Annotated in this window: 101 protein-coding genes and 1 tRNA gene (2 of these 102 cut by a window edge); 76 read left to right on the top strand and 26 right to left on the bottom strand. The window is 38.2% G+C overall.

Features of this window, described 5'->3' with window-relative positions:
* Positions 1 to 217: the 3' portion of a PKD domain-containing protein gene (locus WC631_03000; protein MFA6227417.1), read on the top strand. It extends 1,169 nt beyond the left edge of the window; 217 of the gene's 1,386 nt are visible here — the last part of the coding sequence; its start codon lies beyond the left edge, outside the window; the stop codon is at positions 215 to 217.
* On the opposite strand, the gene WC631_02995 is transcribed toward WC631_03000, so the two are convergent.
* Entirely contained in the window at positions 164 to 574 is a 411-nt protein-coding gene (locus WC631_02995) for a DoxX family protein (GenBank protein ID MFA6227416.1), read from the bottom strand. The two genes, WC631_03000 and WC631_02995, sit on opposite strands and share 54 nt — an antisense overlap.
* 228 nt (positions 575 to 802) lie before the next feature.
* On the opposite strand from WC631_02995, the gene WC631_02990 reads away from it, so the two are divergent.
* The 5 genes from WC631_02990 to WC631_02970 all read left to right on the top strand — a co-directional run bounded on the left by WC631_02990 (position 803) and on the right by WC631_02970 (position 4,498).
* Entirely contained in the window at positions 803 to 1,285 is a 483-nt protein-coding gene (locus tag WC631_02990) for a TrmH family RNA methyltransferase (GenBank protein ID MFA6227415.1), read from the top strand.
* Positions 1,286 to 1,311: 26 nt separating this feature from the next.
* Positions 1,312 to 2,667 carry a UDP-N-acetylmuramoyl-L-alanyl-D-glutamate--2,6-diaminopimelate ligase gene (locus WC631_02985; GenBank protein MFA6227414.1) on the top strand — a complete coding sequence of 452 codons (1,356 nt, stop codon included), beginning with the start codon at positions 1,312 to 1,314 and terminating at the stop codon, positions 2,665 to 2,667.
* A gap of 287 nt (positions 2,668 to 2,954) precedes the next feature.
* A complete protein-coding gene (locus WC631_02980; GenBank protein MFA6227413.1) occupies positions 2,955 to 3,200 on the top strand; it encodes a hypothetical protein in 246 nt (81 codons plus the stop codon).
* Between the two features lie 98 nt (positions 3,201 to 3,298).
* Positions 3,299 to 4,282 carry a bifunctional DNA-formamidopyrimidine glycosylase/DNA-(apurinic or apyrimidinic site) lyase gene (gene mutM / locus WC631_02975; GenBank protein MFA6227412.1) on the top strand — a complete coding sequence of 328 codons (984 nt, stop codon included), beginning with the start codon at positions 3,299 to 3,301 and terminating at the stop codon, positions 4,280 to 4,282.
* Between the two features lie 9 nt (positions 4,283 to 4,291).
* A complete protein-coding gene (locus WC631_02970; GenBank protein MFA6227411.1) occupies positions 4,292 to 4,498 on the top strand; it encodes a hypothetical protein in 207 nt (68 codons plus the stop codon).
* Between the two features lie 62 nt (positions 4,499 to 4,560).
* On the opposite strand, the gene ruvA is transcribed toward WC631_02970, so the two are convergent.
* On the bottom strand, positions 4,561 to 5,127 hold the full coding sequence (gene ruvA / locus WC631_02965; GenBank protein MFA6227410.1) for a Holliday junction branch migration protein RuvA: 567 nt from the start codon (positions 5,125 to 5,127) through the stop codon (positions 4,561 to 4,563).
* A 130-nt stretch (positions 5,128 to 5,257) separates the two neighbouring features.
* Here ruvA and rpsT point away from each other — a divergent pair, with 130 nt between their 5' ends.
* Complete coding sequence (gene rpsT / locus WC631_02960; GenBank protein MFA6227409.1) at positions 5,258 to 5,533, top strand: 30S ribosomal protein S20; 276 nt, start codon at positions 5,258 to 5,260, stop codon at positions 5,531 to 5,533.
* Positions 5,534 to 5,647: 114 nt separating this feature from the next.
* Here rpsT and WC631_02955 read toward each other — a convergent pair whose 3' ends face one another.
* The 3 genes from WC631_02955 to WC631_02945 form a co-directional block, all read right to left on the bottom strand.
* A complete protein-coding gene (locus WC631_02955; protein ID MFA6227408.1) occupies positions 5,648 to 7,309 on the bottom strand; it encodes a hypothetical protein in 1,662 nt (553 codons plus the stop codon).
* A 424-nt stretch (positions 7,310 to 7,733) separates the two neighbouring features.
* Positions 7,734 to 7,805: transfer RNA gene (locus tag WC631_02950), tRNA-Arg, on the bottom strand.
* A 67-nt stretch (positions 7,806 to 7,872) separates the two neighbouring features.
* A complete protein-coding gene (locus WC631_02945) occupies positions 7,873 to 8,334 on the bottom strand; it encodes a hypothetical protein (GenBank protein MFA6227407.1) in 462 nt (153 codons plus the stop codon).
* 41 nt (positions 8,335 to 8,375) lie between these two features.
* Here WC631_02945 and tpiA point away from each other — a divergent pair, with 41 nt between their 5' ends.
* A complete protein-coding gene (gene tpiA / locus WC631_02940; protein MFA6227406.1) occupies positions 8,376 to 9,137 on the top strand; it encodes a triose-phosphate isomerase in 762 nt (253 codons plus the stop codon).
* Positions 9,138 to 9,184: 47 nt separating this feature from the next.
* Here tpiA and WC631_02935 read toward each other — a convergent pair whose 3' ends face one another.
* A complete protein-coding gene (locus WC631_02935) occupies positions 9,185 to 10,174 on the bottom strand; it encodes a M23 family metallopeptidase (GenBank protein MFA6227405.1) in 990 nt (329 codons plus the stop codon).
* A 463-nt stretch (positions 10,175 to 10,637) separates the two neighbouring features.
* On the opposite strand from WC631_02935, the gene WC631_02930 reads away from it, so the two are divergent.
* The 3 genes from WC631_02930 (at position 10,638) to WC631_02920 (ending at position 15,642) form a co-directional block, all read left to right on the top strand.
* Positions 10,638 to 12,584: a UvrD-helicase domain-containing protein gene (locus WC631_02930; GenBank protein ID MFA6227404.1), complete on the top strand. Its 1,947-nt coding sequence runs from the start codon at positions 10,638 to 10,640 to the stop codon at positions 12,582 to 12,584.
* 209 nt (positions 12,585 to 12,793) lie between these two features.
* Positions 12,794 to 13,618, top strand: coding sequence for a 16S rRNA (adenine(1518)-N(6)/adenine(1519)-N(6))-dimethyltransferase RsmA (gene rsmA / locus WC631_02925; GenBank protein ID MFA6227403.1), 825 nt, complete (start codon positions 12,794 to 12,796; stop codon positions 13,616 to 13,618).
* Between the two features lie 197 nt (positions 13,619 to 13,815).
* On the top strand, positions 13,816 to 15,642 hold the full coding sequence (locus tag WC631_02920; protein ID MFA6227402.1) for a peptidoglycan-binding domain-containing protein: 1,827 nt from the start codon (positions 13,816 to 13,818) through the stop codon (positions 15,640 to 15,642).
* A gap of 89 nt (positions 15,643 to 15,731) precedes the next feature.
* Here WC631_02920 and WC631_02915 read toward each other — a convergent pair whose 3' ends face one another.
* Positions 15,732 to 18,185, bottom strand: coding sequence for a peptidoglycan-binding domain-containing protein (locus WC631_02915; protein ID MFA6227401.1), 2,454 nt, complete (start codon positions 18,183 to 18,185; stop codon positions 15,732 to 15,734).
* Positions 18,186 to 18,261: 76 nt separating this feature from the next.
* Here WC631_02915 and WC631_02910 point away from each other — a divergent pair, with 76 nt between their 5' ends.
* The 10 genes from WC631_02910 (at position 18,262) to WC631_02865 (ending at position 29,603) form a co-directional block, all read left to right on the top strand.
* Positions 18,262 to 19,251, top strand: a complete 990-nt coding sequence (locus WC631_02910) for a hypothetical protein (GenBank protein ID MFA6227400.1) — start codon at positions 18,262 to 18,264, stop codon at positions 19,249 to 19,251.
* A 51-nt stretch (positions 19,252 to 19,302) separates the two neighbouring features.
* Complete coding sequence (locus WC631_02905) at positions 19,303 to 20,967, top strand: hypothetical protein (protein MFA6227399.1); 1,665 nt, start codon at positions 19,303 to 19,305, stop codon at positions 20,965 to 20,967.
* Between the two features lie 65 nt (positions 20,968 to 21,032).
* The gene (locus tag WC631_02900; GenBank protein ID MFA6227398.1) at positions 21,033 to 23,114 is read left to right on the top strand and encodes a hypothetical protein; all 2,082 of its coding nucleotides are present in this window, start codon (positions 21,033 to 21,035) and stop codon (positions 23,112 to 23,114) included.
* A 4-nt stretch (positions 23,115 to 23,118) separates the two neighbouring features.
* Positions 23,119 to 23,868, top strand: coding sequence for a hypothetical protein (locus tag WC631_02895; GenBank protein MFA6227397.1), 750 nt, complete (start codon positions 23,119 to 23,121; stop codon positions 23,866 to 23,868).
* Positions 23,869 to 23,875: 7 nt separating this feature from the next.
* Positions 23,876 to 24,307: a PrgI family protein gene (locus WC631_02890; protein MFA6227396.1), complete on the top strand. Its 432-nt coding sequence runs from the start codon at positions 23,876 to 23,878 to the stop codon at positions 24,305 to 24,307.
* Between the two features lie 49 nt (positions 24,308 to 24,356).
* Complete coding sequence (locus tag WC631_02885; protein ID MFA6227395.1) at positions 24,357 to 24,995, top strand: hypothetical protein; 639 nt, start codon at positions 24,357 to 24,359, stop codon at positions 24,993 to 24,995.
* 2 nt (positions 24,996 to 24,997) lie between these two features.
* Positions 24,998 to 26,824, top strand: coding sequence for a DUF87 domain-containing protein (locus WC631_02880; GenBank protein MFA6227394.1), 1,827 nt, complete (start codon positions 24,998 to 25,000; stop codon positions 26,822 to 26,824).
* 61 nt (positions 26,825 to 26,885) lie between these two features.
* On the top strand, positions 26,886 to 27,899 hold the full coding sequence (locus WC631_02875; GenBank protein MFA6227393.1) for a hypothetical protein: 1,014 nt from the start codon (positions 26,886 to 26,888) through the stop codon (positions 27,897 to 27,899).
* A 19-nt stretch (positions 27,900 to 27,918) separates the two neighbouring features.
* Positions 27,919 to 28,356 carry a pilin gene (locus WC631_02870; GenBank protein ID MFA6227392.1) on the top strand — a complete coding sequence of 146 codons (438 nt, stop codon included), beginning with the start codon at positions 27,919 to 27,921 and terminating at the stop codon, positions 28,354 to 28,356.
* Positions 28,357 to 28,361: 5 nt separating this feature from the next.
* The gene (locus tag WC631_02865) at positions 28,362 to 29,603 is read left to right on the top strand and encodes a hypothetical protein (protein ID MFA6227391.1); all 1,242 of its coding nucleotides are present in this window, start codon (positions 28,362 to 28,364) and stop codon (positions 29,601 to 29,603) included.
* Between the two features lie 35 nt (positions 29,604 to 29,638).
* Here WC631_02865 and WC631_02860 read toward each other — a convergent pair whose 3' ends face one another.
* Together WC631_02860 and WC631_02855 are read right to left on the bottom strand one after the other, a co-directional pair.
* Positions 29,639 to 30,097 (bottom strand): R3H domain-containing nucleic acid-binding protein, encoded by a 459-nt coding sequence (locus WC631_02860; GenBank protein ID MFA6227390.1) that lies wholly within the window; start codon positions 30,095 to 30,097, stop codon positions 29,639 to 29,641.
* A gap of 4 nt (positions 30,098 to 30,101) precedes the next feature.
* Positions 30,102 to 30,845 (bottom strand): YidC/Oxa1 family membrane protein insertase, encoded by a 744-nt coding sequence (locus tag WC631_02855; protein ID MFA6227389.1) that lies wholly within the window; start codon positions 30,843 to 30,845, stop codon positions 30,102 to 30,104.
* Positions 30,846 to 31,266: 421 nt separating this feature from the next.
* On the opposite strand from WC631_02855, the gene WC631_02850 reads away from it, so the two are divergent.
* Positions 31,267 to 31,716, top strand: coding sequence for a hypothetical protein (locus tag WC631_02850; protein ID MFA6227388.1), 450 nt, complete (start codon positions 31,267 to 31,269; stop codon positions 31,714 to 31,716).
* Between the two features lie 221 nt (positions 31,717 to 31,937).
* On the opposite strand, the gene WC631_02845 is transcribed toward WC631_02850, so the two are convergent.
* Together WC631_02845 and rpmH are read right to left on the bottom strand one after the other, a co-directional pair.
* Positions 31,938 to 32,273, bottom strand: a complete 336-nt coding sequence (locus WC631_02845; protein MFA6227387.1) for a ribonuclease P protein component — start codon at positions 32,271 to 32,273, stop codon at positions 31,938 to 31,940.
* A gap of 100 nt (positions 32,274 to 32,373) precedes the next feature.
* The gene (gene rpmH / locus WC631_02840; protein ID MFA6227386.1) at positions 32,374 to 32,508 is read right to left on the bottom strand and encodes a 50S ribosomal protein L34; all 135 of its coding nucleotides are present in this window, start codon (positions 32,506 to 32,508) and stop codon (positions 32,374 to 32,376) included.
* Positions 32,509 to 32,661: 153 nt separating this feature from the next.
* On the opposite strand from rpmH, the gene dnaA reads away from it, so the two are divergent.
* The 4 genes from dnaA to WC631_02820 all read left to right on the top strand — a co-directional run bounded on the left by dnaA (position 32,662) and on the right by WC631_02820 (position 36,285).
* Entirely contained in the window at positions 32,662 to 33,993 is a 1,332-nt protein-coding gene (gene dnaA, locus WC631_02835) for a chromosomal replication initiator protein DnaA (GenBank protein MFA6227385.1), read from the top strand.
* 214 nt (positions 33,994 to 34,207) lie between these two features.
* A complete protein-coding gene (gene dnaN / locus WC631_02830) occupies positions 34,208 to 35,308 on the top strand; it encodes a DNA polymerase III subunit beta (GenBank protein ID MFA6227384.1) in 1,101 nt (366 codons plus the stop codon).
* 45 nt (positions 35,309 to 35,353) lie between these two features.
* Positions 35,354 to 35,980 carry an HD domain-containing protein gene (locus WC631_02825; GenBank protein MFA6227383.1) on the top strand — a complete coding sequence of 209 codons (627 nt, stop codon included), beginning with the start codon at positions 35,354 to 35,356 and terminating at the stop codon, positions 35,978 to 35,980.
* A gap of 50 nt (positions 35,981 to 36,030) precedes the next feature.
* A complete protein-coding gene (locus tag WC631_02820) occupies positions 36,031 to 36,285 on the top strand; it encodes a hypothetical protein (protein MFA6227382.1) in 255 nt (84 codons plus the stop codon).
* A gap of 224 nt (positions 36,286 to 36,509) precedes the next feature.
* Here the strand turns inward: WC631_02820 and WC631_02815 are convergent, their stop codons facing one another.
* Complete coding sequence (locus tag WC631_02815; protein ID MFA6227381.1) at positions 36,510 to 39,074, bottom strand: transglycosylase domain-containing protein; 2,565 nt, start codon at positions 39,072 to 39,074, stop codon at positions 36,510 to 36,512.
* 110 nt (positions 39,075 to 39,184) lie between these two features.
* Between WC631_02815 and WC631_02810 the strand changes: the two genes are divergently transcribed.
* Complete coding sequence (locus WC631_02810; protein ID MFA6227380.1) at positions 39,185 to 40,870, top strand: hypothetical protein; 1,686 nt, start codon at positions 39,185 to 39,187, stop codon at positions 40,868 to 40,870.
* 53 nt (positions 40,871 to 40,923) lie between these two features.
* On the opposite strand, the gene WC631_02805 is transcribed toward WC631_02810, so the two are convergent.
* A complete protein-coding gene (locus WC631_02805; protein ID MFA6227379.1) occupies positions 40,924 to 42,678 on the bottom strand; it encodes a hypothetical protein in 1,755 nt (584 codons plus the stop codon).
* A 55-nt stretch (positions 42,679 to 42,733) separates the two neighbouring features.
* A complete protein-coding gene (locus tag WC631_02800; GenBank protein MFA6227378.1) occupies positions 42,734 to 45,436 on the bottom strand; it encodes a glycosyltransferase in 2,703 nt (900 codons plus the stop codon).
* Between the two features lie 201 nt (positions 45,437 to 45,637).
* Here WC631_02800 and WC631_02795 point away from each other — a divergent pair, with 201 nt between their 5' ends.
* Genes WC631_02795 through WC631_02785 form a run of 3 tightly spaced genes read left to right on the top strand, consistent with a single transcriptional unit; the run spans position 45,638 to position 48,874 of the window.
* The gene (locus WC631_02795; GenBank protein ID MFA6227377.1) at positions 45,638 to 46,789 is read left to right on the top strand and encodes a glycosyltransferase family 2 protein; all 1,152 of its coding nucleotides are present in this window, start codon (positions 45,638 to 45,640) and stop codon (positions 46,787 to 46,789) included.
* Positions 46,786 to 47,901, top strand: a complete 1,116-nt coding sequence (locus tag WC631_02790; protein MFA6227376.1) for a glycosyltransferase — start codon at positions 46,786 to 46,788, stop codon at positions 47,899 to 47,901. Before WC631_02795 ends, WC631_02790 begins: the two co-directional genes overlap by 4 nt.
* Complete coding sequence (locus WC631_02785) at positions 47,891 to 48,874, top strand: glycosyltransferase family 2 protein (protein ID MFA6227375.1); 984 nt, start codon at positions 47,891 to 47,893, stop codon at positions 48,872 to 48,874. The genes WC631_02790 and WC631_02785 overlap by 11 nt, the downstream gene beginning before the upstream one ends.
* Here WC631_02785 and WC631_02780 read toward each other — a convergent pair.
* The gene (locus WC631_02780; protein ID MFA6227374.1) at positions 48,863 to 49,642 is read right to left on the bottom strand and encodes an ATP-binding cassette domain-containing protein; all 780 of its coding nucleotides are present in this window, start codon (positions 49,640 to 49,642) and stop codon (positions 48,863 to 48,865) included. The genes WC631_02785 and WC631_02780 overlap by 12 nt on opposite strands.
* A 399-nt stretch (positions 49,643 to 50,041) precedes the next feature.
* Between WC631_02780 and WC631_02775 the strand changes: the two genes are divergently transcribed.
* From WC631_02775 to ruvC, 5 genes are all read left to right on the top strand, one after another.
* Positions 50,042 to 50,461 (top strand): hypothetical protein, encoded by a 420-nt coding sequence (locus WC631_02775; protein MFA6227373.1) that lies wholly within the window; start codon positions 50,042 to 50,044, stop codon positions 50,459 to 50,461.
* A 75-nt stretch (positions 50,462 to 50,536) separates the two neighbouring features.
* Positions 50,537 to 51,430: a sulfate adenylyltransferase subunit CysD gene (gene cysD, locus WC631_02770; protein MFA6227372.1), complete on the top strand. Its 894-nt coding sequence runs from the start codon at positions 50,537 to 50,539 to the stop codon at positions 51,428 to 51,430.
* A 9-nt stretch (positions 51,431 to 51,439) separates the two neighbouring features.
* Positions 51,440 to 52,687, top strand: a complete 1,248-nt coding sequence (locus tag WC631_02765; GenBank protein MFA6227371.1) for a GTP-binding protein — start codon at positions 51,440 to 51,442, stop codon at positions 52,685 to 52,687.
* On the top strand, positions 52,684 to 53,247 hold the full coding sequence (gene cysC, locus WC631_02760; protein MFA6227370.1) for an adenylyl-sulfate kinase: 564 nt from the start codon (positions 52,684 to 52,686) through the stop codon (positions 53,245 to 53,247). Before WC631_02765 ends, cysC begins: the two co-directional genes overlap by 4 nt.
* A gap of 392 nt (positions 53,248 to 53,639) precedes the next feature.
* On the top strand, positions 53,640 to 54,122 hold the full coding sequence (ruvC, locus tag WC631_02755) for a crossover junction endodeoxyribonuclease RuvC (protein ID MFA6227369.1): 483 nt from the start codon (positions 53,640 to 53,642) through the stop codon (positions 54,120 to 54,122).
* 336 nt (positions 54,123 to 54,458) lie between these two features.
* Here the strand turns inward: ruvC and WC631_02750 are convergent, their stop codons facing one another.
* The 3 genes from WC631_02750 to WC631_02740 all read right to left on the bottom strand — a co-directional run bounded on the left by WC631_02750 (position 54,459) and on the right by WC631_02740 (position 58,021).
* The gene (locus WC631_02750) at positions 54,459 to 54,680 is read right to left on the bottom strand and encodes a hypothetical protein (protein ID MFA6227368.1); all 222 of its coding nucleotides are present in this window, start codon (positions 54,678 to 54,680) and stop codon (positions 54,459 to 54,461) included.
* A gap of 287 nt (positions 54,681 to 54,967) precedes the next feature.
* The gene (gene ruvB / locus WC631_02745; GenBank protein MFA6227367.1) at positions 54,968 to 56,008 is read right to left on the bottom strand and encodes a Holliday junction branch migration DNA helicase RuvB; all 1,041 of its coding nucleotides are present in this window, start codon (positions 56,006 to 56,008) and stop codon (positions 54,968 to 54,970) included.
* 330 nt (positions 56,009 to 56,338) lie between these two features.
* On the bottom strand, positions 56,339 to 58,021 hold the full coding sequence (locus WC631_02740; protein MFA6227366.1) for an ATPase, T2SS/T4P/T4SS family: 1,683 nt from the start codon (positions 58,019 to 58,021) through the stop codon (positions 56,339 to 56,341).
* A gap of 256 nt (positions 58,022 to 58,277) precedes the next feature.
* On the opposite strand from WC631_02740, the gene WC631_02735 reads away from it, so the two are divergent.
* The 6 genes from WC631_02735 (at position 58,278) to WC631_02710 (ending at position 64,082) form a co-directional block, all read left to right on the top strand.
* Entirely contained in the window at positions 58,278 to 58,544 is a 267-nt protein-coding gene (locus WC631_02735) for a hypothetical protein (protein MFA6227365.1), read from the top strand.
* A gap of 156 nt (positions 58,545 to 58,700) precedes the next feature.
* Positions 58,701 to 59,093 carry a hypothetical protein gene (locus WC631_02730; protein MFA6227364.1) on the top strand — a complete coding sequence of 131 codons (393 nt, stop codon included), beginning with the start codon at positions 58,701 to 58,703 and terminating at the stop codon, positions 59,091 to 59,093.
* 122 nt (positions 59,094 to 59,215) lie between these two features.
* Positions 59,216 to 59,650, top strand: coding sequence for a tRNA (adenosine(37)-N6)-threonylcarbamoyltransferase complex ATPase subunit type 1 TsaE (gene tsaE, locus WC631_02725; GenBank protein MFA6227363.1), 435 nt, complete (start codon positions 59,216 to 59,218; stop codon positions 59,648 to 59,650).
* 17 nt (positions 59,651 to 59,667) lie between these two features.
* Entirely contained in the window at positions 59,668 to 60,495 is an 828-nt protein-coding gene (locus WC631_02720; protein ID MFA6227362.1) for a hypothetical protein, read from the top strand.
* A 12-nt stretch (positions 60,496 to 60,507) separates the two neighbouring features.
* Positions 60,508 to 62,940 (top strand): DNA polymerase, encoded by a 2,433-nt coding sequence (locus WC631_02715; protein MFA6227361.1) that lies wholly within the window; start codon positions 60,508 to 60,510, stop codon positions 62,938 to 62,940.
* Positions 62,941 to 63,329: 389 nt separating this feature from the next.
* The gene (locus tag WC631_02710; protein MFA6227360.1) at positions 63,330 to 64,082 is read left to right on the top strand and encodes a hypothetical protein; all 753 of its coding nucleotides are present in this window, start codon (positions 63,330 to 63,332) and stop codon (positions 64,080 to 64,082) included.
* 362 nt (positions 64,083 to 64,444) lie between these two features.
* Here the strand turns inward: WC631_02710 and WC631_02705 are convergent, their stop codons facing one another.
* Entirely contained in the window at positions 64,445 to 64,675 is a 231-nt protein-coding gene (locus WC631_02705; protein MFA6227359.1) for a hypothetical protein, read from the bottom strand.
* A 103-nt stretch (positions 64,676 to 64,778) separates the two neighbouring features.
* On the opposite strand from WC631_02705, the gene WC631_02700 reads away from it, so the two are divergent.
* Positions 64,779 to 65,828: a reverse transcriptase domain-containing protein gene (locus WC631_02700; GenBank protein MFA6227358.1), complete on the top strand. Its 1,050-nt coding sequence runs from the start codon at positions 64,779 to 64,781 to the stop codon at positions 65,826 to 65,828.
* A gap of 310 nt (positions 65,829 to 66,138) precedes the next feature.
* On the opposite strand, the gene WC631_02695 is transcribed toward WC631_02700, so the two are convergent.
* The 4 genes from WC631_02695 to nusA form a co-directional block, all read right to left on the bottom strand.
* On the bottom strand, positions 66,139 to 67,197 hold the full coding sequence (locus WC631_02695) for a trigger factor (GenBank protein ID MFA6227357.1): 1,059 nt from the start codon (positions 67,195 to 67,197) through the stop codon (positions 66,139 to 66,141).
* Between the two features lie 281 nt (positions 67,198 to 67,478).
* Positions 67,479 to 67,724: a hypothetical protein gene (locus WC631_02690; GenBank protein MFA6227356.1), complete on the bottom strand. Its 246-nt coding sequence runs from the start codon at positions 67,722 to 67,724 to the stop codon at positions 67,479 to 67,481.
* A gap of 28 nt (positions 67,725 to 67,752) precedes the next feature.
* The gene (locus tag WC631_02685; GenBank protein MFA6227355.1) at positions 67,753 to 68,358 is read right to left on the bottom strand and encodes a hypothetical protein; all 606 of its coding nucleotides are present in this window, start codon (positions 68,356 to 68,358) and stop codon (positions 67,753 to 67,755) included.
* 130 nt (positions 68,359 to 68,488) lie between these two features.
* Positions 68,489 to 69,694, bottom strand: a complete 1,206-nt coding sequence (gene nusA, locus WC631_02680; protein MFA6227354.1) for a transcription termination factor NusA — start codon at positions 69,692 to 69,694, stop codon at positions 68,489 to 68,491.
* An 82-nt stretch (positions 69,695 to 69,776) separates the two neighbouring features.
* On the opposite strand from nusA, the gene WC631_02675 reads away from it, so the two are divergent.
* The 20 genes from WC631_02675 to tmk all read left to right on the top strand — a co-directional run bounded on the left by WC631_02675 (position 69,777) and on the right by tmk (position 91,615).
* Positions 69,777 to 71,855, top strand: a complete 2,079-nt coding sequence (locus tag WC631_02675) for a hypothetical protein (protein ID MFA6227353.1) — start codon at positions 69,777 to 69,779, stop codon at positions 71,853 to 71,855.
* 109 nt (positions 71,856 to 71,964) lie between these two features.
* Positions 71,965 to 74,853, top strand: a complete 2,889-nt coding sequence (locus WC631_02670) for a hypothetical protein (protein MFA6227352.1) — start codon at positions 71,965 to 71,967, stop codon at positions 74,851 to 74,853.
* A 121-nt stretch (positions 74,854 to 74,974) separates the two neighbouring features.
* Entirely contained in the window at positions 74,975 to 76,735 is a 1,761-nt protein-coding gene (locus WC631_02665; protein ID MFA6227351.1) for a GspE/PulE family protein, read from the top strand.
* 4 nt (positions 76,736 to 76,739) lie between these two features.
* Positions 76,740 to 77,951 (top strand): type II secretion system F family protein, encoded by a 1,212-nt coding sequence (locus WC631_02660; GenBank protein MFA6227350.1) that lies wholly within the window; start codon positions 76,740 to 76,742, stop codon positions 77,949 to 77,951.
* A 3-nt stretch (positions 77,952 to 77,954) separates the two neighbouring features.
* A complete protein-coding gene (locus tag WC631_02655; protein ID MFA6227349.1) occupies positions 77,955 to 78,407 on the top strand; it encodes a hypothetical protein in 453 nt (150 codons plus the stop codon).
* Between the two features lies 1 nt (position 78,408).
* Positions 78,409 to 78,909 carry a prepilin-type N-terminal cleavage/methylation domain-containing protein gene (locus WC631_02650; protein ID MFA6227348.1) on the top strand — a complete coding sequence of 167 codons (501 nt, stop codon included), beginning with the start codon at positions 78,409 to 78,411 and terminating at the stop codon, positions 78,907 to 78,909.
* A gap of 2 nt (positions 78,910 to 78,911) precedes the next feature.
* Positions 78,912 to 79,442, top strand: coding sequence for a hypothetical protein (locus WC631_02645; protein MFA6227347.1), 531 nt, complete (start codon positions 78,912 to 78,914; stop codon positions 79,440 to 79,442).
* 1 nt (position 79,443) lies between these two features.
* Positions 79,444 to 81,255, top strand: coding sequence for a hypothetical protein (locus WC631_02640; GenBank protein ID MFA6227346.1), 1,812 nt, complete (start codon positions 79,444 to 79,446; stop codon positions 81,253 to 81,255).
* Between the two features lie 62 nt (positions 81,256 to 81,317).
* Positions 81,318 to 82,505 (top strand): AI-2E family transporter, encoded by a 1,188-nt coding sequence (locus WC631_02635; protein MFA6227345.1) that lies wholly within the window; start codon positions 81,318 to 81,320, stop codon positions 82,503 to 82,505.
* Positions 82,505 to 84,058, top strand: a complete 1,554-nt coding sequence (gene metG, locus WC631_02630) for a methionine--tRNA ligase (protein ID MFA6227344.1) — start codon at positions 82,505 to 82,507, stop codon at positions 84,056 to 84,058. The genes WC631_02635 and metG overlap by 1 nt, the downstream gene beginning before the upstream one ends.
* Before the next feature lie 136 nt (positions 84,059 to 84,194).
* Positions 84,195 to 84,995 (top strand): TatD family hydrolase, encoded by an 801-nt coding sequence (locus WC631_02625; protein MFA6227343.1) that lies wholly within the window; start codon positions 84,195 to 84,197, stop codon positions 84,993 to 84,995.
* A 271-nt stretch (positions 84,996 to 85,266) separates the two neighbouring features.
* Positions 85,267 to 86,145, top strand: coding sequence for a class I SAM-dependent methyltransferase (locus WC631_02620; GenBank protein ID MFA6227342.1), 879 nt, complete (start codon positions 85,267 to 85,269; stop codon positions 86,143 to 86,145).
* Positions 86,146 to 86,300: 155 nt separating this feature from the next.
* Positions 86,301 to 87,116: a bifunctional 5,10-methylenetetrahydrofolate dehydrogenase/5,10-methenyltetrahydrofolate cyclohydrolase gene (locus WC631_02615; GenBank protein MFA6227341.1), complete on the top strand. Its 816-nt coding sequence runs from the start codon at positions 86,301 to 86,303 to the stop codon at positions 87,114 to 87,116.
* Between the two features lie 120 nt (positions 87,117 to 87,236).
* Positions 87,237 to 88,082: an SIMPL domain-containing protein gene (locus WC631_02610; GenBank protein MFA6227340.1), complete on the top strand. Its 846-nt coding sequence runs from the start codon at positions 87,237 to 87,239 to the stop codon at positions 88,080 to 88,082.
* A gap of 130 nt (positions 88,083 to 88,212) precedes the next feature.
* Positions 88,213 to 88,392: a preprotein translocase subunit SecE gene (secE, locus tag WC631_02605; GenBank protein ID MFA6227339.1), complete on the top strand. Its 180-nt coding sequence runs from the start codon at positions 88,213 to 88,215 to the stop codon at positions 88,390 to 88,392.
* 4 nt (positions 88,393 to 88,396) lie between these two features.
* Positions 88,397 to 88,942: a transcription termination/antitermination protein NusG gene (gene nusG, locus WC631_02600; protein MFA6227338.1), complete on the top strand. Its 546-nt coding sequence runs from the start codon at positions 88,397 to 88,399 to the stop codon at positions 88,940 to 88,942.
* A 61-nt stretch (positions 88,943 to 89,003) separates the two neighbouring features.
* On the top strand, positions 89,004 to 89,426 hold the full coding sequence (gene rplK / locus WC631_02595; protein MFA6227337.1) for a 50S ribosomal protein L11: 423 nt from the start codon (positions 89,004 to 89,006) through the stop codon (positions 89,424 to 89,426).
* Between the two features lie 430 nt (positions 89,427 to 89,856).
* A complete protein-coding gene (locus tag WC631_02590; GenBank protein ID MFA6227336.1) occupies positions 89,857 to 90,351 on the top strand; it encodes a cytidine/deoxycytidylate deaminase family protein in 495 nt (164 codons plus the stop codon).
* Positions 90,352 to 90,353: 2 nt separating this feature from the next.
* Complete coding sequence (locus tag WC631_02585; GenBank protein MFA6227335.1) at positions 90,354 to 90,908, top strand: AAA family ATPase; 555 nt, start codon at positions 90,354 to 90,356, stop codon at positions 90,906 to 90,908.
* Positions 90,909 to 90,988: 80 nt separating this feature from the next.
* Positions 90,989 to 91,615: a dTMP kinase gene (tmk, locus tag WC631_02580; protein MFA6227334.1), complete on the top strand. Its 627-nt coding sequence runs from the start codon at positions 90,989 to 90,991 to the stop codon at positions 91,613 to 91,615.
* A gap of 56 nt (positions 91,616 to 91,671) precedes the next feature.
* Here tmk and WC631_02575 read toward each other — a convergent pair whose 3' ends face one another.
* Positions 91,672 to 92,166 carry a dihydrofolate reductase gene (locus WC631_02575; protein MFA6227333.1) on the bottom strand — a complete coding sequence of 165 codons (495 nt, stop codon included), beginning with the start codon at positions 92,164 to 92,166 and terminating at the stop codon, positions 91,672 to 91,674.
* Between the two features lie 14 nt (positions 92,167 to 92,180).
* Complete coding sequence (locus WC631_02570) at positions 92,181 to 93,008, bottom strand: thymidylate synthase (GenBank protein ID MFA6227332.1); 828 nt, start codon at positions 93,006 to 93,008, stop codon at positions 92,181 to 92,183.
* A 145-nt stretch (positions 93,009 to 93,153) separates the two neighbouring features.
* Here WC631_02570 and glyA point away from each other — a divergent pair, with 145 nt between their 5' ends.
* From glyA to WC631_02545, 5 genes are all read left to right on the top strand, one after another.
* Positions 93,154 to 94,353, top strand: coding sequence for a serine hydroxymethyltransferase (glyA, locus tag WC631_02565; GenBank protein ID MFA6227331.1), 1,200 nt, complete (start codon positions 93,154 to 93,156; stop codon positions 94,351 to 94,353).
* A 121-nt stretch (positions 94,354 to 94,474) separates the two neighbouring features.
* Positions 94,475 to 98,395, top strand: a complete 3,921-nt coding sequence (locus WC631_02560; protein ID MFA6227330.1) for a right-handed parallel beta-helix repeat-containing protein — start codon at positions 94,475 to 94,477, stop codon at positions 98,393 to 98,395.
* A gap of 520 nt (positions 98,396 to 98,915) precedes the next feature.
* On the top strand, positions 98,916 to 99,170 hold the full coding sequence (locus WC631_02555; protein MFA6227329.1) for an SWIB/MDM2 domain-containing protein: 255 nt from the start codon (positions 98,916 to 98,918) through the stop codon (positions 99,168 to 99,170).
* 91 nt (positions 99,171 to 99,261) lie between these two features.
* Positions 99,262 to 100,563, top strand: a complete 1,302-nt coding sequence (locus tag WC631_02550) for an NAD(P)/FAD-dependent oxidoreductase (GenBank protein ID MFA6227328.1) — start codon at positions 99,262 to 99,264, stop codon at positions 100,561 to 100,563.
* Between the two features lie 168 nt (positions 100,564 to 100,731).
* Entirely contained in the window at positions 100,732 to 101,214 is a 483-nt protein-coding gene (locus tag WC631_02545) for a hypothetical protein (protein ID MFA6227327.1), read from the top strand.
* 73 nt (positions 101,215 to 101,287) lie between these two features.
* Here WC631_02545 and WC631_02540 read toward each other — a convergent pair whose 3' ends face one another.
* Positions 101,288 to 102,220, bottom strand: a complete 933-nt coding sequence (locus WC631_02540) for a DUF5671 domain-containing protein (protein ID MFA6227326.1) — start codon at positions 102,218 to 102,220, stop codon at positions 101,288 to 101,290.
* A gap of 69 nt (positions 102,221 to 102,289) precedes the next feature.
* Here WC631_02540 and argS point away from each other — a divergent pair, with 69 nt between their 5' ends.
* The 9 genes from argS to WC631_02495 form a co-directional block, all read left to right on the top strand.
* Complete coding sequence (gene argS / locus WC631_02535; protein MFA6227325.1) at positions 102,290 to 104,035, top strand: arginine--tRNA ligase; 1,746 nt, start codon at positions 102,290 to 102,292, stop codon at positions 104,033 to 104,035.
* Between the two features lie 181 nt (positions 104,036 to 104,216).
* Positions 104,217 to 104,396 (top strand): hypothetical protein, encoded by a 180-nt coding sequence (locus WC631_02530; GenBank protein MFA6227324.1) that lies wholly within the window; start codon positions 104,217 to 104,219, stop codon positions 104,394 to 104,396.
* Between the two features lie 454 nt (positions 104,397 to 104,850).
* Entirely contained in the window at positions 104,851 to 108,387 is a 3,537-nt protein-coding gene (locus WC631_02525) for a class I tRNA ligase family protein (GenBank protein ID MFA6227323.1), read from the top strand.
* Positions 108,388 to 108,595: 208 nt separating this feature from the next.
* Positions 108,596 to 109,324 carry a hypothetical protein gene (locus WC631_02520; GenBank protein MFA6227322.1) on the top strand — a complete coding sequence of 243 codons (729 nt, stop codon included), beginning with the start codon at positions 108,596 to 108,598 and terminating at the stop codon, positions 109,322 to 109,324.
* Positions 109,325 to 109,487: 163 nt separating this feature from the next.
* On the top strand, positions 109,488 to 110,072 hold the full coding sequence (locus tag WC631_02515; GenBank protein ID MFA6227321.1) for a recombination protein O N-terminal domain-containing protein: 585 nt from the start codon (positions 109,488 to 109,490) through the stop codon (positions 110,070 to 110,072).
* Positions 110,073 to 110,104: 32 nt separating this feature from the next.
* On the top strand, positions 110,105 to 112,024 hold the full coding sequence (locus WC631_02510) for a hypothetical protein (protein MFA6227320.1): 1,920 nt from the start codon (positions 110,105 to 110,107) through the stop codon (positions 112,022 to 112,024).
* 38 nt (positions 112,025 to 112,062) lie between these two features.
* Positions 112,063 to 113,418, top strand: a complete 1,356-nt coding sequence (locus tag WC631_02505; protein ID MFA6227319.1) for a glycine--tRNA ligase — start codon at positions 112,063 to 112,065, stop codon at positions 113,416 to 113,418.
* A gap of 131 nt (positions 113,419 to 113,549) precedes the next feature.
* The gene (locus tag WC631_02500; GenBank protein MFA6227318.1) at positions 113,550 to 114,008 is read left to right on the top strand and encodes a hypothetical protein; all 459 of its coding nucleotides are present in this window, start codon (positions 113,550 to 113,552) and stop codon (positions 114,006 to 114,008) included.
* Positions 114,009 to 114,153: 145 nt separating this feature from the next.
* A protein-coding gene (locus WC631_02495) for a pitrilysin family protein (GenBank protein MFA6227317.1) crosses the window boundary here: on the top strand, positions 114,154 to 115,343 show its 5' portion. 79 nt of this gene lie beyond the right edge of the window; the window shows 1,190 of its 1,269 coding nt (coding positions 1-1,190); its start codon is at positions 114,154 to 114,156; its stop codon lies off the right edge, out of view.

Here is a 115,343-nt window from a genome sequence, read left to right as displayed (position 1 = left end):
GCTTGCCTACTCGCAGGCAAATCCTCTCGTATCATCTATTTACTTGAGTCAAATACCTTACACAGGTACGAATGATTTAAAAGTTTTATTATTCGAAATTACACTGGCTCTTTGGAGTGGAGCAGTTACTTTTATAATTATGAAGAGGAGAGAAAAGCAATATCTACAACATCGGAATATCCAAGGCGAAGGCTCCGGCACCTGTGAAAATGAGTGAGAGGGAGATAACGAACATTAAAATGTAAAATGGCAAAGTCCTTGCTTCTAGGGCTTCTTCTCTGTATTCAAGCACCGCTTCGCAGAAATACACGACTGCAAAGATAATAGCGACGATCTGTGTGTATGCGCCGAGAAGTAGCATAAGACCGCCGATGATTTCTACAAAAGCAAACCCTTTTATAAATATCTCTGCTGGACGAAAATGGATTGTTTCAAAAAGCCCTGCCCATTGGAGCTTTTCTTTGCCGAGTTTGAGATAGCCGAGATCGATAGCGATGAATCCGACAACCACTCGCAAAATAAGTGGAGCGAGTATGCTGAAAGTTAAAATTTGGGGGAATGTGTTTAATATCATGAAGACATTATAACACAGACTGGAAAGCGAGCGAGATTGATAAGAATTTTCACGGGGTCCTGCCAACCTACTCCTTTTGAAATGCACGGATATTTTCTTGCTAGAAAATTCCTCGTGCTCGCGCCGTCGCGCTCCCAAGGCATTTCAAAAGGAGTAGGTTGCCACCCCTAGCAAAAATTCTTATCAATACTGCTCGCTTTTTTGGCTAATTCTTGTAATATCCTAAGTGTGGCTAAAGATATTAAATACAAAAAAGTGGTGGTGCTAGACAATATAAGAAGCGTTTACAATGTCGGCTCAATTTTTCGTACCTCTGATGCGCTGGGGGTTGATAAGATATATTTGTGTGGATGCACACCAACGCCAAAAGACAGATTTGGCAGAGAAAGAAAGGATTTGGCAAAAGTGGCTCTCGGTGCAGAGAGAAATATTGAATGGGAATATGCAAAAGATACTGCCGAACTGTTGAAGAAATTGAAAAAAGAAAAATATCAGATAGTAGCCGTGGAGCAGGCGGAAAATTCTGTAAATTATAAAAAAGTCAAAACTGGAAAAACCGTGGCTCTTGTGATGGGAGAGGAGGTGAATGGTATGTCAAAAAAAGTACTCAAACTCGCCGATGTTATAGCCGAAATACCGATGCAAGGCAAAAAAGAATCATTGAATGTCTCTGTCGCTTTTGGGATAGCGGGGTATGAGATTTTGAGATAGTTAATAAAAGAGATATTATACTTACTATGGACAAGATATTAAGAACAGCGAAGAAATTTATACCAACCAAGCTTTTTAAAATGGCGCAACCGGCATATCATTATTTATTGGCGATTTCCGGAGCGATTTTGTATAGATTTCCTTCAAGGAAAATGATTGTTGTCGGCGTGACTGGGACAAAAGGGAAGACCTCCGCCATCAATTTTATCTGGTCTGCACTTATGGCTGGTGGATTGAAAACGGGGATTATCACTACGGCAAATATTCGCATCGGCGATGAAGAAGTTTTGAATAAATATCATATGACAATGCCTGGTAGATTTGTCATACAAAGTTATATAAGAAAGATGGCAAATGCTGGATGCAAATATTGTTTGATAGAAACTACTTCGGAGGGGATAAAGCAGTTTAGGCATATCGGTATAAACTATGATATTGCGGTTTTTACGAATCTTTCACCGGAACATCTGCCTTCACATGGCGGAAGTTTTGAAAATTATAAAAATAAAAAGTTGGAATTATTCAAAATCCTTTCAAAATTACCGAGAAAAGATATCGATGGAAAAGCAGTCGAAAAAGTAATGCTGGCAAATACAGACAGCGAACATGCAAAAGATTTCTTGCAATTTGATGCTGATAAAAAAATAACTTTTGGGATAGAGAAGTCAGCTGACTTGATTGCAAAAAATATTGTAGAAAAAGCCGATGGAGTTTCTTTTGAAATCGGCACGCAAAAATATGAAATATCCATACCAGGGAAATTTAATGTCTACAATGCGCTACCGGCAATCGTTATTGCAACGCTCGCGGGAGTAAATGATGAAAATATAAAAAGAGGACTGAAAAAACTTTTTGTAATCCCGGGAAGAATGGAGAAGATAGAAGTTGCAACCCTAAACGGGGGACCATCGGGCAAGCAGAAATTTACCGTGATAGTGGACTATGCGCATGAGAAGCAAAGTATGACAAATGTTTTGCAAACGGCAAAAATAATCGCTGGAGCAACAGGAAAAATAATCGTGCTTCTTGGTGCCGAAGGTGGTGGAAGGGATAAAACAAAACGCGCCGATATGGGAGAAATTTCTGCCAAGTTTGCAGACTTTGTGGTGGTCAGCAATGTGGACCCATATGATGATGATCCAAAAGAGATTTTAGAAAGTATTGCAACCGTCGCAGAAAAATTCGGCAAAGCTAGAAATAAAAATCTTTTTGTGATTGAAGACAGAAGGGAAGGAATAAAGAAAGCTCTTTCACTCGCAAAAGAAAATGATGTCGTGATCATAACAGGCAAAGGCGCCGAACAATCTATGGTTATAAAAGGGGAGAGAATCCCTTGGGATGATAGAGAGGTGGTGAGAGAGGAATTGGAAAAGATTTCATAATTATAAAAAATACAAAGGCGTCCCCCACTAGCGCGCTAGTGGGGGACGCCTTTGTATTTGACTTACTAGCCTATTTTTTGCTAGCATCTCTTATGGAAACAAAACACGGGAGGAAATTATGCCAGACAGTTCATTGAATAGATCGGAAACAATATGCCAGGAATGCAATCTCACACGGAGCCAGCTGAAAAAGGACGATAAACTCATCAACCAGGGGGGTGATGATGTTTGCGGTTATTGTTACAGCGTGCTCGTATTACCACTCGAAAAATAGTAAGGGGGTCTAAATGGATGGAGAATTGACTCTAAGATATAGGCCAACAAACAAGCGAGTAATATTACCCTGCGGTAAAACGGCTTTTGTCTCGATAATTGCAACGGGAGAAAATAGTTTACATCACGTAATTAAGGATCACCCTCTGACGCAGGAACAGTTTGATGGTGAAGTCGAACTGTTCCGCAGAGTGATTATGCCTGTGCACAAGGAGATAGTCGAAAGAATCCGTGAGGATATCTTGGCCGGCAGGATCTAGCAAGTTCAGACAAACCGCGAGAAATTCAGTACTCGCGGTTTTTTTATTTGACTAGGGTGGCTTTTAGCACTAGACTACAAACAATTGAGTGGACCCCGGTGAAATACGCCGTCGGTGTCGGCATTTCACGGGGTGGCGATTTTCAAAATTCGCTCTGCTCATTAAGAAAATCAGCCATGCCAGAATTGCCAGAAGTAGAGACAACAGCGAGGATGCTAAATGAACGAGTCAAAGGGCTCGTGATTTCAGATATCTGGACAGATTATGACTCGAAGTTTCATAGAGGAAAGGACAATATAAAAGACAAAAAATATTTCGCTTATTTCAAAAAAGAGCTAGTGGGAAGGAAAATCCTAGGAGTTAGGAGGCGTGCAAAAAACGTATTAATCGACGTTTCAGGTAACAAAACCATACTTACTCATATGAAGATGACTGGGCACTTCCTCTATGGCAAATATGAATATAAAGACAAGAAGTGGTCCCCCGTCGGGGATAGTCCGCTAAAAGATCCGTTTAATCGTTTTGTCCATCTCGTTTTCATACTCTCAAATAATCATCACTTGGTTTTATCGGATATGAGAAAATTCGCTAAAGTCTTTGTCTTTGATACAGACAGAGCGAATCGAGTGGGAGACATATCAAGACTTGGACCGGAACCACTCGATAAAGATTTCTCATACAAGATTTTTAAAGAAAAACTACTCGCAAGATCGACCGGCAAAATAAAATCCGTACTTATGGATCAAGAAGTCATCGCCGGCATCGGAAATATTTATTCCGACGAAGCACTTTGGACGTCTGGCATTCATCCCGAGACAAAAGTAAAAAATATTGCAGAAGAAAAATTGAAATCTCTTTTCAAAAATGTTATAAAGATTCTCCGGCAATCTATCGGCGTCGGCGGAGACTCAATGTCCGACTATAGAAATCCAGATGGAGTGAAGGGTAGATATCAAGATTCGCATAAAGTTTATAGACGAGCCGGGGAAAGGTGTTCACTCAAGGGTTGTAAAGGGATTATTAAAAGAATAAGAGTTGGTGGCAGAAGCGCGCATTTTTGCGATTGCCATCAAGACAAATAAATAATTAAAATGGATGAAAGTTTTATAAGCTTTTTAACGTTCGTCTTAGTGATGGCGTTTGTTTTCTCTTTGTTTGGAAGGGTGAGCGATGATATGACAAAGAGAGGTGTATTTGGTAAAGAAGAACAAAAAAAGGCATTACAAAAGGATACTGTCATATACGTAGGTCAGAATCCAAACTATAGCAACACCGCTTCAATCTACGGTATGTGGTAAAGAAATAAAATATTTATTAGATAAGTCTTGTCTAGGCCTTAGGTAAAATCTAATAGTTGTCTCTATTTTCCAAGAATCTTTAAAGCAGCTTTGATCCTACCACTTGTATCAGTAATATCTTTATCAACTTCCTTGAGAGCCTCACGTGCGTCTCTTTGAGAATATCCAAGAGCCTTAAGTGCTTCCACCGCATCTATTTCATCTCTTAAACTTATTTCTCCTTCACCATGAGTACCGACTTTATCCTTAAGTTCAAGCACGATTTTTTCAGCAATTTTTCTTCCAATACCGGAAACTTTCACCAGATGTGATGTATCACCAGAAGAGATTGCTCTCTTCAACGCGCTAACGGAACTAATATTCAAAACATTCAGTGCTGTCTTTGGACCGATTCCAGAAATAGAGATCAGCATTTCAAAAAAAGAAAGTTCATCTTTTCCAATAAAGCCATAAAGATCGAGTGCGTCTTCTTTTACGACTAGATGCGTGAGCAGGGAAATGGCTTTTCCTTTTTCGGAAACTTCAATACCTTCTGTCGTCGTAAAGACTTTTAGACCGATACCGCCAACACCCACGACAATAGATTTATCACTCCTATCCCAAACCACTCCTTCAATCTTTGAAATCATATTTATATAATATCAAAATCAAGAGGCAAAAGCGAAAAGATTTTATTTGCCTTTAAAAACAATTTGTGTTAGTATCTCATATACATCAAGTTTAATCCGTGTCAAAAGATTATCAATTTGAATCAACATTATGCCAATAACATCATCAGCAAAAAAGGCCTTAAGAGTCGCCAAGAAAAAGAAAGTTTTCAATATCCGCAGAAAAAGCGCGATGGAAAATTCTCTGAAAAAAATCGGCAAACTCATCAAGGAAAACAAAGTAAAAGAAGCCGAAAAGATGCTTCCTGAAGTATATCAAGCAATAGATAAAGCATTCAAGACAAAATTCATCAAGAAAAACGCCGCCGCAAGATATAAGTCTAGAATTACAGTTGCGGTAAACAAATTGAGGGCGATAAAGAAGTAACCTCAAAAACTGCCTGACGGCAGTTTTTTGTTTTATAATTTATAATATACACCCTCCTAGAAAGAATTATAAATCTTTTGTGTAATAAAAATTATATTGGGGAGATGGAGAAAATCACTCCTTTTGTATCTCAAATGGAATTTCTATAAAAGGATTAGTTTTGTCATTAGAAAAGACAAAAAGAGAACCTGTAAAAGAACCCTGCGGTATTTCATCCCAAGGGAATATTATTGGCTTTATTGTCGCTTCTGTGTGAGAGTCAATAATAAAATAATCAGAATCTGACCAACTTGTTATTGGAGGATTTATCATAACTGAAAAGCTACTCAATATTTTGTCTGTTAAATTATTTTGAGTATCAAACTGTCTCATGGTTTTAAAAAATAATTTTGTATTACCATCATTTTTTATTTTAAGAACTGCATCTTGCCGAAAATCAGAAAAAGTCATTTCATTTTGATCAATTTTAATTATCGGGCTTTGATCTCGAGTAACATTTTTATATCTCATCCTTAAGGTAGTGTCCCCAAGAATATTCATGGCATTAGTTATTGGAGCGACACGCAAAGCTTTAAAAACTGGCAAACCCGCTGTTAAAGGATAGCTGAGATTTTTCGGTGCTTGAGAAACAACGAAAACAGGGACTGAAGCTGTCATGACAACCAGACCATCAGAAAATAAATATTGTCCGGCTAAATAGTCTTGGGTGGTAAAGCGACCGACAGAACAGGAACCTAAGAAAACTAAGAAGGCACTCATGTTGTTTATGTCTTGTGCTTTCAAATTCTTTTGGTGGAACGTTGGTGCCCCGTGTCCGTTAAAGAATACAAATTCATACTGATGTGGCTTGTGTAATTCGCTCAGATACGTCTGATCTGAGTTTGTGTCCCAAGAATCTATATAATTTATTTGATCTGAACTATATTCATTAAACATAGAGAAATCTTTTATAGAGGCTATGTCACCTTGCTTCTCTGATGGCTTGGAATCAGAGAAAATTGGTGTATAGATTAAGACTTTTTTCTGATATGAAAATTCGCCAGTTCGATAATCGTGATTTCGTCTAAAATATTCCTTAAGTAGAGTCAGAGAATCCTCTGTTGATGAGTTTGGAGTTAAACGACCAATCCAATATGGAGGAATAGTATTACCGGTCTGGCAACGTGGATCTTTGTAGGAGAAAGCTTTTTTATCAGGAGAATAGATACAGGCACCCAAAATATCTTGGTATACTGAATCGCTCAATATTAAACCCTGACTATTAAAAACCGAATTAGTATCTATAATATCTGGGTGATACAAAAGACCCGTAGGTACATTACCTACAATAAGAATACCGCTGAGGTCACCACTTTTGTAGGTATCTAAAACATATTTCTGTAATGTAAGTATGTCATCTGTTTGCTGAACTAATTTTATGATTGTGTGAAAATTATATTCTTTTAAAATGTCTTGGCTATAAACATCCAGCTCTGATTTAAGTGGGTCGGCTAGGTCTTTCTCAACAAGTAAAATAACCATCGATTCTTTATTATTTTGATTATTATCTATTAGTTGTGCCGACTGGTTATTAATCGTGCTAGTACTTGAGAAGACACCGTTTGTTTTTGTCTGAGAACTTCCTTCTTCAATTTGGTTGATCATTGTGGATAAGGAATTGCCTGTTTCAGAGAATATTAATCGACGTGATGTATTGTATTGAAAATAGTTAATATATAAATACATCCCAATAATAATTAGGATAAAAACTACTACTACAATATGTATTTTTCTCATCTGTAGATTATATCAAAATCGAAGACAATTTGTGCTCCCAGTAGGACCGCTTCGCTTATCTCCCTCGACTTTTTTCTCGCCGTCGCTCGAAAAAGTCTGGGCACCAGCTCACTAGTTTTTTCTGCTGAAAAAACATAGTTCCGCTGTTCGATTCCTACCCGCAAGCAAAGCAGTTTGCTTGCTTGGGAGCACAAATTTAAAAGACGCTTATGGCGTCATCTAAATTTGTGCTCCCAGTAGGACCGCTTCGCTTATCTCCCTCGACTTTTTTCTCGCCGTCGCTCGAAAAAGTCTGGGCACCAGCTCACTAGTTTTTTCTGCTGAAAAAACATAGTTCCGCTGTTCGATTCCTACCCGCAAGCAAAGCAGTTTGCTTGCTTGGGAGCACAAATTTAAAAGACGCTTATGGCGTCATCTAAATTTGTGCTCCCAGTAGGAATCGAACCTACATTTTAACTTCCGCAAAGTCACGTTCTATCCATTGAACTATGAGAGCATTTATAATGCCGACAGAGAATACTGTCGGCATTAATTTATCATCTTAATAGCTAAAAAGCCACCTTCTAGAATCCCAATTTTTCCATCACTTTCTGAGAAAGGGGCTCATGCATTTCTTTCTCGGAAAGCTTTTCGAGTAAAAAGTTTCTGACATCCTCATGATTATATTCTTCTATCGGAATAACAATAAGTGGTGATATCGTCTTCTTTGATCTTAGAATTATCTTTGGCTCCTTTTCATCGGTGTTATCAACCCAGAAAGATTCAAGAGAGATATAATGATAGTGTTCTTTGTCTACTTTCAAACCTCTATCATTCAATTCTACTTCCATAACTTTCGGTTCGCGACGAGAAAACATTATTAAAGTTATAACAGCAAGTATAATGAATACGGCAAAAAGCGTGTCGTGCAAAAATATAGCAATTCCCGCAATACAGACCGAGATTATACCGACAGCCCAATACCAATCGGCTGTCTTTTCTTTCCTTTTGTATTCAAGGGCGTGCCAAATAATTTTGTTATCCATGTTAGCACAATTATATCACAAAATGATATACTATTGTCACTATGGCCAAAACAAAATTAATAGTAGCCAACTGGAAGATGAATCCAGATACAGAAGTAGAAGCAAAAAACGCACTGACAAAAATAAAAAAAGGATTGAAGAAAGAAAAGAAAACCAATGTCGTAATTTGTCCTCCTTTTGTCTTTATAAATCTCGTTAAAAAAGCTATCGTGGATGAAAATGTTTTACTTGGTGCGCAAGATGTATTTATAGGCAAAGGAAATTCTCATACTGGGGAGGTAGGCATCAATATGCTCCAAGAACTCGGCGTAAGATATATCATCCTTGGCCATTCAGAGAGAAAAGCGGAAGGTGAGACAGAAGAAATGATAGCTAAAAAACTCTCAGGTGTTATAAGAAAAGGGCTAAAAGGAATACTCTGTATTGGAGAGAAGGACAGAAATGAACATGGAGATTACTATCACGAAATTAAAAAACAGTTACATTCTATGTTAGATGGTATTCCCAAAAAATCTGCGAATAAGATAATAATAGCGTATGAACCGATTTGGGCAATAGGTAAGCTGGAAGACGAAGCTATCAATCCTGAGAAATTGAATGAGATGACTATTTTTATAAGAAAGACATTGAGTGATATCTTTGGTCGCGATGAGGCAGAAAAAATATTGGTGCTTTACGGAGGATCTGTTGGAAAGAGTAATGCGAAAAAACTTGTAGATGAAGGAAAAGTAGATGGTCTTTTGATAGGGAGGGATAGCTTGAAACCTAAAAACTTTTTGGAGATTGTGAAGGAAATTAAATAAAATACAAAAATGGCGGCCGCTTCGCGGCCGCCATTTTTGTATTTTATTTAAAAAGGATTCTTCGCCCCTCTGATTTCAAAGTGAATATGAGGACCGGTGGATTTGCCAGTATTTCCTGTAAGTCCTATGTATTGCCCTTGTGATACTGTTTGCCCTTCTACAACTAAGTTCTCGCTCAAGTGTCCATACAAAGTCTGTGCGCCGTTGTAGTGCGAAATAACAATATATCTTCCATATCCGGAATTCCAACCAGAAGTTTTACTTATTATTACTTCTCCAGCGGCGGAAGCGACGACAGGGCTACTGACTGGTATTCCAATATCTATGGCATTGTATCCATGCAAACCTTGCGTCCTCACACCTCCAGATACCGGCCTCACAAAATATCCTGTGTAATTAGGGCCATTTGTATCATGAGGTGTTGCCGTAACTCTTACAGATGAAGCACTACCAGAGGAAGAAGTAACGACGACGGTCGATTCTCCATCCGGGACAATAATCTTATCTCCAATAGCGAGAATTATGTCTTTGCCTAGATCATTGAATTGGGCGATTTCTTCCAAATTGCCTTTGTATTTTTTAGCTATACTTGCCAAAGTATCACCCTTGGTGACAGTGTGAATCGTTCCGGATATTGGGAGAATCACAAGGACTTGACCCTCCTGAATTATCTTTGAGGAAATATTATTTGCCCAGACGATAGTGTTTGTTGTAACCCCGAACATCTTGGCAATAGAAGAAAGGGTGTCTCCTTTTCTGACCGTATATTTACTGATTTGACCTGTAATGGCAGAGTCACCTATGTCGGCAAGTGTGCCGGAAGGACCATTTTCAGACATGAGAGCTTCATCGTCTATAACAGTGATGTCCCCACCCCCCCTTGAAGCGACAAGATCGTAGTTTGTAGCACTCTGAAGAAGTGGAAGAGTTTGGGAATTTGAAGTAGAAGCGGAAGAATTAGAAACAACTGAGTTTGGCCCAGTAAAAAGGCTAGCCATAAAAGAAAAGAATCCTGCGCTAGCTGGGGCGGGATTCATAAAAGTAAACAAAATTGGTAGCAAAATAGTGATCATCCATCTTGATGAAATGGCTAAAAACAAAGATATTTTTGACTGACCGCGGGCATTTGCCCCGCTTTTCGGGTCAGTTTTGTGAGTTTTCGTATAAATAAGCCGATTTAATTAAGAGAATTCCGTATTTCTGAAACCGAAACGGCTCTGTTGAGCCATATTTTCTGTATTTTGCCTCTTTCCTGTAGGCATAGACAATGATACTCCTTGGGTAGTATAGGTCAAGGGAGTTGTCCACAGGGTTGTCCACTGCTCAAAGTAAAACTAGAGGTAAAGCAACCATCTGGAAAACATATTTGGTTTCGCCTAAGCCCGGACAAGGCTTACCAGATATGTTTTCCAGATGGTTGCTTGCAAATCACTGGTAGAAAGACCGAATTTTGCGGAGTAAAATTCGGCTTCTAAGACCCTCCGTGTTATTATCCCTCCAATGGACCACCTAAAAGGACTCAACGAACAACAAAAACAGGCTGTTTTGCAAAAAGACGGGCCGATTTTGATAATAGCTGGGGCAGGAGCGGGAAAAACCAAAACTATTACCCACAGAATTTTACATTTGATAAAAGAAGGGGTCGCTCCGGAAAATATTTTGGCTATCACTTTTACAAATAAAGCGGCAAAGGAAATGCGAGATAGGGTTGAGAAAGCTATCACCACCGACAGAAATCTAAATCTGCCGATACGTATTCACAATAAACCTTTTGTCAGCACATTTCACTCGCTTGGTGTGCATATTTTGAAAGAAAATAGTCGATTGCTCGGACTGACGAGAAATTTCAGCATTATGGATCGTGATGATTCGCTAAAAGTCGTAAAAGAATGCTTTAAAAAGCTAGACATTGATCCAAAACAATTTGAGCCGAGCAAAATCTTAAATATTATTTCGCGAGAGAAAGGCGATTTGAAAACCGCCCAAAATTACGCCGAGCATTCCGGACAAAAGGGTTATTCACTTCAAGCTGTCGTCGCAAATGTCTGGCCGATTTATGAGCAAAGGCTCAGTGAAGAAAAAGCACTCGACTTTGATGATTTGCTTTTAAAAACATATTTACTTTTGAAGAAACACAAAGAAGTTTTGGAAAAATATCAAAATATTTGGAAATATATTCATATAGACGAATATCAGGATACAAATAAAGTGCAATATATGACGACCAAGCTTCTGGCGGGGAAAAACAGAAATATTTGCGTGGTTGGCGACATAGATCAGAGTATTTATAGTTGGAGAGGTGCTGATATTCAGAATATTTTGGATTTTGAAAAAGATTATCCCGAAGCCAAGGTGATTTTGCTTGAAGAAAACTATCGCTCCACACAGACGATTCTCACCGCTGCGAATGATGTCATAAAGAAGAATAAAATCCGCCGAGAAAAAAATCTTTTTACAAAAAATGCCGAAGGTGAAATGATTTCTTTTTTCCGCGCGGGCAATGAAGGGGAGGAAGCGAGATTCATCGCGAGAAAATCTAAAGAAATTATAGAAAAGGGGACAGATCCGAGGGAAATCGCCGTGCTTTATCGAGCAAATTTCCAATCGCGTGTACTTGAAGAAGCATTTCTCACCGAAAGCGTGCCGTATCAAGTGCTTGGTACAAAGTTCTTTGAAAGAAAAGAAGTAAAAGACGTGCTTTCATATTTACGTGCTGGCGTAAATCCGGAAAGTTTGAGTGATATAAAAAGAATAATAAATGTGCCAGCGAGAGGGATAGGAAAAGTGACTGTTTTGAAGATTTTTGCGGGGGAAAAAGACAAATTACCGGCAGGAGTAAAAGAAAAAGTAAATAGTTTTTTCAAATTACTTGAGAGAGTAAAAAAAGAAGCTGGGGAGAAAAAACCATCTGAAGTTATTAAATTTATTATCAGAGAAAGCGGACTTGAACTTGAATTGCAAAGGGGGACAGATGAAGATAAAGAAAGGTTGGAAAATATGCGCGAACTTGCCACTCTCGCCGTAAAATATGACTATTTGCCTGCGTCAGAGGGCGTAGAAAAGCTCTTGGAAGAAGCGGCGCTTGCCACAGATCAAGATTCGCTTATCAAAAATGAAAATGCGGTAAAACTTATGACGGTTCACGCCGCGAAAGGCCTTGAATTTGATTATGTTTTCATTACTGGCCTTGAAGCCGACCTTTTTCCACATCAGCCAGTCGGCAAAGCGGAAAAAACACCGGAAGAAATGGAGGAGGAGAGACGGCTTTTTTATGTCGCACTCACTCGTGCCAGAAAAAAACTTTTTTTGACCTACGCCGAGATGCGCACGATATACGGCTCACAACAAATGAATCTGCCGTCGGAATTTCTGGGAGATATTGATAATAATCTGCTTCAAGAAGAACACTTTGAATATAGGGAGAAAATAGTGTATCTTGAGTGGTAAAGGCTCATTCACATCCCCACTTTCCTGTGCAGAAATTTTCCCCAGCCGGAAAATTTCCTAATCCTCGGCGGCTTGCGCTGTGGTATACTTTTGCTCGAAGATTACTTCTCGCAAAATTACACCACATCGCACCCTGCAAGCTCGCCTGCGGACACAGAAAAGTGGGGACGTTCATTCACTTACGGCAGAGCAGAAAATACAAATAAAATATGACCATACAGGCAAAAAAATCATTGGGGCAGAACTTCCTTAAGAATGAGGGAGTTTTACAGAAGATCGCGGATGCGGGGGAACTTTCCGCTAGCGATATTGTACTAGAAGTCGGACCTGGAGAAGGTGTACTTACAAAAAAGCTTCTGGAGAAAGCGGGAAAGGTGATAGCGGTGGAGAAAGATCATAGACTTATTTCAGTCTTACAAGAAAAATTCGCTAGTGAAATATCAGAAGGTAAATTTGAAATATTTGAAGGTGATATTTTGGAGAGTGATGCAGAAAAATGGGGGATAAAGGACGGTAAATTCAAAATCGTGGCGAATATTCCGTATTACATCACCGGGCAATTCTTCAGAAAGTTTTTGTCGGGGCCAATAAAGCCGACAAGAATGGTAATACTTGTGCAAAAAGAAATTGCCGAAAGAATTGTGGCGAGAGACGGCAAGGAAAGTTTGCTTTCAATCAGCGTAAAAGCCTATGGCGAGCCGAGAATAGTAGCAAAGGTCTCAAAAGGGAGTTTTGTCCCCGCACCGAAAGTGGATTCAGCAGTGATTTTGATAGATAATATTTCAAGAAAAAGATTTGAAGGCTCACTTGGAGGCGACACCTCCAAGTTGGAGGAAAGGTTTTTTGAAATTCTGCATGCCGGTTTTGCACACAAGAGAAAGGTTTTGATAAGTAATTTGAGAGAAAAATTCAGCGAAGGAATTAGAGGAAAAGATTTGCAGCAAATTTTTTCCGCCATCGATCTCGACCCCAAAATCCGCGCCGAAGATGTGTCTCTAGAAAAATGGTTTTCTATCACAAGACAGTCCATTTGATTATTTTTCTTATTGGAGCTACAATATCATTGTATTTTATTAATTAACCTATTATAATGACTCTAAAATATAGTGCCTTTGTAAAAACGATATCGTCTCTGTTAATAATCTCCATTATTTTAATTGGCTCTCCTTTCCAATATATAGGCCGAGCTGTCGCACAAAATCAAACAAGTACGTCTATATTTTATAGAGATATGTCCATCGGCACCGTTGGTCAAGATGTATACGCACTACAAAAAATATTAAACTCTGATACGACGACAGCCCTCACATCCTCAGGTATAGGATCATCTGGTATGGAAACCCAATACTTTGGACAATTAACAAAAAATGCGGTTATTGAATTCCAAGAAAAATATACTAGCGAAATACTCACACCAAATGGATTAACCCGTGGTACAGGTTTCGTAGGAGTATCTACAAGAGCAAAACTCAATTCGCTCGTAAATACAGTTTCATCCAGTACAAATACAAACTCGTCAAATAGTAGTCTTACTCAATGGGGCAATTATATAGGCGGTAGTAGCTATACTATAAATAATACCAATTCTTCAGCAAATCCTTCAGGACAGAACCTACAAAATTCATCACTTCCGTATGTAAACCTAACAGTGAATAACTCTCATTCACCATCTGCTATAGCATCGGGGTCATCTGTAATCGTCTCTTGGACATCCGGAAATGTAACATCCTGTACTAGTGGTCTCGGTGTATCATTCGACACAAATGGGACAAAAACCATTGACAATATCACAGTTCCAACAAGTTTCACTTTGACTTGTACAGGACTGACAGGAGTAGTGGCTGACAGCGTCCATGTATCTATTATTGGCCAAGCGGACACTTCAGTAAATCTGACACCGTCAGTTGATGTAAAAATAAACAATTCAGATGTCGACTTTGTACTGGGTCAAATCTCTACTACACCAAATGACACAAATACCATCGCTATAACATGGAGCGCTCATAATGTTTCTGACTGTGTCGCTTCGTCTACTCCAGGATCCATCACAGGCTGGAGCGGGACAGATATAAGTTCTCCTGCAGGAGGAACCTATATGCAATTAGATCAACCAACATCTATAGGACTAGTCTGTAAAGACGCAAATGGCAATAATGTCTCAGACTTTGCAAAGATTGTCTCATCAGGCACAGACACAACCTCTGATGCATACTTGAATAGCCTCGGGCAGAAACCAGAATCTTGCAAATACACACAAGCATATGTATTTACAGGTAAAGATATGGACATCTCGTTTAGTAAAAGTTTTAAATTCGAAGCTTACTCGGACTTCTGCGGACCTGAAGGTGGAAAGCTTTTCTTCGCCAATGACGGACATACATTCGAAATATTTAATTACAAAGGGAAATTTGGCTTCAAGCTTGGAGACGGTGTAGAATTTACAAACCCTATATACAAAGGAGATGTACAAAACGGCTATGCAATAGGTACTGCATCTGTAACTGGATATCATAAATGGACAGTGGATTACAACTATTCCACAAAAAGAGTTCAGGTGCTAAAAGATGATGTAGTCGTGGGGGATTGGGGAGTAAAAGCTAATGCAAACGCTACAACGATTGGTAAAGTATACCTACCAGAGTGGTCAAATGGCTTACTTTCATTTCCAAACACAACAGATTGCCAAGCAATCTCGCAATCTTCTCTATTGACTGCTCAGAGCTCTGTTCAGGCCATCCTTCTGACAAATGGTACATCAACAGCATCCACCACAGGTCAGATGCCTAGTGTAATTTCAGCTGGTAAGGACGCAAATGGCTGTGATCTTTATAGTATGTCTGGGGCAACAGCCAATGTTGGAGATAGTGGTATTGCAAAAGAAGAGATAAAAGATATAGAAACAGAAAAGGGAGGATTCGGGGGATGGATGACTGTTGGAGCCATAGTCGGTGCAATAGTTGTGATGATCATATGCCCTACATGTTATCTTTTTGTCGTGGCTGCTGGTGCTGTTGCAGGGGGTGGAGTAGGAGCTATAGCAGATCATAATGGTATGTAATAGATATCCTAAAATCCACGAACCAAAAACACCGAGCGTTCACTCGGTGTTTTGATTAAACAATTTGCTTCAAACCAATTTGAACTAATTTACCACAAACCCCAACCACTGTTGGCCCCCCAAGTATTTGATATGGTGTATGGATCGCTTCCCGAATCAGAATCGGCTACAGGATCCGTATTAGTACACGCCTCTCCCGTCCCAAGTGGTCCAGACGCATCACCTATCCACGGAGCGTCAAACGACGGTGAAGCCCCCTGACATTTTCCACCCTCATCTGGTACTTCTCCTCCAAGTATAGAGTCACCAATACTAGGAAGTGGGGGATTATTTTCTCTAAATGTTATATAACCAGTGCCATACATAGGTTCACCAGCCTTACTTGTCCCTATCATATCACCAGGATTACAGGCCTTTATAACAACAGCAAAAAGCTTCTCGCCTTCACCCCCCTTATTTGTACACTCTGAAATACCCACAACTTGTCCTCCAAATGGAATTGTCGTACCACCTCCTAGGGCAGCGTCATAAGCACTACAATCTGTAGGTTTATTTGTCGCAAACACACCAAGAGCGGTAATGGCGTTGCTATCTATATCTGTGTGTCCATAGCCATAATAAACGAATCCTCTTGTTCCTCCCAATAAGACATGGCAAGCATACGCTTGGAGCTTGGCAGTGTCAGCAAAACCCTCTCCATTCCCATCTTTTCCGATCGCATTTAGTACATTACCACCGTCAGTCACTACCAATTCCCCACTGTCACCATAATCAGTGAAACTTCCTGGGTGATATTCTTTAAACCATGTTGAATCTGGAGCTGGAGAGTGATTCCCTACATAATAAGACTTCATTCCTGTCCATTTTGCTTTAAATATATTTATGAATCTATCTCTCTTGTCTTGGCACCCGCTAACCCACTCGCTTGTCGGCTGAAGGATAACTGTACTTGTACCAATATTCTGAATAATGTAATCAAGATTGTCTGTAAATAATTGATCGGTAAATAACGGTTTGCAAATGTAATCTCCCTCTCCATCACCCAACTTACCATTTACCAAATTTACAAAAGTTACAATATTTTTCTTCCGCATCTCAGTAATAAAAGCTTTTAGTTTTGGTAATGCCACCGAAGGTGTCCTATTACTATTATAAGGATCAATGTTTAATTCGATTTGCGTCTCGGTAAGACCAGCTAAAGAAAGTTCCGTAGCAAGTTTTTCTGCATTGATTGAATCCCAGTGATTTACTGGCCCATAACCTAAAATGCTTGATGTAGTTATCGCCGAGGTTGCGGGTATAATCGGGCTCGTATTTACTCTAGGGGCGACGGGATTATTTGCTGATGAAATCGGTTGACTCGTTGTGTTTATAGGAACGGTTGGCCAAGTATAGCCCGCTGTCTGATCCGTACTCGCGGTTATGCCATTACCGTTTGCATTTATCATAACTGTATCACTAACAAGCCCCCATTTGCTTGTACACGTTATATAGATTCTGCTTAAATTGTTTAGACTCGTAATAATCTGACTTCCAGAAGTTGTCCTAGCCCCGCTAACAGACTGACAAGAGTCGACATTTTTCGAAGTCCATGTAACAAGAGCGCTAGCTCCAGGGCTGACATAAACTAAAGAATCTTGACCATTTACTTTCAAATCGACAGACGGTCTTTGTGAGGCATATAAAAAAGAATAATCCTCTGTGTTAACGCTTGGTATAACAGCAATATTACCTTGGTTAGAGCTTGTAGAAATATTCACATACCCTGTCACCGGACCATAATCACTCTGACAAGTCATGGAGTAGGTACCCGATATTGGACGAGAAACTATTTGGCTCCCAGATACTGCCTTGGCACCAAGCGCTGTATAACAATCATAAACATTTTTTGTATCCCACGAAATAGTCATGAGAGACATGGGCTGCACAGATGCATTTCCTATTTGACCATTTGCCTTAACAACAATCTGAGGTTTTGCATTGTCTGGTAGAGCATTTACTCTCTGATTTACCAATAGATTATTCATTAATACTCTTGCCTTCGCGTCCACAATACCCGTTTCGCTTATCCCATATTTCTTCTGAAATTTAAGCAATGCTACCTTGGTAGCTGGACCAAAAATCGTGGTTTCATTACCAGGAGATCCTGCCCCAGATAAAGCGACTTTGGTGCTAATGTCGGAATTCAAAATTCTTTGTAAAGTAAGGATTTCTTGGCTATTGTCGCCCTGTTTAAGATCTTTTGTAAAAGAAAATGATATGTCTGCCCAAAGCTTTGCTGAAGATAGCACGGCTTTGCCACTTTTGGCTATTTCAATGTCATTATATTTATTGGCCACCTCCATAGCTTTAACGGCCTTGTCTGGAGTTATAACACCAATAGAAATAAGCATTCTAACAAGCTCTGGAAAAGTGACTTCTCTCGCAGAAGAAATCGCTGGAACAAGTGCAAAAGACAGAATCAAGACTCCACACAAAACAGAAACGATATTTTTTCTAGAGCTAGAGATGGACATAGTAATAGTTATTAAATTAATAATCATTCCCATTCATTTTATGGGGTTGTTAACAGTCAAAATTATAGCATAGTAAAAAAGTAAATGGTATAATTTAAAGTGAATGAAATTAGGACGAATTGAAATTGACCAAAAATATCTACCGTCAAGAAAATTTATTATTGGGCTATCTATAATGGTGGCTATTACTCTTGTGATTGTCGCTTTTAGTTTTAAAAGTACTAAAAACTATGAAGCTATAAATAATAATGCTTTATCCGTAAACGCAAGTTCCTCTTTCGAGACCTTTAAGCAGGTAGATACAGACAAAGATAGTCTACCAGATTGGCAAGAGGCACTCTATGGCACAGATCCAAGAAAAGCAGATACGGATAATGATGGTACTCCAGACAACGAAGAGTTAAGGGTAAATCGTGATCCATTAAAAGCGAATACCGCATCAAAATGGCAAGAACCAAATGATAAAATAGATCCAAAAATCATCGCCCAGGACCAAAAGATGGCAAATGAATATGAAAGCCTCAACCCTTCTCAAAAAATGGCGAGGGATGTGTTGTCTGAATTTATAGCCAACCAGCCATCTGATAGACAGATGACACAAGACGAACAAGATATCTTATTGTCTAGGATTTTGAACAATATGCCAGAAAAGGCTGACGTAGCAACTACAACCATAGGTAATTTAAATATAGTTTCGACCGATAGCACATCACTACAAAATTATTCATCAACTTATTTCAAGATAACCGAGAAGCTCAGGCCAGTCTTAGGTAAAGAAATGGATGCAATAGCAAATCTTGCCCAAGCACAAGACGAAAAAACTGAAACAAAAAAGGTTTTGGACGTATTAGTTATATATAAAGAAATAATAAAAAGCCTGTCACAAATGCCAGTCCCATCAGCTGTATCTGACTATCATCTAAAGATAATAGATGATTTAGAAAATATGGTGTCACAGGACAATGATATGCTAAAAATATCTACCGATCCGCTAACCGCTTACTCCTCTTACATGGCATATATACAAACCGCATCGGATCTGACTCAGTCTCTGGCTACTATAGATACCCAACTAAACATAGTGAGAAAATAACGGTGTGGCGTTCATAATAGAAATGAGTTAAAATATTAAGAATAAACCCTTATGAGTAAGTCGATAATAAAAACAAAGATTATACCATTGATACTGATTTTCACTTTTGTATTCCCTTTATCTTATTTTGTCGCACCACCAGAAAAAGCTAGGGCACAAGGTATTCCTGTATATGATAATGCTATAAATCTATGGAATACATATCTATCACCATTTTTATCAAAAGCGGGAAGACAAATGGCTATATCCCTAGTGCAATATTTCGTCAGCGAGACCGTAAAATGGATTGATAGTGGTTTCCAAGGTAACCCTGCCTTTATAAGCAATCCGAGCGAGTTCTTACAAAATGCCGGAGACCAAGCTGTCGGTGATTTCATATTTAATAATCCGAATTTAAGATTTCTTTGTTATCCATTCCAGACAAGGATTAAATTAGCCCTAGGACTTATATATAAACCATTCCAGAAACAAATAAATTGTACTCTAAGCGGTGTATTAAAAAATGCTCAAGGGTCATATAACGATTTCATGGCAGGAAACTTCATAGAGGGTGGGGGATGGGATTCATGGCTTCAGATTTCAACACAGCCCCAAAATACAGAGCTTGGGTCCCTTCTCATGGCAAAAGCGGAACTAGATCTAAAGGTTGGCGACAAAAAACTTTCTGACGTCACAGGTCCCCTAAGCTGGAGCGGTGGAGCATTGGATTTTAAAAAATGTACCGAACAAAAATATATAGTGACAATAGGTGAAGACGGGGAATTGACAAAGGTGAACACTGGAACATCAAAGACTTTCTCTGGTAGCCCTCTTTATAGACCACCAGCCAATACTAATATTGGCGCTTTGAATCTAGACGAGGCAGATAGTGGTCAAGAATATACAGATACAAATTGTATAACAACAACTCCAGGAAAAATAATTGCTGAGAAATTTGGGTTCGCAGCCACATCAGATCAGAGAGTTACTGAACTGCAAACAACAGTTACAAATGGAATGGACGCAATATTTAGCGCACTACTCAATCAACTTGTTACACAAGCTCTCACAAAACTAAAAGAGGGTCTTCTCGGTAATAGTCAGAGTCAGACAGTTGATTACCGAGCACTACTCAATCAACAACTTTCAACACTTCAAAATCAACAAAGTAACGCTATACAGAATTATAATCAAAGTCAAAATTCTGTCAGTAACAACACCAATTCTATAAAGTCTAGCGCCATAACAACCATAAACAATGCTATTTCAAATCAACAAACCAATTTAAGCAATTACTTACAAGCATCTTCTACACTCGGTGCCGCAATAGCTCAATTTGCAAGTTCAAGCGCGTGTAATATGCCTCCTTATAGCAACAACACCACCGACAACCTTAGAGCCAGTATGATAAGGACAAATGTTATTAGCGTTCTTAATGGAACAGCTAATCCGACAGTAGGATTCAATACCCAAATAATTGCTCAAAACACGAATATTACAAAAGCAAATATTACAACCCTTCAAAATATCTTGAATACAGTAAATTCTACTCAAGATAACACATTGATAAACAATCAGGCTCCCCAAGTCACATCGATAAATCAAAACAGCACATCAACAGCAACATTACATGCCGACATATTGAGCTGGTTAAACAATAACAGCAAGAGCCATTATATAGACTATACAACCACCGCATGCCCGATAAATCCAGTTTGGCAACAGGTACAACAATAGATATTGAGTAGTTCACAGTTTCACTTAAGATTATTGCTGTTGCGTGTTATAATTTAGTCCAGTAGATGAAAAGATTTTTTATAAAATCAATTGCATGTCTCTTACTCGCCACATTCTTGGTGGGAATTTTGCCAGTATTAAAAGCGGTAGCAGCTGGTACCGGGGCCACCCCATCTACCTTTGGTGCTCCCACCGCTCCTATAACAAATACAACAGATAGAAATACCTTATCTAATGCAGTCGCCGCAAGTGGAAACGGCAACAAAAATATAGATTACAACCTTTACGCAACATCCACAGATAACACTTCCGTATGGGCTAAGATAGGGGACTTCGGACTTGGCGTGTTGTCGCTACCAGTATTTCTACAGACATCGACTGCGATCGACACACTAATTGGTATAGCTTCTGTATCTTTAGCTATTTCTGCTGGGATTTTTGACGCTGCTATACGTTTCAGTATAATAAATTTTTCAGAAATGTTTTCACAAGGCAGTGCTTTTGTTACTGCGTGGCAAATGCTTAGGGATATAATAAATGTCTCTTTTATATTCATACTTCTTTATATAGCTATCACCAAAATAATTGGTTCTTTTGGAATAAAAGCAAAGACAACCCTAATGAATGTAGTATTGAGTGCAATCTTTATCAACTTTAGTATGTTTGTAGCTAAATTAATTATCGATATAGGAAATATATTGGCCGTTGTCTTATATAACAATATTGTTGGTCTAAAAGCGCTCGGGCTAAGCGAATTGTTGATGAATGGTTTAAACTTACAATCATTCTTTAGCATATCAGTATTGTCATATAGTGGACAAACACATATGATGATAATGCTTTTACTTCAGCTTGCCATGACAATCATCACTTGTTGGGCATTTTCATATGCAATATATTTGTTTATAGGAAGATCTGTTATGCTAATACTTCTTATTATAACCTCTCCTGTAGCTTTTATCGGCGGCACTATCCCATGGTTAAAAGAAAAATCTGCAGAATGGTGGTCTACATTGATAAGCCAAGTCCTGGTAGCTCCAGTTTTCCTCTTCTTTATGTTTATAGTGATAAAGATGATGCAGGTGGGCAACTCTTTCCAGACAATCAAAAGCGCAACTGGTGGCTTTGCCCTTAACACTTCAGGATATTTCTACTATGCCATAGTGATGGGAATCCTTATTTCTGGAATGAAGATAACAAAAAAAATGTCTGGAGCTATTGGGGGAATAATAGATAAGGTTATAAAAGCAGTACTGGCCATCGTTGCAATAGCTATCACTGGCGGTGTCGCGGTTGCGGCAGGTGGTGTCGGTGTCGCAGCTGCCGGAGCAGGTAGACTTGCGAGACTTGGTTCAGCAGTTAGCAGTTTAGCATCTGGAAGAATTACAAAAACCCCTGGCGCTCGTGGAGTACTATACAATTACGGTAGAAACAAGATAATGGGTCTAACCAAGGAGGTAACTGCTGGAAAAATCGATCTGAAGGGATTAGAAAAGACACTTAAACAATCTCAAAAAGAAAGCACGGAGAAACTAGTAGAGATGTCTAATAAACTTGGACCAGCTGACGCCATAAAGAGGCGAAACCAAATAGAAGATACAAAGAAAAACATAAGCGCGCAAGCTGAATATAGAATAATGTCATCAGATGATGTAGAAGATATCGCCTCTAGACAAAAATTGGAGAAAGCGAAGAAAAACCTTGAAGCGGCTCAGGCCCTTGGCGATAAAAATAGCATCGACACAGCCCAAGGAGTACTTACGGATGCACATAAAGAATTCTCCGATAGGGTAAAGGCTATGATGGACACAGTCGCAGGAGAAATGGGAACCTCTACAGATACCCTAAAGAAATCTTTAGATTCAATAGACATTGAAATAGCTCAAAAGACTGCGGCTAGAAATAAGTTCATCGCAGAACTGCCAAATCAAGGATTCTTTGCAACTGGACTTTCTAGGGAAGACAGAGAAAAACTTGCTAATGAAATGAGAGCGGCTAAGGGTGGACAATATAAGGCCGAGGATTCAGAATTAAGCAAATTTAAAAAATTCCTGAAGGATTCTGGATATAAAAAAGGTGATGAAGAAGAGACATCTGAAGGCAAAAATAAAGATGTAAAGGGAGGGGAATCTAAGAAGGAAAAATAAATAAATGAATGACATTCTAAAAATAAATTTATTAAAACAATATAAAAGCCTACCAACCGAGGTGCAGAAATTTGTTCTTTCTGAAAAGTTACCCTCCCAACTATTAGAGATATCTAATAAAAATAAACTTCTTATTGACCAGGCTGGGGGGCTAGAAACAGAAACGACTCTTATATTGCTCGGCGTTCAGTCTTTGAAAGACTTTGTCAGCAATCTCTCAAAAAATTTAGGGATACCGAGGGATAAGGCCTTGATAATAGCAAATGATGTTGATACGCTTATATTTAAAAACATACGCGAATCATTGAAAAAAATAAGTGATACTGTATTCCCTGAAGAGATTCCAACGGCAGACAAAGACGCACAAATTAGAAATAAAATCCTTAGTGGAATAGAGAATCCTTCTACCATACAAGGAAGAGAAGAGTCCATATCGGTAAGTTCATTAAAGTCCAATAGTGCGAACCCAGAATATCCTTTAGAAAAATTTGCCAACGGTGTAGAGGTGAAGAAAGAAACTTCAATGGAGTTGGAAATTCCAAGAGAAGCCATTGTACCGGCAAAAGTGAGCGACCTTGCTATAAAAATTGCAAAGCCGCTTCACGAAAATATATCCCCGCTAGATAATATAGTGGAAGAAAAACTCTCGAAAGCAATTGGAATACCGAAAGAAAAGATAATTATAGAAGAAAGTAGCAAACTCCCATCGAAAACACCAGAAAAATATGATCCGTATAAAGAACCAATAGTATAAAACCAAAATGCAATTTCAAGTCCCACAATTTATAGAAATAGAAGATAAAATTTTTGGGCCATTAACCTTGAAAGAATTTATATATTTGGCTGGTGGGGTTGGTCTTTCTGTGGTTATATATCTCTATATATCATACAAAATAATCTCCATCCCACTCATACTCATAGTAATGGCATTTTCTCTTGCCCTCGCATTCTACAAGACAAATGGTAAACCTTTTATTGATACCGTCGAATCTGCATTCTATTACTTCCTCGGTAACCGTCTATATATATGGAAAAAAGTAGATAAAACACCGGCAGAAAGACCGGGAGACATTATAAAAGAGGCAAAGAAAATACTTATCGTTCCAAAACTTTCAGAAAGCAAGCTAAAAGACCTCACATGGAGTTTAGATATTAATGAAAGCCTAAACCCTACCACACACAACAAAAAGTAATTAACATATATGCTTATAATTTAGGCATTTTTGAGTTATAATATCTGTAATGACTAGTTCCAAGCCAACACAAGATTTCGTACCGATAAAAGAAATACGCGATGGAATCGTGATTCTTAAAGATGGTTCAATGAGGGCGATTACGATGGTTTCATCTTTAAACTTCGCACTAAAATCTCCAGACGAACAACAAGCTATTATTATGCAATTTCAGAACTTTTTAAACTCCTTAGATTTCTCTGTACAAATCAGTATTCAGTCGCGCGAACTTGATATTAGACCTTACATATCGCTCTTGGAAGGAAGATATAAAGATGAGCTTGGCGACCTTATGAAAATGCAAATAAAAGAATATATACAATTCGTAAAATCTTTTGTGGAACAATCAAGTATCATGACAAAATCTTTCTTTGTTGTCATTCCTTATAGCCAAACTATAGTGAGCTCTGATTCAAATCCTATATCCTCTATACTGGGAAAGAAAAAGACTCTGGCGGAAGCAGCGAAAGAGAAAACTGATAACTTCGACCAGAACAGACTACAGCTTGAAGAGAGGGTAGGGGCCGTACAACAAGGCCTTACAAGGTGCGGACTACGAAGCGTCCAGCTTGGCACAGAGGAAGTCGTTGAATTGTTTTATAAGACATTCAACCCTGGTGATCTAGAGAAACCAATAATAACAGTATAAATATGGGATTTTTTAGTAATTTATTTGGAAAAAAAGATATTACAAAAGAGGCACAACTCACTTCTTTTCTTCCGCAAGAAATATATGAAGCGGGGGTATTGGAGTTGCAAGATATTATTGCTCCTTCTGCCCTTAAAATATCTCCGAAGGAACTTAATCTCGGTGAGAAAATAGTCAGAACATTTTTTGTCATCTCGTATCCCCGTTTTCTAACAGAGAGCTGGTTTGCTCCCATTATAAATCTAGATAAAGTCTTTAATGTTTCAATTTTTATACACCCGATAGACACAGCTAAAGTTTTGAGACAATTTCAAAAAAAGGTTGCTGAGGTACAAAGCCAGATAAACGCTAGGGAGAAAAGGGGTCTGGTGAGAGATCCGATGTTAGATACAGCGTATCAAGATCTTGAATCCCTGCGCGACAATCTCCAGCAAGCACAAGAAAAACTCTTCGATGTAGGACTTTATATAAGCCTTTATGCCAACAATGAAGACGAATTAAATAAACTTGAATCAGAAATCAAATCAATCTTGGAATCAAAGCTGGTTTATATAAAACCTGCCTTATTCCAGCAAGAACAGGGCTATAAAAGCGTATTACCGATAGCTGACGATCAGTTGGGTGTGCATTCCAAATTGAACTCCTCACCGCTTTCAAGCTTATTCCCCTTTGTTTCATTCGACCTCACGTCAGACAAGGGCGTTCTTTATGGTATAAACAGACATAATTCCAGCTTGGTGCTCTTTGACAGATTCTCTTTGGAAAACTACAACTCAATAACTTTTGCGAAGTCTGGGTCTGGTAAATCTTACATGACCAAACTTGAGATATTAAGAAGCTTGATGTTTGATACAGATGTTATAGTTATCGATCCAGAAAAGGAATATGAGTATCTGGCAGAAGCCACTGGAGGCAAATCTTTTAATGTCTCTCTCAATTCCGACAGCCATATAAATCCTTTTGATCTCCCCATGCCGAGAGAGGATGAATCTCCAGCCGACGTTTTGCGTTCAAATATTATAAACCTCGTTGGAATCTTTAGGATTATGTTCGGTGGTCTTACACAAGAAGAAGACGCGATCATAGACAGAGCCATTTCAGAAACTTACGCACTCAAAGACATAACCCCTGATTCTAATTTTACAGATATTGAACCTCCACTTCTTTCAGACTTTGAGCTTGTCCTCTCTGGAATGGAAGGGGCTGAAGGTCTTGTCCAAAAACTTTCTAAATATACAAGAGGTACATGGGCAGGATTCTTAAATAGACCAACCAACATAGATATAAACCACAAATTCGTCGTCTTTTCCATAAGAGATATGGAAGATGAATTAAAACCGGTAGCGATGTATCTTGTTACCCACCATATTTGGAACGCGATCAGAAGAAATCTCAAAAAAAGGCTAATGGTTATAGATGAGGCATGGTGGATGATGAAATCCGAAGACACAGCTTCTTTCCTTTATTCTCTCGCAAAGAGAGGGAGAAAATATTACCTTGGTCTAGCCACAATCACACAAGACGTCGACGATTTCTTAAAATCACCTTATGGACAGCCGATCGTTGCAAACTCCTCAATACAGATCTTGCTTAAACAATCACCAACAGTAATAGACAATCTCCAAAGAGTTTTCAATCTTACAGATGAAGAGAAATATTTACTTCTTGAATCTGACGTAGGAGAGGGGATATTCTTCGTTGGTCTTAAACATGTTGCCATAAAGGTTATATCCTCATACACAGAAGACCAGATAATAACATCAGATCCATCACAACTTTTGTCTATAAAAAGAGCAAAAGAAGAGCTCAATATGTTGCAAGGGAAGTGATACTTGTACACAAGGTCATACTTATAGGAGAAAAAGCTTTTGTGATATAATATATCTTGAAATGATCAGATTTCTAGGAAAAAGTTTATCAATAGTTCTAATCCTCTTAGTAATTTTCTCGTTGACAGAAAATACTTCCCTGGCACAGCAAATAACAGCAAATAACATCTCTACAATAGAGCTTAATCTATCTCCTTCAAATCCGAATCCAAATGAAGACATTGCGATCAGTTTGTCTAGCGACACTGTGGATTTAGACAGATCTACTATCTACTGGTACGTAGATGGCATAATGAGAAAAAGCGGTACGGGCGAGAAACTGTTAAATACGCAGACCGGCAATAGTGGTAAAATAACAAAAGTCCGTGCCGTGGTATCAACTCCTGACGGTGAGGAAATAGAAAGAAATCTTGAGATAAACCCGACGCAAGTAGATCTTATTCTCGAGACCAATTCATATATTCCGCCGTTGTATAAAGGTAAGGCATATTTTGTCAGCCAAGGAAGCGTGAAGATAATCGCTATACCAAACATAATAAAAGACGGTAGAAAAGTTGGTGCAAATAATTTGAATTTCAAATGGATAAAAGACGGCATAGTCCTCGGAGACTCTTCTGGATTGGGTAAAAGTGTCCTCATCGTAAACGGTAGCGTCCCCATCAAAGATATAAATGTAAGTCTCGATATATCGTACTCAGGAGGAAACCCTATAGCCAGTCAATCTATAAATATCTTTCCGAGCGATCCCAAAATTATCTTCTATGAGAATAGTCCTTTATATGGAATACTTTTTAATAAAGCAATAAATAGCAACTACTTCCTCGGGAATAGGGAAGAGTTAAAAGTAGTTGCAGAACCGTATTTCTTCAATTTAAACAGTGCAATAGGCAATGACTCCACATATTCATGGTCTGTAAACGGGAGTACGGTGAGTGTTCCAGGTAATAAAAATGAGCTACTCTTGAAACAAAGCGGTAGAACAAGCGGTGTCGCCTCAATATCACTCCAGATTGAAAACCTTGCTAGGATTTTCCAATATGCAGGGAATGGCTTCAGTGTAACATTTGGGGAATAATATTAAATAAGAAAATAATATGAGTAAAAAAATAACAAAGATATCCGCACACTTTATAACCTTTCTGTCTTTTACACTTCTAATACTGTCTCTTAGTCCAGTTATCCATACTGCTGCCGAGCCGTTGGGGTACACACCACTCGAACCAAGCGCTTTCAGTCAACTTGGAGTCGGCCTAGTAGACGGAAAAATACAGACCTCAAATCTCAGCAACTTTTTAAGAGATATTTTCAACTTTGGTATAGCCATCGCAGTAGTCCTTTCGGTGGTAATGATTTCTTGGGGTGGAATTCTCTATATGACAACAGACTCATGGTCCGGAAAAGAGGATGGTAAAGAAAAAATTGAAAACGCTCTATACGGATTAGCTTTAGCTCTTGTTTCTTGGTTAATACTGTACACGATCAATCCTGCTTTGGTGGATTTTACAGGTAATCGGATAGTTAATACTCCATAAAAAATATGCAAAAGAAGAACGCTATAATTTTAACACTTGCAATTGTTGCCATACTAATCATAGGATCTTTGTGGTTCTATTTTTCTGGTGGTAATCAAAGTCAAGCTCCAGTAACTACGGACGGCACCACGTCACTACCTTTCGGAAACACTCCTGGGAATAAGACCACCGCGGACAACACAGGAACTGGTAACAATACGATCACCCCATCACAACAAACAGCTGGTGAAGTTCCACAACTAAGACAAATCTATTCCTCTCCAGTATCCGGTGCGACTATCTTTATAAAAGACGGTATTATTAAAATAAGATTTGTGGATAGATCCACAGGAAACATTCAGGAAGCAAAAACAGACTCGAAAGAAGTCCTGAGGATAACAAACACAACTATACCGAAAATCCAGGAGTCTGTGTGGGGGATAAATGGTAGTAATTTAATAATGAGATATCTGGACGAAAATACAAACGCTATTTCGAGTTTCTCCGGTAAAATAAAAATCTCAAGTAGCTCTTCAAATGAGTTTCTGGGTGAAATGATTGGGGGTTTTCTCTCGCCGAATGCCGACTCTGTGGTGATAAACCCGGCAGGGGATAAAGCTTTTGCCCTTATCAAGAAAACAGATGGTAATGGAAGCTACGGGGTTATCTCCTCAATCGACGGGATGAATAAAAAACAAGCCTTCGATTCACAAATATCTAGTTGGATTATTTCTTGGCCGAAAAATTCAATAATACCATTTACTACCAAGCCAACATTTAAAAATGCCGGGTATACATTCTTTTTAAATACAGATACAAACTCTTTTGATAGAATACTCGGCAACAAATACGGTCTTACGGTACTTGTCAGAAAGGATGCTACCAGCATGATATATTCAGAAAGCCTACGTGGTTCTATAAGACTTAGTCATTATGATATAAGAAATAATAACGATAAGAGTCTACAAGTTTCAACCTTTTCAGATAAGTGCGTGTGGTCAAACACTGACAATAATATAATTTACTGTGCTGTACCCAAAAATATTCCGACTGGGAGCTATCCTGACTCATGGTATCAGGGGATTACATCATTTTCAGACAATATCTGGAAAATAGATGTGGAGAAAGGGACAACGAATATGCTTTATGAGATTGGTAGAAGTGATTCCGCAGAAATAGATACGGTTGATCTTAAACTAAGTCCTGATGACAAATACCTCGTATTTACCAATAAAAACGATTTGAGTCTCTGGGGACTTAGAATATAAAAACAAAAAAGGCGGAGTGCCCCTCTATTATCTGACTAGGCTATATATTTTATAATTACTCTTCTATCTTTCCCTTCTCCAGCTGATTCTGTTTTTATATTTGCTTCTCCTGTAAGAGCCCCGTGTATTACGAGTCTCTCATATGCAGTCATTGGCTCCATTTCTACATCACTCTTCAAATCTTTTGCCCTGTTTGCGAGCATAATAGCCTTAAGCTTCAATCTATCAACCATACTGCTCTGATAGTCATTTACATCAATAGCGAATTGTATGGAAGACTCTTCTGGTCCTTTACTTGCCATCCTCTTTATAAGATGCGACAGTGCTTGAAATGTCTCGCCCCTTTCTCCGATAAGTAGGCCGGAATCAGAGCTCTTTATAATAAAGACTGTCCTGCCCGTAAGACCATCTTCTTTTATTTCTACGGCATCAAACTTAACGCCAAGTTGTCCTAAAAGTCCTTCTATTAAAGTCTTGATTTTTATATTATCCATATATTTATACTTTAACGGTGTTTTTATTCATCTGTCTCTTCATATAAAGTTCCTGACCGATTGCAAACAAACTGCTTGTTATCAAATACAAAGATACTACAACAGGGAAGCTCTTGGCAACTAGAAAAATAATGATTGGCATGACATATTTCATCTGCATATTCATACTCTTTGCCAGCTCATCTTTGAATCCCGTCGGCTTTTTATCTCCATCCTTTGGCTTTACGGTCTTCGGCATTGTAAGTTGCATTTGGAAAAACTGTGCGAGTGCTGCAAGAAGGGCAAAAATAATACTCTTTGCACCGACATCTATGCCAAAAAACATCATACTTACACTTTCCGGGGCTTTTACAAAGGAATAAAGTGTCGAATGATCTATATTTGGAAGTCCGCCTTGGAGAAAGATATAGTAGAGGGCGATAAGTACGGGCAATTGGAGAAACATAAGTAAAATACCGGAAAAAGGATTGATCCCTCGCTCTTTATACATCGCCATTATCTTTTCGGCCTGTACCTTTTTGTCATCTTTATACTTCTCTTTTATTTCTGCGAGCTCTGGCTCGATTTTCTTCATCTCAAGCTGAGTCTTGATAGACTTCTTTGAAAGAGGGAAGAGAATAACTTTTACAATACAGGTAAATAGTATGACAGCTACACCGACATTGATCCATGGGATATAGTCGAGAAGAAGTATCATACCGTTGTAAAGCGGTGCATAAAAGAAGTTTTGAAATATAAAATGTATCACAAGATGATTCTAACCGAAAAAGGGTAAATACACAAACGGCTCACTCGCCGAGCACTTTGAATGTTTTAACCGCTCACTCAACCATACCCTTTCTGGAACACGGATATTTTTTTGCTAAAAAATTCCTCGTGCTCGCGCCAGCCGCGCTCGCAAGTTTCCAGAAAGGGTATGATTTCGTTCGCTTAAAGACAGATAAACATTTCAAAGTGCTCGGCTTCGCTCGCCTACATAAAAGATATCGGTTCTCGGCAATGCTCAAAAATCACAAGTCTCGCTCGCTTACAGAGGAAAGGAGGGCACTCCCTTAGGGGGAGCTTGACAGACGAATATATACTTGCTATACTTGTAGGCGAATGAGTTGGGAAGGCTATTGTGGCTTTCCTTTTGAAAAACAACAAAAATACAGGAAAAGGAGAAGAAAATGGATATTAAACCAATCCCGGCAGGGTTATTGGAAGCTGTGATACTGAATGTATCGCAAGCGGTAGGAGCCAAAAACCAGCGCTATCTGACCGATTCGCGAAAAAGCGCAGCAACAGGACCAAACGGCGAAGTGCTCGGCTACCACCTCATCTGGGGTGTGAATGGGTCGAGCGGTGAACCGATGCTGTGGAAAGACCTTGCCACCCAAGACCAAGCAAAACTGCTCGGTGAAACTGTGTTCGTGGCTGACGCTTTCATGGGAAAAATGGGTCTCGATGACGGTAATTGGGGTGCGGTTTATATGGCTAATAGCTCCCAAACTGCCTCCCGTGACACAAATCATTTTCACATCATGATCTGTCCCTCGAAGGCGAAGCTCGCCGAAATGGGACTCGCTCTGCAACGGCTCGTTGATCCGAAGATTGTCACGGCCAAGGCCGAAAAGTAAATCGGCACAATGACAATCAACCGCGATTTCTCACTTATCCAACCCCGAAAGGGAAGGATAAGTGAAGAAATCGCGGTTTTTTATTGGAAAATAACGAGCGAAGCGGCTATATTTTCCATAACCCCGCACCGCCCTAGGACGAGTGCGTGGGCGAATAGCCCTTTCCTTATGGGCGAAGCACAAGTCCGTATGACTTTTGGTGCTGGGGTTGTCACTAAATATCAAAAGACTTTTAACAGAATTTCCTCCACACCCTTTTTAATTTCCGCATATTCTGGCACTTTCTCCTGCTTTTTTGCAAAAAATACTACCGTCTTTTTAAAATTCGAGCCTAATTTTGATAAATTCTTCTCAAGGACATCGCTTACCCTCCTTTTTATAAGATGCCTGCCAACCGAGGTCTTTTCCACTTTTTTCGATACAACAATAGCAAAACCTGCTTTTTCAGTGTCTTTTCTGGAGATTTTGGCATATAAAATACCAGAATCCACGGTAAAACCACCTTTTATGGCATTTTCTATGTCCTTCCTTGTAGCTCTATACTTTCTGGCTAACATTTTTATATTGTATCAACTAAAAAGGAGCTTTCATAGCTCCTTTTTCAGATTATAATGATTGGTTCTCAGCCTCCGCTGGGACGACAATCAGAATTGTCGATTAAACGGTGAGTTTCTTTCTACCCTTCTGCCTTCTCTTTCTTAAAACTCTCTTACCATAATTACTTCTGCTTCTTTCTAGAAAGCCATGGACTTTCGCTCTCTTTTTCTTTTTTGGTTGATATGTGACTGACATGTAGGGAAGTATAAACCAAAAAAACTTTTTTGTAAAGATGTAAAATTATTTTCTTGGTTTATTATATATCCACCGCTTATACACAGCTTGTAAACAAAAATGAGTTTCTATAAACAGCTGCGGCAACTTATAATTAACTCTGTTAAATTTTTTATGTCAGATAATAAAACCCTTTGGAATAACGTGTTGGCACAAATAGAGCTCACTCTATCGAAAGCCAACTTTAGTATGTGGTTTAAAGATACACATATTATTAAACAGGAAGATGGGGTTGTTTGTTTGGCTGTGCCAAATGTTTTTGTAAAAGACTGGCTTATAAACAAATATCATAAGGATATTTTAAAAAATCTTAGAACCTTCGGGGAAAATATTAGAAATATTGAGTATTTGGTATCTAAAGATGAGCCTAAAAACACCATCAAAGAGGCTCCCCAAAGTAATTCTCTTCCTTTAAATGATATTTATGTAAACAGAGACGATAATTTGAATCCAAAGTACACTTTTGAAAGTTTCGTTATCGGCCCTTTCAACGAACTCGCCCACGCGGCTTCACAAGCAATCATAAAGAAGCAGGCGACATACAATCCACTTTTTATATTTGGAAGCACTGGGCATGGCAAGACACACCTTATACAGGCAATAGGGAATCATATTAAGACTGCGGAGGGTGGAAAGAAAATTTATTATATGACTTCCGAAAAATTCGTAAATGATTATTTAAACTCGCTTGCAAATGGCACAATAAATCATTTCAAAGAAAAATATCAAAAATTTGATGTTCTTATTATAGACGATATACAGTTTTTATCTAAAAAAGACAAATCTCAAGAGGAATTCTTCCATTTATTCAACAGATTTCATGAAAATAGCAAACAACTCATACTTTCTTCTGATAAACATCCAAATTTTATACCAGACATAGAAGACCGTATTAAATCTCGCTTCAACGCTGGTATGATTGTAGAAATTCATAAGCCTGATTTTGAATCTAGAATACAAATATTCAAGAAAAAGTCTTCTTTGATGAATATGGTGTTATCAAACGATGTTATTGAGTACCTGGCTTCGTCTATTGAGGGAAATATAAGGGAATTAGAGGGTATTCTGAACCTTATCCTTTGTCAGTCGCAGCTCAGAAACAGAGAACTTACCATCACAGAAATTAAGGATTTGGTTAAAAATACAGCAAAACCAAAGAAAAATATCTCGATAAAAGATATTATTAAAACAATATCTGAATTTTATAATATAGAAGAGTCACAAATCTATGAAAAAGGTAGAAAAAAGGAAATTATCAAGCCAAGACAGGTAATTATGTATATTTTGAGAGAAGATTTCGATATTTCTTTCCCATCAATTGGTGAAAAAGTGGGCAACAGAGATCACTCCACAGTTATTCATTCTTATGAAAAAATAAAGAATGATCTAAAAACCAACACGGAGCTAGTACAAGAGATAAATCAAATACGTTCAATGTTGAAATAGTTGTTTATAAGTTATGGATAAGATGTATTATAAATTGTTTAGAATGAATGGATAAGTCTGAGACAAAAAATAAGTAAAAAGTTATCATAGAATAGTAAACAGTTAAATAAAAATTAAATCTTAATATATATTTATAAATAAAGGTAAAAAAAGTTTTAAACAAGTTAACATACATAATGATTATAATTAGTTATTAGTTAAAAAAATAAATACTATGAAAATAGAATGTCTAAAAGAAAAACTTCATATGGCGGTCAGTAAAGCAGAGAAGGTGGCTAGTAAAAATATAACACTTCCTGTTCTTTCTTGTTTATTATTTGAGACAAAAGGAAATACTTTGGTGATTAGATCGACAAATCTTGATCTTGGACTAGAGATCTCTATACCGGTTAAAGTGGAGGAGGAAGGGAAGATAGCTATTCCAGCACAGATTATAAGCAGTTTTTTGAATAATCTTACGGATGATAAAAATTTAAGGCTTGAAACTGTGGATAACTTGTTGAAAATTTCTTCTTCTAGTAGTGAGGCTAATATTAAGACTTTTTCAGTAGATGATTTTCCGACAGTGCCAATGATAGACGAAGGAAAGACATGTAAAGTAAGTTCAAAAGACTTATTAAGCGGTATAAGGTCGGTTATCTACAGTTCATCCACATCTAGTGTAAAACCAGAGTTATCAAGTATTTATATACATTCCGAGGAAGATAGTCTTGTTTTTGTGGCGACAGACTCGTTTAGGCTTGCTGAAAAGAAAATAAAGACCAGAAAGGTGGTGGATTTGCCGGTGGTACTCATTCCATTCAAGAATGCGTCAGATATTTTGAAAATTATAGACAATGTTGATGAAGAAATACAGATAAATTCAACAAAAAATCAAATTTCTTTCACTTTTGATGGTGTTTACTTGGTTTCAAGGGTTATAGACGGTGCTTTTCCTGATTATAAACAAATTTTACCAAAAGAATTTAAAACAGATGTAATAGTTTTGAAACAAGATCTTGTAAATTCACTTAAAATATCAAATATCTTTTCTGATAATTTTAATCAGATGAATATTTCTGTGCCGGCAGGGGGAGATGGTATTCAAGTTAGGACGAAAAATGTGAATATAGGGGAAAATACAAATAAAATAGAGGCAAAGGTAAGCGGAGAGGGGGTTGAAGTTAATTTTAACTATAAATATATCGTGGATTGTTTACCATCTATAGCCTCCGATAGTGTTTCTTTATCATTCAATGGTCTTAATAAGCCTTTGGTGATACGCGGTGTGTCAGACAAAACATTTACATATCTTGTGATGCCGATGAACAGATAGTAGTAAACTGAGGTTTTTGTTTGTAATTTACTTATATTATTCTTTATGAAAGAAAAAAAAGATACCCCCGCGATAGTTAAGGGCCTTCTCAAGCTCCAAAAAGATTATGCGAATACATATAGGTCAATAGTAACCGAGGAAAGATATAATAATATAATAAGCCCTGGATTATTAAAGAAATATAACTATGACTCCCAAGAGATAAGAGAGCCGTTGATTGAACATGTTGGGCATTTACCCATAATTGCTTCATATTTACATCAATTTATTGAAAATAAAGACAAAGTAAATCTGGGCAGGGTCTTAATTATTTTATCTATTCACGATATAGGGGAAACTAAAGTCGGAGATGTTCTTACATATATAAAATCAGAATCACACGAGAGGTTAGAAGATAAGTTTGCAAAGGAGACACTTCCGGATTATTTGTACAATTACTTTACAGAATATAGCGAGGAAAAGACTCTCGATGCTAAGTTTGCGAAAGCTGTGGACTCAATCGCCCCTTTATTACATGAATTACAGATACCAAAGGTTACACTCGGAAGATTTAAATATCACGGCTTTGGCATAGATAATATAATTGCAAAAAAGAAGGGTTATTTTCAGTGGGATGCAGTATTGAGTGATATCTTTGGGCATATAATAGAAGAGTTTAGACAGATGAAGTAATTTTTTACGTTAGGTCTTTTAACTAGTTCAAAAAACAGAAATATATAAAAATGTTTGATATCGCAAAATATCTGGAAAAGTTTAAGATTCTCTCGTTCTCGCGAGATTTTTTACGTAATTCTGTTGTTGAAGCAGTGAATGATGTTTGTAAAATAAAAATAGATCCGAAAAATGTGGTCGTCAAGGCTGGAATTGCTAGAATAAATGAAAGACCTATTATAAAAAGTGAAATTTTTCTTAAAAAGACGAAGATTTTAGAAATTTTAAATAAAAAGGCGGAGGGGAAGGTGAGGGAGGTATTATAAAAAATTAAAGTTTTTAATTAGTTATACAATATTTTACTTGTCTGTGAGCGACCGAATCCCCACCTTCTGAACGATCTAGCGTAGCAGTCTATAAAATCAAGGAATGGAATAGAAAAATCTCGTTGACTGCTGGAGCGAAGCGACTTAGAGATTTTTCGTATATGAAATGACTATGATTTTAAGACTGCGGAGCTATTAGTGAAGAAAGTGGGGTGAGGGAGCCTTTATTTTATCTTCAAATTTGTTATGGCTTCACTTCTATTATAGACAGAATCAGTAACTTCAACTCTAAGTTGATTATCTCCAGAGCTTACACCGAAAGATGACGGGACGAACGTAATAGAAAACGGTGTAGCCGTCGATGAGCCAACAAACAGGTCGTTTAAGTAGAAATCAACTCTTGAAATAGGATATCTTGAATTAATTGTTGAGTAAACAGAAACTCTGTCGTCTACGTTATAGACTGAATTTAAAATTGGCACCAGAATATTTATTTTTGGTTTATTAGCGTTGGTGTGAACGTCGTCATAGGATGCGGGCTTTATTATAGATGCTGGTAGATTATATTTTAACCATTCCTGGACTCCAAACTCCCAGTTATTAAATTGAGAATCATTTGCTGGAGACAGTGGCACTGGGCCAGTTGGGTTATTCTTGTCAATCCAATAAAGTATTGAGTGTATATTTGGTATAGCGACTTCTACTTTTGTCTCTGGTGGTGTTAGATCCGTCGCAAGCTTTCCCGAGATCTTATCAATAAGATATGTTTCACCTCCTTGCCATACCCCGCGTAGAATAGGTTTAATCGTCTGATCTACTGGTTGAGGTTTTTTGAAGGTTTCGTTTGGTACAGTTTTTAATATCTCATTCATAATCTCATGCCACGTAGGGGACACGATAAGCCCTGCGACCTTTTTTATCATTGGTGTATTGTCATTGTTTCCTGCCCACATTCCGAAGACTACACTAGGTGTATAGCCGAGTATCCAGGCATCTTTAGAATCGTTTGTTGTACCTGTTTTCGAAGCGACCTTCCTCCCTGGATAATACATTACCGAGTGATATCCGTACGCAGGTATTTTTGCGTCGTCATCAGAAAGGATGTCATTTATTTTTAATGCAGATTCTTCATTGAGCGCTGTTTGCGGTTTTGGTGTGTATTGTTCAACAATATTTCCTACGGAATCTTCAATAGAAAGAATACCAGTGTAAGGAAGGCGGACACCATTGTTTGCGAATACTCCATAAGCGCTCACTTCTTCAAGAAGAGAAACTTCTCCACCCCCAAGTACAAGAGTGAGACCGTATCTGTCTGGGTCGTTTAGACTTGTAATACCCATTGATTTTGCCGTAGCGATAGAATCCCTTATTCCAGCAAGGTATAGAACTTTGATAGCTGGGATATTTCTAGATTCCGCAAGTGCGGAGCGGAGATTCATCGGACCTTTAAATTGTTCGTCGTAATTTTGAGGCATATAACAAGCATCGGCAGACGACGTAGAGACAGAATTGTTTATAGACGAGGTCGCTTGTTCTCCTTGGGGCGTGCACGAGCTTTGAAATTCTGTCTGTACATCAAAGACTACTGTGTCCGGAGTATATCCTTTATTGAAGACTGTTGCATAGACAAATGGTTTAAAGGTTGACCCTGGCTGTCTCTCGGCGAGGGCCACATTGAAATTACCATCTATTGTTTTATCGAAATAATCTTTTGAACCAACCATAACAAGTATTTGTCCAGTCTTTGGGTCTATAGCTACACCAGCCGCATTTGAAGCATTGAATTTTGTTAACATATCCGGCGTGTCTTTCTTGATTATATCTTCGGCTTTGGTTTGTAAATCATAATTTAATGTTGTGATTACTTTGTAACCATTTTCCCGAACCGCTTCTTCACCATACCTGTCTACTAAGTACTGTTTTATAAATTCTACAAAGTGAGGTGCGCGTATTCCATATATCGCTGGGGGCTGAAACTGGACAACCTCTTTCTTCGCAGAATCATATTCATCTTGAGTGATGAATTTATTTTCAAGCATTTTTGATAGGACAAGTCTTTGCCTATCATTGAGCTTGTCTTTATTTTGTCCAGAAGGGGAATAATACGTTGGAGCTTTCGGTATTGCTGCTATATATGCCGCTTCGGCAAGTGAAACTTCTGATGAGCTTTTTCCAAAAAAAGTCCTACAGGCTTCTTCAACACCATAAATATTTCCACCGTATGGAGCCTCATTTAAATAGAGAGAGAGGATCTGCTCCTTTGTAAGTATTCTTTCAATTTTAAGCGAAAGCACCCACTCTTTTAATTTTCTTGAAATTGTTTTTTCTGTGGTGAGAAGAGAGTTTTTCACGACTTGCTGGGTGATAGTGGAACCGCCTTGGCTGTATCCACCAGCTGTGATATTGGCAAGTATTGCACGGAAAATAGATTTGAGCTGGATACCACGATGTTGATAAAATTCAGCATCTTCTATTGCCACCGTCGCATTTTTAAGATTTCTGGATATATTGTCAAAAGGTATTTCTGTTCTTTTTGTTCCTTCGTGAACATCATATAGTAAGATTTTGCCAGTGCGATCATATATTTTTGTAGACTGGGCAACCTTTCTAGCCTCAAAAGAGTTTAGATCTGGCATTTGAAATGTAGATATCCAGATAGCTATGATGCCCAAAAATACAAAGCCAATAGCGATAAAACTAAGAAGTATCCTTTTCCAATGTCTTCTGCCATGATACATGGCTTTTTTACCCGTTGAATGGACAAGATGTCTGATTTTTTGATGATACATATGGGTGAAATTATACCATAAAAATCACCACTGGATTTTTATGGCTAATAAAGTATTTATCTTCATTTTTCCCTTTCCCTTCTTTCCCATATTTATGTATAATAATACCAATGCCTAAATTTAAACGTACACTTCTTTATACTCTCTTCTCCCTCGGTATTCTCACTGTCGTAGTTATAGCTGGCTCTCTCACCCCTTCTCCCGCTGTTACACCTGGACCAACTTCTTACACACTTTCTGATTTGTATAATCTTATACAAAACAATACCACAGCTACCTTAGGAGATCATGTTTTATCTACAACTACAGAAGTTATAGCTACTACCTCACATTCTATAGGAGAATTATATGTTCTATTGGCCAATTTGGTAGATCCTATTAATCTAGCCGACGGTATCACCAAACTCGGTGCCACAGCTGGTGAGGCTAAACCATCTTCTCTTTCTGCTTCTTCCTCTTCTCTCGCGCCGCTTACATCACCAGATGTGACGGGCTATTCTCTTGAAGATATTTGGAATCTTACACAAGGGTCTGGTATTAGAGTCACATCTTCCTCCCACACTCTTACCACAGGCAGTGTTGTAGGTGCCACCATGCACTCTATATCACAGATATATTCTGCTCTTACAAATCTCTTTTCTGCTTCTGATATAAAAACAGGGACGACGTATTTGGCGGTGGCAGGGAGTTATGTACCTCTTGCTGGCGTAGGAGAGGCTTGTACCCAAGGAACAGACTGTCAGTCAGGTTTATGTAGTTCTTCTGATTATATTTGTTTACTAACTACTCAAATAACTAATTGTACAGAATTACAAGCAATAAATACTGACTTATTAGCAAATTATATTTTAACGAATGATATAGATTGTTCGGATACTGTAAGTTGGAATGGTGGTTCTGGATTTGAACCAATTGGTACTTATGCTTCTCCTTTTGCAGGTATTTTTAGTGGTGATTATTATAAAATAACCAATTTGTATATAAATAGACCAGGAGTTAATGGTGTAGGGTTATTTGGGTATGTCGGAGGTGCAACCATCACGAAAGTCGGTATTGAAAACGTCGATATAACCGGACAACACGATACCGGCTCACTTGTCGGTGGAGTGATTAGTAACTCTACTTTAAGTTTAGTCTATGCGACCGGAGTTTCTCGTGGTGGAAATACAACCGGAGGATTACTCGGTTATTTGGGGACAAATTCTACCCTTGACCAGGCCTATTTTTCCGGGGATGTCTATGGAGGAACAAATAGTACACAAGGAATATTTGTAGGGGGGTTAATCGGAGATGTTGGTGGTAGTAGTATTTTGATAAGCAACTCTTATTCTACAGGAACTGCTCATAATAACGGGACAGGGCCAGTGCAAACCGGAGGTCTCATCGGCTGTATGTATCCGGGTGAATCATTTACTCTTCTAAATTCTTACTCTACAAGTGTAGTAAGTACAGATATTAGTGCAGAAGGTTGCGGAGGATTGGTGGGGCATCATTTTCAAACTATCCAGAATAGTTTTGCTACAGGGGCTATCAACTGTTCTGGTAGTATTGGGGGTATATCGAATTATGATGCAACCATCACTAATACATACTGGTATGATAACATTGGAGATGGCGCTACAAACTGTTACTCTGGAGGTGATACTGGTTGTACGAAGATAAATGATGATAACGGAGGGCTTTCATATTTCTATAGCTCTTTAAATGCGCCAATGAATGCTTGGAATTTTACAGATACTTGGCTTGAGGTTTCTGGAGATTTTCCTCATCTTAGATTTGAGGGTAGTATGAGATAAACAATATTAAAATACGCCAAGCCCAGTATATTTTAATATTGGCTAAGCTTGGTTTATCTCTTATTACTAAATTTGTACAAGATCAACCCTTCTTCACTTTCTCCGATTTTTTCAAAAAAATCACAGGAAAATGGTCTTGAATAAACATAATCAATTCTGAATTTATCAGAGGTGTTTATTTTAGTTGTGCAGTTTCCAGACATGAAACCGTTATAAGAATATAACTTATTTGTAATTATTGAGGCTTTTGATTCAATAGGATAATTACCTGTCGCTGCCCCTATTACAAGACCTTTCCATGGCACTGAAATGAACCTTTTCTTTTTTATGTTTTGGAAAAGCCGTAAGTCGTCATTTGTAAGATATGTATTTGACGGTGAAGCCGGAAGAATTTCTTTTTGTCCAACTCCTATATTCATGGTTAGTCTTTTCCAAGAAGAATTTGCCGTATAGTAAGGTGAAGCAATGGCAAAAGTACTTACTATAATAATCATCCAGATCAAATCCGGCACTCTCTTTTGCCAGGAACATTTACTATTAATCTTGTCTACGACTAAACGTATTCCCATTCCAGACAGTATTGATATAAGTAAGGAGGTTATAACCACGACTCTAGGATAGTCTATAATGAACACTTTTTGTGTGAATAGATAAACGCACCAGAAGATTGCTCCAACCAATATTGGACATATTATGATCCACAGTCTTTTTTTAAGAACTGTAAATATGCCCAGGATTGCAGGAATTAATAACCATAAAGGAATTATGTTTAAAGGATTAAATTGTGGTATTCCACTTTCTAGATTTGTTCTAAAGATAAGTGACATTAAATAGCCCCATGTACCTTCCTTAAAGATAAAATATGAAGTACTTGCTAATATTATAAATAGAATTACTCCGGATATTATTAGCCACCTGTTATTTCTTCCAGCCTCTTTTCTAAGAAATATAATTATTAAAATCGGAAAAGAAAAGACGATCATTGGGGGATAAAAGATAACAGATAGTATCGAGTTAATCAAAGCCAGCTTTTTATTTTCTGAAATAAAAGAGAGAACACTTAACAGGAATAGGATAATCCCCATTATTAATGGGATTAAAAACCAAATACCGGGGAGATTGGCGCCGTTTGTGATGTATGGTATTGAGAGGAAAATCAAGAGTGATATGGCTGTTCCTATACCTATTTTTCTTAAGATAAGATAGATAAGTGAGCAGATGGATAAGCCGGATAAGATTGATAGAAAGGGAAATTGTGTGAGCGGGTCAAGTTTTAATATCAAAAAGACTTCAGATAAGAAAGAAAAGAAGGGGAGCACCGGGCTTATAAAGCGAGCTTTGTTTATTAACGGATTTACTATTGGTAACTTCTCATTTTCTATTGAGTATTTCACCAAGGACATCTCTACCCACTCATCTGAAAAATACGGATAGATATATTTATTGTTTACGGTTTCTCTATAGCCGTTGATCGTGCTTATAGTTCCGGTGTATGAGTAGTGCACAGACCAGAGTTGAAAAAATACTATAAGTAGAGCTAAGACAAAAAACCAATTAATTTTTATCTTACTTATACTCTGTCTTTTTATAAATAAAGTGATTACTACTGTGGTGGCTATTACAGAATGGATAGTGAGAACTACGGAGTAAGAAAATACTTGCAGAGACTGCACCAACATCGCCAATGTGAGATGAAGTAAAATCTGGTAGGTGACAATATATAAAAATCCAAGGAGCTTATTCCTGAAGAGTAAAACTAAAGAAAAAGGTATTGTTGTTATAACTAAGCCAAGGATAATTCCAAACACATAAATACTATATCATGAAATCGGTGGAGAATACATTTAAACACAGACAGAGTCCTTAGTTCGATTCATATTTTAGTATCTGTTTATATAGTCTAACTATCTCCTCAGATTGTTCATCTATATTTTTTATACTTGGTTTTGATAGAATCGGTCCGGAATACTTCTTAGGATCAAGATCTATTTCTTTTAACACTCTTTCTAGATTTTTACTACTGTTTACGGAAATCACGAAACCATTTTTACCGATTTCTATATCATCTCCTATTGCGCCTCTGTCAGAAGCTATAACCCAAGTATTGTAATTTAGGGCTTCTCTACTTACAAGCCCGAAGCTTTCCGGCCAGATAGAAGGAGCCACAAGGACATCTATTTGCTCATATAATCTATGTGCCTGCTCGAAAGGAACACGGCCGAGTATCTTTACGGGTACATTGCCCCACTTCTCATGGCGAACCCCACCGCTTTTTATCGTTCCGTCCGTTATAATTATCTCTATATTATTTAAACTGGTCTTTTCAACCGCCTTCTTAAATAACCAAAACCCTTTGTGCTGATGTGGCCCCCCAATGTGCGCTAGACGGACTTTACCGTTTTTTGAGGGGATTTTATTGATCTCTGGCATTTTTGAGATTCCGTTTGGTATGGCTATAACATTCTTTATACCAAGAGAAATGTGTAGTTTTGCGAAACTTTCTGACACGGCGATAACCTTTCTGGCATTCTTTAGTGCTTCTTTAATCAAAAGATATTTACTGTATCCATCATAATCAAATCCTGTTAGATTTTTTGTATCATTGAAAAAATCATAATGTTTAATTCTATCTTTTTCATTTAGTGAAAATTGATATTTTGATATCCAAAAACTATCGTGAGTTGTAATGATATATGGTATTTTACTCTCAATTACTGGTTTTATTATGGATGCTGTTAATCTTTGTATACAGTGGAAGTGAATAAGGTCTGGTTTTCTAGTCTCTAGAATGTCAGAGAAGATTCTAGCCGCTCTTAAATTTGTTATTCTAAAGTCGACATTATGATCTTCAGGAATATTTATCGATGTGACCCTAACCCCTTCGTGATCGTAGATCTTAGTATCAAAAGGATAGTCCTTACCATCAAAAGAGCTTATCACCTCCACATCGAATTCATTACCATATTTATTCTTTAGATAATTTACATTCTCATATACGACTTTAGTAGCTCCGCCATCTGAATTTGGTGGATAAAATACATTTACAATCATAATTTTGGGACGTTTTCTGGCTACGGGGTTATTGTCTAGTGGGTTAGATATTATTTTTCTTAAATTGCGTGATAGATTTTTTAATCCGTATTCATTTAAAATCCTTTCCTTTGCTCTATTCCCGACAGATACTCTCAAACTTTTGTTTGATATAAGTCTATCTAGCGCGTTAAACCACTCTTCGTCATTAGAGACGATAAAACCATCAATTCCATCTTTTATAATATCTTTGTAATTTTCTGTTGCACTGACAACAGAAGGAATTCCAAACATACCAGCTTCCATCCATTTAATTTCACTTTTGCAAGATGAAAAAGTAGAGGGTCTGAGCATCGCCATGTTTATATCAAAATCTCGCAAGAAAGATAGATAAGTCTCTATTTCAGGTATCACATCCAGAATTTTTATTTTATTTTTATATTTTTTAAGAATAGGTGGGATTTTTGTGTAACCGACTATCGTCAATTGTATCTTATTGCCATATTTGTCGAACAATTTTTTTAGCGCTTTACCACATAGTTTCTCGAAATCATCTTTATTTGCTTTTGTCCCACTTCCGTAAAATATTCTGACAGTAGAGTCGTGCTCTATCTTTGGATGATTTACTAAATCTATCATTTCAGAACTTAGACCATTCCTATGCAAAAATACCTTTTTCTTCGAAACATATTTCTCTAACTCTTTTAATAGAGGTATGGTTGAGGCTATTCCATAATCACACAAAGAGACGGCCTTTTTAAAATAAACCGTCCCAGTCTTTAAATTACTGTAATCTTTTTTACTTATTAATTCACAGTAACTAGCATATTCATCAGGGTAGTTTTTATTATCAAATATTAAGTCGTCTATATCATAAAATGTTGGAATGCCGATATCTTTACAGAGAGTTATGGCTCGAATAATGTCGAAAGTTGCAGGGACTCTATAGAATATTACAGAACTATAGCGGTAAATTACGTTGAAAAACGAAGTCATGTCTTCTGAGAAATTAAAAAGGTCATAAGGAATCCCTGTTCTTTCAAGTTGTTGTATTTTTTGATCAACCCTGTAAAACTTACACTGATACAAACTAATGTTTGCGATAATAGCAATCCTTGTTTTTGCTGGGTAATTGCCCGCGTTTATAGTTTTAATATCTCTTTTACCAAAACGATCCGAAACTGTATCTACAGAGAAATTTATAAGATTCCAAGCCTTCTCATATTTTTCTCTTTGCCCTAAACTAAAAGCCTTTTTGATCCTTCTCTCAAATTCTTGCCTTGTTTTATCAGATAGATGTGCCTGATTGTGATACAGGAAACCGTAGACGGCATATGAAATATTCCTTAAATGACCTAAAGACTTCAAGTACTGAGATCTGACGAAAGAATTTTCAGGAAACATTCTTAGTATTATCCTGTCTACTATTTGTGAAAAAGTCCAAGAAAATGTCTTCCTCAAAAGATTAGTTTGAAAGTTGACTTCCTTAAGCTCTGCTTCAAGAGATTTAATTATTTTGTCCTTATCCTCTTTCATTTATTGGTTATGTTTTAAATTATATTAAAGAAAATCCTGACTAGATGATGTATAATATAGGGTGTAGGTACGTTGGGCTAAATAATACTGAGTTCTGACTTAAGATGCAACCGTATTTATTTCCAGACGACGAAATCATAAGAAGTGGTCCCATCCTTACAATTAGCCCTAAAATAATTTAAAACATATACATACTATATCATGAAACCGGAGAGAGATATAAGCATAATAATACCGTGTTTAAATGAAGAAAAATCTATCGGTTTCTGTCTAGATGAAGTCTTCAATATCATAAAAGCAGAGGGCTTAGATGTCGAGGTGATTGTGATTGATAACAATTCTTTTGATAAGACAGCTGAAATTGTTAAAAAGTATCAAGAGAAACTTAAAGATTTAGTTCTGATTAAAGAGGAGCGAGTTGGTTATGGCTCAGCATATTTAACTGGTTTCAATAATGCTTCCGGAAAATATATTTTTATGGCCGATGGGGATGGGTCATATGATTTCTCACTGTTAAAGAGTTTTGTTGATAAATTGAAATCTGGTTTTGATATGGTGATAGGAGACAGGTTTTCTTCTAAAAATATCAGAGATACCATGCCGTGGCTTCATAGGAAAATAGGGAATCCACTACTTTCTTTTCTCGTGAGAGTTTTTTTCAGAGCCAGAGTAAGAGATGTGCATTGCGGTGTAAGAGCCATCTCGAGAGAAGCTTTAGAGAAGATCACTTTATATACCGTAGGTATGGAATTCGCTTCGGAGATGATTATAAAAGTCGCTAAGAAGAGGATGAAGATAGGGGAGATCGGTATAGAGTATAGGGCAAGGATCGGTGATTCTAAACTCCGTTCATTTAGAGATGGGTGGAGACACTTAAGATTTATCTTATTGTATTCGCCCCTATTACTTTTCCTTTTACCAGGAATTATTATCTTTGCTTGTGGTTTAATAGGTATGACTTTGTTCTATTTTGGAAATCCGAGTTTATTGGGTGTTAACTTTTATGTTCATCCAATGTTTTTATTTTCTGTAATGATAATCCTTGGATATCAGGTGATCTTTTTCTCAGCGTTTTCCAGAATCTATGCTATAACCCACCTCGGAGATCCGGATCCTTTTATAGAGAAGTTGTTTAAGAAAATCACGATAGAAAGAACTGGTCTTCTGGGCTTTCTTATCGCAATGATTGGTGTCCTCATATACATATTTATTTTTATTAAATGGATTGCTTCAGGGCTCGGATCTTTAAATGAAATAAAGAACTCGATCATAGCTCTAACTTTTTTTGTTATAGGTGTTCAGACTTTCTTCTCAGCCTTTATGCTTAGTGCGCTTGGTATTAAAGAAAAATGAAAATAGCTGTATTTCACAATTTTATGGACAATATCGGCGGTGCTGAAATGGTATCTCTGACCTTGGCGAGGGAGCTTAATGCCGATCTATATACTACCAATATTGATAGTGGAAAAATCGAGAAGACAGGATTTGCCGATGTATTGCCGAGGATAAAATCTATAGGGAAAATACCAAGAAATGCACCACTAAGACAGCAGCTGGCTCTTTGGAAATTCAGAAGACTCGATTTGAGAGGTAAATATGATTTTTTTATAATTTCCGGTGACTGGGCGATGTCTGGAGCTGTAAATAATAAACCTAACCTTTGGTACGTGCATTCTCCACTAAATGAATTATGGCAGTTTAAAGATTATATAAGGGAAGAAATTTTAAGTTGGTGGAAAAGACCAATATATGATATTTGGGTTTGGATAAATAGAAGGTTAACATTGAGCTATTCAAAATACGTGGACATCTTAATCTGTAATTCAAAAAACACACAGAATCGCATTAAGAAGTATTATAACAAAGACGCCGTGATTATATTCCCTCCCACGGATATTTCAAAATACCGATGTAGACAAAGCAAAAATTACTGGCTTTCTGTAAACAGACTTATTACTCATAAGAGGATAGAATTACAAACAAAAGCTTTCTCAAAACTACCAGATGAGAGGTTGATTATTGTAGGGAGCTATGAAAAAGGAGCTAGGCAATTTGAAAAGTATAAAAAATATATAGAAAAGACGAAACCTGCTAATGTAGAGATAATAAATTGGGCTGATGATAGGAAACTTACAGAATTATATTCTGAATGCAAGGGTTTTATTACTACAGCGAAAGATGAAGATTTCGGCATGACGGCAGTAGAGGCGATGGCGTCAGGTAAACCAGTAATAGCGCCAAATGATGGTGGGTATAAAGAAAGTGTTATTAATAATGTGACGGGGATACTTATTGATAATATAGACGAAGGTAATCTTAAGAATGCTATAGAAAGGATAAGAGGTGAATTGGACCGAAATCAAGATATATATAGATATGAGAGCATGAAACGCTCTAAGATATTTAACAAGGAAGAATTTATCTCTAAAATAAAAGAACAAATCAAAAATTTATATGAGAATTGAAACAGTTGTAATAATTATTAACTATAATGGTATAGAACATTTAGCAGAGTGTTTTGAGTCACTAGAAAATCAGTCATATAAGAATTTTAAAATAATCTTAATAGATAATGCGTCTACCGATAACAGTGTGAGTTTTGTAGAAAATAATTTTCCGGACACAGATATTTTATTGAATACCAAAAATTATGGATTCCCTGAGCCTGTCAATTCTGCAATAAGGCACGCTATAAAAGATTATTCGCCAAAGTATCTTACCTTTTTAAACAATGATACAAAAGTAGATAAAGAATGGCTGAAAAACCTAATCTTTTCAATAGGACTCGAAGACAAAATCGCTGCAGTCTCCTCCAATATGTTTTCTTATGATAGACCAGAGCTAATAGACAGTCAGGGGGGCTCTTGCGATTTTATAGGAGAGGGAACCAGTATAAATTTTAGGAAGGAGAAAGATTCTGTGAACATAATGAGAAAAGAAGTTTTATTCCCTTGTTTTGGTGCAGCCATTATCAAGGCAAGCTTATTAGAAGAGATAGGGTATTTAGATGATCGATATTTTTCTTACCACGAAGATCTTGATTGGGGGTGGAGAGCAAACCTGCTTGGCTATAAGGTTGTCTTTGAGGATAAAGCCATCGTATACCACAAAGGCAGTGCTACTTGGAAGAAATATGAATTAAAAAAAATCTATCTCTGCAAGAGAAATTCTTTATGTACAATTATAAAAAATTATGAACTTAAAAACTTACTTCTAGCATTAGGGCTGACCTTGGTGCGATCTATAACTTTTTTTGGTGGGCAGTTAATAAATAAGAGGGAAGATATATCATTTTTAGGAAAGCTAAGGATAGCATTCGCTCCGTTTTATGCTTTTATATGGAACTTCTCTAATTTAAGAGAGACTTTGAGATTAAGAAAAATCATTCAATGTAAAAGAATTGTCGGGGACGATAATATCCTAGATTTACAGATCTAAGAATCTTTCTTTTTTTCCAGCACCGATCGTTTTCTGCATATATTCTCGGGCGATATCGTCGGGGGGACCCTCCTTTAGTATTTTCCCTTTTTCCAGCCAAATAACTTTGTCGCAGTATTCTTTTATTGTGTTTAGACCGTGACTTACCATTATCACAGTAGCTCCGCTCTTTATTAATTCTTCCATCTTTTCAATTGCTTTCTCTTGAAACTCTATATCTCCACCACCAGACAATACCTCATCGAGCAATAAGATATCAGGATTATGATGTCTGACACAGTGTATTATAGTAGAAAAGTTTAAACGAGAGATCATACCCCTTGAGAATTGATAGACTTTCATATCTACAAAATCTCTAAGACCGGAGAAAGCAACTATGTCTTCAAATTTATTTTTTATATCTCTTTGTGACAGCCCCATAACTGAACCCATGAGATATATATTTTCTCTCATTGTTAACTTTGAAGATGTTCCTTGCCCTAAACCTGTCAAATATATTACTTTTCCAGAAGTCATTATTTTACCACTATTCGGTTCGTATACTTCTGCTATTAATCTGAGTAAAGTGCTTTTTCCAGAACCATTTCTACCTATTATTCCCAAAATCTCTCCCGAATTAACATCGAAAGATATGTTTTCCAACACAACGATATCTTTTTTATCCCGGTTTCCTTTTATAAAGTTTATAATATGCGAAAGTGCGCTCTCGTCTTTTTTGAAGCTTGTATGGAAGATTTTTGAAACATTTTTTACCTCTATTCTTTTCATATTCTCTCTGCCAGTTTACTTTTATTCTTCTCAAATATAAACAAACCAATCGAAAAGACTAACAGACTGGATAAGGACAATATCAATATGTCATTTATAGGAGGAAACCTATTATATATTATTAGTTCCCTGGATATTTTTATCATATAGTAGATTGGATTGTAGGTGTTTATAGTATGCATTATTCCAATTTCGCTAGCGGAGTAAAATATAGGTGTCATAAACCATAGTAGTCTAGTCAATATTGGCCAAATATTGCTTAAATCATTTATATACACTCCACAAACAGAAAGGGTGAAAGAAATCCCTATAACAAACAGGCAGAAGACACTGAAAATTATTGGATAAAATATCAGCCATAAAAGATTTGTCTCTAGGTATATTAACAGTAGCGCCAGAATGATTAGTTCAAAGACATGTGAGAAAATAAATTGTAATACTCCAGAGATTACAAAGGGTTCCTTGTCTATCTTAAGTGATTTTATAAAACCAGAGTTACTCTGTATGACTTTGACAGAGAAGCTTGTCACAGAGGCGAAGAAGTTAAAGATTATTAGTCCAAGGAAAAGATATGCCGGATATTTCTCTATAGGGTTCTGTAAGACTGATGCACGAATAAATATTAGTATTATCAAAAAAGAGAGTGGTTCTAGCAAATACCAAAATATTCCCAAGAAACTACCTTCATTTCTAACCTTAAAACGAGCCTTTGCTAGTGATAGACTAAGACCTAGGATGCTCTTTATTTTCTGGTATAAGGATTTAATATTATTTGACGTAATCAAAGTGTTTTTAGTTATAATTGTATTTCAATATTAAGTTATTATTTTGAATAAGTCCAGCTTTTCATTCTAGCTTGATATGTGTGGGTAAATGGTCTATATTGTTGAATATATGGTAGTGAAAAATCACCTAAAAGACTTAGAGGCTGATAGCATACATATAATCAGAGAAACTGTGGCTTCTTTTAAAAATCCAGTAATGCTTTACTCTATTGGCAAAGATTCTTCAGTTCTGCTACATCTAATAAGGAAAGCCTTTTTCCCTGGAAAAATACCTTTTCCTCTATTACATATCGATACAGGTTTTAAATTTCAGGAGATGATTAAGTTTAGATCTAAGATAAAAAAAGAACTCGCTCTTGACCTCATCGTTTATAAAAACGAATCTGAACAGGCGATGTCCTTTAAGCCGGATGAAGCCAATACCGACGAATATATTTATCACAAAAAGACCAAAGCCCTTTTAGACGCTCTCAAGGAGCACGATTTTGATGTGGCTTTTGGGGGAGCGAGGAGAGATGAAGAGAAATCTAGAGCAAAAGAAAGAATTTTTTCTCATAGAAACGCAAATGGAGTTTGGGATCCTAAAAATCAAAGACCAGAATTGTGGAGTTTGTACAATACGAAAATCAAGAAAGGGGAGACTATGAGAGTTTTTCCTTTATCAAATTGGACAGAGTTGGATATTTGGAATTATATCAAACAAGAAAATATTAAAATCGTTCCTTTGTATTTTGCTGAGAAGAGGAGGATGTTAATAAGAAATGGGGTTCTAGTTCGTGTGGATGAATTTAATATACCAAAAAAGGGTGAAAAGATAATCAAAGATTGGAGTCGTTTTAGAACTCTTGGATGCTCTCCATCTACAGGGGCAGTGCTATCTAAGGCCACTAATTTAGATGAGATTATTGAGGAAATCCGACTTACTCATTTTTCCGAAAGACAAACTCGAGCTATAGACAATAGCTCTAGTATGGAATATAAAAAGAAGCAGGGTTATTTTTAAAGATATTTTATGGAACACAAAGAACTTGTAATTATTTCGACAGCGGGAAGCGTTGATGATGGAAAGTCCACATTAATAGGTAGGCTTTTATATGATTGTGACTCTATTTATCAAGATGTCTTGAAGGATCTTAAAAAATATAAAAACAAGGATTCAGCAATAGATAATCTGGCATACCTTACAGATGGTCTCGAAGCAGAAAGAGAACAAGGTATCACTATCGATGTTGCATACAGACATTTTACCCATGCTGACAGAAAGTTTTTGCTGGTAGATGTCCCAGGTCATGAACAATATACTAGGAATATGATCACCGGTGTATCGAGGGCAGATGCCGTTATTATTATAGTTGATGTTACTTTAGGCATTTCTATTCAATCAAAGAGACATTTTTTTATTGCAAGTATGATGGGCGTTAAGAACATTATTTTTACAATAAATAAGATGGATTTGGTTGGCTATAAGAAAGAAGTCTTTGAAAGAGTCAAAGACGATTTGGAAAGATATTCAAAAAGATTGAAAATCTTCAATTGTATTTATATACCAATATCTGCAAAGTATGGTGATATGGTCGTAAATAGAGGGAATAATCTGAAGTGGTATAAAGGGAAGACTCTAATAAATTATTTGGATACTTTCACTTTAGATTCAGAAATAAGACCAAAAGATTTTCGCATGCCGGTGCAGTACGTTTTAAATGAGTCTGGGTTTAGGGGTTATGCTGGAAAGGTGGAGGGTGGGGAACTAGGAAGTGGAGATGAGATTGTAATTGTTCCGTCCATGAAAAGGACTCGTATTAAAAATATCTACGTTGGATTTGATAAAGTAAAGAGATGTTTTAAAAGACAGTCAGTATTGATATCTGTAGCTGACAAAATCGATATTAGTCGTGGGGATATGTTTATAGGTACGAAGGACTCCATCAAGCAAGCAAGTATTTTAGATGTAATATTATTTTGGTTTGATGAAAAGGATATAAAGAAAGGTAATGGTTTTATTTTAAAAAATAACACAAAGGAAGTTAGGGGAATGATTAAGAAAATCGACTATATTGTTGATATTAAGAATAATAGTCATATTAAAACGGTTAAATTCATAAGACAAAACGATATAGCGAGGGTTACTCTAGAGCTAAATTCTGACGTTTTCTTTGATAGCTATGAGAAAAATAAGAATACAGGGAGTTGTATCATAATAGATGATATTACACACAATACTATAGGAGCGTGTATTATATTGGATAAAAAAGAAAAATGAATAAGAAACAGATAAAATATAAGAAAAAGTTACATAATAAAAAGGCCGTGTTATGGCTTACTGGTTTACCAAGTTCTGGAAAAAGCACAATCGCTGACCGTCTTTTTGAAATCTTAAGTAAGGGAGGATTGAAAGTTCAGAGACTAGACGGAGATATCTTTAGAAATTATTTCGGCAATAATTTGGGCTTTAATAAAGCAGATCGTGATTTTAATATAAAGACAGCAGCATTTATTAGTTCTATTTTGGAAAAGCACAAAATATTAGTTATTGCGTCTTTTATAACACCATATTCTCATCAGAGAGACATTGTCCGTAACATTTCAGGGTCTTTTATCGAGATTTTTATAAATGCTTCTCTAGACACTTGTATAAAGAGAGATGCAAAAGGTCTTTATAAGAAAGCTATCGCAGGTGAAATTAGAAATTTTACGGGGATATCGGACCCATATGAGATCCCAGAGAACCCTCATTTAACAATTAACACAGAAGAACTAAATATAGAAGAATCTGTTGATAAAATTATTAAGTATTTGTTAGATAATAAGCATATATATTAATCTATTGTATTATGTTTTCTGTATGGTATATTTTTAATCAGAAGCATCTTAAACGCACTTAAACAAGAAGGAGAGTCTGTATGAAACTGATAAAAATCAGAAACGGTTTGGTTTTTGCAAGCGGTATTCTTTATAGAATCTTTGTCGTCAGCTGCACCGCGTTGTTCTTTTATATTGGAGTAGTCCCCTTGATTAATCGGTTTGGACCAGTGTGGACGGCTATTTTATGGGGAATTATAAACACAGGTCTTTACTATGTTTATCATTTCACGTTTTTAAAGCTCTTCAAAATCTATAAGAAGGACTGAATAAAGCGGTACGGAGGATTTGCTCCGTACCGCTTTTGTCTTAATCTTTTCGCTTTTCTCTTTTAGTTTAGCTATAATTAACTTATGAGAATAATAGCGATAGATCCTGGATACGAAAGAATGGGAGTGGCTGTGATAGATAAAAATGGGCCGAAGGAGGAGCTTATCTTTTCGGAGTGTTTTAAGACATCTGCGAAAATTGCACACGAAGAACGTCTCAGACTTATCGGCACAGAAATCGAAAAAGTAATAAAAAAGCACAAGCCAAGTACGATGGCCATTGAAAACTTATTTTTTAAGACAAATGCAAAGACGGCTATGCATGTTTCCGAAGCAAGGGGAGTGATGCTTTATGAAGCTTCAAAAAATGGTCTTGAAGTAAAAGAATTTTCGCCAGTCTCAATAAAGGTAGCGGTGACAGGGTATGGCAAGAGTGAAAAGGGGCAGGTGACAGAGATGGTCAAGCGCCTCATAAAAATAAATAAAGATATAAAATACGACGATGAATTTGATGCTATTGCTGTCGGTCTTACATATTTTGCCACAAAGGGAGGTCCAAATAGTTGACATACAAGATTTCTCGTGTAAGATACCTATCCAGACCGTACAAATTTAAGGAGATTATAAAGATGACAACTTCAGTTATGGAACCGCCGAAGGGCATGGTTAGCGAAGGTACTATTTGTGGTATCGGTGTTGGCGATGTACATTTATGCCCTCGCGACAGAAAGACTGTCTGGACGATTGTAGGATTACATCGGCTGGGTTGTGGAACGATGACTCTTGTGGCTAGAAACACGCAAGGGATTCACGTGCCATTTCATCCAGTTTATTTTCAACCACAATCAAGGCATCACTAAGGTGTCAACAAAAGACTCGAGCCGTATGCTCGAGTCTTTCTTTTTACCAATCGTCTGAAGTTCTGAAGTCTAACTCACTCAATTCTTCATCATCTTCTTCCTCTTCTTCAAGGAGTTTATCTTCATCTTCAAGCCCCGTAGGGGATTCATCATCAAAAGCTTCTAATACTCCATCAGAAAGTGCTGCTGTAGTTTTCCCATCAGTTTCCTCCGGCTCATTTCCTACAACTTTTTCTTCTTCATCTATTTTTTTCCTTCTTGCCATAATAATTAAGAATACTTAAATTTATAACTATTTTTACCCCTCTTCAGAGGTATTTTTGTATATTGTCTAATTTTTAAAAAATTTTGCAAATAGGGCGAGCTGTGGATAAGTTTTTACATTCTACTCTTTCATATCTGCAAGTCTACGACCGAGTATTTTCTTTTTTGGAGACTCTCGGAGCCAAAAATGCATGGTTTTTCATTCTGATGAAAAATTTTTGGCGAGAGGGAACAAGCCGAGTCGCAGGACGAGGCTATGTGTGCTCCAAAAAGGAAATATGAGGGAGTCTACAAAAGTTTAGAAGATTTTTTAATATTTAAATGCTTCCTCGCCCTGTCAGTAATAATCCTTCCTCGCGGGGTGCGTTCTATAAAACCGAGTTGTAAAAGATATGGTTCGTAGACATCTTCTATCGTGGCTTGTTCTTCTGAAAGTGCAGCCGCCAAAGTATTGAGTCCCACTGGCCCGCCATTAAATTTTTCTTCTATTACAGAAAGCATGGCTCTATCTGAAGTGTTTAGTCCTACATCATCTATTCCTAGCATCATAAGAGCTTCTCTCACCATTTCATTTGTAAGCTTTTGTCCTTTGACTTGTGCTAAATCACGGCCTCTTTTTAGGAGGTAGTTGGCAGTTCTGGGTGTAAAACGGCTTCTCTTGGCGATTTCTTGCTTGGCTTCTTTCTCTATTTCCACTTTTAAGATTTTTGCCGATCTTTCTATGATCTTTTCTATCTCTTCGTTTGTATAGAATTCAAGTTTGAAAACCCCGCCAGAAAAACGTGAGCGAAGAGGGGCGGACAACAAAGCAATACGAGTAGTTGCGGCAATCAAAGTGAAAGGCGGAAGCTCAAGCTGTATTGTGCGAGCACTCGGACCCTTGCCTATAATAATATCAAGCGATCCGGACTCCATGGCTGGGTATAGCACCTCCTCTATTGCTTTGTTGAGACGGTGAATCTCATCTATAAAGAGGATATCACCTGGTGAGAGGTTTGTAAGTATAGATGCGAGGTCACCAACCTTTTCAATCGCAGGCCCAGAGGTTGCTTTGAGTTGTGCGCGTGTTTCGTGTGCTATAAGGTGGGCGAGAGTGGTCTTTCCGAGCCCGGGAGGACCATAAAAAAGTAGATGTTCAGGAGGATGTTTCCTCTGTGAAGCAGCAGTAAGGAGAATTTTAAGGTTTTCTTTGATGTTTTTCTGACCGATATAGTCTTCCCATTTATTGGGTCTAAGTGTTTGATCAAGAAAATTTACATCACCATTTTTACGACTAATATCCTGGCTTTTTTCAGAATTTGCGATTTTATCTTCATTTTTGCTTGACATAATACTTATTTATGCTATACTGTCCATAGAGCCTGAATGACAGGCTTTTTTCCTGCCACTATTCTGTAATTTGAAAGTTCAAGTTGTAAATCTCTAAACAATTATGCTCTACGAGCTTACGAGTTTTTTTTCAAGGACGTTTTGGTTTATTTCTTCGGAAATACTGCTGAGGTTATCCTTAAAGACTAATTTAACTTTTTACCGCCAGGTTTAAAGTATTGTTTAGAGATTTATGTCTTGAACTATCAGCCTCGCCTCGTGCGAGGTTTTCTGTTTTCTATATTATTCTCGTTTAAAACTTTTGCAAGTGCCAAAAAACTTAAGACACAACTAAGTTCTTTCTTCAAGATCGATGACTCTAGACAGTTCATCAAAAGTACTAACTCCACGAAGGATTTTTAGAACGCCATCTTCTTCCATGTCCAAAATATTCTGTGGTTTTGCTGCGATTTTAATGTCTCTGTCACTTGGATTACCAGTGATAATTTCTTCTACGGCTTTTGTTGTGAGTATTGCCTCGCAAATAGCAACTCGTCCTTTGTACCCGGTACCATTACACTTTTCGCAACCTTTCGCGTCGTAAACTTTTTCTGTTTGTATACCTTCTAGATATGTCTTGTCGTTTATCCCAGCTACTGTACGGGCAATTATTTCTTTTTCTTTTTCATTTGCTAGTCTTTCTTGCCTACAGACAGGGCAAAGTCGGCGAATAAGCCTTTGAGCCATAGCGACATTTATGGCCGAGGAGATGATTTTAGGATTTACTGCTAGATCTATAAGTCTAGGGAAAGCTCCTGCGGCGCTATTTGTGTGAAGGGTAGAGAAAACCAAGTGACCAGTGAGGGCAGCATTTATAGCGGTACCAGCGGTTTCCGCATCTCTAATTTCTCCAACCATTATTACGTCAGGATCTTGTCTTAGTGCAGAGCGAAGGCCAGCAAGGAAGGTATAACCCTTGTCTTCCTCAACTTGAGTTTGCACAATACCGGCTAAGTGATATTCAATCGGGTCTTCAATTGTAATGATCTTTATATCTTGAGAATTTATTTTTCTCATGAAGGCATAAAGCGTTGTTGTTTTACCGGAACCTGTCGGACCTGTAATAAGGAGCATGCCATCTGGCTTTTGGATTTGTCCTATAAGGACATCCAGGGTGCGTTTTTCAATACCAAGCTCTTCAAGAGGAACAGAAATAGATTTCGGATTAAGTAATCGCATTACTATAGATTCATTGTATGCACCTGGAAGTATAGAAGTTCTGATTTCTATTTCCAAGTCTTTCACTTTTACGCTAAAGCGACCGTCTTGAGCTTCCGATTTTATATTAAGTTTGAGTCCAGAAAGTAATTTAATTCTTGAGAGGAGAAGTGTGTACGTTGCAAGATCGAAACTGAGGACATCTATAAGCACACCATCTAGTCTAAATCTCATTCTCACATCTATTTCTTCTGGTTCTATATGAACGTCGGACGCCCCGAGTGCAAGCGCGCCAGCTAGCATTATCTCCATGATTTTTGAGACTCTATAAGCTTGTTTTATTCCGGTAAGTTCACCCGTGAGATTTTTTACATCTATAATCTTTTTTATCTTGTCCATGAGAGCGACTACCTGATCATTTGAAATATCAAAAGTGCCGGCTTTGCTTTCCGATGCATAAGAAAGATCTTTATATCTTGACCATGCTTTCTCCAAGCTCGCTTTTGAAGTCATATGTAGGGTGGGATAGTATCCGTCATTTTCAAGTATCTTTACAAGAGCCTGAGTTTTTTCATTCTGTGGGGAGAGGACAGCCACCTGGATCTTTTTTGCTACCGCATCAAAGACGGCGAGATTCGCCACACGAGCTTCTTCCTCACCGACTATTCTTAGGGCGTCAGAATTGATAGCAATAGGACCAAGATCAAGATAGTTGAGACCATATTTGCTAGCTAGAATTTTGGAGACATCCTCTTCTTCTATTTTTCGCATCTCCTCCAGACGCTTTTTTTGCTTTTCTTCATCAAAGTCTACCATATGGGAATATAATACCATTTTAAGGGCTTTTTCTCCAAGTTTACAGTGACGAAATTATGTGCTTGACAGAAAGTCTATATGGGTGTATAATAGCAGAGGATAAGAAAAGCTTCATTTAACTCAATGAAAGGAGAATAAAATGAAAAAGCTTATAAGTTTGCTCGTTGTCGTGGTAGTAATTGGTTTTGGTTCGGGGTGTGCGACCTATTTCATGCCGGGGACTGATACGGTGTCACTCAACAACTACTCGACGCACATGCTTCGGGTTAAGGAAAGTGGTGTCGTGATCGGGTACATCGCCCCAGGGGAGACATGCAATCGGTATCCGATTTTCTTGGGTTATGGCACAGAGATGTCATACACTCTCGAAGTGGTGCGGGCGGTAAACGGTAAGATTACCGTTGTGTATGGAAGTGACCCAATAAGGGTTTCCTTGCAGAACAGCTCTTACCACCGAGTCTTCAGTTTTGTAGCGCGGGATAACCCGTACCAACCAGACACAGACAGTATCATCGTGCAGTGAGTGAAAACTACACACAGAACTCCATCTTGCTTCGGCAGGATGGGGTTTTCTTTTGTCTGTTTTCATGGTTGACAAGCCATAATTGACTTGGTATAATGGGAGTAGATAGGGAATTGTGTATTTTACACAAACGAGCAAAAGCTCGGAAAGGAAATTATGAAAAAGTTGATTCTGTTGGTCGTTATGGGGATTTGTAGTCTGGTAGTGTTCACCGGTTGCAACAGTGATGGTGATCGAGAGAGGGACAATCCAGAGTACTATAATTCTTACAGACATAGTGCTCCCGTCAGTGTTGATATTGATAATCAGTCGGGCTATGTATGCGGTGTCTTTAAAGGTAAAGCAGAATACCTGCTCTATCAGCCCGGTGACAGAATACCACTAAATGACTATCAGGTCTTTGATGGCGAGAACATTACTATCACCGTTTGGTGGTTAGAAGATCAGGGGGGTCAGCTGGTAAAGGTCCACGAAGAATTTGCTGTTGTAGACAATAGCTATCAAGTATATAAGTTGGTGATCAGCGATGGGCTGTATCTATACCACTGAATGAGTTTTTGTGTTGGAGGCGCGCTTTGCGGAAGCAAAGCGCGCCATTTCTTTTTCCCGTCTAGAAGTCGTATCAATTAAGACTGACTGCTTCTAACGGGATTTTATGATAAAATCAATAGATGAGAATTGTTAGTAAAAGTCTTGCGGAGACAGAGAAAATAGCCAAAGATTTCTTAGATAAAATCTCACTTTCCTATGGGGATAGTGCTATGATCGTTGGTTTATATGGAGATCTTGGTTCTGGGAAGACAACATTCACTCAAGCATTAGCGAGAATATTGGGCGTTAATGAAATAGTCACAAGCCCGACATTTGTTATTGAAAAGAGATACACTACAGGAAGTGGAAAGTTTTCGAGTCTTATACACATAGATGCATATCGCCTAGATTCATCGAGAGAGATGCTTGCTCTCAATTGGAAAGATATATCTAGAAATCCTCAAAACCTTATTTTTATAGAGTGGCCAGAGCGAATTTTAGACATATTACCAGAAAATCACTTAAAGATATTTTTCAAATCTATTTCAGAAAGTGAAAGAGAAATAGAAATATAATCTGATATAATATTTGTATGTTAAACGACAATAGAAAAACTCTTCCAAACGACAATCCTTTTGATAAAAGAAGACTAGCCGAAGAAGCTAGAAGGGATAGTGAAAATATTAGAAAGGCTCAGATACAGAGGGATAAGAGCACCTTGTCTTTACAGGTTGGTAATAGAAAACAAGAATTAGAACGTCTCAAATTAGATTTAAGGAACAGAGAGACGAAGCTAAATGGTCTGCGAAACAATATCGCTTTATTCAAGCGAGGTATTTTGGAATTAGAAACAGAGATAAACAGGGGAGAGAGTGAGATTTTATCTTTGAAATCAAAAGCAACCTCACAAGTAAGAAATGTCGGTGTGCCAAAAGCTGATCTTGATAAGGTCAGAAGGAAAGTTGAATCAGCTAAAAATGAAAGGCAGAGAGAGGAACTAGAGCTTAATCGTGAAGAAATACAGTCTAGTGCTGTAGCTAAACGTATTGCAGATTTAGAGAGAGAATTGAGTATGGCTAGATCGGAGTTTGAGAGGTTAAAGAGAGATATAACAGATAAAGAAAGAGACTTGGCGACAGAGGAATCAGAGATAGAAAGACTGGAAGCAGAATACAGAAGTGAGGAGGCAGAAAATAGTAGGAAGATTATGCCAGATAAGACAGTGGGCAATTTATTTTTGACAAAAAATAAAGATCTAGAGAGATTAAAATCTGATTTAATTGCAAAAGAAAGACAAAGAGATAATTCAGAAATGGAAGATAAAACATTGGTTGGAGAAGTTGATAGATTAAGATCTGCAATCGCTGATAAAGAGCGGGAAATAAACGCTTTAAATACCAAGATATCACAAATTAGATAAAGCTTAAGGTAGATGCCTGCGAAAAAAGAAAAAAATAAAAAACTGGTACTCCTTGATGTTCACGCTATCATTCACCGTGCATATCATGCGCTTCCTGAATTTGCCACAAGCAAAGGCGAGCCAACAGGCGCTCTCTATGGTCTTTCCACAATGCTTTTGAAGATTATCTCTGATTTGAAACCAGATTATATCGTAGCCTGTTATGATCTGCCAAAGCCGACATATCGCCATGAAGCATACAAAGAATACAAAGCCGGCAGAGCAAAGGCAGATGAAGAGCTTGTCTCGCAACTAAAAAAATCTTACGACATCTTCAATGCATTAAATATCCCAGTCTATTCAAAAGAAGGTTTTGAGGCGGATGATATGATCGGCACTATTACGGAGAAAGCAAAAAAAATAAAAGATTTGGATATTGTGATCGCATCCGGAGATATGGATACGCTTCAGCTCGTCTCTCTTGAAAAAGTGCGAGTCTATACTTTGAAAAAGGGGATTAAAGATACGATTATTTATGATGAAAAAGCTGTGAGAGCAAGATTCGGTTTTGGGCCAGAGCTTTTGCCGGATTATAAAGGTTTGAGAGGCGATCCGTCCGACAATATTATCGGAATAAAAGGTATTGGTGAGAAAACGGCAAGCGATTTGATACAGAAATTCGGCAGTATTGAAGATATTTATAAAAAGCTGAAGAAGGGCAAGACAGCCTTTATCGAAGCTGGAATAAAAGAGAGAATTGTCGGTCTACTTACAGATGGTGAAGAAGAAGCGAACTTTTCCAAAATGCTCGGGACTATCAGACGCGATGCACCGATCGACTTTAAGATTCCCGAAAAGACATGGAGTGCAAATGTCGATTTTGATAAAATCTCGGCTGTCTGGAGTGATCTGGAATTCAGAACTCTCGGCCCGAGATTGGCAAATATCTTGAAGAGCGAAGGGCAGGGCGGGATGGATTTCGGATCACTTGGAGGCGACGCCTCCAAGTTGGAGGGGGAGCTAACGGGAGGGATGGTGGAAAAAGTGATGGATAAAGCAGATGAAGAGAAATTAAAAGAGCTTGGCGTACAGCTTTGGCTATTGAATTCTAATATTACGAATCCAGCTCTTGAAGATATTTATAATTTTACAAAAGCAAAGGATTTGGTAAGTGCAGAGAAAATTATCAAAGAAGAATTGCAAAAAAAGGAATTGGTGAAAGTTTGGGAAGAAATAGAAAAGCCGATAATCTCTGTCATAGATGAAATGCAGAAGAATGGGGTTAAGATTGATGCAGACGAGCTAAAAAAGCTTTCGACAGATTATCACAAAACACTTTCTGGTCTGGAAAAGAAAATCGTAGAATATGCCGGCGGGGAGTTTAATGTGAATTCACCAAAACAGCTTGGTGAAATACTTTTTGTAAAGCTCGGGCTTAAGCCGAAGAATCAGAAAAAGACGGGGACTGGTGCACTTTCCACAAAGGAAAGTGAGCTTGAGAAAATGCGAGATATGCACCCTATTATTCCGCTGATTTTTGAATATAGAGAATTACAGAAACTCCTTTCTACATATATAGATGTCATACCGACGCTTTTGGATTCAAATAACAGGCTTCATGCGAAGTTTTTGCAGGCGGGGACTACCACGGGGCGACTCGCATCTTCAGATCCGAATTTGCAAAATATCCCCAACTCGAGCGAGCTTGGCAGAAATATCAGAAAAGCTTTTATTGCCGAAAAAGGTTTCAAACTTCTTGCTTTTGACTATTCGCAGGTGGAGCTTCGTATCGCCGCTTTTCTCTCGGGCGATGAAAAGCTTTTGGAAATTTTCAGAAAGGGGGAGGATGTGCATACTGTTGTAGCCTCTGAAGTTTTTGGTGTATCGGCAGACAAGGTAGATAAAGATATGAGGAGAAAAGCCAAAGTGATCAACTTCGGAATAATGTATGGCATGGGTGTGAATGCACTAAAAGCAAATCTCGGCTCCACTCGTGAAGAAGCGCAGAAATATCTCGACGAATATTTTAATAAGTTCAATGGTCTTGCAAAATATTTGGAAAATACAAAAGCCGATGCCGAAAGAAAAGGATATACTGAAACTCTTTTTGGCAGGAGAAGATATTTTGAAGGATTGCGTTCAAAGCTTCCTTTTATCCGAGCGATGGCAGAAAGGATGGCGATAAATGCTCCGATACAGGGGACAGAAGCGGATATTGTGAAGCTTGCAATGTCTAAAGTAGATGAATATTTGAAAAAAGAAAGTCTCACGGAAAAAGTGAAGCTGATTCTCCAAGTGCATGATGAGCTTGTCTATGAAGCGGACAGTAAAATCATAGAAAAAATAGTTCCAAAGATAAAAGAAATAATGGAAACTCTCGTGCCAAAAGAGAAAACTCTTGGTGTGGTATGCAAGGTGGATGCCTCGGTGGGGGATAATTGGAAGGAGATGAAGGGGTTAGTTTAAAGTCGAAAGTTTATAAAGTTATAAAGGAAATACAAGAGGCGGGGTTTGCCTTCGGCAAACCCCGCCTCTGTCTGTCATCCTCGCGGATGCGGGGATCCAGTCTTATTTACGGGCCACTTTATGTTACTTCGCAAAAGTATAAAACCTAGCAAATTAGCCGTATTTTATCAAAAACGCCTATTTCAGCTTGACATAAAGACTCAAAGGGTGTATAATACCCGTGGACTAAAAAAGTACCTTTAAAAGAGGAATAAGGTGAAAAAGTGAGAAAAAGAAGTTTGCCACAGAGGAAAATTTTGAAAAGAATCAAAACTCAAAATTTTCCTCTGTGGCAAAGGCATACCGCTTGAGCCCAACAGAAAAGAATAAAGATAAGAAAGGAATTCGTCATGGCAACAATTGTCACAGGCGAAATGTCGGTCAAGCTCGGAAACCAGTTCGCGGAGATTCAGCGTCAACTGTATCTTCAACGGGGCGGGTATCCGTATGATCCGGAGATGCTTAGTAAGCATCTTCAGTTGGCGATTGAAGGGAAGTTTGTTGATATTGCGACACAAGTCGCGGTCGGCAACAACCTCTCCTTCGCCATCGGTCTCGCCGAACACCAAGCAGATAAGCTCTTCGGCTACAAAGCGAATATCGCAGAGATGTTTGCTTTGCCGGAAGTCCTGCCGTGGAAGGAAGTCATCGCGATTCTCCAACCATCCGGCGTGGACAACCGTCAAGCCGTGAACAGCCTGCAGAAATACGGTCTGTCCAAGGCGTACGAAGAAGTGGACGTGAATAAGTATAAATATCACGAAGCTTCCGACAAACCCAGACTGTTCCTCATTGAACGCAATCCGCGTCCAACGAAGAATACAATGGGCAAGTCACCAAACACTCTGGTGAAAACCGGTCGTCTCTGGCTTCCCCTCAAGGTATACGCTCTGGCATTCGGACAATACTACGAAGCCACGAATCAGTACCTTGATCCGGAGACTTGGACATGGTTCCCGACGGAACGCCTTTCGGACGGCGAGGTGGCTTACGGCTACTGGAACCCGTCCGATCGCAATGTCAGGTTCCACTGGATCAACGCCGGCGGCGAGATCGACGGCATGGGTGCGCGTGAGGCAATTGAGGTTCCCCTTAAACCTTAATTCTCTCTCCCTTCACCCTTACTCCGGCACAAAGCAATGAAAGTTGCTTTGTGCCGGTTTTTTTATATAATAAAAATGGCTGTTAAGCCGGCTTTGTTAAAACAGAGATGACGGTTTGCCAACAAAAAGAAATTGCTTGATATTTTTTATACTATGCTCGCTCTACCGCGGGAAAACTCAGAAGGTCTTGTAAAAGACTTTCGGTGATACGGACGGAAAATATCAAAATACCCTTTCGGACGGCAAGGTGGCTTACGGCAACTGGAACCCGAACAATCGCAATGTCAGGTTCAACTGGAACAACGCCGACTACGAGAACGACAACATGGGTGCGCGTGAGGAAATTTCTCGCAAAACCTGCCTTAGGCAGGTTTTGCGTTCATATAGTTTATCCACCCACTAGCCATTTTTGATATTTCCACTATTTGCGCAGAAAATCGCAAATATGTCTCGTCATCCAAAATTTTAAGCTCATTTTCTGTTCGTATAAGATTTTGCAGGAGACCGACTTTTATCCTAAGTAATACCAATGGAGGTATTTTCAAAGCTTCTTTTTTATAAGCTGATTCTATGGATAACGATAAAATATCCATACAAACTCTTTCAATGATTGCGTGAATACCAAGTTTATCTCTTTTTGAGAGCTTTTGGCCAAAGACATATAAATCTTTGTGTAGTATTCTTATATTATGAATAATGGGAGTTTTGCGAACACGTGCGGGGGGGGGGCGTCATAGTTGTAGTTTTTGTGATGTAATATCTATTAAAAATTTATTAAAGGCTTGGCGGAAGTTTTCTAAGGGCAAAAGGTCAAAAAAAGAAGTGGCTGATTTTGAATTGAATCTTGAAGAAAATATTTTTTCTTTGCATAGCGAGCTGTCCACTTTTCAGTGGAAGCCCAGACCATACTTTGCTTTCAAAGTTTGCGATCCAAAACTTCGCGAAATACACAAGGCGGATATAAGGGATATGGTTTTATATCAAGCCGTGCATCAGGCATTATATCAGATTTTCAATCCTATTTTTATTTTTGATTCATATTCTTCACGAGAGATGAAGGGAACGCATGCGGGGGTTAAAAGATTTGAGGAGTTTGCGAGGAAAGTTTCTGGGAATTATACGAGAAGCGGATATGTATTGAAATGCGATATAAGAAAATTTTTTGACAATATAGACCACAAAATACTTCTGGATTTGATATGCAAAAAAGTGGGGGATAGAGATTTATTGAACTTAATTCAGAAGATTGTCGGCTCTTTTGAAAAGGAAAAAGGCAAAGGTTTGCCACTTGGTAATGTTACAAGCCAGCTTTTTTCAAATATCTATCTAAACGAATTAGATCAGTTTATAAAACATAGACTTAAGGCCAGATATTATATTAGATATTGCGATGATTTTGTTATTTTAGCTGATAATCTTGAGTTTTTGAAAAGTTGCCTTGTAGGAATACAAGATTTTTTCAGAGAAAAACTCTTGGTAGAGCTACATCCTAGAAAAATAAGTTTGCGTAAGATTATCTCAGGGACGGATTTTCTAGGGTATGTTTCTCTTCCGCATTATAGGGTTTTGAGGACGAAGACGAAGAAAAGGGTTTTGAATAAGCTAGTTAAATTAAAGGAGGATTTTGATAAAGGTTTGGTTGATGAAAAGTATTTTAAACAGGCCGTCCAATCTTATTTGGGTATGCTTAAGTATTGTAATGGAGAGGGGATAAAAAGGCAGATAGATAAAATACTGGGGGATTGAGACTGGATTGCTTCGGATTAACTCGCAAAGACGGAAATTTCTGCCGTAAGCGAGCGAATATCACCATTTTTCATCATTGCCGAGAACCCCAAGTAAAATCAAAGAGCTGTTTAGAAAAATCAAGTTGTTTGAGACACATTCTGATGTGGCGAGTTCTTGATTTTTCGTATAGAACAGCGACTATGATTTTCTTTGGGGTGAAGGCACACTGATGAAAAATGGTGATATGAGGGAGCTTTTATTTTACGGATTCAAGAAACTCCCCCCGAAAAATTCATCAGAATGAATCTCGGGGCAGGCTAGCTACAAGCTATTTGGCTTCCTCAAGAAATTTCCAGACTTTAGCGTTTATTAATTGCATTTCAACATAGGCTCGGGTTCTCTCTGGATCGGCACCTTTATAATATTCTACGAGATGCTTCGTCTCTTTTTCTACCATATCTTTGTCGGCCTCAAGCTTTTCATTCGTAGCAATCTGATGCAAAACTATTTGCAATTTTGCTCTTTTTTCGGCATCCGGTCGCCATTCTTTTTTCAAATCATCCCAAGTTTTCTTAATATGTTTCAAATAATCTTCCGGTTTCAAACCCATTTTTGAAATATCATCTTCAAATTGCGCCTGCATTTTGAAAAGCTCATTTTCCACGAGAGCTTTCGGCATTTCTATCTTTGAGTCTTCTATAACTTTCTCAACTATCGTCAATCGCTTTTTGTCTTTTGCCTTAAATTCCTTTTCTTTGGCGATATTTTCTTTGAGCTTTACTTTGAAATCTGCAACATCTTTGAAATCGCCAAGTTTTTTTACGAATTCGTCATTTATTTCGGGGAGGGGGAGATTTTCGCCTTCCTTGTGTTCCTCGCCCGGCTTATGTGAATGATTCTGCTCGGCATACATTTTTCTTATCTCCTCAATCGTGTCATTTATCTGCTTTTCTGTAACTTCTTCAATCTTTTCTTCTTTTGAATTTTCTTTTTTGGCGATTTTCTTATAGTCGGCAAGTTTTACTTCCGGCATTGTGGAGACTTTTATCTTGAATTCAAGCGGGGCACCGATAGCGATTTTTGATATTGTAATATTTGGACTACCAAGAAGAGAGACTTTTGACTCGGCGATTATCTCTATGGCGCAGTCGTTTATAGCCATCTCACCAGCGTCTTCCAAGATGCCGATCTCGCCGATCTTTTCCTTGAGCATGGCTTCAGGGACCTTGCCTTTTCTAAAGCCGGGTAATTCAGCGACTTCTTGTATTTTCTTGAAGGCTTTTGCTTTATAGCTTTCAAGATTTTCGGCTGAAATCTCTGCTGTTATCTCAACTTCGCAATCCGGAAGCTTTTTTGTATCTACGATTTTATATATTTTCTTATTCATATTAAAAATGAGTGTAGCTGAAAATCGGAAAAAAAGCAAAAAAGTTAGCGAGCGAGGATTTATAAATATTTTTGCTGTGGGGGAATCTGTAAGCGAGCGAATATCACCATTTTTCATCATTGCCGAGAACCCCAAGTAAAATCAAGGAGCTGTTTAGAAAAATCAAGTTGTTTGAGCTGTATTCTGATACAGCGAGTTCTTGATTTTTCGTATAGAACAGCGACTATGATTTTCTTTGGGGTGAAGGCACACTGATGAAAAATGGTGATACGAGCGAGCTTTTATAGATTTTCTATTCCATCGCCTAGATTATTTAGATCTGTCGACGAGGCCTCGATGAGTAAAGAATCTATATCCTTTGTTACAGAAGTAGATTGCGTAACCGTATTTTTCATCGCTTCAAATTGTCTCTGCTTGTTTATTCTCTGGGTGTAGAAGTAGAACCCCCCAGCGATAAGGACAACGATCACGATTATAGCTCCTATTATCGCCCCCGAACCATTTTTATTTGTATTGTTTACATCCATATTATTATCTTATTGTCTTTTAATGAAGTTATTGATTGTTTGTTGATGTAGAATTTGAAGTCGATTCATTTTGCTCAGCCCCATCTCTTTCATTTGCAAGATTCATTTTAAGCGACTTTATTACATTTACTATACTTGCATGAGCCGCCTTTATCGCTTCCTTGGTCTTCTCGCTTTGTATCTTCACGGAATCTAAAACAACTCTCTTTTCTTTTCGTGTGATTGTGGCGGTTTGCGATACTAGATTTTTGAGTGTGTCATATTCTGTCTTTGCTTTTGCGATTGTTACTGTAGATGATGCAAGAAGTGATTTTTCAACCTCTATATCTTTACCAGAATCACTAATTCTTGTGATAACCGCACTAGTTTTTGCTGACAGTCTGTTTAAGTTTATAATTGCAACGTCAAAATTCCTGATAAATTTATCTTGAGCTGTCTCTATTATCTTTTCAACTCTTTGCTCAAGGTTATTTCTCTTTTCTTGAACAGCTTTCATTTTATTAACCGCATCGTCTATTGCTTTCTTTATATTTTCTCTAGAAGTTTCATTTGACGATATTGTAGAAGCGTTACTTATCATGGCGTAGCCACTTAAAATTAGTGAAATTGTTATCACTACCAATATTTTTTTCATAGTCTTATTTAGATTTAAGTCTTATAATCAGGATTTTTACAGTTAAATTATATTCCATATATTAATAAAGTCAAACAAGAGATAATAAAAGGTGGGGCGCTTCGCGCCCCACCTTTTATGGATTTCGTCCTTACTTTTCTTCTTTTGTTTCTTCGGCCTCGACGTATTCTCCCTCAACCGCGACTATGTCTATTTTCCAACCAGTGAGTTTAGCAGCAAGGCGGACATTTTGTCCTCCTTTTCCGATAGCGAGAGACTGCTGATCGGCAGCAACCTCTACTGTGGTTTTCTTCTCTGCTTCATTTATTGAAACACTAAGTACCCGAGCCGGTGAGAGGGCGTCTTCAATAAATTTCTTTGCATCATCTGACCACTCAATAATATCTATTTTTTCTCCGCCAAGTTCCGACATAACAGTAGAAACTCTGACACCCCTTTGTCCTACAAGTGAACCGACAGGATCAATATGTTCGTCTTTTGAGGCGACAGCGATCTTTGATCTTGAGCCGGCTTCTCTTGCAATAGCTTTTATCTCCACAGTGCCTGCGCCAAGTTCCGGTGTTTCTGTTTTAAACAATTCTTCCAAGAATTTCGGATGTGATCTTGATAATCTCAAGAAAATTCCTTTTGGTGTTTCTTCCACTCTGTATAGATACCCCCTTATTCTTTCACCAGGAATGTATTTTTCACCAGGTATTTGTTCCTCGAAAGGTAAAATAGCTGTAGCTCTACCCATATCTACGAAAATATTTCCTCTCTCCGCTCTTTGTACGGTACCTGTGACTATTTGGCCTTCTTTTTCTCCATATTCGTTGAAAACAGAAACTTTTTCAGCCTCTCTGATTTTTTGTATGATGACTTGTTTTGCGGTTTGTGCGGCGATTCTTCCGTAATCTGACTTCTCTTCAAGAGGGAAGATAAGCTCATCACCAATTTTGGCATCCCTCTTAATCTTCTTAGCATCTTCAAGAAATATATGATGTTCAGGATTATAATAGATTATCTTTTCTCCAGTTTCTTCGTTGATTTCTATTTTCTCTCCATCATCTTTATCAAAACCTTTTCTCCTCTTGTCTTCTTTCTCTTTTTTCTCATCCTTCTTTTCTTCTCTCATCACGACGGCATCTTTGTCTACAACCATTTTAACCTGCACGAACTCGGCTTTTCCGCTATTTATATCTAACTTTGATTTTATTATTTGTCCTTTCTTACCGTATTCTTTTTTGTAGGCAGTAGCAAGGGCCATTTCAATAGCCTCAAGCATCTTTGCTTTAGGTATTCCCCTTTCTTGTTCCATCTGTTCTATAACAGAGTTTATCACTTTAAGATCTAACATTTTATTTTCATTATACTATTAAATTTTTCTAAAAAAACGAGTTCGCTTTCCAGCGAACTTCAGTAGTGGTATAATACACCCAATGAAATTTCTTGTCAAATCTAATTTTTTGAATAAACAAGCTTTTTTAATTTCTGCTTCTTCTTTCTGTGCCATCCTTATAATCTGCCTTACCCTTTTTGTTAACATAAATAAGTCAGATGCCTATGTAATAGACAGTTATACAACGGGTGGAGACGGTTCTATATATAGCGTATTCGTAAATTCACCAGTCGGTACGCTTTATCCTGGTCAGCAATTCTATCTTCAGGTTTCAGCTACGGCCAATGCCTGTAGCAATCACTCGAAGACCTTTACACTAACTTCCGGTTCATACAGCACAAGTCTTTCAAGGGATGGTGTTAGGTGTACCGATGACACGAATATTGTGACTTCTGGAAATCGGGTATGGTCTAACGGTGATTGGATGTATTATTGTCCTGATTATAATATTCCGATGACCTTTTCAAATTATTCTTTAGGTCCTTTCACCTCACCAACCACAGCAGGTAATTATAGTTTATCTTTCAATGCATCGATTAGTAGCCCTTATGATACTAATCGAGCAGATTTGAGTGCCCATCAAAATTACACCGTCGCTTGTCCCGCAATTCATCCGACGCAGATTATTTCTCCGGTCTATGTCGGTACACCAAACTCTTCCGGCACTGATTTTTCTTGGTATAAATTATCAAATGCTGTAGCTTATTATGCTTATAGAGTATCGCTTGCTGGTTTTGAATACGTTGTCGGTATATGGAATGACGTCAATCCTTATTACAACTCTAGCTTAAACGCATATTCATACACTGATACTACTCAAACTTTCGGCTCACCTTCGTACCGTGTTGTCGCCACTTTGCCGTCTACGAACGCAATCAGCCTTTCCGCTACTCCAAATGTGACATGCCATGGAGGGGTAGGGTTGAGCTGGAGACCTGTATACTATTCTCCGGCTCCGCCAAGTCAGACATTTGAAATTTACAGGGATAATTCACTGATAGCTACCGTAGACAATGTTAATATTTCGTCGGATGCGATTACATACACTGATAACGGAGTGTCCGCCGGTTCAACTTATACATATAAAGTAATTGCCAAAAATATATCTGGTTGTTCAGATTCGATATCGAATACAGTATCTGTAAATTATACAAATACATGCAATATCACAAGCACTCCAGCTATTCCAACTGTAAATGCATCGATCGACATAGGTGAGTGCGAGAGTATGGATATTTCTTGGCCCGAAGTGGAATATGCGGAATATTATAAACTCTACAAAGATGGCAATATTGTAACTCCTTTGAAAGCAGTTTTCGGTACATCGACAACAGACACAGGTCTTGTCCCTACTGATTCACATACTTATGCGATTCAAGCTGTGAATAGTGTAAGCTCTTCCAGTGTTTCAAGTTTTTCCTCATCAAAACATTCTTCTATAAGTTGTCTTCCGTCGATTGTCGGTGGAGGTTGTGGTGCGTATGTGCATAATACAAAGGTGGACAATATAAGTAGCTCTACTGATATGACATGGAAAGCTTCGCCAACTACAGAATTCCCTATAAGCGGTGGTGACGGAGATTACCGATATTTGTGGATAGACGAAACTGATTCAAGATTAAATGGAGAGGATTCTCGAACTGTAGATATCCCAAATTACCATAATTTTAATCTTAATCCAAATGAAGATCCTGAAATGAAGACGGTCTATTTAAAAATAATGTCTGGATACGGAGTACAAGAAATCTCGAAGAACCCTAGTTGTTCAGTAAATGTTTGGTCAAGTGCTACGCCGATAAACGGAGCTATTTTAAGCTTTTCTTCTCCAATTTTATATGTTAATCAATCATTCGATGTTTCTGTAGATACTAGGACCGGTATAACGAGAGGAGACAACAATGGCACTCCAGTTAACTTAGATCAAGAGTCACTCATGTATTCCTGGAATGGTGGAGAGACTACAACAAGCTCCAGCTCGCCTATAATATTTACCACTGTTGGATTGCATACCATCTCTGTTGTTATATCTGGATTACTCGAAAACAATACACCATTTATTGGCGGTCTGAGCACAACCACAAATATACTTCTACCCGCCGCACCAAATGTAGAAATATAGGTTATCCACTATCGTGGTGGCGAGGGTACTCCCGAGCCACCCTCTCTTCTGGTATAATACTAGATGAGATAACTCTCATTTATTAGTCCTTTATTTTTTATTTAAAGATATGAAAAAATTATTAGCGGTATTTTCACTCCTATTGTCCCTTGTAGTATTACCATCGATAACAAATGCACAAATTGTTAGTCTACCTGGTGTTTATGTCAGAGATCTTTTGTTAGATAAATCCGAATATAAAGCCGGCGAAGATGTTCACGGCTCATTTTCTTTGGTTAATACAGAAAATTCTGTTGTTCCAAATATCTACTACATGACTTTTTTGATGGGTGATTATAAGAATACCATTCCACAAATACAATATGATCACTCGGTTATGATAGGTCCTTTTAATCTTTCAGCCAATGAAAACAGAAAAGTAAGTTTTTCATATAAATTGCCGAGTGGCGCAAGTGGAACAGGATTAGGTATTCAGATTCATGCTACGATGCAAAATGGCACGGGTCTCGGTTGGGCAGACTCAATGGTAAAAGTCACTGGTGGCACGGGATTCTTGAAGTTTAGCAGTTCATATATCGGCGTTGGTAAAGATAAGTTTGGATTACAGGATGGTCCGATGGTTTACGAAGGGGAAAAAGTTTATCTAAACACCGTCTTTAGAAACGATTCAGGTACAACGATCGAAGCAACTCCTAAGATAAGTATATACAATAGGTCAGAGGTTGGAGGATTACTCAAACAATTTGATGAACCAAAGATAACTGTAAAATCAAAATCAGATTTAACTTTAAATATAGATTTACCGACTTTTGGATTTGATCCAAAGGTTTATGTTGGTAAATTAGATCTGGTAAATTCTTCTGGAGAAAAAGTGGCTCCAACAATTGACTTTAGATATATTGTAAACGGTGATATCGTCACCATTAATAGCGTTACAAGCAGTGCTGAATCTGTAGATAAGGGCAGTTCTGTCATAATCACTATAAATTATTCTGGGGCTCCGTTTGATATTATGAATGGCAGGGTAGCGACGAGTACCCCGGCAGATTTTGATCTAAAAGTATTTAATCAGAAAAACGTCTTAGTTGGCGAGTATACAGACAAAACGGATTTCAACATTGGTGATAAAAAGATTGTAAATATTACAGCGACAGAACAGGCTAAAGGCATAAGGGTAGAAGCAGTAGCATACAAAGGTGATAAGGTTCTTGCGAGATATAATGCAATTCTATCTAAGGATTTCTCTAAGCTACAAAATGAGTCAGATTGGGCAGGCTTCTTTAACGCAAAGAATATAAGTCTGATACTTCTTATAATTATAGCTATTATAGTAATCTTCTTAGCAAGAAAATCACCGAATAGAAAAATCACAATATTATTTACTCTTATATTTGTATTAATCTTGGCGATCGTGTTTATATATGCGAGCGGTGTAAAGGCGGCTAATATTGACACATATAATCACGGTGGAGATGGAAGTATTTATGGAGTTTTTTCGCAAGTGACACCAGTTGCTGCAGATCCTGGTACAGCCAGAACTCTTCAGGTGAGAGCGTATGCAAATGCTTGTGGTAATAGGGGCATGGCTTTTACTTTGAATGTTGCCGGTCAGACTAAGACAGTTAGTAGGAATCAATACAGTTCTAATGCAATGTACAATGCTTTAGATGTTACCTTCAATCCATCGGCTACCCCAGGGGATTATAATGCAAATTATTCAGCAACCGTAGATAACTTTGATCATAGTAACTGGGCTAGTCTGACAGGACATGAAAGTTATACTGTGAATTGTCCTTCCATACCAGTTCCTGCAGTGTCTGTTGTTGCTAGCTCTACTTGTGAGGGTGGTTTAATGGTCTCTTGGTCGGCAGTTTCAAATGCATCAGGAGGGTATAAGATCTACAAAGATGGTTCTACAAATCCTCTAGCAACAGTTTCTTCGGCTACTCTTTCCTACAACGACACTTCTGTTGCATTAGACTCATCGCATTCATACAGAGTGAGTGCCATTAGCTTATGCGGAAGCTCTGCTCCATCAAGTCCTGCAACAGCAAATGCCGCACCGATGTGTCCTATAACTTCAGATGTAAATGCAAGCGCCTATGCTTCTACTGTACCTGGACAATGTGGTGGAAAAATAGATGTCTCTTGGCTCTCTATACCCCATGCCGCTTACTATACTATTTATAGATACAATCCGGTAAGTGGTGATGTTGAAAATTCAGCCACAACTACAAGTACCACATACAGAGATGTTGTCGAACCAGGTTCGGTTCATAAATATGCAGTTCAGGCTTTCAATGCGGTCAGCCATTCTGCAATATCACCACTGAAAGTCGCAACAGCTACCTATGACTGCACTCCAAACATGATAGCTTCTTGTTATGCTACACAAAACGATATACCAGTCTTGAACGCAGCTGCTGGCAGGGTGGTCTGGGTTGCTCCGATAGCAGGAGGCGTCGAACCTTATAACTTTAGTTGGATGGGGAGCACTACTCCAAGTTCAGGTATTACTACAGCAGATGTCCCTGCACAATCCACTACCACCTATACTAACTCAAACCCTGATCCTATAAGGAAAAATGTGACAATATCAGCCAATTCTGGTGTCGATCCATATTATAGAGACACATCAGCGAATTGTTATGTAGACGTTTGGGATACAATAAATGAATTAGCCACATCAACATTTACATGTGCTTTTGCTCCAGCTTCTGGGAACATTACCTATGTGAATAAACCTTTAAACTGGATTGTCACAATCCCATCCGATCCTAATAGCGAGCTTGGTATTGTAGCTAGTACAAGTATTCGTTGGACAGGTTCAGATGGATTAACGGGGAATACCGCGGTTCTATCAAAGATCTATACTACGGTTGGTCTAAAGAATGCTAGTGTAACCGTATTCGGAAAGAATTCAGCCGGAAGACCCCTTCAAGGCACATGCAGTACTTCAACCAATATTGTATCTGGAGGAAACGTACAAGAACAGTAGATAGTATATGATTGTAAAATAAAAGAGATGCCCCACACCTGTATGCAGGTGTGGGGCATCTCTTTTCCACAACCAATATTTTATTTCTATGGTATAATTTATTGGAATAAAACATCCTAAGATGAAGTCAGACCCAAAACAATTAAAAGAGTTTCTCATAGACGCTGGGCTTATAAGCCGGTCAGAATACGATGAGGTTGAAAAGGAGATAAAAAAAACAAATTCAAACGAAACTCCAGAGAAGATTTTTGTAAGTAGAGGTAAGATATCGGAAGATGATTTAAGGAGAGCACAAGCCTATATTTTTGGTATACCGTTTGTTGATCTAAAAAATCAAAAAATAGATTTAGATACCCTGTCCCTTGTCCCTGAGCCTATAGCTAGGAAACACAATATTGTAGCTTTTAGGAAAAATATAGACTCTCTTGAGGTAGCAATGCTTGATACTCAAGATCTTGCTGCTGTTGAATTTATAAAGAAGAAGGTGGGTCTCAAGATCTTACCGAGACTTACCGATACGGAATCCATAAAAAGTGCGGTTATTCAGTATCAGAAAAGTCTAAAAGCGGAGTTTGGTGATATTATTCAGAAAGATATTCAAGCACTTAAGGCTCTTAGTGAATCATCTTTGTCTACAAACTCTATAGAGGACTCATTAAAGAAAATGGCAGAAGATTTACCAGTTGTACGTATTGTAGATACTTTACTTAAACATGCTATTTTACAAAATGCTTCCGATATTCATATGGAATGTATGGAAAACGAGATGCTTGTCAGATATAGAATAGACGGGCTTCTCCATGACGCAATGGTTTTGCCTAAAAATGCTTCTACTAGTATTACAGCCAGGATAAAAGTTCTCGCAAATCTAAAGCTTGATGAAAAACGTTTGCCTCAAGACGGAAGGTTCAAGATTGAACTTAATGGTGAAAATGTTTCTTTCAGAGTTTCTATTATACCCACATATTTTGGTGAGAAAACAGTAATGAGATTATTGAGGGAAAGTGCTGGAGGTTTTTCGCTCGAATCCATGGGTCTCCATGGTGAAGCACTTGAGAGAGTTCATGGTGCTACAAGACAAGCAAATGGAATGATACTTACGACTGGTCCAACAGGTTCTGGTAAGACGACAACTCTCTATACGATTCTAGAGATTTTAAATACCGCAAATGTAAATATCTCTACGATCGAAGATCCGATCGAATATCAAATGCCAAGAGTCAATCAAACACAGGTTAAACCAGAAATCGGTTTTACTTTTGCAAACGGTTTGCGTTCTCTTGTGAGACAGGATCCAGACATAATAATGGTAGGTGAGATACGTGACAATGAAACAGCGTCCCTCGCTGTAAATGCAGCACTTACAGGACATTTGGTTTTATCGACTTTACACACCAATAGTGCTGCCGGTGCAATACCGCGCCTTATAGATATGAAAATAGAGCCATTCTTACTCGTCTCTACTGTTAATATTATTTTGGCCCAGAGACTTGTCAGAAGACTAAATAAAAATAAAGAAAAAGTCCTCTTAACAAAATCGGGAATTGAATCTCTTGCAAAAGTGGTAGATCTAGACAGAGTTCTTGAGCTTTTAAGAAAGGAAGGGATTGTGGGTAAAGATGATGGTTGGAGCAAGATTAGTTTTTATAAACCAAGAGAATCTGTAGATTCTAAAGACGGATATTCTGGAAGAATCGGTATTCATGAAGTACTCAAGATGACACCGACTATACGAGAACTTGCCATGAGAGGGGCAACTTCTCAAGAGATAGAAGTACAAGCCAAGAAAGAGGGGATGATAACAATGCTTGAAGACGGGATCTTCAAGGCAGTGCAAGGTTTTACCACCATTGAAGAAGTATTGAGGGTTGTCACAGAGTAAAAATATGAAATTTAAATTTAAAGCAATTAAACAAAATGGAGAAAGATATGAGGGAACGCGAGATTCAGCAGACAAATTTACCTTATACGCAGATCTCAAGTCTGATGGTGATACTTTAGTCACGGCACAAGGAATCAGTAAGAATAGTATTTTTCTTGAAAAAGTCCTCGGTTCTTTTGGTAGTGTACCTACACTTCAACGTATAATTTTTGCGAAGAACTTGGGCGCAATGGTAGGGGCGGGGTTACCACTTGCTCGTGCCCTTGCTGTTTTGGAAAAACAAATTAAGAATCCCAAACTCAGAAATATTACTATCTCTATCGGCCTTGATATAAAGAAAGGTAAAACTCTCAGTGAGTCATTAAAGACATACCCAGACACATTCTCTGGGCTCTTTATCTCTATGGTTAAAGCAGGCGAAGAGAGTGGAAAGTTGGCTGAATCTCTCAATATTGTGGCGAATCAAATGGACGGAATGTATAAATTGAAGAGCAAAATCAAGGGAGCAATGATATATCCAACCGTTATTATCTCAATCATGATTATAATCGGTGCCCTGATGCTTATCTTTGTAGTGCCTAGTATAACAGCGACTTTTAAAGACATGAAGTCAGAACTTCCTCTTTTGACTAGAATTCTTATCTCTGCTAGCGATTTCTTGAAAAACAATATAATTATTTCATTCTTTATAATAATTATAATAGGTATATTTGGTTATATTTTCTCAATTTCAAAGAAAGGGAAGAGAGTAATAGACGGATTATTATTGAGAATTCCTTTTATCGGTGAGCTTGTAAGAGAAACAAACGCCGCAAGAGTCGCAAGGACGCTTTCATCGCTTCTTTCATCCGGCGTACCCTTTGCCGATTCAATACTTATAGTTGGTGATGTGGTACAGAATTCGTACTTTAAGGATATTTTAACAGAGGCAAAGATAAAAGTAGAAAAAGGAGAAATGATTTCAAGTGTATTTTTAGCCAATACAAAAGTCTGTCCCATTTTCGTGGGAGAAATGATGAGTGTTGGAGAGGAGACGGGGCGATTACCAGCGATGCTTACAGAGGTTGCATCATTTTATGAAGATTCTGTGGATCAAAAGACCAAAGATATGTCGACAATAATAGAACCAATCCTTATGGTAATAATCGGTGTTGCTGTCGGCTTCTTTGCACTTGCTATGATCACTCCGATCTACTCCGTTATGGACTCAATATAAGATATGATTCATACGATGTCACTTAAAAGAGGTTTTACTTTTGTTGAGACGTCTATTGTTATTGGGATTCTGGTTTTGATTTGTTCGGTTGTTGTATTCTCTTTCTTTTCTCTTGGAGAGAGACAGTCTTTGGATAGAAGTGCATTAAATATTTTTTCTATTCTAAGTGAGGCAAGATCCTTGGCAATATCTTCAAAAGATTTTTCAAACTACGGTGTACATATCAATCAAAATTCAGTAGTCTTATTTAGAAATTCTCTTGGTACGGATAATAAACAGTATGATCTTGGCAGTTCGGTAAATATTTCAAGTAATATTTTTGGGGATGAAGTTATTTTTAATAAAGTTACAGGCGAGACGAGTGCTAGTGGAACAATAATGATGTCTTTAGAGGGTGATCTATTACAAAGCAAGACCATAATAATATATAAGACCGGTGTTATAGATTTAAATTAAAGTGAAAAAGACTAATTTTAAAAAAGGAATAGGTCTCGTGGAGGTTTTGGTCGCTGTCTTCATTTTTTCGGTAATTCTTACTACGCTTATAACAGCATGTAATCTTTATCTCTCAAGCGCTGGTTCAAACCTTAAGTTTACCAAGGCCGCTTATCTTGCTGAGGAGGGGATAGAGGCAGTGAAAACAGTGCGGGATGCCGGCTGGTCTAATATTTCTTCCTTAACATCGAATATTCCATACTTTCTCTCATTTAGTACCACCACTTCAGTATGGCAAATAACTTCGGAGAAACTTTCTCGTGCTCCAGAATTTTCAGGAGATTTTGATAGTAGCTTTACAATAAATAGCGTCTCTAGAAATGCAGATGGATATCACCAAATTTCTAGCGGTGGTGTAGATGACCCAAATACGAAATTACTGACAGTTTCTGTTTCTTGGCAAGACAAAGGAAGTACGACTACAAAATCCATCTCAACATACATAACTAATATATTGAATTAATTATGAGAGAGTCTTCTTTAAAAAACAATACAGGATTCGCTCTAGCTGAGATGATTGTCTATGTAGCTATCATGACAGTCATAACGGCAGTTCTCGTTCAATCTATTATCACTGTCGTTAAGTCAAATAAGCAATCTTTTGCATCAAACAGTATTAAAGACTCAGCAATCACTAGTCTTGAAAAGATGACAAGAGAAATCAGAAATGCAGAAAGTATAGACTTAGTAAACAGCTCCTTGAATGTTACAAATGGAATATTACAGATTAATTCTAAAGATTCCTCTGGTAATCCAGAAATAATAAGGTTTTACTTACAATCAAATATTTTGATGATAAACGCTTCTTCTTCGATTAATACACTTTTTGGACCACTGACATCAAATAATATTAAGGTCTCAAATCTCAAATTTATCCCTATTATCACCCCTGTTTCTTCCGCTGTGAAAATAGAAATGACATTGGAAAATAATGGTAAAGATTTTGTAAAGACCGAAGATTTTTATTCCACAGTAATATTAAGGGGTTCATATTAAAATGTCTTTCCTTAAAAAAAGAAAAATAAATAGAAAAAAAGGACAAGTAATGCTTCTTATGACGATACTTTTTATGTCAGTATCTTTCATTATTATTTCTGGTCTGACAAATCCGACTATTAAACAGGCAAGAACAGTCTCTAATCTATGGAATTCAAAGCAAAGTTATTATCTGTCTGAATCCAGTACTGAAGACATTGTATATAGAGTGAAGTCATATTCAGATTCTTCTGTTCAGCCCAATGAGACGTTTAATCTTGGTGATTTTAGTGCTATTACCACAGTATCTGGATCCAGTGGCTCTACAGAAGGTATGACTATATCCACAGTCTCAAATCAAAATGGGTATAATAAATATATAGAGACAAAGATCAAGAAAGGTGCCGGTATTCCATTTGTTTATGCCCTGCAGGCGGGACTAGGAGGCCTTGTCTTTAGTAATAACGGAATAATAAATGGAGATGTTTATTCAAATGGAGGTATTATTTCAAGTAATTCAAATGCAGAAATAAATGGCATAACAATGGTTGCAAATAGTCCAAACCTCTTTGTAGATCAGCAGAATATAAACCCGACTTCTCCAGTGAATTCGATAATATTTGGCGATTCAGAGAGAACACAAGATCTAGCACAGAGTTTTATAGTTTCTTCATCGTCACCTCTGACCCAAATAAATCTTTTTATAAAAAAGGTAGGTAACCCTGGAGATATAACAGTAGAAATAATTAAAGATTCTTCCGGTGTCCCTAGTGATAATTCCAATGACATACTTCTATCTTCTATTACAGATTCATCTTCTATCACCACAGACTATAGTTGGGTGGAAGTATCTTTTTCTACAAACCCCTCTCTGATTGTTGGCAATACATATTGGATAGTTCTGAACGTTCAAAGTAATCCTTCGAAAAGCTATTATATTATCGGTGCAAATTTGGATAATTCTTATAATAGCGGGACAGCAAAGATCGGCAGATTGGGGCAGTCTTGGGGAGACACTAATTATGATTCTTATTTTAAGATATTTTTAGGTGGAAGTTTTGGAAAAATAATTGGGAAAAATCAAAATAATAGATTAAGTATTTCTGGCGGAGCACAAGCTCACACCATAACCTACGTGAATTCTGGAGATTTCATGAGATGCCAGATTGGTTCTATACCGGCGAACAATAAGAACTGTGACATAACCTATCCAGATCCGATCTCTTCCAATTTTCCTATCTCTGATACAAATGTCGCAGATTGGAAAGCGATATCTTTGGCGGGGGGGACACTTAATTCTCTAAATGTAAGTTTTGGTACTACCACTATCAGTACGGCAAAGAAAATAAACGGAGATTTGAATATCAGTGGAACCGGTACAGTCATTGTTTCTGGCACTCTCTGGGTAATTGGTAATATAACTATGACTGGTAATGCGAGTTTACAACTAGCGACGTCTTACGGTTCAAATAGTGGAATCATCATCAGTGATGGTAGGATTTCAATTCCTAATGAAAACCTGGTCAAGGGTTCCGGACAAGACGGAAGCTATATTATGTTTGTAACTACAAGCGATTGCCCCGCTGGCCCTTCTTGCAATGGGGAATATGCAGTAAATATCGCTGGCTCTGGAGACAATATAATAATCAATGCACAAAAAGGTACTGTAAATCTTGGTAACAGTGCAAAAGCAAGTCAGATTACGGCTTATAAGACAATCATATCTGGCACGGGGGTGGTGATTACTTATGATAGTGCACTTCTAAATCCAAATTTCTCTACAGGGTCTTCCAATAGCCTTGAAATCACGGGCTGGCGTGAACTTGAGCAGTAAAAGTCGAAAAAAATCTCTTTCTTTTCAAAAAGTTTTTATCGTGTTATCATCTATTTAATACTATGGAAACAGACAATAAAGGATTAACAATCAACATAACTCCGGGATCAATATTTAAAGGCCTTTTGATAATACTTGGTTTATGGTTTCTGTACTATATAAAAGACATCGTACTCGTTGTCTTGGTGTCTGTCGTGATCGCTTCCGGTATAGAGCCTCTTATAAAATGGTTTCGTAAGTATAAACTTTCTCGTATCCCAGCCGCTATTGTTACTTACCTCGGCCTTTTTGGAATTTTCGCTGGTCTCTTTTATTTCTTTATTCCTTCAATATTGAGTGAGGCTTCGAGTTTTCTTTCATCAATACCTCAATACCTTGAGACAACATCACTTTGGAATCCCTTAAATATTGATCAAGGCAATGTTACAACCTCACAAAAAGCTGTACAGGATATTTCTAATGCAATAAATAACCCTCAACAACTGGCAAAGAACGCAACAAACGATCAGATCAAATCAACCTTAGAATCCGTCTCAAAATCGGCCTCTTTTGGTCTCGGTGATTTGATAAGGAGCATACAAGATATTGCCTCAAATGTATCAGACGGCTTGATAAAAATGGTAAGCACAGTGTTCGGAGGACTCCTGTCATTTACATTGATAATAGTACTTTCATTTTATCTCGCTGTGCAAGAAGATGGTGTGGCAAAATTCTTAGGACTAATAAGTCCGGTAAGACACGAAAAATATATTGTAGATTTATGGAAGAGATCGCAGACAAAGATCGGTTATTGGATGCAGGGACAAATGCTTCTTGGGATTCTCGTGGCTGTACTCGTGTATCTTGGTCTTATGGTTCTTGGAGTAAAAAACGCTCTTTTGCTTGCTGTTCTCGCCGGACTTCTTGAAATTATCCCGGTCTTTGGTCCAGTACTTTCTGCTATACCAGGTATTATGACAGCATTTGTAGGTGGGGGAGTAACGCTTGCTTTGATAACTACTGGACTTTATATAATTATTCAACAATTTGAAAATCATCTCATTTACCCTCTTGTTGTGAAGAAAATCGTCGGAGTCTCCCCGATACTTGTTATACTTTCGCTTATTATTGGTGCCAAGCTTGCTGGTTTTATAGGTATAATCCTTTCTGTTCCGATTGTCTCAACCATAATGGAATTTGTAGATGATCTAGAAAGGAGGAAGCATCTCTTTTGGAAGAGTAGAGAACAAATCTCAGAAAATCAAAGCTAATGAAAGGGAAAAAATTATTCTATTTCGACGAGCGAGGAGCGGCACGACCACATTCTGATGTGGGCACGATGTCCGAGCGAAGTCGAACTATAAGAGCCAAAGGCTACTTCTACATAACTACTACTCTGCCGTATGTAAATGCCGAAGCGCATATGGGGCATGCTCTTGAAATGGTGCGTGCGGATATTATCGCTCGCTACAAAAAGCTCACGGGGTATGAGGTGTTTTTTAATACCGGCACAGATGAGCATGGCCAAAAGATTTTTCAAAAAGCAAAAGAAGCTGGGCAGACACCACAAGAATTTGTCGATTTCTACACCGGCAAATTCAAAGAGCTTATAAAACTTCTTGGACTTACAGAAGAAGAGGGTATTACTCGCAATTTCATAAGGACGACAGACGAGAATCATATAAAAACAGCCGAAGATTTTTGGAAAGTTTGCGATAAGAATGGCTATATTTATAAAAAGAATTATCAAACGAAATATTGCGTCGGTTGCGAGCTTGAAAAGACAGATTCCGACCTTACAGACGGCAAATGCCCTGATCATCCGAATCTCACTCTTGAAATCCGCGACGAAGAGAATTACTTTTTTAGATTTTCCGCATTTGGCGAAAAACTCTTGGCATATTATGAGAAGAATCCGGATTTTGTGATTCCAGATTTTAGATTCAATGAGATAAAAGCTTTTGTGAAAAGAGGTTTGCAGGATTTCAGTATTTCAAGATTAAAGAGCAAAATGCCATGGGGTATAGAAGTGCCGGGAGATAGCGAACACACAATGTATGTCTGGTTTGATGCACTTGTAAACTATGTTTCGGCGATCGGCTGGCCGAGCGATATGAAGAAGTATGAGAAATGGCATGTAAATACCGGCGGTATGGTGCAATACTGTGGAAAAGACAATCTTCGCCAGCAGTCTGCAATGTGGCAAGCAATGCTTATGGCTTGTGGTTTGCCGAATTCAAAGACGGTCGTGATAGATGGCTTTGTTACTGGCCCTGGTGGAGTGAAGATGAGCAAAAGTATCGGCAATGTCGTCGGTCCGGTAGAGCTAATACAAAAATACGGCACAGATGCACTGCGATATTTTGTCGCAAGAGAAATAAATACTTTTGAAGATGGCCCGATGTCTGCTGAATCTTTCAAAGAAGCTTACAATGCCAATCTTGCAAATGGTTTGGGGAATCTGGTGAGTAGGATTATGAAAATGGCGACGGTAAATGGCGTGAAAGTGGGTGATACAGCTTCTGAATTCTGGTCTTCGGATATGAAAGTAGATTTTCTTGAGAAATTTGAAATCAAAAATTATTGCGATGAAATCTGGGCGGATATAAAATCACTTGACGGATATATTCAAAAAGAAAAACCTTTTGCAAAGATAAAGACAGATAAAGTTGGAGGAGAAAAAGATTTGGTGTATCTTCTCACACATTTGAGAGGAATTACCCTTAAACTTTTGCCAATAATGCCGGAAACCTCAAAAGCGATTTTAACTTTGATAAAAGAAGATAAAAATCCGGAGAAACCGTTGTTCTTACGGGTAGAGTAGTGGCTCGCTCAATAGTATCCTTTTTGGAGCACGCATAATTTTTTGCTAAAAATTTGCTCCCTCTCGCACCAGTCGTGCTCCGAGAGTCTCCAAAAAGAATACTATTTCGCTCGCCTATAAACATTAAATAACGAAAATGGAAATGAAGTACATAGACATTCACTCACATTTAGATTTTGAAAGCTATGGCACCGACAGGGATGCTGTTTTGGAAAGGATGAAAAATGCCGGTGTGGCGACTATTACTATCGGCACAGGTTTGGAAAGTTCAAAAGAAGCGGTGAAAATTGCTGAAGCAAATGGAAATGTCTGGGCTTGCATTGGTGCACATCCAGATGATAATTCTGGCGAAGTATTTGATGAAAAAGAATATGAAAAGCTCGTAAAAAGTCCGAAAGTGGTGGCGATAGGTGAGTGTGGTCTCGACTACGCGGAACCACGCGGACTGGACGCAGATAATCGCGGAATAAGGAAGACAGAAGCAGAAAAATCTCGCCAAAAAGCCGAATTTGAAAAACATATTTTATTTGCCATCAAATACAAAAAACCTTTAATGCTTCATATTCGTGAGGCTTACGACGACACTTATGAAATTCTCAAAAAATATGAAGGAAAAGTTTTTGGCAATCTGCATTTCTTCACTTCAAATCTCAAAACCGCCGAGAATTTTATTGACCTCGGTTTTACAATTTCTTTCCCCGGCATTATCACCTATGTCAGAGACTTTGATAAAGTTATAAAAACAATTCTGCTTGATAAAATCCACGCCGAGACGGATTCTCCTTTTGCTACGCCTATCCCACACAGGGGAGAGCGCAATGAGCCGGCCTATGTAGTGGAAGTTTATAAAAAAATCGCTGAAATCCGCGGGGAAGATCCAGAAAGGGTGCGATTACAACTTTTAGAAAATTCAGGAAGAGTTTTTGATGTTTCCTGATGTACTATTTGTCTTTCTTACTAATAAACAGCACAAGAATAATTCCTAAGATTATGAGTATCGATACCCATATCTTAAACATGGATTCAAGATTATTTATTTTTAATGATCTAATTACACCCAGTATAAATATTGCTCCAAATAGTATTAGTCCAAATCTAATAATTGGACTCAGAGAGTCATTTTTCATATTGGTATTATATCAAAAATATTAGATTTTTAATATGTAGTACACTTTCTTATTTATCAAAACTGTGTTATTGTAATTCCAATGGAACACAGATTTTCAATATTAAAGACAGAGGTGAGCAAGGATTACGAGCTTATAGACAGCGGGAATGGCGAAAAACTTGAGAGATATGGCAAGTATGTTTTGCGCAGGCCGGATCCACAGGCACTTTGGAAAAAACTTTTGCCAGAAAGCGATTGGAAAGGTGCCAACGCATTTTTCTATGCAAATCCCGACAAAAAAGGTTGGAAAAAAGAAAAGGACATGCTGGGCGAATGGCAGATAGCATTTGGCGATTTGAAATTTAATATTAAACCGACAGCTTTTAAGCATACAGGAGTTTTCCCTGAACAAAAGCCAAATTGGGATTGGACAAGCGAAATTATAAAAAAAGCTGGGAGATCTGTGAAAGTTTTGAATCTTTTTGGATACACTGGTGGAGCAACTCTCGCCTGCCTTTCTGCTGGAGCGGAAGTGGTGCATGTAGATGGTTCGACTTCTGCTATCTCTTGGGCAAAAGAAAATGCCGAGCTTTCTGGTTTGGATAAAAAGCCGGTGAGGTGGATTCTAGATGATGCAAGGAAATTTGTCATAAGGGAAATGAAGAGAGGCAATAAATATGATGGGATAATTATGGACCCGCCATCTTTTGGCAGGGGAGGAAAAGGCGAGCTTTGGAAGATTGAAGAAAATTTCTTGGATCTTTTGGACAATTGTGCGAAAATCCTTTCCGACAAACCGCTTTTCTTTTTGATAAACGGCTATGCTTCAGGATATTCTTCAGCAGCATACAAAAATGCTTTAGCGCATGTTGTTCAGGGATTTGGTGGGGAGATGGAATATGGCGAGCTTACTATAGAGGAGGGGAAATCTGGTCGCCTTTTGCCTTGTGGTATATTTGCAAGGTGGAATAATGTTTAGAAGACTTGCGAGATGTCGCCTTTTTGGAGCACGCATAATTTTTTGCTAAAAATTTGCTCCCTCTCGCACCAGTCGTGCTCCGAGAGTCTCCAAAAAAACGACATCTCGCAAGTCTAAAAGATACGACTTCAACGAGTCTAAGATATTTAAATAAAATGATAAAAATATTAGATGGAAAAAAGGTTAGAGATTTTCTTTCGGAAAAGCTGAAAGAGAAAATTGCGAAAATGGGCAAGAAGCCAAAGCTTGTTATCTTTCAAGTAGGTAATGATGAGAGATCGAGTGTTTATATAAAGCAAAAGAAAATCTTTGGAGAGAAGATTGGCTTTGATGTGGAGTATATTCAGCTCGAAAATACCGCTTCTGAGGGTGAGATTATTTCTAAGATAAATCAAAAGAATGCGGATGAAAATGTGTCGGGAATTATTGTTCAAATGCCATTACCTGTAAATTTTAATGCTGTAAAAATCATAGACACAATAAGACCCGAAAAAGATGCTGATGGGCTTACATCGGCAAATATTAAAAAGTTTTTCGTAAATGATAAGACTGCGATAGTACCAGCGACAGCAAAGGGGATTATTTCGCTTTTGGATTTCTACGAAATTGAAATTGCAGGTAAGAAAGTTGTAGTGGTAGGCAGATCTCTTATCGCCGGTAGGTCTATAGCCAATGTTTTTCTTAATAGAGATGCGACAGTGACCATTTGTCACAGTAAAACAAAAGATCTGAAGGAAGAGACAAAGTCAGCAGATATTTTAGTAGTAGCTGTGGGCAAAGCAGAATTTATAAAAAGAGATTTTGTAAGAGAAGAGCAAGTAATAATAGACGTTGGGATAAATAAAATGAAAAATGGTATTTGCGGAGATGTAGATTTTGAAAATGTATCTAAAATAGTGAGTGCCATAAGCCCTGTTCCAGGAGGAGTAGGGCCGATGACGGTCATCTCCTTGTTTGAGAACATACTGTAATCTTTTTAAGAATTGCCCGTCTGATTGGGTAGGTGATATAATAATTGTGTTGGCAAATTAGTGAAATATTTCTGGTAGGCCCAGGAAAAGTTTCTCAGGTTAATCTTTAATAATAAAAATATGGAAAATCAAGAAAATAAATGTGAATGTAAGATGTGTCAGAAATTTGGCTGGTGTCCAGCAGGAAAATGGCACAAAGTCTTAGGGGTCATTATCTTAATCGCAGTAGTTATCTTTATCGGTAGAGCTATTTGTGGTGGACATGGATGGAGGGGTTTAGACAATAAAGATGTGAGTACTATAGTAGTTTCAGGTAAAGGTGAAGTTGTCGTAAAGCCAGATATTGCCACTGTATCTTTTACAGTAACTGAAGAAAATCTAGATGTTGGTATCGCTCAAGATACTGTAAACAAAACTGTCGCTAAAGTCTTAACTTATGTCAAAGCGCAAGGTGTGGATGAGAAAGACTTAAAGACTACAAGCTACAATATTTATCCTAGATATGAATACGTAAACAAAGCCAATCAGATTTTGGATTGCAGTATTTATCCAAATTGTTATTCAGGCAAGAGAGTCGTCGCAGGATATAGTGTCTCACAAGGCATAGAGATCAAAATAAGAGATCTCACAAAAGCAGGGAAGATCGTCTCTGGTCTAGGAGAATTTGGGATCAAAGATATGAGCGGATTGAATTTCTCTGTTGATAAGCAAGATGAGATAACAAAGCAAGCAAGAGATTTGGCGATAGCGGATGCTCGCGCCGATGCAGAGAAAATCGCAAAAGGGCTTGGAGTAAAGCTTGTAAAAGTTACGGCATTTTCTGAATCGGGAAATTATCCGATATATTATGACAGAGCGGTGATGAGCGCGGCGCCTATGATGGCAAAAGATGTGTCAGAAGCAGTATTGCCGGCGGGAGAGAATACTATTACTTCGAATGTAAGTATTACTTACGAGATAAAGTAAAGGAGTATAAAATGGCTAGAGACAAGGGGCGTCCGCCATAGGCGGACGCCCCTTGCTTTTTACCTGTGTACTATGGTATTATGTATTCAAGCCCGAAAGGGTGGTTTTTTAAAGAAATTAAAATAAAAATATGTCTAGATTATCAAATTATATATTGGAAACTAAGGGGGAAATGCAACATGTAAGTTGGCCGACAAGAAAACAGGCTTTTATGTTTACTATTCTTGTAATCTTTATTTCTGTTGCAGTCGCAGCCAGTCTTGGATTTTTTGACTACATTTTTACAAATATACTAAGGATATTTATATAAAGAAATGGCAAAACAAACAATACAAGAGGGAAGACATTGGTATGCTATTCACACTTACGCTGGATATGAGAATGCCGTTGCCAGAAACTTGAAGCAAAGAATTGAATCCTTGAATATGCAGGAAAAGATTTTCAATGTCATTGTCCCTATCGAAAAGAAAATAAAAATAAAAGGTAATAAGAGAGTGGAAGATGAAGAAAAGATATATCCCGGATATATTCTCGTAGATATGATCGTTACAGATGATTCTTGGTTCGTCGTTAGAAATACACCGAGAGTTACAGGGTTTGTCGGCGCTGGTGTATATCCTGTTCCGCTTACTCAGAAGGAAATAGACTTTTTGCTTGGAAGGATGGAATCACACACAGTTACTCACGATGTAAACTTTGTAAAAGGAGATTCAGTGAAGATTGTAGACGGTCCGTTTAAAGAGCTTGAAGGTAAAATAAGTGAGATAGATGGTGAAAAGGGTAAAGCAAGAGTGATGGTCCTTATGTTCGGAAGAGAGACATCTGTCGAGCTTGATTTATTGCAGATAAGAAAGGCATAGCTTTACTTTTGAGGTGCTTTCTGGTATTTTAACCAGGCCTCAAGCAAACTAATAAAAAATTATGGCAAAGAAAATATCAAAAAAATTAAAACTTCAGATACCGGCAGGTAAAGCTACACCAGCTCCACCAATCGGTCCAGCTCTTGGTCAGGCAGGTATAAATATCGGAGATTTCGTAAACAAATTTAATACCGCAACAAAAGCAAATATCGGTGAAATACTTCCTGTTGTTATCACAGTTTATGAAGATAGAACCTACGATTTTATACTGAAAACTCCTCCGACAGCCAGTATGATACTGAAGGCAATCGGACAGGAAAAGGGTTCAGGTAAGCCAAATACAAAGAAGGTTGGAACCATGACAAAAGCTCAAGTAAAAGCCATCGCAGAGAAGAAAATGGTAGATATGAATGCAAATGATATAAACGCCGCCATGAAAATGGTAGAAGGCGCAGCAAGATCTATGGGCGTTGAAGTCAAATAATTAAGAGAAAACCGCGTCTAAACGCGGTTTTCTTTTGACTTCAACGGACCTTTTGAGATAGTTTATGAGTATTACGAAATAAAGTATCCAAAAGGTGTACTGTTCCTGTAAGGAATTGAGGTTAAATAGCAAAAAAGTGCGTTCTGAACGCACTTTTTGTTTTAACCTCAACCGGCCGGAGGCTGACGAGCCGAGGTTGAGATTTGGGATGGGACCCAAATGAAAGACCTTGAACGTTTTGTATTCAAAATGTGAAAGGTATACTGCTCCTGTAAGGAGGGCCCAGACAACTTTTTAGCAAAAAAGTATGCGTGGGTGGAAGTGAAATAAGAAATGCAAAAGGCGGCGCACTTCGTGCGCCGCCTTTTGCATTGTTTTTTTCTCCTTGTCTACTCTTTGCTTTTTCTTTTTCTGGAGTAAAATTAAGTCTATGGAAAATACCACTCACAAAAGACCATCTTGGGACGAATATTTCTTGAAAATAATGGATGCAATAGGAGAGAGGGGAACCTGTGACAGGGGCAGGGCCGGCTGTATTATCGTCAAAGATAAGAAAATTATTGCGACAGGGTACGCTGGAGCTCCAGCCGGATGCAAACATTGTGATGAGGTGGGACATGAGATGCATACAGTTGTCCAAGAAGACGGCACTCAATCAAAACATTGTATAAGGACCGCTCATGCAGAGCAAAATGCCATAGTACAAGCGGCTCGTTTTGGGATGAGTACGGAGGGGGCGACTTTGTATGTAAAGATGACACCGTGCTACGCTTGCGCAAAGATGATAATAAATGCTGGCATAAAAAAGGTGTTAGCAGCCAAAGATTATCATGCTGGAGAAAGGACGAAAGATATTTTCAAAGAAGCAGGTGTAGAATACACACTGATTAATGAAGAGATGGTGACTTATACGAATATGAAATAACTATGAAGAAAATTATTTTAGCAGTAGTCGGACTTCCAGGAGCCGGCAAGACAGAAGTCGTTGAATATTTAATGAAGAAAACCAGTTGGCCAAAAGTATATTTTGGTCAGGGGACTTTTGATGAATTGAAAAGACAAGGACTTCCAATAAATGAAGGAAACGAAAAGAAAATTAGAGAGGAGTTAAGAGAAAAATATGGGATGGCAGCAATGGCCGTTGTAAATATGTCAAAAGTCAAGGAACTTTTTAGACAATCGAGCGTTATCGTTGAAAGTTTGTATAGTTGGGAAGAATATCTTGAGATGAAGAAAGAATTTGGAGATGCTTTTAAGACACTTGCCATATATTCTTCACCGGAAATTAGAATAGAAAGATTATCAACGCGTTTACACAGGCCTCTTAAAATGGAAGAAGTAATTTCAAGAGATTATTCACAGATAGAGAAACTTCATCAAGCGGGGCCAATATCTAGGGCTGATTTTACGATTATAAATGAGGGCTCTATAGATGATTTGTTTAAAAATTTAGATGATTTGATTATAAAACTTTCCAAATAATTTTAAAGATTGCTAATGTTTTTTTAATCTGATAATGTTTAGCTAGATTAGTGATCTTAACAATTTCAAAAGGAGATAGGATGAAAAAAGGATTATTCATAGTGGTTGATAGTGGAGAAGGGGCTGGTAAGACATCGCAACTCAAAAAGTTGCAAAGTTTACTGGGAGAGAACCTCGTGCTTACTCGTGAACCAGGGGGATCACCCTATGCTGAGGAGATTCGCAATTTGATTTTGAAGTCTCCAAATGCAGGACAGGCGGATGCTAAGACTATGTTTGGTCTGTTTTGGGCAGCTCGAGCGGATCATTTGAAAAATACAATCTCTCCAGCTTTGGACGCGGGGAAGACTGTGGTTTCAGATCGTTTTGATTCGTCTACATTTGCTTATCAAATAGTGGCTCAAGGAGCAAGGGAATTGGAGAATCTTTTCTGGCAAATGCGCGATTTTTATCTAGGTGATCTCAAGCCGGACTTGTATGTGTATTTTGATATCGATCCGGTTATTGGTTTGGCACGCAAGAATAATCAAGGTGGTGAGGAGTTGAACCATTTTGAAGCGCGAAAGATTGATTTTCATAACGCTCTACGAGCGGGATACAAGGAATTCATCGAGCACGTACCCCATGCAGTGATAGACGCTAGCCAGCCGATTGAAAAAGTTTGGGAGGACTTCAAGTCAGTATTGGATAAATCTTTTGGAAAATAAATACCAAAAGAAAAGGGCATCCGCGGGGGTGCCCTTTTTGTTATTGGTCGATCATTTTATTTTCGGACAAGCTCTAGGAAAGTAAAGTCGTACGAATTCTTTTCGTCTTTATTGTGATGTTCTGACGATATCAATTTCCAACCGTCTTTCGAATAGGGAGGAAAAAAGACATCACCATCACACTCAACATCGACTTCAGTAATATACAACTTATTTGCTAATGGTAGAAATTGCCTGTAAATCTCACCTCCACCAGTAACAAAAGCCTCATCTTCCAAAGGTAACTTGCTCAAGGCTTCTTTCACTGAACGGACAACCATACAACTCGGAGCTTTGAAATCTACCTGTGAGGTGACAACAATGTTCCTTCTGTTTGGCAATGCATGTCCCAACCTCTTCACTATGGACTCATAGGTCTTTCGTCCCATGATTACAGTGTGACCTTTAGTAACCTTGGCGAAATGCTTGAGGTCATCAGAAAGCTTCCAAGGCAGATCGTCTCCTTTTCCGATGACCCCATTTTTAGCTATCGCAACGATGATTGATATCATATTTCCCTTTATGGTTAGACAATCATTTTTGCCTTGATTGTCGGATGATGCTCATAGTCAACCAGCTTAATGTCATCCATTGTGAATTTATCAATATTTTTCACTTCCGGATTGAGCCAGAGCTTTGGAAGCTTCATCGGTTCACGAGAGAGCTGTTCTTTTACTGCATCAAAATGCTCATGATAGATATGCGCGTCATTGAGGGTGAGAACACACTCATGAGGTGTCATGCCAACCACTTGTGCCACCATCGCTAGTAGCAAAGCATAAGAAGCAATATTGAATGGAACCCCCAAGAACATATCGCAACTACGTTGGGTCATATGCAAGGACAATTTGCCGTCAGCAGCGAAGAATTGGAAAATCATATGACAAGGTGGCAGTGCCATCTCATCAAGCTCTCCTGGATTCCAAGCCGTAACGATAAGCCGTCGGTCATTTGGGTCGGTCTTGAGTTTGTTTATGAGATTTTCAATCTGGTCTACCGTCGTGCCGTCAGGTTTTTTCCAAGTTCTCCATTGGACACCGTATACTCTCCCAAGATCTCCGGGGAATTTTGCTTTCGGCTTCCAATAAGGGGCTTCGGCATTATCCGTCCAGATTGTGCGATCTTTGCCCATTATTTCTTTCAGACGTTCATCACTACCACTTCCTTCCAAGAACCAGAGCAGCTCACCCTTAACGGCGTTAAACGCTAGTTGTTTGGTAGTTACTGCCGGGAAGCCTTCTTCCATGTTGAATCGCATCTGAATCGCAAAACAAGCTCTGGTTACGGCGTTTCTTCCTTTTCGGTCAATGCCATTTTCCAGAATTTGTTTTAATACATTATTGTATGTCTTCATATGTCTTAATCCTCTTTACTTTTAAAGGACCAATTTAGTCCATGTTTATCATATCGTTTATATCACAAAAAACAAGCTTGTTATTAATTGTTATTTAATTTAGAATTGACAGTATCACTTATCGAGATTGACCCATTTAAGTATTATGAAAGACAAACAAATTGAAAAGCTCATAAAGGCGGAAGAGGCGAGGCAAGAAAAGACAATTTCTCTGATTGCATCTGAAAATTATGTTTCGGAGGATGTTCTCGAAGCGCTTGGCTCAAAGTTTACAAATAAATATTCGGAAGGGTATCCTGGGAAGAGATATTACAAAGGACAGACCTTTACGGATAAGGTGGAGGAGCTTTGCAAAGAAAGGGCATTAAAACTTTTCGGCTTAGCGGGAGAAAAATGGCATGTAAATGTTCAACCACTTTCGGGCTCACCAGCAAACCTAGCTGTATACCTTGCACTTGTACCAAAGGGAGGAAAGGTGATGGGGATGTCGCTTGATCACGGAGGCCACCTTACACATGGTCATAAAGTCTCTGCTACTGGGAAAATCTGGACTCAAGTCCCTTATGGCGTAAATAAAGATACGGAAGTCCTAGATTATGACGCACTAAAAAAGCTGGCAATTGCTGAAAAGCCAAATATGATAATCGCCGGCTACACAGCATATCCAAGGATTGTTGATTTCAAAAAGTTTAGAGAAATCGCCGATGCATCTCACGCAATACTTATGGTAGATATGTCGCACTTTGCTGGACTTGTTGCCGGTGGCGCATATCCGTCGCCATTTGAATATGCAGATGTGGTGACGACGACAGTGCACAAAACCCTCCGTGGGCCTAGAAGCGCTCTTATCTTTGCAAGACGCGACAAAACACAGACAAGCGCAAAAGGTAATGAAATATCTTTTGGAGATTTGATAGACAAAGCTGTTTTCCCAGGCCTTCAAGGTGGTCCACACATGAATCAAATCGCCGCTGTGGCAGTAGCTTTGAAAGAAGCATCAGCACCGACGTTCAAAAAATACGCAAAGCAAGTAGTGAAAAATGCAAAAGTTCTTGCCGATGAGTTGAAAAAGCTTGGCTGGAAGATTATTTCTGGTGGAACAGATAGCCACTTGATACTTATGGACACTTGGATGGGTGGAAAGGGGATGAGTGGAGCAGAAGCTAGCGACAAGCTTGAAAAGGCTGGAATAATTGTAAACAAAAACACTATTCCAAACGAAACCAGAAGCCCAATGGACCCTTCCGGTATTCGCCTTGGCACCGCCGGTGAGACCACAAGGGGAGCGAAGGAAAAAGATATGGTGAAGTTGGCGAAGAAGATAGATTTGACACTGAAGAAATAAAATAAAGAGCAGGGATAAGAAAAATATTTCAGTTATCAACAACTGAAGTATTTTTTTGTTTATAAAATGGATGCTATTATGTAGCAGAATTTTTTATAAAGTTGCATAATTATTTTTTTGAATGAGAAATTTTAAAATTTGTTCTTTACTTTTTGCAGGATTATTCTTCCTGTCTTTTTTATTTCCTTTTAATAGAGTTTTTGCACAAACTGACATCTCTCTTGGTGATGATGCGGATGATTATCATATTTCAGAAGATACCATTTGGACTAGAGATAATAGTCCGTACGTCATTTATAAGGATATTTTTATTGATAGTGGAGCAACCCTGACAATCGAGCCCGGAACAGTTATTAAGTTTGAGGATTATAGTGATTTAAATATTTCAGGGAAAATAGTTGCAAATGGTGCACTCGGTGAAGAGATTTATTTTACATCTCTGTATGACGATTCTGTTGGGGGAGATACAGATGGGTATGATTCAGATTGGACACCTATGTATTCGAGCTGGGGAGGTATCAAAGTTCTAGATGGGGGAAGTTATGAAATAAACAATACCAAAATATCTTATGCCAATCTAGCCTTGGAAAGTGATTCCGGGACAGGATTACTCGAATCAGTGACAATTACAGATTGTGTTGACGGGCTAAGCTTAAGCGAGAGCACTGTTTCTATAAAAAATAGCAACATTCTAAATCTTTCTAGGGATGCCATTACAGCTATTTCAACTAGCACGGTATCAATAGAATCATCTAATGTAAAAAATATAAGCGGATACGGGTTTGGTATATATGAGGGAAGTTCTTTAGTTTTTTCAAATTCGAGTTTAGAAGATATCAGCAAAGAGGCTTTTTGTATTTTAAGGAGTAGTTCTATAAAGATATATAACTCAACAATAAAAAATATTGATGGATATAATACCACTGAGATTTATGACAACGGTTTTGTAGAGATAAGTAACTCAGATATAGAAAACGTTCGTAATTTATTTGAAGTCTCTAACAACAGCTCCATAAGTATAGTGAGTACAGATATAGAAAACACAGAGGAAGTATTTGGTATTTCTGAAGATAGCTCAATGAACATGTATAATTCAAGAATAGAGGGTGTATTAAATAACAGTAATTCGGCAGTAGTATACGCCTTTAATAACAGCTCCATCAACATCGCTAGTTCTAGTTTTAATAATATTACTGCGGATTTGGTTATTGAGATATTTAACGGTAGTAGTTTGAGTTTTTCTGACTCATCTGTGAAAAATATCTTAGCCGGTTCTGCTTATGGCGGGGTTTTTAATATTTTTAGCGGAGACTATGAATACGCAACGACGACTTTAAATATCGCCAATTCTGTAATAAGTGATGGTAATACTACAGCTGTAGAAATTTTTGGGAAAGTAGAAGCAAATATAGAGAACACAGAGATTAAGAATTTTCTTGGGGACGGTATTCTTACTTCCGACAATTCTATTATAAAGATATCTGGTAGTGAGATATCCGGAAATAATAATGGTATAGAAAATTTTGGTGCAAATGCAAATATTGATATAGAAAATAGTATTATAAAAGATAATACTTTATACGGGATTTATAACGATGCTTCATACTTTGATACGTATATAGGTAGAACAGGTTATTATCAGATATGGGTTGAGGTGCCGACAGCCCCGATAAAAGCTGTTGGAAATTGGTGGGGAGATGTTTCCGGACCATTTAATTTACTTACAAATGCTTCTGGTACGGCAAATCAGATATCAAAGAACGTCGAATATAAGCCATGGCTTACAGTTGATCCGAGTAAGAAAAGAAACCCAGTGATTATTATTCCGGGGATTATGGGTACACAGCTTTCTAAAGACTATGATGATAATTCACAAATCTGGCCGAATATTAGCAAGCTTATACTTTCTTTTTTTGATGAATTTTTAAATGACCTTTCATTTAATTCTGATGGTACTGAAAATCCAGCTTTCCCGATGAAGGTAGGGGATATTTTGAGAAAGGTTGATCTTGTAGGGAGAACTGTTTCCAATACATTTGATGGATTGATTTCCACTTTGACTTCTGACGGATATGTTGAAGGCACAGACCTTTTTGTTTTTCCTTACGATTGGCGAAAAAGTAATGCTGAAAGTGCGATATTATTAAAAGAGAAAATAGACGAGGTAATTTCTGAAACGGGTTCATCCAGAGTGGAAATCATCGCTCACTCCATGGGCGGGCTTGTGACTCAAAAATATGTGGCAGACAATGGTGCGGATAAAGTTGATAAAATATTTTTTATTGGCACCCCACACCTTGGCTCGCCGAAGGCTTTTAAAGCTTTGATGTATGGAGATGATATGGGGATGAGTATCATTTCTGGTAATGTACACTTACTTAGCCAACCAAGGTTAAAATTTATTTCTCAAAATTTCCCCTCCGTCTTTGACTTATTACCAAGCCGAGCCTATGTAGATGGGGATTCAAGTAAGGGTAATTCTGTACCAAACGAATATATATACGATACTACATCAGGCTCTAGCAAATGGTTGGATTATGATGAGACAAAAGATTTTATGATTAGTCACGGTATAAATTCTGCGCTCTTTCTTCAGGCAGAAGATTTGCATGAAGATATTGATAATTTCGACTTGAAGGACACTGACGTTTATAACTTTTCTGGTTGCGGCCTGACCAAAACTATTGGGAGCATTACGGCAAAGAAGAAAAAGACTTGGACATCTCTTTGGCAGGAAACCGTGGACGACTATAATATAGACTATGTAAATGGTGATGGTACGGTGCCTCTATATTCTGCTGTAGGTCCATTTGGTGATCATAATTATTATGTAAAAGAGGCTATTCATTCAGAATTACCATCAACATCTGGTGTGCCTGAAACCATTTTCTCAATATTAACCGGCGACGATACATCAATACTTTCAAATATTTCTACAAGTACAGGCTTTTGTGATATCACAGGCCGTGTTATATCTACTCACAGCTCCGTAGTCTTGGATATTTATGATAATGTCGGGAATCATACTGGTCCGACTGACACAGGAGATATTGAATACAATATTTCTGGGGTAAGTTATGACAGAATCTCCGATAATACTTTTGCTTTTCTTCCAGACAATACTCAAAATTATCGGATACTTATAAAACCGATAGAGAATGTTCCTAGCTATGATTTGTCAGTAGAGGAAATCGGTAGCAATGATACAAAAGTTAGAAAGACATATTGGCATAGAGTTCCTATCAAAGACATTTCTTCAAATTCTCAAATATATATTTCATCTACGAGTACCGAGTATATAATTCAAGAAGATGAAAACAATGACGGGCTTTTTGAAACGGCATCTTCTCCATCGGTAGAGACTGTGGCGAGTAGCACTTATAGCATTTCTGACTTATTACCGCCGGAAACTACAAGTTCTATATCTGCAAACGGGACAGTTTCTCTCATGTCAGTAGATGACAATACTGGTGTGCTTAGCGTAGAGTATTCTCTTGATGGAAAGAGCTGGATACCATATACAGAACCATTTAATGCAAGTGGTAAGACTGTATTATTTTTCTCAACAGATAATGTAGGGAATACAGAGTTAATCCAAGAGATTAAGATTCCGACGCCAACAGCGAGAAGGGGCTCAAGAAAGAATTTAGTTACCGATGACACTGAAGCATCATCGGCCACTTCTACACCCGTGATTGCTTCAGACAATGCGATTGTCCGATCTGAAGACCAAGTCTCAAATCAATTAAGCCAATCCACTACGTCATTTATTCAGAACACTCAGTTGGTTTCCTCATCTTCTTTACAAGATTTGTCTGTTTTACCACCTACTACAAAGACGACAAAGCAAAAAACTATCTTGAGAATCTCACAAGTATCGATTTCCTCATCAACACCTGCATTGACTATTAAAGCAACATCTTCAGGCATGAATTTTACGGCATCAGTGGCAAATTCTGGAGTTAATATCAAATCTACTATTACCAATCTCTTCAAAGGATTTTGGTCACACTTGTTTTTATTTATTAAAAAGATATTATAAATATAATAATTAAATAGAAAATGCAATCTATTCGTAACTTTTTTCATACAGATACATGGTGGGGTAAGACAGCATTTATAATTTTAGTCTATACACTTTATTGGTGTGTATTTTATGGGAGTTTTTTTCTGTTCCCGTACGGATTTTTTCAAAGTAACAGTTCAAGCGAATATATAACATGGTTACTTCTTTCTTACTTATTTATCTTTGTACCTTTTTTAAGTTTTAAACTCGCTTTATTTATTAGAAGGATTACTCTTGCTAAGTATATTTACGTGATAAATACCGTTTTTATCTTGTTGTCTCTGATAATATTTTTGGGTATAGATCTTGTTATATCTACATACTATTGGTTTAGTTTCTGATTCCCGTGTAACATTTTGAGATTATCTTGAAAAGAAGGCTATAATCGACTATTGATTTTGCGTGATGTTCCTAGGGGAGATTTATGTTATACTAGCGGGGTAGCGTTATTAGTTAATTAAGCCCAATTCGCCCTAGGCGGAAACGGGTAAAAAATATGGCAGAAAAAACATCAGCATTTATGAAGCCAATGACAGTTAGCGCCGAGCTAGCCGCCGTTGTGGGAAATGGTCCGATGCCAAGATCGGAAGTTGTAAAAGGTCTTTGGGTTTATATAAAGAAAAACAATCTTCAGGATCCAAAGAATAAGAGAAATATCAATGCCGACGCAGCTTTGAAGAAAGTTTTCGGCGGAAAGGCAGTGGTGAATATGTTTGAGATGACAAAGCTCGTTTCAAAACATTTGTCATAAAAGTTTTAAAATAGAAAAAGAAAAGCCCCGCCAATTCTGATTGGCGGGGCTTTTTGATGTGAATTTTCCCTTTTTATGCTAATCTCTTCTCATGGTAAAGAAAGTCTCTAAAAGCACTAGGCAATATGATGTTGTTGTAATCGGCGGAGGACCTGCGGGGCTTATGTCTGCCGGCGTGGCAGGTGCAAATGGCGCTAAAGTGCTTTTGATTGAGAAAAACGAAGAGCTTGGCAAAAAACTTTTGATATCGGGCGGTGGCAGATGCAATATGACAAATGCCAATCCAAATCATCGCGAATTTGTTTCCAAATACGGAAAGAAAGGCGATTTTCTATATTCTCCATTTTCTGTTTTTGGTGTGGAAAAGACAATTAAGTTTTTCAATAATCTTGGTTTGAAGACAAAAGTTGAGCCCGGCTTCCGTGTTTTTCCGGAGAGCGGCAATTCGCTTGACGTCCTTGAAACTCTTATAAGATATGCGAGAAATAATGGCGTGGAGTTCAGACTTTCTGCTGAAGTTGACGGATTGAAAAAGACAAAAGGAAAAATCACATCTGTTGTATTGAAAAGTGGGGAAGAGATAAAAGCAAAGAGCTTTATTCTCGCCTCTGGTGGCAAATCACATCCAGAAACTGGCTCTACTGGCGATGGATTTAAGTGGCTTACAGAAATCGGTCACAAAGTTGCAGAGTCAAACCCATCTCTTGTACCGATAAAGATAAAAGAAAATTGGATCGGAGATTTCTCTGGAATTACTTTGGAAAATGTCGGAATTTCTGTTTTTCAAGCGGACAAGAAAGTTATAAATAAAAAAGGACGAGTGCTTTTTACTCACACAGGCCTTTCCGGCCCCACGATTTTGAATATGAGCAAAGATGTCGGTGAATTACTCAATTATAATTCACTTGGAAGCCAGGCTTCCAAGTTGGAGAGCGGAGTGAAAATCGCTATAGATTTCTATCCTGGTGTAGGTCTTGATGAAATGCATGAGAAATTCAAAAAGCTTTTTGAAGAACACTCAAATAAAAAGATAAAAAACTTAATTTTGGACGAGGTGCCACAAAAAATATTCCTAAAGATTCTGAATTTACTAAAAATAGACGGAGAAATAGAAATGCATTCAATTTTTAGAGAAGAAAGATTCGCTCTTATAGAAAAACTCAAGAAATTTGAATTGCGAGTGGAAGGTCTGCTTGGTTTTGATAAAGCGATTATCACAAGTGGTGGACTTGACCTCTCCGAAGTGGATTTCAAGACAATGGGTTCCAAGCTTTACGACAATTTATTTTTTGCCGGAGATATTTTGGATTTCGATAGACCGTCTGGTGGATTCTCACTTCAGCTTTGCTGGACGACGGGGTATGTGGCGGGGAAGTCGGCTTTTAGTAAGTAAGATAAAAACACAAAAGGCGGGGCGCTTCGCGCCCCGCCTTTTGTGTTTGACTTTTCATCACTCTGGGCGTATACCTTATGCAGAGCACTTTGAATTTGCTATGGCGATAAGGTAGCCCTCTAGCATGTAGTAGTAGACAGAAAATAGAAAAGGAAAGGAAAACTGACCATGCAAAATATGCTCAGTGAGGCGCTCCAAGAATTTCTTGGACTGCTTAAGCAGTTGATCGCAAACCTCCTCGGTCAAAATGGCAAGGAGATTGGTGAAGAGTTAAAGAAGTTCAACCGTGGGGAACCGTGTTGGGCGGGAGAAATGATGTACATTCCCCTTGAATGGGCTCCAGCTGACTTCCAGATTCACGGAGGTGAAAAAGAGGTCGCTAGAATGGTTGTTTTGTCAAACGAGGTATTACCTCCCGAACGGTGTTGGAGAGTTCCGACAATCAATGAACTCCACAGGGGGTTGGAGGGTAGGACCAAGGGTTTTATAGAAGATGTGTTTTATTACTCCAACACACCGGAAGATAGACAACCAGGTTTAGGGAACAAGGTTTTGTCCATAAGTCGTGGTCATATATGTGGAAGTAGTTTTCATTCTCTACATAATACTCCTTGTCTTCTTCGACTTTGTCGGCCGAAAAAACTGGATTGAGTTGATTCAACAAAGGGCGGATTTTCCTCGGAGGAAAATCCGCCCTGTTTTATTATCCATTTTTAATTTATCCCTAATTCTTCTGCCAAACCGGCACTCCTTTATAAAGCTCGGGGTCTATCACCCTTGTAAAGCAGAATCTTCCGGCATCATGTTGCCAATTTTCATTGGTCGCACTTCCAGAATACACGGGTACGGTTGCTTTGGTCGCATCACTCTTTGTCTTGAAGGTCGCGCATAGTTCAAAGCTATTTTTTGATAGCATTTTGTACTCATAATCAGTATTTGTCTCTGGATCTTTTGGTGCTATAAAATTGCTTATCGGATCATTTAATACAGCCAAGTTTGCCGGTACCGTCCCTTTATTTTGCCACTGAACATTCACTATCTGGCTTTGAATTGTCATCAAATCATTTACCCTCCTATCATCCATATTTTTCGCTCTTTGAGCATTTGGCGAGCCGATTATGAATATCCCACCGACTATTCCGGCAAGTACTACCAGAGAGACCACAGAAAAAGATATTTTCACTTTTCTCGTAAGTTCAAATGATTCTCTTTTGAAATCCGACAGACAATATTTGAAAATCGCTATAGCGACTATAAGCACGACCGCCACTTTCAAGAAGAATCTCAAAGACAAGTCTTCCGCACCGAGAAATCTGTAAATCAAAGTGACGAGGTCTATCGCTATAGCCAAGCCAGAGACGAAGAGTGTTAGAAATATAAGCCACTTCCTTACCCACAAATCTTTTTTTTCTGAAAGCTTAACCAAATCTTTATTTGCAAGTCTCAATAAGTACAAGAATGCCGGAAAGAATATTATAAGTGCTGCCATCGCTACTCGTATCGATCCCTCTATTCCACCAGTATAGTCTCCGGCAATAGGGAAGAGTTTGTTGATAATTTGAAACATTAGCATAATAAATGTTACAGAGCTGACATAAAGTCCGATCATAATTCCCAAATATAAGAAAAAATCCTTTGCTGTTGTTTTTGTTTGCATAGTATTTTGATTAGTTATTAATACTACAATTATACTACAACAGCCCCGACGATGATATTCTGGATTTTTATGGAAAATAGCGTATTATTAACCCATATGATTCGCGATATATTGGAAAATGCTATAAAGACGGCTCTTTGGGAGCTTCAAATAGAGGAAAGCAAGATACCAAAAATTAACCTGGAACATCCGGAAGATATTTCGCATGGGGATTATTCTTCAAATATTGCCATGATACTTGCCAAAGCTGTGGCAGAAAATCCGCGTGAGTTTGCCGAAAAGATCAAAGCCGAGATTTTGGAAAGGAAACCCGCCGAAATAGAAAAAATAGAAGTTGCCGACCCGGGCTTTATAAATTTCTATCTCTCCAAAAACTTTTTTACGGATAGTGTGAAAGAGATTTTGAAATCTGGTGAGAAGTTCGGAAAAAATAAAGATCTGAGAAGTCAGAAAATCGTAGTTGAGTATACTGACCCAAACCCCTTTAAAGAATTTCATATTGGTCACTTGATGAGTAATTCTATCGGTGAGGCTGTCTCAAGAATAATTGAAGCAAACGGGGCAAACGTAAAGCGTGCCTGTTATCAGGGTGATGTGGGTTTGCATGTGGCCAAAGCTATTTATGGAATCATTGTCTTGCAACCAGACATCGATAAATTATTCTCAGATAAAAAATACTCAGCCTCATCTCTAGGTGAGGCGTATGTGTATGGTGCAGAAGCTTACGAAGGGGACTTAGCTGCGAAAGCAGATATTTTAAAGATAAACAAGAATATCTATGATGGATCTGACCCTTTAGCAAATAAAGTATATAAATGGGGTAGAAAGATTAGTTTAGAATACTTTGAAGACATATATAAAATTCTAGGGACAAGTTTTGATAATAAATTCTTCGAAAGTGAGACTGGTCCTTTTGGGAAAGAAATCGTCGAAAAAAATATAGGGAAAGTTTTTGAAAAGAGCGACGGAGCGATAATTTTTAGAGGGGAGAATTACGGTTTACATACTCGTGTATTTATAAACAAAGAAGGACTTCCAACTTATGAGGCAAAAGAGTTGGGCCTTGCAAAGATTAAATATGATAAAACTAAATACGATAAATCAATTGTCATAACAGGCAATGAGATTAATGAATATTTCAAAGTCTTATTGAAAGCAATGAGTCTTGTCTTCCCAGAATTGGCCGTAAAGACAGTACATTTGTCTCACGGCATGCTTAGACTACCGACCGGCAAGATGTCTTCAAGGACGGGTCAGGTTGTGACTGCAGTATCTCTGATTGATAAAATCAAGGATACAATCAAAGAAAAGATGAAAGGGAGAGAAATGTCAGAGAAAGAAAGAGAGAAAGTCTCTGAAGAAGTCTCGGTTGGAGCTCTCAAATATTCAATATTAAAACAGGTGACCGGAAAAGATATTATTTTTGATTTCGATAAATCGATTTCTTTTGAAGGGGACTCCGGGCCATACTTGCAATATTCATATGCCAGAGCGAAATCTGTTTTGAGAAAAGCGAAGGATGAAAGAATTTCCGGAAATACGAAAGAAAGGGGACACGAAATATTTGAGTTAGAAAAAATGCTTTATAGATTTCCTGAAATAGTGGAAAGGGCGGGGAAGGACTATGCGCCAAATCATATTGCTACATATTTGATACAGCTTGCTTCGTCTTTCAATGGTTTTTATGCGAAAGGGAAGATAGTAGATAAAGAAGACAAAAACTCTTCTTATAAAGTGGCGCTTACGGAAGCGTTTACTGTGGTTTTGAAAAATGGTCTTAATCTGCTAGGTATAAAGGCACCGGAGAAGATGTAGTCATATTTCTTTTCTGTCATCCCAGACTAGATCTGGGATCCAGAAGCCAGAACTGGATTCCCGTTTCCACGGGAATGACAAGCTATTGAAATATTACGGAACTATTGACACAAATATCTTCTCGGGTTAATATCTTTTAGGAACAGATTTGTACAAAAACAACCAAACAATAGGAGAAATAATGCCGAAACAATATGGACCTACAACGAACAGGCTAATGAAATTGCTTGGCTTGGGGAAAGAGCCGGTCTGTGAGGAAGTCGCAGATTCCCCAGAAGACCACCCTCATTTGGGCGTGGTCGCTGGAGGGGCGTTTCCGATGCCGAAGAATCCTGTCTTGGAGGAGAGTGGGAGTGAATAAGCGACGAAAGCCGTTTCCACCCGGTGGAACCAAGGAATTCAGAAAGTGGGTGAAAGCCAGGAAAGGGTCTGGATTTGTAAATGCTTTTTTCCGACCACATCCACTGAATCCTAGGACGACCAGCCAGCGTGCAGGTAAGTGCCAGCATCTGGAATCGCCGAGTGTTCATAAAATCCCTCGTCAGTGTATCTCGGAATAAGGAGGTGAAAATGAAGGGTATAGGGAAAAGACGGAAATCGACATTTATGTCTCTTAAAGAAAGAGGTGTTCTCAAGAGGCAACTCCAAGAACGTATTGGTAAAGGAGCAGTCTGCAGAGACATTTCTCTTGGTGCCACATCCACTGGGGTGTTCCGCCAAAGAAAGATCAGAAGATAGAGTAATATCTACCTTCAAAGCGCTTCCCGCCAGGGAAGCGCTGTTTTTTTATATAAAAATCTGCTACAATCTTATTCATGAAAGTGAATAAAGCGATGGGCGAAGATAAAGCTCAAAAGGCTAGTGATAAATCTAAGCTCGCATTGAAAGAAGAAGAAGTCCTGAAATTCTGGCAGGAAAATAAAATTTTCGAAAAGACTCTGGAAAAAGAAGCGCCGAAAGGCGAGTATGTTTTCTATGACGGACCTCCATTTGCCACAGGTCTTCCACATTTTGGACATATTCTTGCCGGCACGATGAAAGACTTTGTCGGTAGATATAAAACTATGCGCGGATACCACGTGCCGAGGCGTTGGGGTTGGGATTGCCACGGATTGCCGGTGGAAAATATTGTTCAGGAAGAAATCGGCCTCAAATCAAGAAAAGATATTGAAGATTTTGGTTTGGAGAAATTTAATGATCTTGCGCGATCAAAAGTTTTTACTTATGTAAATGATTGGAAGAAAATTGTTCCGAGAATGGGGCGTTTTGTGGATATGGAAAATGATTACAGGACGATGGATTCTTCATACACAGAAAGTGTTTGGTGGGCTTTCAAAAAACTACAAGAAAAAGGGCTAGTTTACGAGGGTTTTAAATCTATGCATCTCTGCCCACAATGCGGTACAACACTGTCGAATTTTGAAGTCAGTCAAGGATACAAGGATATCACCGACATCTCTGTGACGGCCAAATTTGAGCTTCTAGACGAGCCCCAAACCTTCTTTTTGGCTTGGACGACCACCCCTTGGACTTTGCCGGGAAATGTCGCTTTGGCGGTGAATCCAGATATAGAATATGTGAAGATAAAAATGGGTGAGGAGAATTATATTCTCGCGGAATCCAGGCTTGGAATAATCAAAGAACCTTACGAGATACTAGAAAAAGTTTCTGGTAAAAAACTTGTCGGCAAATCTTACAAACCTCTTTTTGATTATTACAATAATGATAAATTAAAAAATAAAGAAAACGGTTTCAAAGTTTACGGAGCGGATTTTGTGACGACAGAAGACGGCACGGGTATCGTGCACATTGCTCCAGCTTTTGGTGAAGACGATATGAATCTTGGTAGGGAAAAGAAACTTCCCTTTATTCAGCATGTTGGTATGGACGGTGCATTTAAGCATGAAGTCAAAGATTTTTCCGGACAAGTGAAACCAAAAGAAGATCCGCAAAAAGCCGATATTGAAATTATAAAATATCTTGCAAAAGCGGGGACGATTTTCTCGAAAGAAAAATTCACGCATTCATATCCGCATTGCTATAGATGCGACACTCCGCTCATAAATTACGCTTCGAGCTCTTGGTTTGTGGAAGTTACAAAGATAAAAAGTGATTTGATAAAAGCTAATCAGGAAATAAAGTGGGTTCCACCCGAAATCGGTGAGGGGAGATTCGGCAAATGGCTTGAAGGCGCTCGCGACTGGGCAATCTCTCGTTCAAGATTCTGGGGCGCACCGCTCCCTGTATGGAGATGTAATAAATGCGAAGGTAAAATATTTGTCGGCTCGATAGATGATATAAAAAAGAAAACGACAAGAGATAATAGATTTTTTGTTGTAAGACACGGCGAGGCGGAAAGCAATGTCTTGGGAATTTTGAGTTCAAATCCAAAGACCCAGCATCATCTTACGGACAATGGCAGAGAACAGGCGAAGGAAGCGGGAGAAAATCTGAAGAAATCTAAGACCGATATCGATATTATATATTGCTCTCCATTTTTGAGAACAAAAGAAACTGCAGAGATCATCGCCGACGGTATTGGATATTCAAAAGATAAAATTGTTTATGACTCTCGTCTACATGAAATATTTGTGGGAGTGCTTGACGGTAAACCGGATGCGGAATATCAGGCATTTTTCGAATCGCGTGAAGCGAAGTTTTGGAAAACACCGGAAGGGGGAGAGAATTATATGGCAGTCAAAAAGAGGATGACGGATTTCTTATATGAAATAAATCAGAAGCATGAAGGAAAGAAAATCTTGATAGTTTCCCATAATACTCCTATTTGGCTTATGTTTGGTGGAGCGGTGGGTATGACACCAAAAGAATTGATGGCGGTAAGAGAAGCAGGCAAGCCTTTTGTATACAATGGTGAAGTGAAAGAATTGCAATTTGCCCCGATTCCGCACAATAGGAATCATGAATTGGATTTGCACAGACCGTTTATAGATGAATTGGAAATGGCTTGCGCTTGCGGAGACAAAATGCGTCGCATACCGGAAGTTTTTGATTGCTGGTTTGAGTCGGGCTCGATGCCTTATGCAGAATCGCATTATCCATTTGGTGATTTGAAAAAGTTTAATCCGGAAAAGGGTATTGGATATCCAGCAGATTTCATCGCTGAAGGTCTTGATCAGACAAGAGGATGGTTTTACTCTATGCTCGTGCTTTCTGTCGCGCTTTTTGGCGAAGCTTCATATAAAAATGTGGTGGTAAACGGTATTGTGCTTGCAGAGGATGGTCAAAAGATGGCCAAGAGATTAAAGAATTATACAGCTCCGATGCTTCTTGTGGACAAATACAGTGCCGATGCCATGAGATATTATTTACTTTCCTCGCCGGTTATAAAGGCGCAGGATTTGTATTTTTCGGACAAAGGCGTGGATGAAGTGGTGAAGAAAGTGATAATGAGATTGCAAAATGTTTATTCTTTCTATGAGATGTACACAGAAAACGAAAAACGAAAAACGAAAAGCGAAAAACAAGAGACAAAAAATATCTTGGATAAATGGGTTTTGGCGAGATTGAAAGAGACAGCTTTGCAAATGACGAATTCTACCGAAAAATACGAGCTTGATAGAGCCACTTGGCCGATAAATGATTTTGTGGAAGACCTTTCGACGTGGTATTTGAGGAGATCACGCGATAGATTCAAGTCAGATGATTTAGCAGACCGAGATTCGGCAATAGCGACCACGAAAGAAGTGATACTTACATTGTCGAAGCTTATTGCACCATCGATGCCGTTTTTGGCGGAAGATTTGTATAAAAAAATCGGCGGTGAAAAGCTCAGTGTGCATTTGGACAGCTGGCCGGAGGAGTATGTGGTGGAGCTTTCTCAAGAAGAGAAAGATATTCTCGCCACGATGAGCCTGGCGAGAAGCTATGTCAATATGGCATTAATGAAACGTGCAGAGCTTGGAATAAAAGTTCGCCAGCCTCTGGCTAGACTAACAATTAAACACTCTTTAAAAAAACCTAATTTCTGGGATGAAGTATCTCCTATAATAAGAGACGAAGTAAATGTTAAAGAAGTTGTTCTAGATGAAAACATATCACAAGATGGAGCACCCTTCGAACTTGATACGAATATTACCCCAGAGCTAAAAGAAGAAGGAATGATGAGAGATATTGTCCGCTCGATACAAGAATTGAGAAAAGAAAGTAAATTGAATCCTAATGATATTGTCGGGCTTGTTGTAGATACAGATGAAGTTGGCAAGAAGATTTTGGAAAAATATTCGGCTGAAATAAAAAAAGTCACAGGGCTGAAAGATATAAAATTTGGGGAAGTAAAAGATGGAAAGGAAGTGGTGATAGAGGGAATGAAGATGACGATTAAGATAAATTAATCTACTTGGCTATCGTATAGCCAAGTACAGAACAAATACAAAGCAAAGAGGCGTCCACCACCTGTGCACGGGTGGGGGACGCCCTTTTGTGTTTGACTTTGAAACTCTTCGGGAGTAATGTTTCTTTGGGCAAGTTCACTACAAATCCGACCTGGGGCTCGAGCACGACGCTTGGGTGAGGGGTTGGTACATAAGAAAGGAGCGAGCTATGTCCACGTATCAGAAAATAATCAGAATCGGTGGTCAGAGGGCATTGTTTGAAGCCATGAGGCTTGGAAATGGTTGTGGAGCAGATGTCATCTCTTGCCTTGTCAGAGCATTTGAGAGAAATAATCTTCCACCAGAGGTTTTACTCCTTGTTGGATCTTTAACACAGGATCAACAGGACGAAATCTTCAGCAGTATTGCCCTTCAGATGGTTGAGAAAACCCCACCGTCTATTGAGACTGTGCAAATTGACACTCCCGAATATGATGTGGATGCACTGTTCGCTGTGGGACGGAACACTAGTATGAGTGTTAGTATGCACTGTATGAATGTTTCTGGGGTAAGAAAGATTCTTTGCGAAGAATCTGATGATGGTAGTAAAGAGGCGACATTTGGGATTATTCGCTTCTGGAAAGACATGCCATTTGGACTCACACTTAGCACGATTCGAAGTATGGGATACAAGGCACCATCGTTGAGACAGTTTTGTTCTTTTGGGATTTGGTTAAATAGCACCGATCTGATGAGGTACCACTTCCCCAAAATCGATGGCGTCGGGAGGAGAGTCATTGTGCTTCCTCCTGAGAACACGGTAAGCCCTATTAATGTTGTTACTGCGGTTGTGGGGAATAACCCAGATATGAGCCCTAGCCTGTATCCAATTGATTTTGTCGCAACTAAACTGGGTATTGGTCTAACTCATTCATTCCTTGCGGTGAAGAAGGTTTGAGATCGGTCATATGATTACAGGCGTTGCTGTGCTATATGCATGGCAACGCCTTTTCTTTTTGTTGTGTTATTATTTATACAACCCCAGTGAAATACGCCGTCAATGTCGGCATTTCACGGGGTGATGATTTTATATAGTCATTATCATTCCTTAAAAATCAATCATGCACCATATCTACACCACCGAGGCCATAATCGTCCGAAGTATACCGATGGGGGAGGCGAATCGCTTGTATTTTTTGCTTACACGAGATTTGGGTTTTATAAAAGCGACGGCTCAAGGCGTACGACTAGCAAAATCAAAACTTAAGGGGCATTTGCAGGTCTTTTCACTGACGAAAGTTTCTGTGGTAAAAGGCAAAGACCTTTGGCGTATTACAAACGCCGAGGCGATAGTGCAAAATGGTGTTATAAAAAATAAAGGCAAGCTCACTGTGCTTTTCAATGCATCTGCTCTACTCTTACGCCTCGTTCACGGTGAAGAAAAAAATGAAAGACTTTTTGAATGTGTAGAATCTGCTTATATTTTATGCCGAGATGCCGACCTTTCTCCAGATGAGTTGAAGAGTGTCGAAACTCTGACAGTTTTGAGGATAATGCATTTCCTTGGATACATAAAAAAAGCCGAAGGGTTGACTAGTTTTGCAGAAGGTACGAATTTAACTCCTGAAATACTTTCTGACTTTTCATCCAAGAACAAAATAGCTGTGTCAGAAATAAACAGGGCACTCAAGGAAACCCACCTTTGATATGGTATAATATTAAGTGAACAATTTTCTTTATGTTTGAGCAAGATGAAAATAAAAAAGACAAGATAGAGGAGGTAAAAGAAGCTCTTTATTCTCAAAACGTAGACGCTGTAGTCGCCAAGAGAAGGCATGATTTGAAGCCAAGAATAGAAAGAGTCAGTACTGATTGGTCTAACACTGATCTGAATAAAGAGTCAGACTTTAAATTTCCTTTTACTAAGATTCTTCTCGGTACCTTTATTTTCTTTGTACTGGCGGCTGGTTTTGCCACATTTAAATTTTTTGCTGGTGGTAATCTAATATCTGGGGACAATATAGATATTCTGATAAGAGGCCCTGTCTCTGTCGCCGGTGGTGATACCTTACCTCTTGATATTGAAGTTCAAAACAAAAATAATGTAAATCTTCAGGTTGTCGATTTAAAAATCGCATATCCAGACGGTACGAGAAGCCCCGATGATCTTTCAACTCCACTCACAAGATACAGCGAAGTTCTCGGCGATATAAATGTCGGTAAGAGCGAGAGGCGGTTGATAAAAGCTGTTATTTTTGGTGAAGAAAATACACAAAGAGATATAAAACTTACTGTTGAATACAGAGTCCCTGGTTCAAATGCGATTTTCTATAAAGAAAAGACATACACAGTGCTCGTAAGTTCTGCTCCTGTAAATTTGAAAGTTACCGGTGTTGATGAGATAAATTCAAATCAAAAGCTTGATTTTAATGTTGAAATTTCCTCAAATTCTCTCAGTGTGATAAAAAACTTGATGCTCAAGGCAGACTATCCTTTTGGTTTTGATTTTATATCTGCTTCTCCACAAGCATCTTCACTTGATAGTAGTGTTTGGAATATTGGCGATCTTTCTCCAGGTGAAAAAAGGATAGTAAAGATATCTGGAAAGGTTCAGGGCCAAGATGGTGAACAGAGAGTATTTAAGTTTACTGTAGGGACGCCAGACAAGTTGGATACGAGAAGTATAGGTACTATATTTTCTGCGTATTCAAGTACTGTTTCAATCAAGAAACCGTTTATTGGTATAAATCTTGCCATAAATGGAAACAATGCTCGAGAAGTAGCAATACAAAGCGGTCAGCAAACACGTGCAGACATCTATTGGCAGAACAATCTTCCAAGCCAAGTATATGATGTCTCTGTTCAGATAAAGCTAAGAGGGGGCATATTGAATAAATCGAGCATTCAAGTTCAAAACGGTTTTTATAATTCTCTTGATAATTTAATTACTTTTGATAAAACATCAAATGAATCACTGGCGTCTATTGCTCCTGGGGCAGGGGGGGAATTATCTTTTAATTTCTCTTCTTTTAGCTCTCAGACAAAGACAGGATCTGCTTTTACCAACCCAGATATTTACATGGATGTAAGTGTAATAGGCAAGAGAGTGCAGGGGGCGAGCGTCCCACAAGAGCTCCTGTATTCTGATTCAAAGAGGGTAAAAATAATCTCAGACATAAGAATCGTATCAAATGGGTATAGATCGATGGGGCCTTTTGAAAACAGTGGTCCTATCCCGCCGAAAGCTGAACAAGAGACAACTTATACTATTATTTGGACAGTTACGGACTCTTTGAATGACGTTGGTGGTGTGAAAGTAACAGGACAACTTCCAAACTATATCAAATGGAACAATCTGACGAGTCCATCTTCTGAAGATATATCTTTTGATCAAGAGAGTGGGCGAGTGATATGGAATATAGGAAACATTGGTGCTGGGGCGGGATTTACATCTCCTTCACGAGAAGTTTCGTTTAATGTTTCTATAACGCCAAGCTTGAGTCAGGTAGGAAGTGAACCTTCTCTTATAGAAAATGTGGAGCTTAGTGGTACTGACACATTTACGAATACTATAGTTGGGGCAGATGGAGCGACAGTTACGACAGGCACAAAGAGTGACCCGGAATATTCTTCAGATTCTGGTAAGGTGGTGAAATAATTTGCGAAAAATACATTTTTGGTTATTATAGAAACAATATGGCAAAAAAAGAAAAAACAGAAGGAGGTGTAAAGATGGAAAATATTATTTCTCTTTGTAAAAGAAGAGGTTTTATTTTTCAGGGCTCAGAAATATACGGCGGACTTGCCGGTACTTGGGACTATGGGCCACTTGGTGTAGCTTTGAAAAATAATATCCGCGATGCCTGGTGGAAGAAGTTTGTTACTGATAGAGAAGATATGTATGGTGTAGATGCTTCTATCCTTATGAATCAAAATGTCTGGAAAGCCACCGGCCACGTGGGCAACTTTTCTGACCCGCTTTCTGAGTGCAAGAAATGCAAGAAGAGATTTCGTACAGACCAGTTAGAAAAGCCCACCAAAGGCGGGTCCGCCTCAGGCGGAAAATGCCCTGACTGTGGCGGGGAGATGGGTGAGGAGAGGCAGTTTAATATGCTTTTCAAGACCAATGTCGGCGCACTTCAAGATGAGAATTCAGTGTCATATTTGAGACCAGAAACGGCTCAAGGCATGTTTGTAAATTATAAAAATATTGTAGATTCTTTTCATCCAAAGCTTCCTTTTGGTATGGCGCAGGTTGGTAAAGCATTTAGAAATGAAATAGCTCCAAGAGATTTTACTTTCCGCTCAAGAGAGTTTGAACAGATGGAGATAGAATATTTGATAAAGCCAGAAGCATGGCAGGAGACCTTTGAGCATTTTAGAAAAGAAATGCTTGATTGGACAAAAGAGATAGGTTTGAGAGCAGAGCATGTGCATGAACATGAAATACCAGATGCAGACAGAGCTTTTTATTCCAAACGCACTATAGATTTTGAATTTGATTTTCCTTTTGGCACAAGCGAGCTTTATGGTCTTGCATACAGGACAGATTATGATCTCGGTAGGCATTCGAAGAGTAGCGGAGTCGATTTGATATATCTTGATGAAGAGAAAAAAGAGAAAATCACGCCTCACTGCATAGAACCCTCACTAGGCCTTGATAGATCTGTGCTTGCTGTGCTTTCCGATGCTTATACAGAAGATGAGCTCGGTGGAGAAAAGAGAATTTATCTGAAAATCGTCCCTAATATTGCGCCGGTGAAAGTTGCGGTATTTCCGCTTCTGAAGAATAAACCGCAACTTGTGGAGAAAGCGAGAGAAATTTATAAAGATTTGAAAAAAGAATTCGGAGCAGTGGAGTTTGATGATAACGGCAATATCGGCAAAAGATATAGAAGGCAAGATGAAATAGGCACGCCGTTTTGCGTAACGATAGATTTTGACACTATTGAAAAAGATAATTCCGTGACGGTGAGAGATAGAGATACAGGAAAACAGGAGAGAATAGATATAAAAAACTTAATTGAATTTTTGAAAGAGAAATTAGTATAAAAATCAAAGTGGCGGACGACCTTCGGTCGCCCGCCACTTTGATTTGACATATTTTGATTCTCTGGTAGTTTGATTATTAGAAGAACATTGTAAGGAAACAGACAAAACAGGAGGAATATATGAGCAGGATATTGTCAGTGTTGGTAGTCGAAATTCATTCCGGTAACCCGGATTTGAAAGAGGGAATGGAGCTCGCAAAAGAAATCTTCGGCGGTGTCTGGGCCGTACATGAGCACGGCGGGCTTAAACGAAACCAGACAGAAAGAGGCGTTCAAAAGCAAGGGTGTTCCCTAGACATCTGCGATGTACTGAATCTGCACAGCCTGTGTGTCTTGGTTCGGTATGCAAAAGTTCTGGCTGGTGGTCGTCTGGAGGTTCTTGACCATTCCAAAGTTAAGGACATGTGGTTTAAGCTATACGACGGCTCTCGTGAAGGCTTGATTTTTAAGGTCTGCAGGCGTGGTAAATTGTTCATTCCTGAAATAAGGAAACAATACCACAGTCTTATCTCCAAGGAATCTGCCAATAAGCGGACATTGAGTAAATTGGAGCGTATAGCTGCCGAAGAATCAATCAGTCTGGCTACGTGATTCTGTGGCGATTCAATAGCGATCGGTCGAGTGACCGGTCGCTTTTTTTATTTATTATTTCCCCCAATCTGTGATATATTTATTACATCGTATTGGTCTCCGATTTTTATTCGTAGCCATTCGTAATATTCGCATAATTATTCGTATGTTATACACAAAGAAAATTCTAAAAAATGGTTTGAGGATTATCACTATTCCGATGAAGGAGAATCCGACAGCGACAGTGCTTGTCCTTGTCGAAGCCGGTTCAAAATATGAAAATAAAGAAAATAACGGCATTTCCCATTTTCTTGAGCATATGTGTTTCAAAGGCACAGTGAAGCGCCCCACTGCTTCAGATATTTCAAAAGAGCTAGATGGTATCGGCTCGCATTACAATGCTTTTACATCTCAAGAATACACAGGATATTATGCAAAGGCCGACTATAAGAATATAGATAAGATTTTGGATGTTGTATCTGATATTTATTTAAATCCCGTCTTTCCAGAAAAAGAAATGGAAAAGGAAAAGGGTGTGATTGTGGAGGAGATAAACATGATAAATGATATCCCACAGCACAAAGTTCAATATGAATTTCTAAAACTTCTCTATGGTAATCAGCCCGCTGGATGGAGTATAGCCGGCCCGAAAGAAAATATTTTGAAGACAAAACGCGCAGATTTTATAGACTACAGGAACAAGCACTATGTCGCCAAGGCTACCACCGTCATCGTTGCGGGTAGATTCAATGAAAAAGATATTATCAAGAAAATAACTCTCGCTTTCAAAAATGTCGGCAAGTGGAAGAAAGAAGAAAAGAAGAAAGTGATTGAATCTCAAAAAGCTCCGCAAGTTTCTGTATTTTATAAAGACACCGATCAGTCACATATAGTGCTTGGTGTTCGCACTTTTGATACTTACAATAAATATAACGGCATTTTGAGAGTGCTTACGGCTGTGCTTTCAGGAGGTATGAGCTCAAGACTTTTTCAGAAAATGAGAGAAGATCTTGGTATTTGTTATTATGTCCGTGCGGAGAACGATGCACTTACAGATCACGGTGTTTTTGGTGTCTCTGCTGGTCTTGATAGTAAGAGAATAAAAGAGGGGATTACAGCAATACTCGCCGAGCTTAAGAAGGTAAAGACAGAGCTTGTCGGTCAAGATGAATTGAATAAGGTTAAACAGTGCTTGATTGGCAGACTCAATCTTGGTCTTGAATCGTCAGATGATATTGCTGACTTTTATGGTTTTCAAGAAATTTTGAGAAAAGATATGAAAAATCCGGATGATATTATAAAAGAGATAAAGTCTGTAAAGGCAGAGGACATAAAATATGTTGCCGAAAGGATTTT

The organism is Candidatus Paceibacterota bacterium, assembly GCA_041663045.1.
Taxonomy (GTDB): Bacteria; Patescibacteriota; Minisyncoccia; order Phycocordibacterales; family GWA1-40-21; genus Bog-1340.
Note: the sequence above shows the minus strand (reverse complement) of the source record. Positions and strands in the feature narration are given on the sequence as shown.

Coding starts and splice junctions, on each gene's coding strand:
- WC631_02995 (MFA6227416.1), bottom strand. CDS start 574: ATGATATTAAACACATTCCCCCAAATTTTAACTTTCAGCATACTCGCT.
- WC631_02985 (MFA6227414.1), top strand. CDS start 1,312: ATGGACAAGATATTAAGAACAGCGAAGAAATTTATACCAACCAAGCTT.
- WC631_02980 (MFA6227413.1), top strand. CDS start 2,955: ATGGATGGAGAATTGACTCTAAGATATAGGCCAACAAACAAGCGAGTA.
- WC631_02970 (MFA6227411.1), top strand. CDS start 4,292: ATGGATGAAAGTTTTATAAGCTTTTTAACGTTCGTCTTAGTGATGGCG.
- ruvA (MFA6227410.1), bottom strand. CDS start 5,127: ATGATTTCAAAGATTGAAGGAGTGGTTTGGGATAGGAGTGATAAATCT.
- rpsT (MFA6227409.1), top strand. CDS start 5,258: ATGCCAATAACATCATCAGCAAAAAAGGCCTTAAGAGTCGCCAAGAAA.
- WC631_02955 (MFA6227408.1), bottom strand. CDS start 7,309: ATGAGAAAAATACATATTGTAGTAGTAGTTTTTATCCTAATTATTATT.
- WC631_02945 (MFA6227407.1), bottom strand. CDS start 8,334: ATGGATAACAAAATTATTTGGCACGCCCTTGAATACAAAAGGAAAGAA.
- tpiA (MFA6227406.1), top strand. CDS start 8,376: ATGGCCAAAACAAAATTAATAGTAGCCAACTGGAAGATGAATCCAGAT.
- WC631_02935 (MFA6227405.1), bottom strand. CDS start 10,174: ATGAATCCCGCCCCAGCTAGCGCAGGATTCTTTTCTTTTATGGCTAGC.
- WC631_02930 (MFA6227404.1), top strand. CDS start 10,638: ATGGACCACCTAAAAGGACTCAACGAACAACAAAAACAGGCTGTTTTG.
- rsmA (MFA6227403.1), top strand. CDS start 12,794: ATGACCATACAGGCAAAAAAATCATTGGGGCAGAACTTCCTTAAGAAT.
- WC631_02920 (MFA6227402.1), top strand. CDS start 13,816: ATGTCCATCGGCACCGTTGGTCAAGATGTATACGCACTACAAAAAATA.
- WC631_02915 (MFA6227401.1), bottom strand. CDS start 18,185: ATGATTATTAATTTAATAACTATTACTATGTCCATCTCTAGCTCTAGA.
- WC631_02910 (MFA6227400.1), top strand. CDS start 18,262: ATGAAATTAGGACGAATTGAAATTGACCAAAAATATCTACCGTCAAGA.
- WC631_02905 (MFA6227399.1), top strand. CDS start 19,303: ATGAGTAAGTCGATAATAAAAACAAAGATTATACCATTGATACTGATT.
- WC631_02900 (MFA6227398.1), top strand. CDS start 21,033: ATGAAAAGATTTTTTATAAAATCAATTGCATGTCTCTTACTCGCCACA.
- WC631_02895 (MFA6227397.1), top strand. CDS start 23,119: ATGAATGACATTCTAAAAATAAATTTATTAAAACAATATAAAAGCCTA.
- WC631_02890 (MFA6227396.1), top strand. CDS start 23,876: ATGCAATTTCAAGTCCCACAATTTATAGAAATAGAAGATAAAATTTTT.
- WC631_02885 (MFA6227395.1), top strand. CDS start 24,357: ATGACTAGTTCCAAGCCAACACAAGATTTCGTACCGATAAAAGAAATA.
- WC631_02880 (MFA6227394.1), top strand. CDS start 24,998: ATGGGATTTTTTAGTAATTTATTTGGAAAAAAAGATATTACAAAAGAG.
- WC631_02875 (MFA6227393.1), top strand. CDS start 26,886: ATGATCAGATTTCTAGGAAAAAGTTTATCAATAGTTCTAATCCTCTTA.
- WC631_02870 (MFA6227392.1), top strand. CDS start 27,919: ATGAGTAAAAAAATAACAAAGATATCCGCACACTTTATAACCTTTCTG.
- WC631_02865 (MFA6227391.1), top strand. CDS start 28,362: ATGCAAAAGAAGAACGCTATAATTTTAACACTTGCAATTGTTGCCATA.
- WC631_02860 (MFA6227390.1), bottom strand. CDS start 30,097: ATGGATAATATAAAAATCAAGACTTTAATAGAAGGACTTTTAGGACAA.
- WC631_02850 (MFA6227388.1), top strand. CDS start 31,267: ATGGATATTAAACCAATCCCGGCAGGGTTATTGGAAGCTGTGATACTG.
- WC631_02845 (MFA6227387.1), bottom strand. CDS start 32,273: ATGTTAGCCAGAAAGTATAGAGCTACAAGGAAGGACATAGAAAATGCC.
- rpmH (MFA6227386.1), bottom strand. CDS start 32,508: ATGTCAGTCACATATCAACCAAAAAAGAAAAAGAGAGCGAAAGTCCAT.
- dnaA (MFA6227385.1), top strand. CDS start 32,662: ATGTCAGATAATAAAACCCTTTGGAATAACGTGTTGGCACAAATAGAG.
- dnaN (MFA6227384.1), top strand. CDS start 34,208: ATGAAAATAGAATGTCTAAAAGAAAAACTTCATATGGCGGTCAGTAAA.
- WC631_02825 (MFA6227383.1), top strand. CDS start 35,354: ATGAAAGAAAAAAAAGATACCCCCGCGATAGTTAAGGGCCTTCTCAAG.
- WC631_02820 (MFA6227382.1), top strand. CDS start 36,031: ATGTTTGATATCGCAAAATATCTGGAAAAGTTTAAGATTCTCTCGTTC.
- WC631_02815 (MFA6227381.1), bottom strand. CDS start 39,074: ATGTATCATCAAAAAATCAGACATCTTGTCCATTCAACGGGTAAAAAA.
- WC631_02810 (MFA6227380.1), top strand. CDS start 39,185: ATGCCTAAATTTAAACGTACACTTCTTTATACTCTCTTCTCCCTCGGT.
- WC631_02800 (MFA6227378.1), bottom strand. CDS start 45,436: ATGAAAGAGGATAAGGACAAAATAATTAAATCTCTTGAAGCAGAGCTT.
- WC631_02795 (MFA6227377.1), top strand. CDS start 45,638: ATGAAACCGGAGAGAGATATAAGCATAATAATACCGTGTTTAAATGAA.
- WC631_02790 (MFA6227376.1), top strand. CDS start 46,786: ATGAAAATAGCTGTATTTCACAATTTTATGGACAATATCGGCGGTGCT.
- WC631_02785 (MFA6227375.1), top strand. CDS start 47,891: ATGAGAATTGAAACAGTTGTAATAATTATTAACTATAATGGTATAGAA.
- WC631_02780 (MFA6227374.1), bottom strand. CDS start 49,642: ATGAAAAGAATAGAGGTAAAAAATGTTTCAAAAATCTTCCATACAAGC.
- WC631_02775 (MFA6227373.1), top strand. CDS start 50,042: ATGATTAGTTCAAAGACATGTGAGAAAATAAATTGTAATACTCCAGAG.
- cysD (MFA6227372.1), top strand. CDS start 50,537: ATGGTAGTGAAAAATCACCTAAAAGACTTAGAGGCTGATAGCATACAT.
- WC631_02765 (MFA6227371.1), top strand. CDS start 51,440: ATGGAACACAAAGAACTTGTAATTATTTCGACAGCGGGAAGCGTTGAT.
- cysC (MFA6227370.1), top strand. CDS start 52,684: ATGAATAAGAAACAGATAAAATATAAGAAAAAGTTACATAATAAAAAG.
- ruvC (MFA6227369.1), top strand. CDS start 53,640: ATGAGAATAATAGCGATAGATCCTGGATACGAAAGAATGGGAGTGGCT.
- WC631_02750 (MFA6227368.1), bottom strand. CDS start 54,680: ATGGCAAGAAGGAAAAAAATAGATGAAGAAGAAAAAGTTGTAGGAAAT.
- ruvB (MFA6227367.1), bottom strand. CDS start 56,008: ATGTCAAGCAAAAATGAAGATAAAATCGCAAATTCTGAAAAAAGCCAG.
- WC631_02740 (MFA6227366.1), bottom strand. CDS start 58,021: ATGGTAGACTTTGATGAAGAAAAGCAAAAAAAGCGTCTGGAGGAGATG.
- WC631_02735 (MFA6227365.1), top strand. CDS start 58,278: ATGCTTCGGGTTAAGGAAAGTGGTGTCGTGATCGGGTACATCGCCCCA.
- WC631_02730 (MFA6227364.1), top strand. CDS start 58,701: ATGAAAAAGTTGATTCTGTTGGTCGTTATGGGGATTTGTAGTCTGGTA.
- tsaE (MFA6227363.1), top strand. CDS start 59,216: ATGAGAATTGTTAGTAAAAGTCTTGCGGAGACAGAGAAAATAGCCAAA.
- WC631_02720 (MFA6227362.1), top strand. CDS start 59,668: ATGTTAAACGACAATAGAAAAACTCTTCCAAACGACAATCCTTTTGAT.
- WC631_02715 (MFA6227361.1), top strand. CDS start 60,508: ATGCCTGCGAAAAAAGAAAAAAATAAAAAACTGGTACTCCTTGATGTT.
- WC631_02710 (MFA6227360.1), top strand. CDS start 63,330: ATGGCAACAATTGTCACAGGCGAAATGTCGGTCAAGCTCGGAAACCAG.
- WC631_02705 (MFA6227359.1), bottom strand. CDS start 64,675: ATGGATATTTTATCGTTATCCATAGAATCAGCTTATAAAAAAGAAGCT.
- WC631_02700 (MFA6227358.1), top strand. CDS start 64,779: ATGGGAGTTTTGCGAACACGTGCGGGGGGGGGGCGTCATAGTTGTAGT.
- WC631_02695 (MFA6227357.1), bottom strand. CDS start 67,197: ATGAATAAGAAAATATATAAAATCGTAGATACAAAAAAGCTTCCGGAT.
- WC631_02690 (MFA6227356.1), bottom strand. CDS start 67,724: ATGGATGTAAACAATACAAATAAAAATGGTTCGGGGGCGATAATAGGA.
- WC631_02685 (MFA6227355.1), bottom strand. CDS start 68,358: ATGAAAAAAATATTGGTAGTGATAACAATTTCACTAATTTTAAGTGGC.
- nusA (MFA6227354.1), bottom strand. CDS start 69,694: ATGTTAGATCTTAAAGTGATAAACTCTGTTATAGAACAGATGGAACAA.
- WC631_02675 (MFA6227353.1), top strand. CDS start 69,777: ATGAAATTTCTTGTCAAATCTAATTTTTTGAATAAACAAGCTTTTTTA.
- WC631_02670 (MFA6227352.1), top strand. CDS start 71,965: ATGAAAAAATTATTAGCGGTATTTTCACTCCTATTGTCCCTTGTAGTA.
- WC631_02665 (MFA6227351.1), top strand. CDS start 74,975: ATGAAGTCAGACCCAAAACAATTAAAAGAGTTTCTCATAGACGCTGGG.
- WC631_02660 (MFA6227350.1), top strand. CDS start 76,740: ATGAAATTTAAATTTAAAGCAATTAAACAAAATGGAGAAAGATATGAG.
- WC631_02655 (MFA6227349.1), top strand. CDS start 77,955: ATGATTCATACGATGTCACTTAAAAGAGGTTTTACTTTTGTTGAGACG.
- WC631_02645 (MFA6227347.1), top strand. CDS start 78,912: ATGAGAGAGTCTTCTTTAAAAAACAATACAGGATTCGCTCTAGCTGAG.
- WC631_02640 (MFA6227346.1), top strand. CDS start 79,444: ATGTCTTTCCTTAAAAAAAGAAAAATAAATAGAAAAAAAGGACAAGTA.
- WC631_02635 (MFA6227345.1), top strand. CDS start 81,318: ATGGAAACAGACAATAAAGGATTAACAATCAACATAACTCCGGGATCA.
- metG (MFA6227344.1), top strand. CDS start 82,505: ATGAAAGGGAAAAAATTATTCTATTTCGACGAGCGAGGAGCGGCACGA.
- WC631_02625 (MFA6227343.1), top strand. CDS start 84,195: ATGGAAATGAAGTACATAGACATTCACTCACATTTAGATTTTGAAAGC.
- WC631_02620 (MFA6227342.1), top strand. CDS start 85,267: ATGGAACACAGATTTTCAATATTAAAGACAGAGGTGAGCAAGGATTAC.
- WC631_02615 (MFA6227341.1), top strand. CDS start 86,301: ATGATAAAAATATTAGATGGAAAAAAGGTTAGAGATTTTCTTTCGGAA.
- WC631_02610 (MFA6227340.1), top strand. CDS start 87,237: ATGGAAAATCAAGAAAATAAATGTGAATGTAAGATGTGTCAGAAATTT.
- secE (MFA6227339.1), top strand. CDS start 88,213: ATGTCTAGATTATCAAATTATATATTGGAAACTAAGGGGGAAATGCAA.
- nusG (MFA6227338.1), top strand. CDS start 88,397: ATGGCAAAACAAACAATACAAGAGGGAAGACATTGGTATGCTATTCAC.
- rplK (MFA6227337.1), top strand. CDS start 89,004: ATGGCAAAGAAAATATCAAAAAAATTAAAACTTCAGATACCGGCAGGT.
- WC631_02590 (MFA6227336.1), top strand. CDS start 89,857: ATGGAAAATACCACTCACAAAAGACCATCTTGGGACGAATATTTCTTG.
- WC631_02585 (MFA6227335.1), top strand. CDS start 90,354: ATGAAGAAAATTATTTTAGCAGTAGTCGGACTTCCAGGAGCCGGCAAG.
- tmk (MFA6227334.1), top strand. CDS start 90,989: ATGAAAAAAGGATTATTCATAGTGGTTGATAGTGGAGAAGGGGCTGGT.
- WC631_02575 (MFA6227333.1), bottom strand. CDS start 92,166: ATGATATCAATCATCGTTGCGATAGCTAAAAATGGGGTCATCGGAAAA.
- WC631_02570 (MFA6227332.1), bottom strand. CDS start 93,008: ATGAAGACATACAATAATGTATTAAAACAAATTCTGGAAAATGGCATT.
- glyA (MFA6227331.1), top strand. CDS start 93,154: ATGAAAGACAAACAAATTGAAAAGCTCATAAAGGCGGAAGAGGCGAGG.
- WC631_02560 (MFA6227330.1), top strand. CDS start 94,475: ATGAGAAATTTTAAAATTTGTTCTTTACTTTTTGCAGGATTATTCTTC.
- WC631_02555 (MFA6227329.1), top strand. CDS start 98,916: ATGGCAGAAAAAACATCAGCATTTATGAAGCCAATGACAGTTAGCGCC.
- WC631_02550 (MFA6227328.1), top strand. CDS start 99,262: ATGGTAAAGAAAGTCTCTAAAAGCACTAGGCAATATGATGTTGTTGTA.
- WC631_02545 (MFA6227327.1), top strand. CDS start 100,732: ATGCAAAATATGCTCAGTGAGGCGCTCCAAGAATTTCTTGGACTGCTT.
- WC631_02540 (MFA6227326.1), bottom strand. CDS start 102,220: ATGCAAACAAAAACAACAGCAAAGGATTTTTTCTTATATTTGGGAATT.
- argS (MFA6227325.1), top strand. CDS start 102,290: ATGGAAAATAGCGTATTATTAACCCATATGATTCGCGATATATTGGAA.
- WC631_02530 (MFA6227324.1), top strand. CDS start 104,217: ATGCCGAAACAATATGGACCTACAACGAACAGGCTAATGAAATTGCTT.
- WC631_02525 (MFA6227323.1), top strand. CDS start 104,851: ATGAAAGTGAATAAAGCGATGGGCGAAGATAAAGCTCAAAAGGCTAGT.
- WC631_02520 (MFA6227322.1), top strand. CDS start 108,596: ATGTCCACGTATCAGAAAATAATCAGAATCGGTGGTCAGAGGGCATTG.
- WC631_02515 (MFA6227321.1), top strand. CDS start 109,488: ATGCACCATATCTACACCACCGAGGCCATAATCGTCCGAAGTATACCG.
- WC631_02510 (MFA6227320.1), top strand. CDS start 110,105: ATGTTTGAGCAAGATGAAAATAAAAAAGACAAGATAGAGGAGGTAAAA.
- WC631_02505 (MFA6227319.1), top strand. CDS start 112,063: ATGGCAAAAAAAGAAAAAACAGAAGGAGGTGTAAAGATGGAAAATATT.